The organism is Escherichia sp. E2748, from assembly GCF_005781125.1.
Lineage (GTDB): Bacteria > Pseudomonadota > Gammaproteobacteria > Enterobacterales > Enterobacteriaceae > Escherichia.
In genome coordinates this window covers 1-115,343 of the sequence record NZ_VATP01000013.1, presented here as the reverse complement: position 1 = coordinate 115,343, position 115,343 = coordinate 1, and the positions used below count along the sequence as shown (strand labels likewise).

General features: G+C 50.4%; 93 protein-coding genes, 2 tRNA genes and 1 other RNA gene (1 of these 96 running past the window's edge). 52 read left to right on the top strand and 44 right to left on the bottom strand.

Translation table 11 applies throughout. The features are described 5' to 3' along the window. Positions 1–309 carry the final stretch of an oxidative stress defense protein gene (locus tag FEK42_RS12775; protein WP_135492971.1) on the top strand. It extends 432 nt beyond the left edge of the window, so the window shows 309 of its 741 coding nt (coding positions 433–741); its start codon lies off the left edge, out of view; its stop codon occupies positions 307–309. Between the two features lie 170 nt (positions 310–479). Then, the gene (locus FEK42_RS12770) at positions 480–1,376 is read left to right on the top strand and encodes a LysR family transcriptional regulator (RefSeq protein WP_130207863.1); all 897 of its coding nucleotides are present in this window, start codon (positions 480–482) and stop codon (positions 1,374–1,376) included. Here FEK42_RS12770 and scpC read toward each other — a convergent pair. The 5 genes from scpC to argP all read right to left on the bottom strand — a co-directional run bounded on the left by scpC (position 1,373) and on the right by argP (position 7,902). Further along, positions 1,373–2,851: a propionyl-CoA:succinate CoA transferase gene (gene scpC, locus FEK42_RS12765; protein ID WP_135492970.1), complete on the bottom strand. Its 1,479-nt coding sequence runs from the start codon at positions 2,849–2,851 to the stop codon at positions 1,373–1,375. The genes FEK42_RS12770 and scpC overlap by 4 nt on opposite strands. Positions 2,852–2,876: 25 nt before the next feature. After that, entirely contained in the window at positions 2,877–3,662 is a 786-nt protein-coding gene (scpB, locus tag FEK42_RS12760) for a methylmalonyl-CoA decarboxylase (RefSeq protein ID WP_130258048.1), read from the bottom strand. A 10-nt stretch (positions 3,663–3,672) separates the two neighbouring features. Further along, positions 3,673–4,668, bottom strand: a complete 996-nt coding sequence (meaB, locus tag FEK42_RS12755) for a methylmalonyl Co-A mutase-associated GTPase MeaB (RefSeq protein ID WP_131161975.1) — start codon at positions 4,666–4,668, stop codon at positions 3,673–3,675. Next, a complete protein-coding gene (gene scpA / locus FEK42_RS12750) occupies positions 4,661–6,805 on the bottom strand; it encodes a methylmalonyl-CoA mutase (protein WP_135492968.1) in 2,145 nt (714 codons plus the stop codon). Before scpA ends, meaB begins: the two co-directional genes overlap by 8 nt. Positions 6,806–7,008: 203 nt before the next feature. After that, positions 7,009–7,902 carry a DNA-binding transcriptional regulator ArgP gene (gene argP / locus FEK42_RS12745; protein ID WP_000828349.1) on the bottom strand — a complete coding sequence of 298 codons (894 nt, stop codon included), beginning with the start codon at positions 7,900–7,902 and terminating at the stop codon, positions 7,009–7,011. A 329-nt stretch (positions 7,903–8,231) separates the two neighbouring features. Here argP and rpiA point away from each other — a divergent pair, with 329 nt between their 5' ends. From rpiA to ibsC, 3 genes are all read left to right on the top strand, one after another. Continuing rightward, the gene (gene rpiA / locus FEK42_RS12740) at positions 8,232–8,891 is read left to right on the top strand and encodes a ribose-5-phosphate isomerase RpiA (protein WP_130207853.1); all 660 of its coding nucleotides are present in this window, start codon (positions 8,232–8,234) and stop codon (positions 8,889–8,891) included. Positions 8,892–9,145: 254 nt separating this feature from the next. After that, positions 9,146–10,378 carry a phosphoglycerate dehydrogenase gene (serA, locus tag FEK42_RS12735; RefSeq protein ID WP_064529774.1) on the top strand — a complete coding sequence of 411 codons (1,233 nt, stop codon included), beginning with the start codon at positions 9,146–9,148 and terminating at the stop codon, positions 10,376–10,378. A gap of 239 nt (positions 10,379–10,617) precedes the next feature. After that, positions 10,618–10,677, top strand: coding sequence for a type I toxin-antitoxin system toxin IbsC (ibsC, locus tag FEK42_RS12730; protein ID WP_071525914.1), 60 nt, complete (start codon positions 10,618–10,620; stop codon positions 10,675–10,677). Positions 10,678–10,777: 100 nt separating this feature from the next. Here ibsC and FEK42_RS12725 read toward each other — a convergent pair whose 3' ends face one another. The 3 genes from FEK42_RS12725 to zapA all read right to left on the bottom strand — a co-directional run bounded on the left by FEK42_RS12725 (position 10,778) and on the right by zapA (position 11,955). Further along, the gene (locus tag FEK42_RS12725; RefSeq protein ID WP_130207850.1) at positions 10,778–11,380 is read right to left on the bottom strand and encodes a 5-formyltetrahydrofolate cyclo-ligase; all 603 of its coding nucleotides are present in this window, start codon (positions 11,378–11,380) and stop codon (positions 10,778–10,780) included. Positions 11,381–11,400: 20 nt separating this feature from the next. Then, a non-coding RNA gene (gene ssrS / locus FEK42_RS12720) (6S RNA) lies at positions 11,401–11,584 on the bottom strand. 41 nt (positions 11,585–11,625) lie between these two features. Next, positions 11,626–11,955, bottom strand: coding sequence for a cell division protein ZapA (gene zapA, locus FEK42_RS12715; RefSeq protein WP_001276008.1), 330 nt, complete (start codon positions 11,953–11,955; stop codon positions 11,626–11,628). 167 nt (positions 11,956–12,122) lie between these two features. Here zapA and ygfB point away from each other — a divergent pair, with 167 nt between their 5' ends. The 8 genes from ygfB (at position 12,123) to FEK42_RS12665 (ending at position 22,748) form a co-directional block, all read left to right on the top strand. Further along, positions 12,123–12,701, top strand: coding sequence for a UPF0149 family protein YgfB (ygfB, locus tag FEK42_RS12710; protein WP_135383206.1), 579 nt, complete (start codon positions 12,123–12,125; stop codon positions 12,699–12,701). A 25-nt stretch (positions 12,702–12,726) separates the two neighbouring features. After that, on the top strand, positions 12,727–14,052 hold the full coding sequence (gene pepP, locus FEK42_RS12705) for a Xaa-Pro aminopeptidase (protein ID WP_135492967.1): 1,326 nt from the start codon (positions 12,727–12,729) through the stop codon (positions 14,050–14,052). Beyond that, complete coding sequence (ubiH, locus tag FEK42_RS12700; RefSeq protein WP_135492966.1) at positions 14,049–15,227, top strand: 2-octaprenyl-6-methoxyphenyl hydroxylase; 1,179 nt, start codon at positions 14,049–14,051, stop codon at positions 15,225–15,227. The genes pepP and ubiH overlap by 4 nt, the downstream gene beginning before the upstream one ends. A gap of 22 nt (positions 15,228–15,249) precedes the next feature. Then, entirely contained in the window at positions 15,250–16,452 is a 1,203-nt protein-coding gene (gene ubiI, locus FEK42_RS12695; RefSeq protein WP_135492965.1) for an FAD-dependent 2-octaprenylphenol hydroxylase, read from the top strand. A 444-nt stretch (positions 16,453–16,896) separates the two neighbouring features. Further along, complete coding sequence (gcvT, locus tag FEK42_RS12685) at positions 16,897–17,991, top strand: glycine cleavage system aminomethyltransferase GcvT (RefSeq protein WP_135492964.1); 1,095 nt, start codon at positions 16,897–16,899, stop codon at positions 17,989–17,991. A gap of 23 nt (positions 17,992–18,014) precedes the next feature. Then, on the top strand, positions 18,015–18,404 hold the full coding sequence (gene gcvH / locus FEK42_RS12680) for a glycine cleavage system protein GcvH (protein WP_135492963.1): 390 nt from the start codon (positions 18,015–18,017) through the stop codon (positions 18,402–18,404). A gap of 118 nt (positions 18,405–18,522) precedes the next feature. Beyond that, positions 18,523–21,396, top strand: coding sequence for an aminomethyl-transferring glycine dehydrogenase (gcvP, locus tag FEK42_RS12675; RefSeq protein ID WP_138211844.1), 2,874 nt, complete (start codon positions 18,523–18,525; stop codon positions 21,394–21,396). A gap of 458 nt (positions 21,397–21,854) precedes the next feature. Continuing rightward, complete coding sequence (locus tag FEK42_RS12665; RefSeq protein WP_138211849.1) at positions 21,855–22,748, top strand: transporter; 894 nt, start codon at positions 21,855–21,857, stop codon at positions 22,746–22,748. Between the two features lie 47 nt (positions 22,749–22,795). On the opposite strand, the gene bglA is transcribed toward FEK42_RS12665, so the two are convergent. Then, the gene (bglA, locus tag FEK42_RS12660; protein ID WP_138211843.1) at positions 22,796–24,229 is read right to left on the bottom strand and encodes a 6-phospho-beta-glucosidase BglA; all 1,434 of its coding nucleotides are present in this window, start codon (positions 24,227–24,229) and stop codon (positions 22,796–22,798) included. Positions 24,230–24,273: 44 nt separating this feature from the next. Between bglA and yqfB the strand changes: the two genes are divergently transcribed. Then, positions 24,274–24,585: a N(4)-acetylcytidine aminohydrolase gene (gene yqfB, locus FEK42_RS12655; RefSeq protein ID WP_130259399.1), complete on the top strand. Its 312-nt coding sequence runs from the start codon at positions 24,274–24,276 to the stop codon at positions 24,583–24,585. A gap of 163 nt (positions 24,586–24,748) precedes the next feature. Next, positions 24,749–25,408: a hemolysin III family protein gene (locus tag FEK42_RS12650; RefSeq protein ID WP_135492961.1), complete on the top strand. Its 660-nt coding sequence runs from the start codon at positions 24,749–24,751 to the stop codon at positions 25,406–25,408. 433 nt (positions 25,409–25,841) lie between these two features. Here FEK42_RS12650 and ygfZ read toward each other — a convergent pair whose 3' ends face one another. Then, positions 25,842–26,822: a tRNA-modifying protein YgfZ gene (ygfZ, locus tag FEK42_RS12645; protein WP_130207830.1), complete on the bottom strand. Its 981-nt coding sequence runs from the start codon at positions 26,820–26,822 to the stop codon at positions 25,842–25,844. 251 nt (positions 26,823–27,073) lie between these two features. Between ygfZ and sdhE the strand changes: the two genes are divergently transcribed. Next, on the top strand, positions 27,074–27,340 hold the full coding sequence (gene sdhE / locus FEK42_RS12640) for an FAD assembly factor SdhE (protein ID WP_000354046.1): 267 nt from the start codon (positions 27,074–27,076) through the stop codon (positions 27,338–27,340). Beyond that, a complete protein-coding gene (locus FEK42_RS12635) occupies positions 27,321–27,728 on the top strand; it encodes a protein YgfX (RefSeq protein ID WP_000244781.1) in 408 nt (135 codons plus the stop codon). The genes sdhE and FEK42_RS12635 overlap by 20 nt, the downstream gene beginning before the upstream one ends. A gap of 39 nt (positions 27,729–27,767) precedes the next feature. Here the strand turns inward: FEK42_RS12635 and fldB are convergent, their stop codons facing one another. Then, on the bottom strand, positions 27,768–28,289 hold the full coding sequence (gene fldB, locus FEK42_RS12630; protein WP_130207828.1) for a flavodoxin FldB: 522 nt from the start codon (positions 28,287–28,289) through the stop codon (positions 27,768–27,770). Positions 28,290–28,400: 111 nt separating this feature from the next. Here fldB and xerD point away from each other — a divergent pair, with 111 nt between their 5' ends. The 5 genes from xerD (at position 28,401) to lysS (ending at position 34,488) form a co-directional block, all read left to right on the top strand. Continuing rightward, the gene (xerD, locus tag FEK42_RS12625) at positions 28,401–29,297 is read left to right on the top strand and encodes a site-specific tyrosine recombinase XerD (RefSeq protein WP_064529792.1); all 897 of its coding nucleotides are present in this window, start codon (positions 28,401–28,403) and stop codon (positions 29,295–29,297) included. A gap of 24 nt (positions 29,298–29,321) precedes the next feature. Further along, on the top strand, positions 29,322–30,032 hold the full coding sequence (gene dsbC, locus FEK42_RS12620) for a bifunctional protein-disulfide isomerase/oxidoreductase DsbC (protein WP_135492960.1): 711 nt from the start codon (positions 29,322–29,324) through the stop codon (positions 30,030–30,032). A gap of 5 nt (positions 30,033–30,037) precedes the next feature. Beyond that, a complete protein-coding gene (gene recJ, locus FEK42_RS12615) occupies positions 30,038–31,771 on the top strand; it encodes a single-stranded-DNA-specific exonuclease RecJ (RefSeq protein ID WP_135490301.1) in 1,734 nt (577 codons plus the stop codon). A gap of 91 nt (positions 31,772–31,862) precedes the next feature. Continuing rightward, positions 31,863–32,961 (top strand): peptide chain release factor 2 gene (gene prfB / locus FEK42_RS12610; protein ID WP_096179399.1). Its coding sequence is split into 2 segments (ribosomal slippage): positions 31,863–31,937 and positions 31,939–32,961, totalling 1,098 coding nucleotides; the frame shifts between segments, so codons are not numbered across the junction. A 9-nt stretch (positions 32,962–32,970) separates the two neighbouring features. Continuing rightward, positions 32,971–34,488, top strand: a complete 1,518-nt coding sequence (gene lysS, locus FEK42_RS12605; RefSeq protein ID WP_021529652.1) for a lysine--tRNA ligase — start codon at positions 32,971–32,973, stop codon at positions 34,486–34,488. Between the two features lie 43 nt (positions 34,489–34,531). Here lysS and idi read toward each other — a convergent pair whose 3' ends face one another. Further along, the gene (gene idi / locus FEK42_RS12600; protein ID WP_135405583.1) at positions 34,532–35,080 is read right to left on the bottom strand and encodes an isopentenyl-diphosphate Delta-isomerase; all 549 of its coding nucleotides are present in this window, start codon (positions 35,078–35,080) and stop codon (positions 34,532–34,534) included. 54 nt (positions 35,081–35,134) lie between these two features. Between idi and FEK42_RS12595 the strand changes: the two genes are divergently transcribed. Then, entirely contained in the window at positions 35,135–35,188 is a 54-nt protein-coding gene (locus FEK42_RS12595; protein ID WP_123057966.1) for a hypothetical protein, read from the top strand. A 14-nt stretch (positions 35,189–35,202) separates the two neighbouring features. Here FEK42_RS12595 and FEK42_RS12590 read toward each other — a convergent pair whose 3' ends face one another. Continuing rightward, on the bottom strand, positions 35,203–35,328 hold the full coding sequence (locus FEK42_RS12590; RefSeq protein ID WP_130207818.1) for a hypothetical protein: 126 nt from the start codon (positions 35,326–35,328) through the stop codon (positions 35,203–35,205). 1 nt (position 35,329) lies between these two features. Further along, positions 35,330–36,778 (bottom strand): urate/proton symporter UacT, encoded by a 1,449-nt coding sequence (gene uacT, locus FEK42_RS12585; protein ID WP_130207816.1) that lies wholly within the window; start codon positions 36,776–36,778, stop codon positions 35,330–35,332. 436 nt (positions 36,779–37,214) lie between these two features. On the opposite strand from uacT, the gene ygfT reads away from it, so the two are divergent. Both ygfT and FEK42_RS12575 read left to right on the top strand, forming a co-directional pair. Continuing rightward, positions 37,215–39,134: a formate-dependent uric acid utilization protein YgfT gene (gene ygfT, locus FEK42_RS12580; RefSeq protein ID WP_135492959.1), complete on the top strand. Its 1,920-nt coding sequence runs from the start codon at positions 37,215–37,217 to the stop codon at positions 39,132–39,134. After that, positions 39,134–39,622: a 4Fe-4S dicluster domain-containing protein gene (locus tag FEK42_RS12575; protein ID WP_130259394.1), complete on the top strand. Its 489-nt coding sequence runs from the start codon at positions 39,134–39,136 to the stop codon at positions 39,620–39,622. Before ygfT ends, FEK42_RS12575 begins: the two co-directional genes overlap by 1 nt. A 33-nt stretch (positions 39,623–39,655) precedes the next feature. Here the strand turns inward: FEK42_RS12575 and ghxQ are convergent, their stop codons facing one another. From ghxQ to mocA, 8 genes are all read right to left on the bottom strand, one after another. Then, positions 39,656–41,023, bottom strand: coding sequence for a guanine/hypoxanthine transporter GhxQ (ghxQ, locus tag FEK42_RS12570; RefSeq protein WP_130207810.1), 1,368 nt, complete (start codon positions 41,021–41,023; stop codon positions 39,656–39,658). Between the two features lie 35 nt (positions 41,024–41,058). Continuing rightward, complete coding sequence (gene guaD / locus FEK42_RS12565; protein ID WP_131162014.1) at positions 41,059–42,375, bottom strand: guanine deaminase; 1,317 nt, start codon at positions 42,373–42,375, stop codon at positions 41,059–41,061. A gap of 17 nt (positions 42,376–42,392) precedes the next feature. Further along, on the bottom strand, positions 42,393–43,793 hold the full coding sequence (xanQ, locus tag FEK42_RS12560; RefSeq protein ID WP_138211842.1) for a xanthine/proton symporter XanQ: 1,401 nt from the start codon (positions 43,791–43,793) through the stop codon (positions 42,393–42,395). Positions 43,794–43,959: 166 nt separating this feature from the next. Continuing rightward, positions 43,960–46,830 (bottom strand): molybdopterin-dependent oxidoreductase Mo/Fe-S-binding subunit, encoded by a 2,871-nt coding sequence (locus FEK42_RS12555; protein ID WP_135410353.1) that lies wholly within the window; start codon positions 46,828–46,830, stop codon positions 43,960–43,962. Further along, complete coding sequence (gene ygfM, locus FEK42_RS12550) at positions 46,827–47,606, bottom strand: molybdopterin-dependent oxidoreductase FAD-binding subunit (protein ID WP_130259390.1); 780 nt, start codon at positions 47,604–47,606, stop codon at positions 46,827–46,829. Before ygfM ends, FEK42_RS12555 begins: the two co-directional genes overlap by 4 nt. Positions 47,607–47,656: 50 nt before the next feature. Beyond that, the gene (gene ssnA / locus FEK42_RS12545) at positions 47,657–48,985 is read right to left on the bottom strand and encodes a putative aminohydrolase SsnA (protein WP_130207802.1); all 1,329 of its coding nucleotides are present in this window, start codon (positions 48,983–48,985) and stop codon (positions 47,657–47,659) included. A gap of 2 nt (positions 48,986–48,987) precedes the next feature. Further along, positions 48,988–52,086 carry a putative selenate reductase subunit YgfK gene (ygfK, locus tag FEK42_RS12540; protein WP_135492958.1) on the bottom strand — a complete coding sequence of 1,033 codons (3,099 nt, stop codon included), beginning with the start codon at positions 52,084–52,086 and terminating at the stop codon, positions 48,988–48,990. Positions 52,087–52,408: 322 nt separating this feature from the next. After that, entirely contained in the window at positions 52,409–52,987 is a 579-nt protein-coding gene (gene mocA / locus FEK42_RS12535) for a molybdenum cofactor cytidylyltransferase (protein ID WP_135492957.1), read from the bottom strand. 92 nt (positions 52,988–53,079) lie between these two features. Here mocA and yqeC point away from each other — a divergent pair, with 92 nt between their 5' ends. Continuing rightward, a complete protein-coding gene (yqeC, locus tag FEK42_RS12530) occupies positions 53,080–53,850 on the top strand; it encodes a selenium cofactor biosynthesis protein YqeC (protein WP_131161991.1) in 771 nt (256 codons plus the stop codon). 47 nt (positions 53,851–53,897) lie between these two features. Further along, positions 53,898–55,523, top strand: coding sequence for a selenium-dependent molybdenum cofactor biosynthesis protein YqeB (gene yqeB, locus FEK42_RS12525; RefSeq protein ID WP_135410349.1), 1,626 nt, complete (start codon positions 53,898–53,900; stop codon positions 55,521–55,523). Positions 55,524–55,742: 219 nt separating this feature from the next. On the opposite strand, the gene arcC is transcribed toward yqeB, so the two are convergent. Genes arcC through ygeW form a run of 5 tightly spaced genes read right to left on the bottom strand, consistent with a single transcriptional unit; the run spans position 55,743 to position 61,873 of the window. Then, on the bottom strand, positions 55,743–56,675 hold the full coding sequence (arcC, locus tag FEK42_RS12520) for a carbamate kinase (RefSeq protein WP_130207792.1): 933 nt from the start codon (positions 56,673–56,675) through the stop codon (positions 55,743–55,745). 47 nt (positions 56,676–56,722) lie between these two features. Beyond that, complete coding sequence (gene hyuA / locus FEK42_RS12515) at positions 56,723–58,108, bottom strand: D-phenylhydantoinase (RefSeq protein WP_130258070.1); 1,386 nt, start codon at positions 58,106–58,108, stop codon at positions 56,723–56,725. A gap of 53 nt (positions 58,109–58,161) precedes the next feature. Next, complete coding sequence (locus tag FEK42_RS12510; RefSeq protein WP_064529812.1) at positions 58,162–59,373, bottom strand: YgeY family selenium metabolism-linked hydrolase; 1,212 nt, start codon at positions 59,371–59,373, stop codon at positions 58,162–58,164. A 57-nt stretch (positions 59,374–59,430) separates the two neighbouring features. Then, positions 59,431–60,627 carry a diaminopropionate ammonia-lyase gene (dpaL, locus tag FEK42_RS12505; RefSeq protein WP_130258072.1) on the bottom strand — a complete coding sequence of 399 codons (1,197 nt, stop codon included), beginning with the start codon at positions 60,625–60,627 and terminating at the stop codon, positions 59,431–59,433. Positions 60,628–60,685: 58 nt separating this feature from the next. Beyond that, positions 60,686–61,873, bottom strand: a complete 1,188-nt coding sequence (ygeW, locus tag FEK42_RS12500) for a knotted carbamoyltransferase YgeW (protein ID WP_001360948.1) — start codon at positions 61,871–61,873, stop codon at positions 60,686–60,688. 478 nt (positions 61,874–62,351) lie between these two features. Between ygeW and FEK42_RS12495 the strand changes: the two genes are divergently transcribed. Continuing rightward, complete coding sequence (locus FEK42_RS12495; protein WP_130258073.1) at positions 62,352–64,130, top strand: sigma-54-dependent Fis family transcriptional regulator; 1,779 nt, start codon at positions 62,352–62,354, stop codon at positions 64,128–64,130. 40 nt (positions 64,131–64,170) lie between these two features. Here the strand turns inward: FEK42_RS12495 and xdhC are convergent, their stop codons facing one another. From xdhC to xdhA, 3 genes are read right to left on the bottom strand one after another with little or no spacing between them, the layout of a single operon-like run. Then, positions 64,171–64,650, bottom strand: coding sequence for a xanthine dehydrogenase iron sulfur-binding subunit XdhC (xdhC, locus tag FEK42_RS12490; protein WP_135492956.1), 480 nt, complete (start codon positions 64,648–64,650; stop codon positions 64,171–64,173). Then, a complete protein-coding gene (gene xdhB, locus FEK42_RS12485) occupies positions 64,647–65,525 on the bottom strand; it encodes a xanthine dehydrogenase FAD-binding subunit XdhB (protein WP_130207782.1) in 879 nt (292 codons plus the stop codon). Before xdhB ends, xdhC begins: the two co-directional genes overlap by 4 nt. 10 nt (positions 65,526–65,535) lie before the next feature. Further along, on the bottom strand, positions 65,536–67,833 hold the full coding sequence (xdhA, locus tag FEK42_RS12480) for a xanthine dehydrogenase molybdenum-binding subunit XdhA (protein WP_131161996.1): 2,298 nt from the start codon (positions 67,831–67,833) through the stop codon (positions 65,536–65,538). A 367-nt stretch (positions 67,834–68,200) separates the two neighbouring features. On the opposite strand from xdhA, the gene actS reads away from it, so the two are divergent. Both actS and FEK42_RS12470 read left to right on the top strand, forming a co-directional pair. Next, entirely contained in the window at positions 68,201–68,959 is a 759-nt protein-coding gene (gene actS, locus FEK42_RS12475) for an amidase activator ActS (protein WP_130217906.1), read from the top strand. 78 nt (positions 68,960–69,037) lie between these two features. After that, positions 69,038–69,111, top strand: a tRNA-Gly gene (locus FEK42_RS12470). Positions 69,112–69,275: 164 nt separating this feature from the next. Here FEK42_RS12470 and FEK42_RS12465 read toward each other — a convergent pair. From FEK42_RS12465 to FEK42_RS12445, 5 genes are all read right to left on the bottom strand, one after another. After that, complete coding sequence (locus FEK42_RS12465; protein ID WP_138211841.1) at positions 69,276–70,682, bottom strand: winged helix-turn-helix domain-containing protein; 1,407 nt, start codon at positions 70,680–70,682, stop codon at positions 69,276–69,278. 602 nt (positions 70,683–71,284) lie between these two features. Next, positions 71,285–71,767 (bottom strand): hypothetical protein, encoded by a 483-nt coding sequence (locus tag FEK42_RS12460; protein WP_130217902.1) that lies wholly within the window; start codon positions 71,765–71,767, stop codon positions 71,285–71,287. After that, on the bottom strand, positions 71,754–72,569 hold the full coding sequence (locus tag FEK42_RS12455) for a transcriptional regulator (RefSeq protein ID WP_135492955.1): 816 nt from the start codon (positions 72,567–72,569) through the stop codon (positions 71,754–71,756). The genes FEK42_RS12460 and FEK42_RS12455 overlap by 14 nt, the downstream gene beginning before the upstream one ends. A 342-nt stretch (positions 72,570–72,911) precedes the next feature. Further along, positions 72,912–73,544 (bottom strand): helix-turn-helix transcriptional regulator, encoded by a 633-nt coding sequence (locus FEK42_RS12450; RefSeq protein WP_130207770.1) that lies wholly within the window; start codon positions 73,542–73,544, stop codon positions 72,912–72,914. A 460-nt stretch (positions 73,545–74,004) separates the two neighbouring features. After that, positions 74,005–75,234, bottom strand: a complete 1,230-nt coding sequence (locus tag FEK42_RS12445; RefSeq protein ID WP_135490292.1) for an amino acid permease — start codon at positions 75,232–75,234, stop codon at positions 74,005–74,007. Between the two features lie 254 nt (positions 75,235–75,488). On the opposite strand from FEK42_RS12445, the gene FEK42_RS12440 reads away from it, so the two are divergent. From FEK42_RS12440 to FEK42_RS12420, 5 genes are all read left to right on the top strand, one after another. Next, positions 75,489–76,676: an acetyl-CoA C-acetyltransferase gene (locus tag FEK42_RS12440; protein WP_130207766.1), complete on the top strand. Its 1,188-nt coding sequence runs from the start codon at positions 75,489–75,491 to the stop codon at positions 76,674–76,676. 278 nt (positions 76,677–76,954) lie between these two features. Then, positions 76,955–77,791 (top strand): 5-dehydro-4-deoxy-D-glucuronate isomerase, encoded by an 837-nt coding sequence (gene kduI / locus FEK42_RS12435; protein WP_130207764.1) that lies wholly within the window; start codon positions 76,955–76,957, stop codon positions 77,789–77,791. Between the two features lie 28 nt (positions 77,792–77,819). Further along, a complete protein-coding gene (kduD, locus tag FEK42_RS12430) occupies positions 77,820–78,581 on the top strand; it encodes a 2-dehydro-3-deoxy-D-gluconate 5-dehydrogenase KduD (RefSeq protein ID WP_130207762.1) in 762 nt (253 codons plus the stop codon). A gap of 314 nt (positions 78,582–78,895) precedes the next feature. Then, positions 78,896–80,314 carry an arabinose-proton symporter AraE gene (araE, locus tag FEK42_RS12425; RefSeq protein ID WP_130207760.1) on the top strand — a complete coding sequence of 473 codons (1,419 nt, stop codon included), beginning with the start codon at positions 78,896–78,898 and terminating at the stop codon, positions 80,312–80,314. Between the two features lie 118 nt (positions 80,315–80,432). Continuing rightward, the gene (locus FEK42_RS12420) at positions 80,433–81,125 is read left to right on the top strand and encodes an aspartate/glutamate racemase (protein ID WP_135492954.1); all 693 of its coding nucleotides are present in this window, start codon (positions 80,433–80,435) and stop codon (positions 81,123–81,125) included. Between the two features lie 4 nt (positions 81,126–81,129). Here FEK42_RS12420 and lysR read toward each other — a convergent pair whose 3' ends face one another. Beyond that, positions 81,130–82,047 carry a DNA-binding transcriptional regulator LysR gene (lysR, locus tag FEK42_RS12415; protein ID WP_135492953.1) on the bottom strand — a complete coding sequence of 306 codons (918 nt, stop codon included), beginning with the start codon at positions 82,045–82,047 and terminating at the stop codon, positions 81,130–81,132. 121 nt (positions 82,048–82,168) lie between these two features. Here lysR and lysA point away from each other — a divergent pair, with 121 nt between their 5' ends. Continuing rightward, a complete protein-coding gene (gene lysA, locus FEK42_RS12410) occupies positions 82,169–83,431 on the top strand; it encodes a diaminopimelate decarboxylase (protein WP_130221485.1) in 1,263 nt (420 codons plus the stop codon). 6 nt (positions 83,432–83,437) lie between these two features. Here lysA and galR read toward each other — a convergent pair whose 3' ends face one another. Then, on the bottom strand, positions 83,438–84,469 hold the full coding sequence (gene galR / locus FEK42_RS12405) for an HTH-type transcriptional regulator GalR (protein WP_130207752.1): 1,032 nt from the start codon (positions 84,467–84,469) through the stop codon (positions 83,438–83,440). Positions 84,470–85,054: 585 nt separating this feature from the next. Here galR and aas point away from each other — a divergent pair. Both aas and lplT read left to right on the top strand, forming a co-directional pair. Beyond that, a complete protein-coding gene (aas, locus tag FEK42_RS12400) occupies positions 85,055–87,214 on the top strand; it encodes a bifunctional acyl-ACP--phospholipid O-acyltransferase/long-chain-fatty-acid--ACP ligase (protein ID WP_135492952.1) in 2,160 nt (719 codons plus the stop codon). Further along, positions 87,207–88,400, top strand: coding sequence for a lysophospholipid transporter LplT (lplT, locus tag FEK42_RS12395; protein ID WP_130221486.1), 1,194 nt, complete (start codon positions 87,207–87,209; stop codon positions 88,398–88,400). Before aas ends, lplT begins: the two co-directional genes overlap by 8 nt. 38 nt (positions 88,401–88,438) lie before the next feature. Here lplT and FEK42_RS12390 read toward each other — a convergent pair whose 3' ends face one another. From FEK42_RS12390 to mutH, 5 genes are all read right to left on the bottom strand, one after another. Beyond that, positions 88,439–90,094 (bottom strand): DUF4139 domain-containing protein, encoded by a 1,656-nt coding sequence (locus tag FEK42_RS12390; protein ID WP_131162002.1) that lies wholly within the window; start codon positions 90,092–90,094, stop codon positions 88,439–88,441. Positions 90,095–90,243: 149 nt separating this feature from the next. Further along, complete coding sequence (locus FEK42_RS12385; protein WP_130207742.1) at positions 90,244–91,284, bottom strand: NADP(H)-dependent aldo-keto reductase; 1,041 nt, start codon at positions 91,282–91,284, stop codon at positions 90,244–90,246. A gap of 107 nt (positions 91,285–91,391) precedes the next feature. Then, positions 91,392–91,610 carry a lipoprotein YgdR gene (ygdR, locus tag FEK42_RS12380; protein WP_000758660.1) on the bottom strand — a complete coding sequence of 73 codons (219 nt, stop codon included), beginning with the start codon at positions 91,608–91,610 and terminating at the stop codon, positions 91,392–91,394. 141 nt (positions 91,611–91,751) lie between these two features. Next, positions 91,752–92,465: a TerC family protein gene (locus FEK42_RS12375; RefSeq protein WP_064529833.1), complete on the bottom strand. Its 714-nt coding sequence runs from the start codon at positions 92,463–92,465 to the stop codon at positions 91,752–91,754. Positions 92,466–92,522: 57 nt separating this feature from the next. Continuing rightward, positions 92,523–93,224 carry a DNA mismatch repair endonuclease MutH gene (mutH, locus tag FEK42_RS12370; RefSeq protein ID WP_130207740.1) on the bottom strand — a complete coding sequence of 234 codons (702 nt, stop codon included), beginning with the start codon at positions 93,222–93,224 and terminating at the stop codon, positions 92,523–92,525. A 185-nt stretch (positions 93,225–93,409) separates the two neighbouring features. On the opposite strand from mutH, the gene FEK42_RS23195 reads away from it, so the two are divergent. The 13 genes from FEK42_RS23195 (at position 93,410) to recD (ending at position 112,252) form a co-directional block, all read left to right on the top strand. Next, positions 93,410–93,556: a hypothetical protein gene (locus tag FEK42_RS23195; protein ID WP_276319965.1), complete on the top strand. Its 147-nt coding sequence runs from the start codon at positions 93,410–93,412 to the stop codon at positions 93,554–93,556. 352 nt (positions 93,557–93,908) lie between these two features. Then, on the top strand, positions 93,909–94,439 hold the full coding sequence (gene rppH / locus FEK42_RS12360) for an RNA pyrophosphohydrolase (RefSeq protein ID WP_130207736.1): 531 nt from the start codon (positions 93,909–93,911) through the stop codon (positions 94,437–94,439). Between the two features lie 12 nt (positions 94,440–94,451). Continuing rightward, positions 94,452–96,698 carry a phosphoenolpyruvate--protein phosphotransferase gene (gene ptsP / locus FEK42_RS12355; RefSeq protein WP_130207734.1) on the top strand — a complete coding sequence of 749 codons (2,247 nt, stop codon included), beginning with the start codon at positions 94,452–94,454 and terminating at the stop codon, positions 96,696–96,698. 150 nt (positions 96,699–96,848) lie between these two features. Further along, on the top strand, positions 96,849–97,724 hold the full coding sequence (gene lgt / locus FEK42_RS12350) for a prolipoprotein diacylglyceryl transferase (RefSeq protein WP_032239304.1): 876 nt from the start codon (positions 96,849–96,851) through the stop codon (positions 97,722–97,724). A 6-nt stretch (positions 97,725–97,730) separates the two neighbouring features. Beyond that, positions 97,731–98,525: a thymidylate synthase gene (gene thyA / locus FEK42_RS12345; RefSeq protein WP_000816232.1), complete on the top strand. Its 795-nt coding sequence runs from the start codon at positions 97,731–97,733 to the stop codon at positions 98,523–98,525. 184 nt (positions 98,526–98,709) lie between these two features. After that, on the top strand, positions 98,710–99,180 hold the full coding sequence (locus FEK42_RS12340; RefSeq protein WP_130207732.1) for a prepilin peptidase-dependent protein: 471 nt from the start codon (positions 98,710–98,712) through the stop codon (positions 99,178–99,180). Further along, the gene (locus FEK42_RS12335) at positions 99,171–99,734 is read left to right on the top strand and encodes a prepilin peptidase-dependent protein (protein ID WP_135492950.1); all 564 of its coding nucleotides are present in this window, start codon (positions 99,171–99,173) and stop codon (positions 99,732–99,734) included. The genes FEK42_RS12340 and FEK42_RS12335 overlap by 10 nt, the downstream gene beginning before the upstream one ends. After that, complete coding sequence (locus FEK42_RS12330; protein ID WP_135492949.1) at positions 99,731–100,138, top strand: DUF2509 family protein; 408 nt, start codon at positions 99,731–99,733, stop codon at positions 100,136–100,138. The genes FEK42_RS12335 and FEK42_RS12330 overlap by 4 nt, the downstream gene beginning before the upstream one ends. Then, on the top strand, positions 100,123–100,446 hold the full coding sequence (locus FEK42_RS12325) for a prepilin-type N-terminal cleavage/methylation domain-containing protein (RefSeq protein ID WP_130207726.1): 324 nt from the start codon (positions 100,123–100,125) through the stop codon (positions 100,444–100,446). Before FEK42_RS12330 ends, FEK42_RS12325 begins: the two co-directional genes overlap by 16 nt. Positions 100,447–100,458: 12 nt before the next feature. After that, positions 100,459–103,827 carry an exodeoxyribonuclease V subunit gamma gene (gene recC / locus FEK42_RS12320; protein ID WP_135492948.1) on the top strand — a complete coding sequence of 1,123 codons (3,369 nt, stop codon included), beginning with the start codon at positions 100,459–100,461 and terminating at the stop codon, positions 103,825–103,827. 175 nt (positions 103,828–104,002) lie between these two features. Beyond that, positions 104,003–106,891: a pitrilysin gene (gene ptrA, locus FEK42_RS12315; protein ID WP_138211840.1), complete on the top strand. Its 2,889-nt coding sequence runs from the start codon at positions 104,003–104,005 to the stop codon at positions 106,889–106,891. Beyond that, positions 106,884–110,426 (top strand): exodeoxyribonuclease V subunit beta, encoded by a 3,543-nt coding sequence (recB, locus tag FEK42_RS12310; protein ID WP_135492947.1) that lies wholly within the window; start codon positions 106,884–106,886, stop codon positions 110,424–110,426. Before ptrA ends, recB begins: the two co-directional genes overlap by 8 nt. Continuing rightward, positions 110,426–112,252, top strand: coding sequence for an exodeoxyribonuclease V subunit alpha (recD, locus tag FEK42_RS12305; RefSeq protein ID WP_131162008.1), 1,827 nt, complete (start codon positions 110,426–110,428; stop codon positions 112,250–112,252). The genes recB and recD overlap by 1 nt, the downstream gene beginning before the upstream one ends. 81 nt (positions 112,253–112,333) lie before the next feature. On the opposite strand, the gene argA is transcribed toward recD, so the two are convergent. Further along, positions 112,334–113,665 carry an amino-acid N-acetyltransferase gene (gene argA / locus FEK42_RS12300; protein ID WP_130207716.1) on the bottom strand — a complete coding sequence of 444 codons (1,332 nt, stop codon included), beginning with the start codon at positions 113,663–113,665 and terminating at the stop codon, positions 112,334–112,336. 231 nt (positions 113,666–113,896) lie between these two features. Here argA and amiC point away from each other — a divergent pair, with 231 nt between their 5' ends. After that, positions 113,897–115,150 (top strand): N-acetylmuramoyl-L-alanine amidase AmiC, encoded by a 1,254-nt coding sequence (gene amiC / locus FEK42_RS12295; RefSeq protein WP_044189882.1) that lies wholly within the window; start codon positions 113,897–113,899, stop codon positions 115,148–115,150. A 74-nt stretch (positions 115,151–115,224) separates the two neighbouring features. Here amiC and FEK42_RS12290 read toward each other — a convergent pair. Further along, positions 115,225–115,301: transfer RNA gene (locus FEK42_RS12290), tRNA-Met, on the bottom strand. Positions 115,302–115,343 lie beyond the last annotated feature (42 nt).

Below are 115,343 nucleotides of genomic sequence, written 5' to 3'. Positions count from 1 at the left end.
TTGGGCGTGGCACAGCCAGATGCCTATAAAGACAAAGCGCGTAAGGCAGCGATTGATAACGCGATTCATCAGGCTCAGGAGCTGGCGAACGGCTTTAATCGCAAACTGGGGCCGGTATATAGCGTGCGCTACCATGTTTCCAATTATCAGCCCAGCCCAATGGTACGCATGATGAAAGCCGATGCCGCACCGGTTTCCGCCCAGGAAACTTACGAGCAGGCCGCTATTCAGTTTGATGATCAGGTCGATGTGGTCTTCCAGTTAGAACCAGTGGCTCAACAACCCGCTAAAACACCTGCCGCACAATAATACTTGTAGCCCGACTCATTTGTCGGGCTAATGTCTTTATCTGATATCGCCTCTTTTTTCTGTAATTTTCTGTAAAACCATGACATAAGCACCTATCTTTGCTTGCGATTTCATTAAGGATTAACTTACTGAAACGGTTAAGCGGACAGGGATGTTTGGAGGAAGCGTCGATGGATATTTTTATTTCGAAAAAGATGCGCAATTTTATTTTATTAGCGCAAACCAATAATATTGCCCGAGCGGCAGAAAAGTTACATATGACTGCTTCACCGTTCGGCAAAAGTATTGCCGCGCTAGAGGAGCAAATTGGTTATACATTATTTACCCGTAAAGATAATAACATCAGCCTTAATAAAGCCGGGCAGGAGCTTTATCAAAAGCTCTTCCCGGTTTACCAACGGCTTTCTGCTATCGATAATGAAATTCATAATTCCGGACGTCGCTCTCGTGAAATTGTGATTGGTATCGATAATACCTATCCGACGATTATTTTTGATCAGTTAATTAGCCTGGGTGATAAGTATGAAGGCGTGACGGCCCAGCCGGTTGAATTCAGCGAAAATGAGGTTATCGACAATCTCTTCTATCGTCAGCTTGATTTTATTATCTCTCCGCAGCATGTTTCCGCTCGTGTACACGGGTTGGATAATCTAACAATGAGTGAACTGCCGCCGCTGCGACTGGGGTTTCTCGTTTCTCGCCGTTATGAAGAGCGTCAGGAGCAGGAGTTGTTACAGGAGTTGCCCTGGCTACAGATGCGCTTTCAAAACCGTGCTAATTATGAAGCGATGATTGATGCGAACATGCGCCCTTGTGGGATCAATCCAACAATTATTTATCGCCCATACAGTTTTATGGCCAAAATCAGCGCCGTTGAGCACGGACATTTTCTTACGGTGATCCCACATTTTGCATGGCGGCTGGTGAACCCAGCTACGTTGAAATATTTTGATGCACCGCATACGCCAATGTATATGCAGGAATACCTTTATTCACTGAAAAATCATCGCTATACCGCCACGCTGCTACAGCAAATTGCTGAAGATCGTGACGGTACGAGCGATTAACCTAGCATTGAGCCCGTTTCGATCAAATTGCGATGCAGATCGAAAACGTGGCTAAGATCGTGGTGAATATGCCCGCCGGGTGCTTTCTCCAGATAGCGATGCAGATAGTCACGGTACATCGGATGTGCGCAGTTATCGATGATAGTGCGCGCGCGCTGAAGTGGGGAGAGGCCACGTAAGTCGGCGATCCCTTGTTCTGTGATGATCACTTTCACGCTGTGTTCGCTGTGATCAACATGGCTGCACATAGGCACGATGGTTGAGATCTTGCCTTCTTTAGCAATCGACGGTGCCATAAAGATCGACAGATACGCGTTGCGTTCAAAATCACCGCTACCGCCGATACCATTCATTAAATTAACGCCGACTACGTGCGTGGAGTTGGCGTGTCCGTAAATATCAAACTCGAGGCCGACATTCAGAGCGATAACACCAAGGCGGCGGATAATTTCTGGGTTATTGGAAATTTCTTGCGGACGTAACACAATGCGACTGGCGAAGTAATCCATATTGGCGTAAATCTTGCGCAGTGAATCGGCAGAAATTGTCAGACTGGAGGCGCTGGCCCCGGTAATTTTGCCGGTTTCCAGAAGATGAACCACAGACTCCTGTAGCACTTCCGAATACATCATAAACGGAGGAATTTCCGGGTTTTCCCCCAGACGCGCCATTACCGCATTATTGATGTTGCCTACCCCGCTTTGCAGTGGCAGAAATTCCCGCGGAATGCGCCCCTGCGCCATTTCACGCAACAAGAAGGTGACCACATTGTCGGCGATTTGCTGGCACACAGGATTTTGTTTATCCAGCGAGTTACCTGCATCAGGTAAGTTAGTTTCCACGACGGCGACAATTTTTTTCGGATCGATTTGTACATAGCGGGTACCGACGCGATCCATCGCATGGAAGATCGACACGCTATTGCGCCGCGGTGGTGCGCCAGGAGTCACAATATCCGCCAGTTCTGCGACGCGCGGATCGTGATAATGATTGAGTTCAATGATCACTTTCTTTGCGCGCAGCAACCAGGTCGGGGCATTACCGATCCCACTGGTTAACCAGACACGACCATCCGGAGCGAGGGCTGAGGCTTCAATTACCGCAACATCGATGTCGCCGAAAAAGCCGTAGTTGACCATTTGCGCAACTTCGCTCAAATGCAGATCAACAAAACTAACCGATCCCTGATTGATCTTTTTACGCAATCCCGATGATGTCTGGTATGGCGCGCGCCATGAAACGGCGTCAGCTTCAGAGAGTATGTCATCGGCGGCGGCGCTAATCGACGCTCCGGTCAGCAGGCGAATTTGATACGGTTTTTTCGCCTCATGTTGTTCATTGGCGCGACGGGCAATGGCAACAGGAAGAGCCTTGGGCGAACCCGCAGGGGTAAAACCACTGAATGCCACCATATCGTTGTGCTGGATAATTTCCGCCGCTTCATCGGCGGTCATCCTTGTCCGGGTAATATTCATCCTTTGCTCCTTAGTTCGTGGATCATTAATGACCGACGAAATTAGGTTTACGTTTTTCCAGGAAGGCGTTCATACCTTCCTGATAATCTTCGCTGTCATAAACCGCCCGGCGCATCCCTTGAATACGCTCAAATTCATCTGAATTCATGGTGTGCGCTTCACCCAACACACGCAGCTCTTCCTTGATTACTGCAATGGCTAACGGCGCTTTTTCGGAAATGTGGTGAGCCATTTGTAAGGTGAAATCTTCCAGTTCATCGGCCTCAACAACGTGGTTAAGAATGCCAACAGCCAGCGCGCGTTGGGCGGTGATTGGCGAAGCGGTAAAAATCAGCTCTTTGACAATGTGGAAGCCCGCGTCGCGAGTCAGGTTGTGGATCCCCACCAGGTTATACGGTACGCCCAGGTTGACTGGCGTCATTGAGAAGGTAGAGGTACTGGCGGCGATGATCAGATCAGAGCTCATGATCATTTCAAATGCGCCACCCCAGACGCTACCTTCGACCATCGAAATTACTGGTTTGGGGCATTTTTGGATCACGCGGGTAATTTGACGTAGCGGATCATCGTAAGAGAGCGGATCGCGACCTCCTGACGGCAACTCATGAATGTCGTGACCTGCGGAAAAGACTTTGGAACCACTTGGGGCACGCAGAATGATGCAGCGGATTTCTGGACGATTGAGATCATTTAATGCCTGAATCAGGTCATCAATAAAGACTTTACTTAACGCATTGAGTTTGCGGGCATAGTTAAACTCAATGACCGCCACTTTGTTGATGATGGCTACATTAACATACTGATAAGACATAAAAATTCCCTTAATTAAAATATTGAGTCTGGATAAAATCACTGAGCTGCCGCAAACCTGTGCGCGGCGAGAGCATATTATTTTTGACCGCTAATAGCGTTTGGCTGTAATAGCGATCGAAATCTTTATTAGTGAACAGGTGGTGCAGTACCTCTTCTTCGGTCTGTTTACGCAGCCATTCCACCGACTGTTGTTGCCGCACCTGTTGTAAACGACCGCTGGTAGTCAGTGCGGTTTTGAAATCGATAATTGCGCGCCAAATTTCATCGATGCCGCATTTTTCCAGTGCACTACAGGTGAGGACCTGGGGCTGCCATTCGTCATATTTGCGACGCAAAATATGCAGAGCGCTTTCGTACATATGGCGGGTAATGGCGACATTGGTGTGGTTATCACCATCATCTTTGTTGATGACAATCAGATCCGCCATCTCCATCAAACCCTTTTTAATGCCCTGGAGATCATCGCCACCACCGGCAATTTGCAGCGAGATAAAGCAGTCCACCATGCGGGCGACTTCCGTTTCTGACTGCCCGACGCCGACGGTTTCAACGATCACCACGTCATAACCCGCCGCTTCACATAACAGCATTAACTCCCGCGCTCGCTGGCTGGCGCCGCCAAGGTGACCAGAGGACGGAACCGGGCGAATAAACGCTGCATCGGCACGCGCCAGTTCGGTCATGCGAGTCTTATCCCCAAGGATGCTGCCACCGGTCACTGGGCTGCTGGGATCGACGGCAATCACCGCGACTTTCAGCCCCTGGCGAATCAGTAACATGCCAAAGGCTTCAAGAAAGGTACTTTTTCCTGCTCCTGGCGTGCCGGTAACGCCCAGTCGCAGGGCGTTACCACAAAACGGCATGATGGCATCAAGCAGTTGAGTGCTGAGTGCCTGATGGCGAGGGTGACGGCTCTCAACCAGCGTCATGGCCTGGGCGAGCGTGGCTCGCTCACCCAGACGTAGGCGTCGAATGCTGTCTGCCAGCGTGGCTTCGTTAATCATGATGTTGGCTAATCCGGTTCAGCACATCACGCACGCTGTCGAGCATGGGAGTACCAGGACCGTAAATCGCCGCCACGCCACGCTCTTGCAGGAAGGCATAATCTTGCGGCGGAATAACGCCACCGGCGACCACGCAAATATCTTCGCGCCCCCATTTTTTCAGGGCTTCAACCAGTTCCGGGATCAGCGTTTTATGTCCTGCTGCAAGCGAGGATGCGCCCACCACATGAACGTCGTTTTCCACTGCCAGGCGGGCGATCTCTTCCGGCGTGGAGAACATGGGACTCAAATCAACGTCGAAACCAAGATCGGAATAGGCGCTGGCAATGACTTTCGCTCCGCGATCGTGTCCATCTTGTCCCATTTTGGCGATCAGAATGCGCGGGCGACGACCATTGTCGGCAAGGAACAGCTCCGTTTGCGCAACAATGGCATCAAACTCGAAGGCTGATTTTTCCGACTGATGATAGCTTTGCGCAATGACGCCGGTAACACACTGGCTCGGTACCAGATAACGGTCAAAAGCGGCTTCCAGCGCATCGGATATTTCACCCAGCGTCGCGCGAACGCGAGCCGCATTAACAGCGGCAGCCAGCAGATTTTCGTTATGCTGTGCAGCGTGAGTCAGAGCGTTCAACGCGGCGGTTACGGCGGCATCATCACGGGTGGCGCGAATGCGTTCCAGCGAAGCAATTTGCTCGTTACGCACCATCACGTTGTCGATTTCAAGGACATCAGTTTCATCTTCGTGATCCAGTTTGTACTTGTTGACGCCGACGATCACGCGTTTGCCCTGGTCGATCAACGACTGTTCACGAGCAGACGCTTCTTCGATCATCCTTTTTGGCAGACCTGCTTCGATCGCCTTCGCCATGCCTCCGGCTTCGTCGATCTGATCAATGATGGCTCTGGCCTGTTTCACGATCTGATCGGTTAGTGACTCAACGTAATAAGAACCGGCCAGCGGATCGACGGTGCGACAGAGTTCTGACTCTTCCTGAATAATGATCTGGGTGTTACGGGCAATACGTGCCGAAAAATCGGTCGGTAAACCAAGCGCTTCATCAAAGGCATTTGTATGCAGCGACTGGGTTCCGCCAAGGGTAGCTGCCAACGCTTCAATGGTGGTGCGGATAACGTTGTTATACGGATCCTGTTCGGTGAGACTCCAGCCGGAGGTTTGACAGTGGGTGCGTAGCGCCAGCGATTTCGGATCTTTAGCACCAAACCCGCTTACTGCTTCGCTCCAGAGATAGCGTGCGGCGCGCAGCATGGCGACGTTCATAAACAGGTCCATGCCGATACCAAAGAAGAACGACAGGCGCGGGGCGAAGTCATCAATTTTTAAGCCAGCAGAGAGAGCTGCTTTGATGTACTCAATCCCATCGGCGAGAGTAAACGCCACCTGTTGCACACAGTTCGCACCGGCTTCGCCCATGTGGTAGCCGCTGATGCTAATGGTATTGAAGCGCGGCATATTGCCTGAACACCAGGCGATAATGTCAGCGATAATGCGCATAGAAGGTTTCGGTGGGTAAATATAGGTATTGCGGCAGAGGTACTCTTTGAGGATATCGTTCTGAATTGTACCCGTCAGTTTATCGGGGGGAACGCCTTGCTCTTCTGCCGCCACGATATAAAAGGCCATCACTGGCAGGACTGCGCCGTTCATGGTCATCGAAACCGACATTTTATCCAGCGGGATTTGGTCGAAGAGCACTTTCATATCTTCTACGGTGTCGATAGCGACGCCCGCTTTGCCAACATCGCCCGCCACACGCGGGTTATCGGAGTCGTAGCCACGGTGGGTGGCAAGGTCAAACGCCACGGAAAGACCTTTTTGCCCAGCAGCCAGGTTACGGCGATAAAAAGCGTTGGACTCTTTGGCTGTCGAGAAACCGGCATACTGACGGATGGTCCACGGTTGGGCGGTATACATGGTGGCGCGGGGACCACGAACGTAAGGCGGCAAGCCAGGAAGGGTACCGGTCACTTCCAGATTGTCGAGATCGGCTTCGGTATACAGTGGCTTGATGGCGATCCCTTCCGCCGTTTGCTGAACCAGTGAGTCGACGGTTTTCTCCCGACGGCTCAACTCCTTGTTGGCAAGCTGTTGCCACTCTTGCACGTTTGACATTATTTGCTCCATAAAACGCAATAAAAATGAGGGTGTTTGCGCTTACGGTGAGCTTTTTATACGGGTTTGTCGCCAGCAAAAAAAATGGAATGGGGCGTCGTTTTTTGCCGTGTGAGATTTGTCTGTTTTGTGACGTTATTCAAAGAATAAAAAAGAAAAAAAGAAAAACGCCTGATATGTGCTATCAGGCGTTAACTGATTGATTAATCCTGACGAAGCACTTTGTGACCATAGTCGAGCAAAGCATCAGTGACTTTACGCATCATGCGGCTTTCTGGGGCAAAGCGATGCCAGTAGAGCATTCGCCGTTGGAATAGCCCGGGCGTCAGATCAATCAACTCTCCGCTGGCCAATTCTTTTTCAATTTGCAGGTGTGGGATCATACAGCAGGTTGTACCCTGGCGAGCGAGCTGCACGAAGGCTTCGGACGAGTTAACGATATGGCACGGTACGCTACCTGGCGGCAGATCGAAGTTTTGCTGCAAAAATGCCTGGTGCATATCGTCAAGATGGTCAAACGCGACTACTGGTGCTTTGAGCAGCGCAGAACGGCTTACTCCGTTGGGGAAGTATTTCTCGGCAAACGGTTTGGAGCTGACGAACAGATAGTCGAGCGCGCCAAGTTTATCGACCAGGCAACTGGGCAGCGCCTGATGTTGAATACTCACCGCGCCGACCACTTCACCTCGACGCAGACGCTCCTGGGTGCGAGTTTCATCTTCCACCTGTAAGTTCAGGCGAATAGGTGAATCAGCCAGTACAGGAGCCAGTGCCGGAAGCAACCAGGTTGCCAGACTGTCGGCGTTGACTGCCAGCGAGAGCAGTAGTGGGGTGGAACCGGTTTGTTCATCGCCCAGCCACTCTTCTTCCAGCAGCTCGACCTGGCGAAGCAGTGCCAGTAATTTTTGCCCTTGTTCTGTCGGGCGCGGGGGAACCGTTCGCACCAACAGCGGCTGCCCGAACATATTTTCCAGCTGCTTAATGCGCTGTGAGACGGCTGATTGCGTAATGCACAATTTCTGTGCCGCGCGCTCAAATCCTCGTTCACGTATCACCGCATCCAGTGCCTGTAATGTCCTGTAGTCCGGGCGTTTCATTGCTTTAACCTGCTCCTCAAATTTTCTTATGCCGAACTATGACATAATTTTGCTTTGGGTACAGAGCATTTAACGTATGCAAAAGCAGTCATAATGGAAATTTTGGTTGGCTTTATCGTGCTTTTTTAGTCTTTGTGAGGCGCGAAACCCGCAATGGATATTATTCATATTCGTCATATTATCAAGCCCCTGGCTTACCAGGGCAAAAGAGGATGTCCGGTGTTACCTGTTATTTCATGGATAAATGCGTCGCCGACTTGCTGACGGGGTCCGGGTCGCTTTTTTTGTATATAATGCGTGTGAAATTTCATACCACAGGCGAAACGATCATGACGCAGGATGAATTGAAAAAAGCAGTAGGATGGGCGGCACTTCAGTATGTTCAGCCCGGTACCATTGTTGGCGTAGGTACAGGTTCCACCGCCGCACACTTTATTGATGCGCTCGGCACGATGAAAGATCAGATTGAAGGGGCAGTTTCCAGCTCGGATGCATCCACTGAAAAACTGAAGAGCCTCGGCATTCACGTTTTTGATCTCAATGAAGTAGACAGCCTCGGCATCTACGTTGATGGCGCAGATGAAATCAACGGCCACATGCAAATGATCAAAGGCGGCGGCGCGGCTCTGACCCGTGAAAAAATCATTGCTTCGGTTGCGGAAAAATTTATCTGTATTGCAGATGCTTCCAAGCAGGTTGATATTCTGGGCAAATTCCCGCTGCCAGTAGAAGTTATTCCGATGGCACGTAGTGCAGTGGCGCGCCAGCTGGTGAAACTGGGCGGTCGTCCGGAATACCGTCAGGGTGTGGTGACCGATAATGGCAACGTGATCCTCGACGTCCATGGCATGGAAATCCTTGACCCGATCGCGATGGAAAACGCTATAAATGCGATTCCTGGCGTGGTGACCGTTGGCTTGTTTGCTAACCGTGGCGCGGACGTTGCGCTGATTGGCACACCTGACGGTGTCAAAACCATTGTGAAATGATCTGACGGGGGAACCTCCCCCGTTAAAAAAATTCTCTTCGTTAAATTTGGTGACATGTATCACGTTTTTACTTGGCTATTGCTGATTGCTCTAAATAAATCCTCTAATCCAGCATATTCATCCAAGAAATACCTTTGCGTGATATTTCCTCAACATCGCGACGCAAACGTTCATATTGCCGCAATATTATTTTTTGATATGTTGAAAGGCGGACGCAAATCCGCACACAACATTTCAAAGACAGGATTGGGTAAATGGCAAAGGTATCGCTGGAGAAAGACAAGATTAAGTTTCTGCTGGTAGAAGGCGTGCATCAAAAGGCGCTCGAAAGCCTTCGTGCGGCAGGTTATACCAACATCGAATTTCACAAAGGCGCGCTGGATGATGAACAATTAAAAGAATCCATCCGCGATGCCCACTTCATCGGCTTGCGATCCCGTACCCATCTGACCGAAGACGTGATCAACGCTGCTGAAAAACTGGTCGCTATTGGCTGTTTCTGCATTGGGACCAACCAGGTTGATTTGAATGCTGCGGCAAAACGCGGGATCCCGGTATTTAATGCCCCGTTTTCAAATACGCGTTCCGTTGCTGAGCTGGTGATTGGCGAACTTCTGCTGCTATTACGCGGAGTGCCGGAAGCCAACGCCAAAGCGCACCGTGGCGTATGGAACAAGCTGGCCGCAGGTTCTTTTGAAGCGCGCGGCAAAAAGCTGGGCATTATTGGTTATGGTCATATTGGTACACAACTGGGCATTCTGGCAGAATCGCTGGGGATGTATGTTTACTTCTATGATATTGAAAACAAACTGCCGTTGGGCAACGCCACTCAGGTGCAACATCTTTCCGACCTGCTGAATATGAGCGATGTAGTGAGTCTGCATGTGCCAGAGAATGCGTCTACCAAAAATATGATGGGCGCGAAAGAGATCTCGCTGATGAAGCCGGGCTCGCTACTGATTAACGCTTCGCGCGGAACGGTGGTTGATATTCCGGCGCTGTGTGACGCGCTGGCGAGCAAACATCTGGCAGGGGCCGCAATCGACGTGTTCCCGACGGAACCGGCGACTAACAGCGATCCATTTACCTCTCCGCTGTGCGAATTCGACAATGTTCTGCTGACGCCACACATTGGCGGTTCGACTCAGGAAGCACAGGAGAATATCGGCCTGGAAGTTGCGGGCAAATTAATCAAGTACTCTGACAATGGCTCAACGCTCTCTGCGGTGAACTTCCCGGAAGTCTCTCTGCCACTGCACGGTGGGCGTCGTCTGATGCACATCCACGAAAACCGTCCGGGCGTGCTGACTGCGCTGAACAAAATATTTGCCGAGCAGGGCGTTAACATCGCTGCCCAGTATCTGCAAACTTCTGCCCAGATGGGTTACGTCGTTATTGATATTGAAGCTGACGAAGACGTTGCCGAAAAAGCTCTGCAGGCTATGAAAGCTATTCCGGGTACCATTCGCGCCCGTCTGCTGTACTAATTCCCCTTCTTTGACAATCAACGGGCAGGTCACTGACTTGCCCGTTTTTTTATCCCTTTTACCGCGCTAATTACGGCATTTGCATCGCTGTGTAATCGCCTTTGCGAGCCTGCTCGAAGAAATAAATTAAAGCCAGATCAATGCGTTGTGTTTATTCAAAGAGGATTTACGATGGCGGGGCAGCACAGGGCTGTAACGGTAAAGCCCTCACCGAAGCGAGGGCTTAAAAGAGAAGGGTTATGATGCGACTTGTCATCATACTGATTGTACTGTTACTCATAAGTTTCCCAGCTTATTAACAGTCAGTCTCAGGGGAGGAGCAATCCTCCCTTACCCTTACTCACTAAATTAGGTTAAAGAATCAACTATGTCAATCAGGGCGATGCAGGTGTGTCGCTCTCACCACTCCCAGATTTTCGATGGCGTAACCACCGCAGGCAGCGGGACGTCCCATTCTTCTACGGGGAGTTTTTCCACCAACTGGCAATCATGGGCATAACCTACTGGCTGCATGTTGTAGTGCTGCCAGTTTTGCAATGTCCGATCATAAAATCCACCGCCCATTCCCAGCCGTTGACCGAACTCATCAAAGGCGACCAGCGGCGTTATCAGGACGTCTAATCGGGAAAGGGGTAGCACGTCACGCACGTCCAGTTTTGGCTCGTGGATCTTCAACCTGTTCATTACCAGTTCACTCTTAGGATGATAATTCAGGAACAGTAAATTACCGGCACTAAAGGGATGCAAAACGGGAAGATACACGCGCTTACCTGCGCGCCAGAGTTGCTCTATGAGCGGCTGGGTGTCGAGTTCGCCATCAAAAGAGAGGAATACAGCGACCGTATGCGCCATCACAACAGGGGGATAACTCATCATCCGCATGGCAGCCTGCTGGCCCATTTCACGTTGTTGTTCCGGCGTTAACGCACGACGACGTTGCCGAATCATTTTGCGGATTTCTTGTCGGGATAATGTCAGTGGGAGTTCTGGTAGTTGTGTCATGGCTGGTGCCAGATAAGAAGGGAATCTCCGAGATGCCGCCGCAGGCTGTAACCCTTGAACCCTTGGTTCAAGGTGAATGTGTCGTCGCAGTTTTAAGGCTTCTCGGACGGACCGAGCATGCTCACCAACCACGGAGCGCCACATTCTTGTGGTATGAAATATCGGCTCAGGGGACTGGCCCGCTTGCGAACATCTCAGAGAAATTTTGTCTTCACGGTTACTCTACCACAGTAAACCGGAAAGTGTCATTCAAAGTTTTGGTTCGTTTTTTCGGTGATGCGACCTTGTTCAAGTAACGCTTGTTCGATGGTCTGTTGCAGCATCCGAATACGCTGTTCCATGCTTGCCGCGTAGTCACGAGTCTTCGCTTTTTCTTGCGCTAACTCGTAGCTGATATTCAATGCGGCAATGAAAACCAACTGTTCAGTATTTGTGACTCTAGTGCGTTCTTTCAGATCTTGCAACCGTTGGTTCAGATCGTCCGCAGCCTGATTCAACGCATCCCTTTGGTCAGGCGGGCAGTTCACACGCAGTGAACGGCCAAAAATTTGGATATCGACGGGTTGTGCAGACATGCCACCTTCCTGCTGATTGACTGCGCTGCCTTCGCCTTCAGACCTTTGGTCTGCGAAGGGGCGAAACTATAGCTACCCTGGTGCAATGAGACAAGCCCTTTTCTGGTCCACCAGGGTCCAAAGTGATAGCATATCATGAATCTTCCTCCCTTTGATGCCGAATGCTTATGTCAATACAGAACGAAATGCCTGGTTACAATGAAATGAACCAGTATCTGAACCAACAAGGGACAGGTCTGACCCCTGCTGAGATGCATGGTTTAATCAGTGGGATGATATGTGGCGGTAATGATGACAGCTCCTGGCTGCCGCTGCTTCACGACCTGACGAACGAAGGTATGGCTTTCGGGCATGAACTTGCCCAGGCATTGCGCAAAATGCACTCTGCCACCAGTGATGCCTTGCAAGATGACGGCTTCCTTTTTCAGCTTTATCTGCCTGATGGCGATGGCGTTAGCGTTTTCGATCGCGCTGATGCGTTGGCAGGCTGGGTAAATCACTTCCTGCTCGGTCTTGGCGTCACTCAGCCGAAGCTGGATAAAGTGACTGGCGAAACCGGCGAAGCCATTGACGATCTGCGTAACATCGCGCAGCTGGGCTACGACGAAGACGAAGATCAAGAAGAGCTGGAAATGTCGCTTGAAGAGATCATCGAGTACGTCCGTGTTGCTGCGCTGTTATGCCACGACACCTTTACTCATCCGCAACCGACCGCACCAGAAGTACAAAAACCAACTCTACACTAAAAACAAAAAACGTAAGGAGAGTGTTATGAGTGAGATATCTCAGCAGGAATTTCAGCGCCGCCGTCAGGCCCTGGTAGAGCAAATGCAACCCGGCAGCGCCGCGCTGATTTTTGCGGCACCAGAAGTGACCCGAAGCGCCGACAGCGAATACCCCTATCGTCAGAACAGTGACTTCTGGTACTTCACCGGCTTTAATGAACCGGAAGCGGTGCTGGTGCTGATTAAAAGCGATGACACTCATAACCACAGCGTTTTGTTTAACCGCGTGCGCGACCTGACGGCGGAGATCTGGTTTGGCCGTCGTTTAGGTCAGGATGCCGCGCCAGAGAAACTGGGCGTTGATCGCGCTCTGGCGTTCAGTGAAATTAATCAGCAACTTTATCAACTGCTTAATGGTCTGGATGTGGTTTACCACGCCCAGGGCGAATATGCATATGCTGATGAAATCGTGAATAGTGCGCTGGAAAAACTGCGTAAAGGCTCGCGGCAAAATCTCACCGCGCCAGCAACGATGATCGACTGGCGTCCCATTGTTCATGAAATGCGCCTGTTCAAATCGCCGGAAGAGATTGCCGTACTTCGCCGCGCGGGTGAAATCAGCGCACTGGCGCATACCCGGGCGATGGAAAAATGCCGTCCGGGGAGGTTCGAGTACCATCTGGAAGGCGAAATTCACCACGAATTCAACCGCCACGGTGCGCGCTATCCTTCCTATAACACCATTGTCGGCAGCGGTGAAAACGGCTGCATTCTTCATTACACCGAAAACGAGTGTGAATTGCGCGACGGCGACCTGGTGTTGATTGACGCAGGTTGTGAATATAAAGGTTACGCGGGCGACATCACCCGTACCTTCCCGGTCAATGGCAAATTCACCCAGGCCCAGCGTGAAATCTACGACATTGTGCTGGAATCTCTTGAAACCAGCCTGCGCCTGTATCGTCCGGGAACATCCATTCAGGAAGTCACCGGTGAAGTGGTGCGCATCATGATTAGCGGCCTGGTAAAACTCGGCATCCTGAAAGGTGATGTTGATGAACTGATCGCTCAGAACGCACATCGTCCTTTCTTTATGCATGGCCTTAGCCACTGGTTAGGACTGGATGTCCATGACGTTGGCGTTTATGGCCAGGATCGCTCGCGCATTCTGGAACCGGGCATGGTACTGACCGTAGAGCCAGGGCTGTATATTGCGCCGGATGCAGAAGTGCCAGAACAATATCGCGGTATCGGCATTCGTATTGAAGACGACATTGTGATTACCGAAAACGGCAACGAAAACCTCACCGCCAGCGTGGTGAAAAAGCCGGAAGAAATCGAAGCATTGATGGCAGCTGCGAGAAAGCAATGAGCGTAATCATCGTCGGTGGCGGCATGGCTGGCGCGACGCTGGCGCTGGCTATTTCCCGGTTAAGTCACGGGACGCTGTCGGTACATTTAATTGAAGCGACCGCGCCAGAGTCTCATGCTCATCCGGGCTTTGATGGACGGGCTATTGCGCTGGCGGCGGGCACCTGTCAGCAACTGGCGCGCATCGGCGTCTGGCAATCTCTGGCTGATTGCGCAACCGCCATCACCACCGTGCATGTCAGCGATCGTGGTCATGCCGGATTCGTCACCCTCGCCGCAGAAGATTACCAACTGGCGGCGCTGGGGCAGGTTGTCGAATTACACAATGTCGGGCAACGGCTGTTTGCGCTGTTGCGTAAAGCGCCTGGCGTAACGCTGCATTGCCCGGATCGCATTGCTAATGTTGTTCGTACCCCAGCTAACGTTGAAGTGACGCTGGAGAGTGGCGAGACGCTGACGGGCCGCGTGCTGGTGGCGGCTGACGGTACGCATTCCGCGTTAGCTACTACCTGTGGCGTTGACTGGCAGCAGGAGCCCTACGAACAACTGGCTGTGATTGCGAACGTTGCGACTTCCGTTGCGCACGAAGGCCGCGCTTTTGAACGCTTTACGCAACATGGTCCACTGGCGATGTTGCCGATGTCTGAAGGACGCTGTTCGCTGGTCTGGTGTCATCCACTGGAACGGCGCGAAGAAGTGTTGGCGTGGAGCGACGAGAAGTTTTGCCGTGAACTCCAGTCTGCCTTTGGCTGGCGACTGGGGCAAATTACCCACGCCGGTAAACGCAGTGCTTATCCGCTGGCGTTAACCCGCGCCGCCAGACCGATTACCCATCGCACCGTGCTGGTGGGCAATGCGGCACAAACCCTGCACCCGATTGCCGGGCAAGGATTTAACCTCGGTATGCGTGATGTCATGAGCCTTGCGGAAACCCTGACCCAGGCGCAGGAGCGCGCAGAAGACATTGGTGATTACGGCGTATTGTGCCGTTATCAGCAGCGTCGACAGAGCGATCGCGAAGCAACCATCGGCGTCACGGACAGTCTGGTACATCTTTTTGCCAACCGTTGGGCGCCGTTGGTTGTCGGGCGCAACATCGGGCTGATGACGATGGAATTATTCACCCCGGCACGCGATGTGCTGGCGCAGCGCACCCTCGGTTGGGTGGCGCGTTGAAGGCGGTTTTAAGGAATAAACAATGCAAAGTGTTGATGTAGCCATTGTTGGCGGCGGCATGGTGGGGCTGGCGGTTGCCTGCGGCTTACAGGGGAGCGGCTTACGCGTTGCCGTACTGGAGCAGCGCATACCGGAACCTCTGGCGGCGGATGCACCACCACAACTGCGCGTTTCGGCTATCAATGCCGCCAGCGAAAAATTACTCACCCGTCTTGGCGTCTGGCAGGACATCCTCTCTCGCAGAGCCAGCTGTTATCACGGTATGGAAGTGTGGGATAAAGACAGTTTTGGTCACATTTCGTTTGACGATCAAAGCATGGGTTATAGCCATCTTGGGCATATCGTTGAAAACTCAGTGATTCACTACGCGCTGTGGAACAAAGCGCTGCAGTCGTCAGATATCACCCTGCTGGCCCCCGCAGAATTACAACAGGTCGCCTGGGGGGAAAACGAAACCTTCCTGACGCTGAAAGATGGCAGCATGTTAACGGCGCGTCTGGTAATTGGTGCGGACGGCGCTAATTCCTGGTTGCGCAACAAGGCCGATATTCCGCTGACTTTCTGGGATTATCAGCATCACGCACTGGTGGCGACCATTCGCACGGAAGAACCGCATGATGCGGTGGCGCGGCAGGTTTTCCATGGCGAAGGCATTCTGGCCTTTTTACCGCTTAGCGATCCGCATCTTTGCTCGATTGTCTGGTCACTGTCGCCAGAGGAAGCGCAGCGGATGCAGCAGGCAGGGGAAGACGAATTTAATCGCGCGTTAAATATCGCTTTTGATAATCGACTGGGCTTATGCAAGGTTGAGAGCGAGCGTCAGGTGTTCCCGCTGACGGGGCGTTATGCGCGCCAGTTTGCCGCGCACCGTCTGGCGCTGGTGGGCGACGCCGCGCATACCATCCACCCGCTGGCGGGGCAGGGGGTAAATCTCGGCTTTATGGATGCTGCAGAGCTGATTGCTGAACTGAAACGACTGCATCGTCAGGGTAAAGACATCGGGCAGTACATTTACCTGCGTCGCTATGAGCGTAGCCGCAAGCACAGCGCGGCGCTGATGCTGGCAGGTATGCAAGGATTCCGCGATCTGTTTTCTGGAGCTAATCCAGCGAAAAAACTGCTGCGTGATATTGGTCTGAAACTGGCCGATACGCTTCCTGGCGTTAAACCGCAACTTATTCGTCAGGCAATGGGATTAAACGATTTGCCTGAATGGCTGCGTTAAAAATTTCTCCTCTTTTGTTTATTTGATACCCATCACACTTTCATCTCCCGGTTTTTCGCCGGGAGATTTTCCTCATTTGAAATAAACTAATTTCACCCGTAATTTCGCATTATATTTTCTAATGCCGTGAATTTTTGATTTAGCGATTTTTGACAATTTTTTAGTTCTTAATATCGCTTTATTCAAAACTGTTTTATTAACTCGTTATGTTTGTTTGCGTGTATCGCGTTATTTGGTTTTTTGTCCTGTTGTCATTTTTGAGATTTTTAACCATAAGCTAATGTGATGATCAATTTTTCCTTATGGTTAACCGTCTGTTTCGGTGGTAAGTTCAGGGAAAAGAGAACGATTGCGTTGGGGACCGGGAGTGGCTCCAGTGCTGGGTTTCGTGGTGACAATTTCACCACGAAAAGTTGTCAGCCCCGCTTATTCAATGAGGACAAGATGGCACAACAGACTCCTTTGTACGAACAACACACGCTTTGCGGCGCTCGCATGGTGGATTTCCACGGCTGGATGATGCCGCTGCATTACGGTTCGCAAATCGACGAACATCATGCGGTACGTACCGATGCCGGAATGTTTGATGTGTCGCATATGACCATCGTCGATCTCCGCGGCAGCCGCACCCGGGAGTTTCTGCGTTATCTGCTGGCGAACGATGTGGCGAAGCTCACCAAAAGCGGCAAAGCCCTTTACTCGGGGATGTTGAATGCCTCTGGCGGTGTGATAGATGACCTCATCGTTTACTACTTCACTGAAGATTTCTTCCGCCTCGTTGTTAACTCCGCCACCCGCGAAAAAGACCTCTCCTGGATTACCCAACACGCTGAACCTTTCGGCATCGAAATTACCGTTCGTGATGACCTTTCCATGATTGCCGTACAAGGGCCGAATGCGCAGGCAAAAGCTGCCACACTGTTTAATGACGCCCAGCGTCAGGCGGTGGAAGGGATGAAACCGTTCTTTGGCGTGCAGGCGGGCGATCTGTTTATTGCCACCACCGGTTACACCGGTGAAGCGGGCTACGAAATTGCGCTGCCCAATGAAAAAGCGGCTGATTTCTGGCGCGCGCTGGTGGAAGCGGGCGTTAAGCCATGTGGCCTGGGCGCGCGTGACACGCTGCGTCTGGAAGCGGGTATGAATCTTTATGGTCAGGAGATGGACGAAACCATTTCTCCTTTAGCCGCCAACATGGGCTGGACTATCGCCTGGGAACCGGCAGATCGTGACTTCATCGGTCGTGAAGCCCTGGAAGCGCAGCGTGAACATGGCACAGAAAAACTGGTTGGTCTGGTGATGACCGAAAAAGGCGTGCTGCGTAATGAACTGCCGGTACGTTTTACCGATGCGCAGGGCAACCAGCATGAAGGTGTTATCACCAGCGGTACTTTCTCCCCGACGCTGGGTTACAGCATTGCGCTGGCGCGCGTGCCGGAAGGCATTGGTGAAACAGCGATTGTGCAAATTCGCAACCGTGAAATGCCGGTTAAAGTGACGAAACCTGCTTTTGTGCGTAACGGCAAAGCCGTCGCGTGATTTACTTTTTTGGAGATTGATTGATGAGCAACGTACCAGCAGAACTTAAATACAGCAAAGAACACGAATGGCTGCGTAAAGAAGCAGATGGCACTTACACCGTTGGCATCACCGAGCACGCCCAGGAGCTGTTAGGCGATATGGTGTTTGTTGACCTGCCGGAAGTGGGCGCAACGGTTAGCGCGGGCGATGACTGCGCGGTTGCCGAATCAGTAAAAGCGGCGTCAGACATTTATGCGCCAGTAAGCGGTGAAATTGTGGCGGTAAACGACGCACTGAGCGATTCCCCGGAACTGGTGAACAGCGAACCGTATGCAGGCGGCTGGGTCTTTAAAATCAAAGCCAGCGATGAAAGCGAACTGGAATCACTGCTGGATGCGACCGCATACGAAGCATTGTTAGAAGACGAGTAACGGCTTTAATCCTCTTCTGCGGGAGAGGATCAGGGTGAGGAAAATTTACGCCTCACCCTCACTCTCTTCGCAAGGAGAGAGGTTCACAATTCACTGCACGTTTCAGGAACCATCGCTCATGACACAGACGTTAAGCCAGCTTGAAAACAGCGGCGCTTTTATTGAACGCCATATCGGACCGGACGCCGCGCAACAGCAAGAAATGCTGAATGCCGTTGGCGCACAATCGTTAAACGCGCTGACCGGCCAGATTGTGCCGAAAGATATTCAGCTTGCGACCCCGCCGCAGGTTGGCGCACCGGCGACCGAATACGCCGCGCTGGCTGAACTCAAGGCTATTGCCAGTCGCAATAAACGCTTCACGTCTTACATTGGCATGGGTTACACCGCCGTGCAGTTGCCGCCGGTTATTCTGCGTAACATGCTGGAAAATCCGGGCTGGTATACCGCGTATACTCCGTATCAACCTGAAGTCTCCCAGGGCCGCCTCGAAGCACTGCTCAACTTCCAGCAGGTAACGCTGGATTTAACCGGGCTGGATATGGCTTCGGCTTCTCTTCTGGACGAAGCCACCGCTGCCGCCGAAGCAATGGCGATGGCTAAACGCGTCAGCAAACTGAAAAATGCCAACCGCTTCTTTGTTGCTTCTGACGTTCATCCGCAAACGCTGGATGTGGTACGTACTCGTGCCGAAACCTTTGGTTTTGAAGTGATTGTCGATGACGCGCAAAAAGTGCTCGAGCATCAGGATGTGTTCGGCGTGCTGTTACAGCAGGTCGGCACTACTGGTGAAATTCACGACTACACTGCGCTTATCAGCGAACTGAAATCACGCAAAATTGTGGTCAGCGTCGCCGCCGATATTATGGCGCTGGTGCTGTTAACCGCGCCGGGTAAACAGGGCGCGGATATTGTTTTTGGTTCGGCGCAACGCTTTGGCGTACCGATGGGCTACGGTGGCCCGCACGCAGCATTCTTTGCGGCGAAAGATGAATACAAACGCTCAATGCCGGGTCGCATTATCGGTGTATCGAAAGATGCAGCTGGCAATACCGCTCTGCGCATGGCGATGCAGACTCGCGAGCAACATATTCGTCGTGAGAAAGCGAACTCCAACATTTGTACTTCCCAGGTACTGCTGGCAAACATCGCCAGCCTGTACGCCGTTTATCACGGTCCGGTTGGCCTGAAACGTATCGCTAACCGCATCCACCGCCTGACCGATATTTTGGCGGCGGGCCTGCAACAAAAAGGTCTGAAGCTGCGCCATGCGCACTATTTCGACACTTTGTGTGTGGAAGTGGCCGACAAAGCGGGCGTACTGGCGCGTGCCGAAGCGGCTGAAATTAACCTGCGTAGCGATATTCTGAACGCGGTTGGGATCACCCTTGATGAAACAACCACGCGCGAAAACGTGATGCAGCTTTTCAGCGTGCTGTTGGGCGATAACCACGGGCTGGAGATCGACACGCTGGATAAAGACGTGGCTCACGACAGTCGCTCTATTCAACCTGCGATGCTGCGTGATGACGAAATCCTCACCCATCCGGTGTTTAATCGCTACCACAGCGAAACCGAAATGATGCGCTATATGCACTCGCTGGAGCGTAAAGATCTGGCGCTGAATCAGGCGATGATTCCGCTGGGTTCCTGTACCATGAAACTGAACGCCGCCGCCGAGATGATCCCGATCACCTGGCCGGAATTTGCCGAACTGCACCCGTTCTGCCCGCCGGAACAGGCCGAAGGTTATCAGCAGATGATCGCGCAGCTGGCTGACTGGCTGGTGAAATTGACCGGTTACGACACCGTTTGTATGCAGCCGAACTCTGGTGCACAGGGCGAATACGCGGGCCTGCTGGCGATTCGTCATTATCATGAAAGCCGCAACGAAGGGCATCGCGATATCTGCCTGATCCCGGCTTCTGCGCACGGAACTAACCCTGCTTCTGCACATATGGCAGGAATGCAGGTGGTAGTTGTGGCGTGTGATAAAAACGGCAACATCGCTCTGACTGATCTGCGCGCGAAAGCGGAACAGGCGGGCGATAACCTCTCCTGTATCATGGTGACCTATCCTTCCACCCACGGCGTGTACGAAGAAACGATCCGTGAGGTGTGTGAAGTCGTGCATCAGTTCGGCGGTCAGGTTTACCTTGATGGCGCGAACATGAACGCCCAGGTTGGCATCACCTCGCCGGGCTTTATTGGCGCGGACGTTTCGCACCTTAACCTACATAAAACTTTCTGCATTCCGCACGGCGGTGGCGGCCCAGGTATGGGACCGATCGGCGTGAAAGCGCATCTGGCGCCGTTTGTGCCGGGCCATAGCGTGGTGCAAATCGAAGGCATGTTAACCCGTCAGGGCGCGGTTTCTGCGGCACCGTTCGGTAGCGCATCCATTCTGCCAATCAGCTGGATGTACATCCGCATGATGGGCGCAGAAGGGCTGAAAAAAGCAAGCCAGGTGGCAATCCTCAACGCCAACTATATTGCCAGCCGCCTGCAGGATGCTTTCCCGGTGCTGTATACCGGTCGCGACGGTCGCGTGGCGCACGAATGTATTCTCGATATTCGCCCGCTGAAAGAAGAAACCGGCATCAGCGAGCTGGATATTGCCAAGCGCCTGATCGACTACGGTTTCCACGCGCCGACTATGTCGTTCCCGGTGGCGGGTACGCTGATGGTTGAACCGACTGAATCTGAAAGCAAAGTGGAACTGGATCGCTTTATCGACGCGATGCTGGCAATTCGTGCGGAAATTGACCAGGTGAAAGCTGGTGTCTGGCCGCTGGAAGATAACCCGCTGGTGAACGCGCCGCACATTCAGAGCGAACTGGTCGCCGAGTGGGCGCATCCGTACAGCCGTGAAGTTGCAGTATTCCCGGCAGGCGTGGCAGACAAATACTGGCCGACGGTGAAACGTCTGGATGATGTTTACGGCGACCGTAACCTGTTCTGCTCCTGCGTACCGATTAGCGAATACCAGTAATTCACTGATTCGACTATCTTCTAAAGGCGCTTCGGCGCCTTTTCGTGCTTTGTTTATGCCGGATGCGACGTGAGTGTCTTACCCGCCCCACAGCATTTTAAAATTAAATATATTGCAGTAAAAACAAGCTTGGTAATCGCAACGCATTAGGCAACTTTTCGTTTCTCATTAGTCTGTTAGCCTAAATTTAATTTTCCTGTTTTTATTGCGCTTCTTGCTAATTATTTATCGAGAATTATTTTCATCGTGTCGTTATTTAATAAAAACAACACACTATGTTTACATGTAATTACAAATGGTTTCTCTCCGGAATCGTTATTTAGCTCTCAATATAATTGAAAAACTTTCCGTATATTAACTCCATTAAGTTATTTGCCTAAATAATAAAAGCAAAACAAATATAAATAACAAGAATGATTCTTAATTTAACGCTTTGTTTTTCATACCTGGAGGGAATGATGAAACGATTTATATTTCTACCATTAATACCATGCTTTTTATCAATGAATGCAGTGGCAGTTGAAGGAGAAAACAGGCCCAGCAATCTGTTAGGTGCGCCAGTTAATACCGCTATTTCTGGAGGTTCAGTATTGCCAGAAGGAATGCTATTAACCGCCGTGAATAGCTCATTTCGTGATAAAGAACATCAAATCGAGGGGCACGGAAGTCCGGATGTTTACTCCCAAATATGGTTATTGAAGATTCGTTATGGTCTGACCGACAGACTGGAATTATCAACTGTGGGCTCTTATATCAATAACAAACGAGACAATCTGTCTCCTGAACATATAGAGGGAATGGGCGACCAATCGGTGGGGGCAACTTATGCTTTAATGAGCCAGCGAAGAGGGGATCCGTTTTGGGTTACGGTAGGTGGGGCGTTATTACTACCCACCGGGCAAGATGGAGATAATCATTTGCCTGGGAACAGCGCCTGGGGAGGGCGGGTATCACTCTCTTTAACAAAATCATTCACGCCCAATATTAAAGGAGATATGGATTTTGTTTATCAAGGGCCATTTGAGCGTGGAAACCAGGATGTGAAGCGCGGCAGTGAATTTCAATGGAATACCCAGGTGCGTTATATGTTCAGTGATTTACCGCTGGATATTGGTCTGGAAAGTGCCTACAGCAATAACGCTTCAGGTACAAAAAAATTGCCTAATGGCAGCACCATTAATAACCACTCAGGTACTACCGAATGGGTTGTTGGACCGTCATTTAACGTTGCCGTTGATTCACTGAAGTTATGGTTTGGTGCCGGGGCTTTCTTTCCGGTAATGCAGGAAGCGAAGTCGCCAGCTAAGATGGAAGATGTTCGCTGGGAATTTAAAATCGGTAAGACCTGGTAAATCAGGTGCAGAATGTTACCCGCCTGCTGGCGGGTAACATGCGGGAATTACAGTTTCTCGCCGTTGCTGGCAATCACTTCTTTGTACCAGTCAAAGCTCTTCTTACGTGAACGCGACATATCGCCAGTACCGTCGTCATGTTTATTCACATAGATAAAGCCGTAGCGTTTGCTGTACTGCCCGGTAGTGAATGACACGCAGTCGATGCAGCCCCACGGTGTGTAGCCCATCAGATCCACGCCATCGTAAGTCACCGCTTTTTTCATCTCTTCGATATGGGCGCGCAGGTAATCAATACGGTAGTCGTCGTTGATGCTGCCGTCTTCTTCCACTTTGTCGTAAGCGCCAAAACCGTTTTCGACAATAAACAGCGGCTTCTGATAACGCTCATACAATTCGCATAGTGCATAGCGCAGACCCACCGGATCAATCTGCCATCCCCAGTCCGACGCTTTAACAAATGGGTTCGGTACACTGCCTTCAAAACCAGAGATCGCATCGCCGGTGCCGCCTTCGGCCTTCACCGCGTTGGTCATGTAATAACTGAAGCCAAGATAATCGCAGGTGCCTTCGCGCAGTATATCCAGATCGCCATCTTCCATCTTGATGTTAAATCCGCGACGCTCCCACTCGTTCAACACATAGGACGGGTAATAGCCACGCAGCTGCACATCGGTAAAGACGTAGCGCTCGCGCATCGACTCCTGAGCGAACATCACATCGTCCGGGTTACAGGAGTAAGGATAGAGCGGCACCATCGCCAGCATACAACCGACTTTCATCTCCGGGTTGATGCGATGCGCGGCTTTCACCGCCAGGGCGCTGGCGACAAACTGATGATGCAGCACCTGATACATCGTCTCTTCCGGGTTTTCATGCTCGGTATACACCACGCCGGAGCAGCAGTAACCGAACAGCGGCGCACGCCAGTTACGCTGGTTGTTAATTTCGTTGAAGGTCATCCAGTATTTGACTTTGTGCTTATAGCGTTCAAATACCACTTCCGCGAAACGCACAAAGAAGTCAACCACTTTACGGTTGGTCCAGCTACCGTATTGCTGCACCAGATGCAGTGGCATTTCAAAGTGGGAGAGGGTGATCACCGGTTCGATGTTGTATTTCAGCAGTTCATCGAACATATCATCGTAGAATTTAAGCCCTTCTTCGTTTGGCTGTGTTTCATCGCCTTTTGGAAAAATGCGCGTCCAGGCGATGGATGTACGAAAACATTTGAAGCCCATTTCGGCAAACAGCTTGATGTCTTCTTTGTAGCGGCCATAAAAATCAACGGCTTCATGGTTCGGATAGTATTTGCCGGGCAAAACTTCTTTGGTGATTTCGCGCGGCACGCCGTGTGCGCCACCGGTTAGCACGTCACAAATACTCGGCCCTTTGCCGCCTTTGTTCCAGCCGCCTTCGACCTGATGAGCGGCAACTGCGCCACCCCATAAGAAATCTTTCGGTAAGGTGAGTTTTTTCACTATCATAGGCTCCAAATGAGTCAATTCTTACAGGAAATAGTACCATGCAGCCAAACGACATCACTTTTTTTCAACGTTTCCAGGATGACATTCTGGCTGGGCGTAAAACCATCACTATTCGCGACGAGTCTGAATCGCACTTTAAACCGGGCGATGTGCTCCGCGTCGGGCGCTTTGAAGATGACGGCTATTTTTGCACCATTGAAGTTACCGCAACTTCAACCGTAACGCTGGATACTCTCACAGAAAAACATGCACAACAGGAAAATATGACCCTGCCTGAACTGAAAAAAGTCATTGCCGACATCTATCCTGGTCAGACACAGTTTTATGTAATTGAATTTAAATGCCTTTAAGTTGAACTCACGCCTGTTAGTTGAAATTTCACATTTAATTTCATGATTTTTCGGAGATTACTCTCAAATCAGAATTTATTTTAGCTAACAGGTGTTCACTGGAACTATTCTCAGTTACGCTGGAGAAGTGTTCACGTGCGTGTACGTTTCTCCGGAGTAAGTTATGGTTCAGAAGCCTCTCATTAAGCAGGGATATTCGCTGGCAGAGGAAATTGCCAACAGCATCAGTCACGGTATTGGGCTGGTGTTTGGTATCGTCGGGTTGGTATTGCTACTGGTTCAGGCGGTGAATCTTAATGCCAGCGCCACGGCGATAACCAGTTACAGCCTTTATGGCGGCAGTATGATCCTGCTGTTTCTCGCTTCGACGCTTTATCACGCCATTCCCCATCAACGGGCAAAAATGTGGCTGAAGAAATTTGACCATTGCGCCATTTACCTGTTGATTGCCGGAACCTACACGCCGTTTTTGCTGGTGGGGCTGGATTCTCCGTTAGCGCGCGGGTTGATGATTGTTATCTGGAGCCTGGCATTGCTGGGGATTCTGTTCAAACTGACCATCGCGCACCGATTCAAAATTTTATCTCTGGTGACTTATCTGGCGATGGGTTGGCTGTCACTGGTGGTGATTTATGAAATGGCAGTTAAACTCGCGGCGGGCAGCGTTACCTTACTGGCAGTAGGCGGTGTGGTTTACTCGCTTGGGGTGATTTTCTACGTCTGCAAACGCATCCCCTACAACCACGCCATCTGGCACGGCTTTGTGCTCGGCGGCAGTGTGTGCCATTTCCTGGCGATCTATTTGTATATTGGACAGCCGTAATGGCTGTGTCTTTGTCGGCATGAAAAGACACGCCAGCGCCGCATCAGGCATCGGAGTACAACTGCCGGATGCGGCGTGAACGCCTTATCCGGCCTACGGGCCGCTTTCCATTTGTGAAAAAGGCACCAAGTTGAAGGCCTGATAAGACGCACCAGCGTCGCATCAGGCATCGGAGCGCAACTGCCGGATGCGGCGTGAACGCCTTATCCGGCCTACGGGCCGCTTCCCACTTGTGAAAAAGGCACCAAATCCCAGGCCTGATAAGACGCGCCAGCGTCGCATCAGGCATCGGAGCGCAACTGCCGGATGTGGTGTGAACGCCTTATCCGGCCTACGGGCCGCTTCCCATTTGTGAAAAAGGCACCAAATCCCATGCCTGATAAGACGCGCCAGCGTCGCATCAGGCAATAGATGCCCGAAGCGATACAGCGATTTACTCTTCCAGCGAATACGGCAGCGGCTCGATACGCAATGTATTCGCATCATCACGAACGCGGAAGATGCTGTCCGGTTCCATATCGTTATTCATGACGACCTGAACCACTACCTGACCATCTTCCAGTTTTACCGCAGCCAGCACCGTACCGGTACGACGCCAGTTTTCGCCCATTTTCAGCTCTAAGTCTTCACCAGCTGCCGGCAAACGGCTGGCGCTACCCGCCAGCAACCAGAGCGCGCGTTTGTTGGCTCCGCGGAACTTAGCTCGTGCCACCATCTCTTGCCCGGTATAGCAGCCTTTCTTAAAGCTGATACCGCCCAGCGCCTGAAGGTTAGTCGCCTGCGGGATAAACTGCCCACTGTTAGCAGCGTCAATAACAGGGAAACCCGCTTCAATGTTTAATGCCAGCCACTGTTGGCTATTGTTCAGTTCCGCTTCACCGCGCAGTTTATCGGTCAAAGTATTAGCGGTAGCTTCATCGGTTACGATCAGAAAACGTTCTGCCGGATGTTCAAACCATAGCAGTGTGGTCGCACCTTCTCTAACTACCTGTTTTTCCTTCGAAGGCATTTCGCTGAAGAGATTTTCCAGCGCGGCGCGTGCCTGAAAACCGGCAACACCGAGCAGCACACGTTCATCGTCCGGCACGATGGTCACTTTAGAAAACACCGCATATTTTTTCAGTTCAGTCAGCTGCGAATCACGCACGCTGCGGCGTTCAATCCACGCAAAGCCATCGCCGTCGCGGAACAGACGCAAATTGCTCCACATTTTACCTTTGGCGTCGCAATGCGCGGCGAGCAAATGCTGGTCTTCTGACATCTGGCTGACGTCTGCTGTCACCTGACCCTGCATATATTTTTCGCTGTCCGCGCCAGTAATGGTGGCAAGCGCCCAGTCATCAAGCGTCATCAGCGTCAGTGGTAAACGGGCAGAAGCCGTAGGCTGACGGGGAGGAAAAGGTGTAAAAGCCATAATGGAGTCCTGTGTAACAAACGGCGTATTAATGACTAATGGTAAAAGAGCTATGAGGCAATGCAAGTGCTTTCACTACGCGATCTGTGCCTTCTGATATGCTTTGCGAGGCGACATCCAAAAAAATGAAGCCATTGAATTGTTGCGGATTAATTTCGCGATCGCGATTGTGTTTACCGATATTCCCGCAAAAGAAGTCGAAAAACACGTTACAATAGCCTGGTACTGGATTTTCGTGAGACAGGAAGAAGATGGACATTAACAACAAAGCCCGCATTCATTGGGCATGCCGCCGTGGTATGCGCGAACTCGATATTTCAATCATGCCGTTTTTCGAACATGAGTACGACAGTTTAAGTGATGACGAAAAACGCATCTTTATTCGTCTGCTGGAATGCGACGACCCGGACCTGTTCAACTGGCTGATGAATCACGGTAAACCGGCCGATGCAGAACTGGAAATGATGGTCCGACTTATCCAGACACGGAACCGGGAACGTGGTCCTGTGGCAATCTGATTTGCGCGTCTCCTGGCGCGCACAGTGGCTTTCCTTGCTGATTCATGGGCTGGTTGCCGCTGTTATTTTACTCATGCCCTGGCCGCTCAGTTACACCCCGTTATGGATGGTGTTGCTTTCGCTGGTGGTGTTTGATTGCGTTCGCAGCCAGCGGCGCATTAATGCTCGTCAGGGGGAGATTCGCCTGTTGATGGACGGGCGTTTGCGTTGGCAAGGACAGGAGTGGAGCATCGTCAAAGCGCCGTGGATGATTAAAAGCGGCATGATGCTGCGTTTACGTTCTGACAGCGGTAAACGGCAACATTTATGGCTGGCAGCAGACAGCATGGACGAAGCCGAATGGCGGGATTTACGGCGAATTTTGTTGCAACAAGAGACGCAAAGGTAAACATGACGGCAACGCTAATGCGCAAAGCCGTCAGTCACATCAGGCGTAATACTCTGCCATTTCGTTAAGGATTTGCTCACACCAGCTCTGAATACGCTCGTCGCTAAGGTCATACTGGTTAGTTTCATCCAGCGCCAGACCCACGAACAGCTGTCCGTCAGCAATCACCGGTTTCGGGCTGGTAAACTCATATCCTTCCGTTGGCCAGTAGCCGACGAACTTCACGCCTTTGGTCGAGAGTTTGTCATGCAGCATGCCGAGCGCATCAAGGAACCACTCGCCGTATCCCAGCTGATCGCCAAGCCCATATAACGCAACAATTTTACCTTCGAGGTTCAGGTCGTCGAGCTGATCCCAGACGGCTTCCCAGTCTTCCTGGATTTCGCCAAAATCCCAGGTCGGGATACCCAGAATGAGCACATCGTACTGCTCCATTAATTTCGGGGAGTCGTCCTTGAGGTTATGTAAGGTCACCAGTTCTGGGCCGATAATATCGCGGATTTTTTCCGCCGCCATTTCGGTGTAACAGGTGCTGGAACCGTAAAAAAGACCCATATTCATAACGTAAGCTTCTCGATTCTGCTGTGGCTTTTGCGGCTAGTGTATCAGAATCGCTTTAGTCACGGCACAATAAGGCATAATGGATCAAACGAGTAACGATAAGGGGCGCAAGTGAAACAAGATCTGGCACGCATCGAGCAGTTTCTGGATGCCCTGTGGCTGGAAAAAAATCTCGCCGAAAATACGTTGAACGCATACCGTCGCGATCTGTCAATGATGGTGGAGTGGTTGCATCATCGTGGGCTGACGCTGGCAACGGCACAAAGTGACGATTTGCAGGCATTACTGGCAGAACGGCTGGAGGGCGGGTATAAAGCCACCAGTTCAGCACGTTTGCTGAGTGCGGTGCGCCGATTGTTCCAGTATCTTTATCGCGAAAAGTTTCGTGAAGACGATCCCAGTGCGCATCTGGCTTCGCCGAAATTGCCCCAGCGTTTGCCGAAAGATTTAAGCGAAGCGCAGGTTGAAAGATTATTACAGGCACCTTTAGTCGATCAGCCTCTGGAGCTTCGCGACAAAGCCATGCTTGAAGTGTTGTATGCTACCGGGCTGCGTGTCTCGGAACTGGTCGGGCTGACAATGAGTGATATCAGCCTGCGCCAGGGCGTGGTACGGGTCATTGGTAAAGGCAACAAAGAACGCCTGGTGCCATTAGGTGAAGAGGCGGTCTACTGGCTGGAAAACTATCTGGAACACGGGCGGCCATGGCTATTGAACGGTGTGTCGATTGATGTGCTGTTTCCCAGCCAGCGCGCGCAGCAGATGACGCGCCAGACCTTTTGGCACCGCATTAAACATTATGCCGTGCTGGCGGGTATCGATAGCGAAAAGCTGTCACCGCATGTGTTGCGTCATGCCTTTGCCACTCATTTGTTAAATCATGGTGCGGACTTACGCGTGGTGCAGATGTTGTTGGGCCATAGCGATCTCTCCACCACGCAAATTTATACGCATGTCGCTACCGAGCGTCTGCGGCAACTTCATCAACAGCATCACCCACGGGCGTGATGTCTGAAAAGAACGGGAAGATTTATGAAGAAAGGTTTTATGTTATTTACTTTGTTGGCGGCGTTTTCAGGCTTTGTTCAGGCGGATGACGCGGCAATTCAACAAACGTTAGCCAAAATGGGCATCAAAAGCAGCGATATTCAGCCCGCGCCCGTGGCTGGCATGAAGACAGTTCTGACTAACAGCGGTGTGTTGTACATCACCGATGATGGTAAACATATCATTCAGGGGCCAATGTATGACGTTAGCGGCACGGCTCCGGTCAATGTCACCAATAAGATGCTGTTAAAGCAACTGAACGCGCTTGAAAAAGATATGATTGTTTATAAAGCGCCGCAGGAAAAACACGTCATCACCGTGTTCACCGATATTACTTGTGGCTACTGCCACAAGCTGCATGAGCAGATGGCAGACTACAACGCGCTGGGGATCACCGTGCGTTATCTCGCTTTCCCGCGCCAGGGGGTGGAGAGCCAGGCTGAGCAACAAATGAAAGCCATCTGGTGTGCGAAAGATAAAAACAAAGCGTTTGATGATGTGATGGCGGGTAAAAGCGTCGCGCCAGCCAGTTGCGACGTGGATATTGCCAACCATTACGCGCTTGGCGTCCAGCTTGGCGTCAGCGGTACTCCGGCGATTGTGCTGAGCAACGGTACTCTGGTGCCAGGCTACCAGCCGCCGAAAGACATGAAAGAATTCCTCGACGAACACCAAAAAATGACCAGCGGTAAATAATTCGCGTGAAACAACAGATAAAACTTCGTCGCCGTGAAATCGATGAAACGGCAGACCTGCCTGCTGATCTGCCGCCCTTGCTGCGTCGTTTATACGCCAGCCGGGGCGTGCGTAGCGCGCAGGAACTGGAACGCGGTGTTAAAGGGATGCTGCCCTGGCAGCAACTGAGCGGCGTCGAAAAGGCCGTTGAGATCCTTTACAACGCTTTTCGCGAAGGAACGCGGATAATTGTGGTCGGAGATTTCGACGCCGACGGCGCGACCAGTACCGCCCTTAGCGTGCTGGCGATGCGTTCGCTTGGCTGCGCCAACATCGACTTCCTGGTGCCGAACCGTTTTGAAGACGGTTACGGCTTAAGCCCGGAAGTGGTTGAGCAGGCGCATGCCCGTGGCGCGCAGTTGATTGTGACGGTGGATAACGGCATTTCCTCTCACGCGGGCGTTGAACACGCTCGCACGCTGGGCATTCCGGTTATTGTTACCGATCACCATTTGCCGGGCGATACGTTACCCGCGGCGGAAGCCATTATTAACCCTAACTTGCGTGACTGTGACTTTCCATCGAAGTCACTGGCAGGCGTAGGCGTCGCATTTTATCTGATGCTGGCGCTGCGCACCTTTTTGCGCGATCAGGGCTGGTTTGATGACCGTGGCATTGCAATCCCTAATCTGGCGGAGTTGCTGGATCTGGTGGCGCTTGGGACGGTGGCGGACGTGGTGCCGCTGGATGCGAATAACCGTATCCTGACCTGGCAGGGCATGAGCCGAATCCGCGCCGGGAAGTGCCGCCCAGGGATTAAAGCGCTGCTGGAAGTGGCAAACCGCGATCCGCAAAAACTCGCCGCCAGCGATTTAGGTTTTGCGCTGGGGCCACGTCTCAATGCTGCCGGGCGACTGGATGATATGTCCGTCGGAGTGGCGCTGTTACTGTGCGACAACATCGGCGAAGCGCGTGTGCTGGCAAATGAACTCGACGCCCTAAACCAGACGCGCAAAGAGATTGAACAGGGAATGCAGGTTGAGGCGCTAACTCTGTGCGAGAAATTGGAGCGCAGTCGCGACACGCTGCCCGGCGGGCTGGCAATGTATCATCCTGAATGGCATCAGGGGGTTGTCGGTATTCTGGCTTCGCGTATTAAAGAGCGTTTTCACCGTCCGGTTATTGCGTTTGCGCCAGCGGGAGACGGTACGTTAAAAGGTTCTGGACGCTCCATTCAGGGGCTGCATATGCGCGATGCGCTGGAGCGCTTAGACACGCTCTATCCGGGCATGATGCTCAAGTTTGGCGGCCATGCGATGGCGGCAGGCCTGTCGCTGGAAGAGGATAAATTCGAACTTTTTCAGCAACGCTTTGGCGAACTGGTTACCGAGTGGCTGGACCCCGCATTATTACAGGGTGAAGTCGTCTCCGACGGCCCGTTAAGCGCTGAAGAGATGACCATGGAAGTGGCGCAGCTGCTACGTGATGCTGGCCCGTGGGGGCAGATGTTCCCGGAACCACTGTTTGATGGCCATTTCCGCCTGCTGCAACAGCGGTTGGTAGGCGAGCGTCATCTGAAAGTGATGGTCGAACCGGTCGGTGGTGGCCCGTTGCTGGATGGTATTGCGTTTAACGTTGATACGGCCCTCTGGCCGGATAACGGTGTGCGTGAAGTGCAACTAGCCTATAAACTGGATATCAACGAGTTTCGCGGCAACCGCAGCCTGCAAATTATCATCGACAATATCTGGCCTGTCTGACGAATTTAGTATGTATAAAATTGAGCCGGGATCCGGTACAATCCCGCTCTTATCACCGCATTTTGACTAGCTCAATAAAAGAAATCAGACCATGTTTGAAATTAATCCGGTAAATAATCGCATTCAGGACCTCACGGAACGCTCCGACGTTCTTAGGGGGTATCTTTGACTATGACGCCAAGAAAGAGCGTCTGGAAGAAGTAAACGCCGAGCTGGAACAGCCGGATGTCTGGAACGAACCCGAACGCGCACAGGCGCTGGGTAAAGAGCGTTCCTCCCTCGAAGCCGTTGTCGACACCCTCGACCAAATGAAACAGGGGCTGGAAGATGTTTCTGGTCTGCTGGAACTGGCTGTAGAAGCTGACGACGAAGAAACCTTTAACGAAGCCGTTGCTGAACTCGACGCCCTGGAAGAAAAACTGGCGCAGCTTGAGTTCCGCCGTATGTTCTCTGGTGAATATGACAGCGCCGACTGCTACCTCGATATTCAGGCGGGGTCTGGCGGTACGGAAGCACAGGACTGGGCGAGCATGCTTGAGCGTATGTATTTGCGCTGGGCAGAATCGCGTGGTTTCAAAACTGAAATCATCGAAGAGTCGGAAGGTGAAGTGGCGGGTATTAAATCCGTGACGATCAAAATCTCCGGCGATTACGCTTACGGCTGGCTGCGTACAGAAACAGGTGTTCACCGCCTGGTGCGTAAGAGTCCGTTTGACTCCGGCGGTCGTCGCCACACGTCGTTCAGCTCCGCGTTTGTTTACCCGGAAGTTGATGATGATATTGATATCGAAATCAATCCGGCGGATCTGCGCATTGACGTTTATCGCGCGTCCGGCGCGGGTGGTCAGCACGTTAACCGTACCGAATCTGCGGTGCGTATTACTCACATCCCAACCGGGATCGTGACCCAGTGCCAGAACGACCGTTCCCAGCACAAGAACAAAGACCAGGCCATGAAGCAGATGAAAGCGAAGCTTTATGAACTGGAGATGCAGAAGAAGAATGCCGAGAAACAGGCGATGGAAGACACCAAGTCCGACATCGGCTGGGGCAGCCAGATTCGTTCTTATGTCCTTGATGACTCCCGCATTAAAGATCTGCGTACCGGGGTAGAAACCCGCAACACGCAGGCCGTGCTGGACGGCAGCCTGGATCAATTTATCGAAGCAAGTTTGAAAGCAGGGTTATGAGGAACCAACATGTCTGAACAACACGCACAGGGCGCTGACGCGGTAGTCGATCTTAACAATGAACTGAAAACGCGTCGTGAGAAGCTGGCGAACCTGCGCGAGCAGGGGATTGCCTTCCCGAACGATTTCCGTCGCGATCATACCTCTGACCAATTGCACGCAGAATTCGACGGTAAAGAGAACGAAGAACTGGAAGCGCTGAACATCGAAGTTGCCGTTGCTGGCCGCATGATGACCCGCCGTATTATGGGTAAAGCGTCTTTCGTTACCCTGCAGGATGTGGGTGGCCGCATTCAGCTGTACGTTGCCCGTGACGATCTGCCGGAAGGTGTTTACAACGAGCAGTTCAAAAAATGGGACCTCGGCGACATCCTCGGCGCGAAAGGTAAACTGTTCAAAACCAAAACCGGCGAACTGTCTATCCACTGCACCGAGCTGCGTCTGCTGACCAAAGCACTGCGTCCGCTGCCGGACAAATTCCACGGCTTGCAGGATCAGGAAGCGCGCTATCGTCAGCGTTATCTGGATCTCATCTCTAACGATGAATCCCGCAACACCTTTAAAGTGCGCTCGCAGATCCTCTCTGGTATTCGCCAGTTCATGGTGAACCGCGGCTTTATGGAAGTTGAAACTCCGATGATGCAGGTGATCCCTGGCGGTGCGGCTGCGCGTCCGTTCATCACCCATCACAACGCGCTGGATCTCGACATGTACCTGCGTATTGCGCCGGAACTGTACCTCAAGCGTCTGGTGGTTGGCGGCTTTGAACGTGTGTTCGAAATCAACCGTAACTTCCGTAACGAAGGTATTTCCGTGCGTCATAACCCAGAGTTCACCATGATGGAACTCTATATGGCTTACGCGGATTACAAAGATCTGATTGAACTGACTGAATCGCTGTTCCGTACTCTGGCACAGAATATTCTCGGTAAGACGGAAGTGACCTACGGCGACGTAACGCTGGACTTCGGTAAACCGTTCGAAAAACTGACCATGCGTGAAGCGATCAAGAAATATCGCCCGGAAACCGACATGGCAGATCTGGACAACTTCGACTCTGCGAAAGCGATTGCTGAATCTATCGGCATCCACGTTGAGAAGAGCTGGGGTCTGGGCCGTATCGTTACCGAGATCTTCGAAGAAGTGGCAGAAGCACATCTGATTCAGCCGACCTTCATTACTGAATATCCGGCAGAAGTTTCCCCGCTGGCGCGTCGTAACGACGTTAACCCGGAAATCACTGACCGCTTTGAGTTCTTCATTGGCGGTCGTGAAATCGGTAACGGCTTTAGCGAGCTGAACGATGCCGAAGATCAGGCGCAGCGCTTCCTGGATCAGGTTGCAGCGAAAGATGCAGGCGACGACGAAGCAATGTTCTACGACGAAGATTACGTCACCGCACTGGAACATGGTTTGCCGCCGACAGCTGGTCTGGGTATTGGTATCGACCGTATGGTAATGCTGTTCACCAACAGCCATACCATCCGCGACGTTATTCTGTTCCCGGCAATGCGTCCGGTAAAATAAGCGTTACGCGTATGCACTTAACCCCGGCATTTGTCGGGGTTTTTTATTCTCTCTTTGCGAAAACAGATAATACATTTCTGGCTTTGCTATTGGCTGCCTGCATCACCATCCACGGACTAAACGCCCACGGCGTAGCATCAATAGCGCGCAAAACATCTGATAAATCACACCATTGATAATCCATCACTTCATCACCGTTGGGCTGTAACGCGCTGGTAATTCGTGCGGCAAAGACTGGACACATTTCATTTTCGACAATGCCATTCGGGTCAGTGGCGCGATAGTGGAAGTCTGGATAAACCGATTCGGGTGACGTTATTTCCACGCCCAGTTCATAGCGGCAACGGCGGATTACCGCCTCTTCATTGCTTTCGCCCAGTTGTGGATGACCGCACACCGAGTTAGTCCACACGCCTGGCCACGCTTTTTTGCTAAGTGCGCGGCGGGTAACCAGCAGTTGTCCCTTAGCATTAAATAGCCAGCAGGAGAACGCGAGATGTAAGGGGGTGTCTGCCGTGTGTGCGGCATATTTTTCCAGCGTACCCGAGGGGACTCCCTGTGCATTCAGTAAAATGACGTGTTCCGTTTGCATAATTTCTCACATGTAATTCTAATCACTCGTCATTATAGATAACTGAAGAGTCAAATGATTAACCAAGTGAGTGTTTATCGGCATCCGCCCGTTTTGAGCGGATGCTGACAGAGAAAGGTCATTTAAAAAAGCAGCATCATATAGTTGAAGCGACTTTCAATAGCCATTGCCACGCAGTCAGAAATGACAGGAATGGAGATCATTAAGAGTAATAACAGACTGAATATAGTGCGTATTAATAGGTTCATATCATTCACCATGCTCATTTTTCTTTAGCTTGCGCATCAAAAGCCACATACGCACTGTTCTGACTTTTAAATCTTTATCAGAAACAGATTCCTTCACCAGATCGGCATGATGCTGATAACCATTGAAAAAGACGTTCAGCACCACCGCACTGATAGTCGCCAACATAATGCCGCTATGTAACAACGGTTGCAGTACAGCCGGTAACTTAGAAAAGAAATCATGAGAAAGCGTCGGGGTCATACCCACGCCAAGGCTAATAGCCACGATATAAAGGTTGTAGCGGTTGGTGGTGTAGTTACAGCGCGACAGAATGCGGATCCCCGTCGCCAGCACCATACCGAACATTACTAATCCTGCACCGCCTAGTACAAATTGCGGAATGGAAGCCACCAGCACCGCCATTTTGGGTACCATCCCGAACATGATTAATATAATCCCGGAAGAGATACACACCCAGCGACTGTGAACGCGCGTCACGCTGACCAGGCCAACGTTTTGCGAAAAGGAAGTATGCGGGAAGCTGTTAAACGTGCCGCCAATCATTGTCCCTATGCCATCTACGCGTAGCCCGCGAATAATGTCTTGTGAAGAAAGTTTTCTACCGACAATTTCCCCCAAGGCCAGGAACATCCCCATCGACTCAATAAATACGATGATTAACACTGCGGTCATGGTCAGAATGGAAACCGGATCGAAAACTGGCGTACCAAACGACATTGGCGTGACAATGGCGAACCACGAAGCATCATTCAGCCCAGACAGATTCACTTCATTCATCATCCACGACAACAAGAAGCCAAATACAATCCCCAGTAATACGGCGACATTGGACATAAATCCTTTGGCGTAACGGGTGATAAGCAAGATGAAAATTAAGACGGCGAAGGAAATGGTTAAATAAACCGGATTGCCATATTGTGGATTTCCTTTACCGCCAGCAGCCCAGTCAATGCCTACCTGAATAATACTCAGGCCGATAGAGGTAATAACCACACCGGTAACTAACGGTGGGAATAAAGGCATTAAGCGACCAATAAGTGGTGCTAATAGCGTGGTGATAAAACCGGCCGCAATGGTCGCGCCAAAAATCCCCAGCAGACCGATATCCGGGTTCATCCCAATGGCAATCATTGGTGTTACAGCCGCAAAGGTCACCGACATAATCACCGGCAGGCGAATTCCCATAAAGCGACCAATGCCGATACATTGCAATAATGTGACGATACCGCAGCAAAAGAGATCGGAGCTAATCAGCATTGCGATAGCTTCTTTCGAGAGTCCGAGTCTGTCACCAATCATCAGTGGGACGGCGACTGCGCCTGCGTACATAACAAGGACGTGTTGCAGACCGAGTATGATCAGCTTTCCTGGTGATAATATGCGGTCCACCTCATCCGTTGGGCGGTCTTGCCCTGAAGATGAGGGAATTTGAGAATCTATGGCGCTCATCAGTCTTTCTCCTTTCGCTCGCCAGAGTAAAAAGCAACCGTTTACGTTCACTAAAACTCTTTAATGACATGCTCGTGGGATGCCAGTTTTCACAAGGAGGGGACGTTACAAGATGGAAATGCGGGGGCAATCACATAATCGGGGTTAAACCGAGAAAATGAGAATAAAAATAGACAATGAAATTATCTTTAATTTTCTCATATTGATATTTCATTAATCATTCTGGCATGTCGCACTCTCGTATTTAATACTTTTTATCCGGATGGCATTTTTTTGAACGGCGATGTTTAAATATTGAAAACGGCACAGATTGAGGGGCGATAATTTGATATCTCTCACAAAATTATAATTAAAACTGACTCGTTTCCTCATATATGCCCGTTTATTGCATTGCGACATTTGAGAAGACATAACTCATCAAATGAAAGGGATGCAAATGAACAAGTTTATCGCAGCTGATGCTGCGGAATGTATAGGCTGTCATGCCTGTGAAATTGCCTGTGCGGTGGCTCATAATCAAGAAAACTGGCCGCAGAGTCATGGTGATTTTCGACCCCGTATCCACGTTGTTGGGAAAGGTCTGGCTGCAAATCCAGTGGCTTGCCATCATTGCAACAATGCCCCCTGCGTTACGGCTTGCCCGGTAAATGCCCTGACTTTCCAGCCCGATAGCGTACAACTGGACGAACAAAAATGCATTGGTTGTAAAAGATGCGCAATCGCTTGCCCCTTTGGGGTAATTGAGATGGTCGATGCTATTGCGCAGAAATGTGACCTTTGTAACCAGCGCAATTCCGGCGCGCAAGCCTGTATTGAAGTCTGCCCAACCCAGGCGTTGCGGCTGATGGATGAGAGCGGCTTGCAGCAGATGAAAACGCTGCGACAGCGCAGGACGGCGGAGGGAAAAGCATCGGAAAAACCACAATCATCGCGTCGCGAGGCATTGCTCCCTGTCACTCCACGCAAAGGGGCGGATAAAGTTACAGCAAGCGAGCGGAAGACCCACTTTGGCGAAATTTATTGCAGCCTTGATCAAAAACAAGCAGCGTATGAAAGCGACCGTTGTGTCTATTGCGCCGAAAAAGCCAACTGTAACTGGCATTGCCCGCTGCATAACGCTATCCCTGATTACGTCCGCCTGGTGCAGGAAGGGAAGATTATTGAAGCGGCAGAACTCTGCCACCAGACCAGTTCATTACCGGAAATTTGCGGTAGGGTGTGTCCGCAGGACCGGCTTTGTGAAGGCGCATGTACTTTAAAAGATCACTCTGGCGCAGTCTCTATCGGTAATCTGGAACGCTATATTACTGATACTGCGCTGGCGATGGGCTGGCGTCCTGATGTCAGCCAGGTTGTTCCCCGCATAGAAAAAGTGGCGGTGATTGGCGCAGGACCCGCGGGGCTGGGATGTGCCGACATTCTGGCGAGGGCGGGTGTTCATGTTGATGTCTTTGATCGCCATCCAGAAATTGGCGGTATGCTGACTTTTGGCATTCCTCCGTTCAAGCTCGATAAAATGGTATTAAGCCAGCGGCGGGAGATATTCACCGCAATGGGAATCGACTTTCATCTCAATTGTGAAATTGGCCGCGATATCTCTTTCAACGAATTAACGGCGGAATATGATGCTATTTTCCTCGGCGTGGGGACTTACGGCATGATGCGTGCAGATCTGCCGCATGAAGATGCGCCGGGCGTCATTCAGGCGCTCCCGTTCCTGACTGCCCATACCCGCCAGCTTATGGGACTGCCGGAGTCTGAAGAGTATCCGCTGACGGATGTTGAAGGTAAACGCGTCGTGGTTTTGGGTGGCGGCGATACGACAATGGATTGTTTGCGTACTTCCATCCGCCTCAATGCTGCCAGCGTGACCTGCGCGTATCGCCGTGATGAAGTCAGTATGCCCGGTTCGCGTAAAGAGGTAGTCAACGCGCGCGAGGAAGGCGTTGAGTTTCAGTTCAATGTTCAGCCGCAATATATTGCTTGTGACGATGATGGGCGTTTAACTGCGGTGGGCCTGATTCGTACCGCAATGGGCGAGCCGGGACCAGATGGGCGCCGTCGTCCACGTCCGGTGGCGGGCTCTGAGTTTGAACTGCCCGCCGATGTTCTGATTATGGCGTTTGGTTTTCAGGCACATGCAATGCCGTGGTTACAGGGGAGTGGAATAAAACTCGATAAATGGGGACTGATTAAAACCGGTGACGCGGGATATTTCGCTACTCAGACGCATCTGAAAAAGGTCTTTGCCGGGGGGGACGCGGTTCATGGTGCGGATCTCGTTGTCACTGCAATGGCGGCAGGACGGCAGGCGGCGCGCGATATGTTAACTATGTTTGATACGAAGGCATCGTGATGAAATCGTTAATTATCGTTAATCCGGCTGACTGTATTGGCTGTCGCACTTGTGAAGTAGCCTGTGTTGTCGCCCATCCGTCAGAGCAGACTTTAAATGCCAGCTTCTTTTTGCCTCGCTTAAAGGTGCAGCGTTTGGATCGAATTAGTGCTCCGGTGATGTGTCACCAGTGCGAAAATGCGCCTTGCGTTGGGGCCTGCCCCGTGCAGGCGCTGACGATGGGTGAGCAGGTGGTGCAGGCAAATTCTGCCCGTTGTATCGGCTGCCAGAGTTGCGTCAGCGCGTGTCCGTTTGGGATGATCACAATTCAAATGTTGCCGGGAAATGTTCGGCCAGAAATCGTGAAATGTGACCTTTGCGAACAGCGGGAAGAGGGACCGGCTTGTGTTGCATCTTGCCCGACGCAGGCGTTGCAGTTGTTAACCGAAGGAGAACTCAGGCGAGTCCGCCAGCAGCGTATTGCTGCCAGCGGCAAGAATCCACTCTGACAAAACTCCGCGCTGTATGGCGCGGAGGTTCTTCTAGATAGCCCAGCCACCCGCGTAAAACGCGACCAGGGCGACAGTTATGATGACAGTACCAATATTGAGTTTGTTCCATTCGCGAGCAAAAACACGACCCACTACGAGAGTTACAAAGCCCAGCATAATGCCGGTGACGATATTACAGGTCAGGACGATAAAGACAGCGCAAACCAGGCCCGCCATCGCATCAATAAAGTCATTGAAGTCCAGTTTTGAGACGTTACTTAGCATCAGCAGACCCACGTACATCAGTGCGGGCGCTGTGGCATAACCGGGGATCAGAAACGATAACGGTGATAAAAACAGAATCAACAGGAACAGTAAGCCAACAATCGTCGCTGTCAGACCTGTTTTGCCACCCGCAGCTGTTCCTGCAGCAGATTCGATATAGACCGCCGCAGGCGCAGCACCTACCAGCCCAGAAAATATCGAGCTGACGGAATCGCTGGTCAGGGCTTTACCACCGTTGATTATCTGGTTGTCTTTATCCAGGAGATTCGCCTGACCGGCTACTGCGCGGATGGTACCGGTGGCATCAAATACGGCGGTCATCACCAGTGCCAGTACACTCGGGAGAACGGTTGGCTGGAGTGCACCCATAATGTCGAGGCTGAAAATTAGCGACTTACCATCTTCTCCTGTCAGGCTCGGCATCGCCACCAGACCGTGGTATTCCACCGCGGGGTCAAAGATTAAGCCGATTATCGAGATGGCGATAATTACCAGTAAGATCCCTCCTGGTACGCGGCACTTCTCCAGACCAAAAATTACCGCTAATCCCAGCAAGCTCATCATCACAGGGAAAGAGGTAAATGCCCCGAGCGCTACCGGTAAACCTTCAATCGGGTTTTTGATAACCATACCAACGCCGTTAGCTGCAATCAGCAGCAGGAACAGGCCGATACCAATGCCTGTTCCGTGGGCAATACCCATCGGTAAATTGCGTAAGATCCAGGTTCGTATACCGGTTACGGAGATGGCGGTGAAGATGAGGCCCATCAGGAAGACCGCGCCCAGCGCGACGGGAACGCTAATTTGTTGCCCGAGTACCAGACTGAATGCGGTAAATGCCGTCAAGGAGATGGCGCAGCCGATCGCCATTGGCAAATTGGCCCACAGCCCCATTAGCAGCGAACCGAAGCCCGCGACCAGACAAGTAGCAACAAAGACTGCAGCAGGGGGAAAACCAGCTTTGCCCAACATGCCGGGAACCACGATTACAGAATAAACCATGGCCAGAAAGGTGGTTAAGCCTGCCAGTACTTCCTGGCGAACGGTACTGCCACGAGCGGTTATTTTAAAATAACTATCCAGCGCGCCCTGTGGCTTTGGTGCGACCGGTGTTTGTAGGATGTCTCCAGACATAATGATGTCCTCACGAGGATGTTAAGGTTTTATTATTAGTTGCGTTCGTACACCAGACGACCATCAACGTAGGTGCGGTAGATCGAACGGTCATCGCCCAACGTCATCATCACGAACAATTTGTCGACTAAAGAAACAGAGTTGTCATAGCGCAGTTGCTGTAGTGGTGTGGCCGTGGGTTCCATCACCACAAAATCAGCCTCTTTGCCGGGTAAAAAGTTGCCGATAAGGTCATCAAGGCCCAGAGATTTCGCGCCACCAAGGGTGGCAAGGTAAAACGCTTCATACGCGGAGAGGCGGTATCCCTGTAACTGCAATACTTTGTAGGCTTCATTCAACGTTTGCAGCATGTTGAAGGTGGTTCCGGCACCAATGTCAGTTCCCATGCCCACTTTGACTTTTTTCTTCCAGGCTTTTTGTAGGTTGAATAGACCACTGCCCAGGTAGAGGTTTGAAGTTGGGCAGAAAGCGATGCTGGATTTGGTTTCGCTGAGACGATCCCACTCTTTTTCTTCGAGATGGACGCAGTGAGCAAAGACGCAGTTTTTTCCTGTCAGGCCGTACTGGTGGTAAACATCCAGATAACCATCATGTTCAGGATAGAGTGATTTCACCCAGGCAATTTCATCTTTGTTTTCACAGAGATGGGTATGTACCCACGTATCTGGATACTCTTCTTTCAGGCGTTGCGCCATCGCCATCTGTTCAGGTGAAGATGTTGGGGCGAAGCGTGGCGTAATGGCATATAACAGACGACCATTTTTGTGCCAGCGTTCGATCAGTTCTTTGCTTTGGTGATAGCTGCTTTCGGCCGTATCGAGCAGATAATCCGGTGCGTTGCGGTCCATCATCACCTTACCGGCAATCATGCGCATATTGATATGACTGGCGGCTTCAAACAGTGCATCAACGGATTGCGGATGGACGGTACCAAACACCAGCGCCGTGGTGGTTCCGTTACGTAAAAGCTGCTTGATGAAGAATGCCGACATTTCGCGGGCGTACTCTAAATCCTCATAACGGCGCTCAGTAGGGAAGGTGTGTTTATTCAGCCATTCCAGTAACTGCTCGCCATAGGCACCGACCATTTCACTCTGCGGATAATGGATATGCGTATCGACAAAGCCCGGTACTATCAGTTTGCCGCGATAATCACGGACGCGAATGGTGTCCGGGATTTGATGCTTGCCCTGTTCCCATTCACCAAACCATTCCACTTTCCCCTGTTTAATGAGTAATAAACCATCCTCAATAAATCGCAGCGCAGAAGCGATCTCTTCTGGATTATCGACAGTACGGGTGACATCAATAAAACTGCCTCGTACTGCTTTTAACGTGTGTTCCCCTGACATCATTGACTCCTTTACTGTTAATCCATCTCTTCCGCAGAGGTAATACCCGGCAGAACGTTTTCCTGTCGGTAGCCACCAGGGAGGATAATATTTAATAAAATCGCAGTTAGGCCTCCGGCACAAATAGGATTTTCAACTAATACATATATTGAGGCGGGCAATATTTTAAAAATTTCGGGGTCATAAGAAACACCAAGTCCTAAACCTAAAGAAGTGGCGACAATAAGTGTTTCACGGCGCTTTAATCCGTTGGTAATAATGATGCGGATACCCGCAATGGCAATCATGGAAAACATCAACGTCATTGCACCACCCAGAACTGCCGAGGGAATAGTGGTGAAGAAGCCGCCGATCATCGGAAATAATCCAAGGATAACCAGCATTACCGCAATGGTGCGCCCGATATAACGTGAAGCGACGCCAGTCATCTGTATTACGCCATTATTTTGTGCAAAAGTGGTTAATGGTAATGAACCGACGGCGGAGGCGATAACCGAAACCAGACCATCTGCCAGCATGCCGCCTTTCAGGCGTGACTGATATTCTTCTCCCTGGATAGGGCGGCGGGAAACCATTGCTGTGGCGGTGATATCCCCTACCGCTTCCAGCACACTAAGCAGATAAATGGTGCCGACCACCAGGAACTGATGGAGGTTGAAATTAAATCCGTATTTGAAAGGATGGGGAATAGTAATGAGGGGGAGATTGCGTAAACTGCTGAAGTCCACCATGCCAAGGCATAATGAAACCGCATAACCCACGCACAGACCAATGGCGATTCCGCCCATACGTAGTAGCGGACTGCGACAACAGTTAAAGCCAATAACCACAATCAGCACCAGTAAACCAACGCCAAGGTGCTCGTAGTTGCCGAACGTGCCACTGCTCTTGGCGGCAAAACCACCGCCAAAATCAATAATGCCAACTTTAATCAGGCTTAAGCCGATCATCAGTACAACAATACCACTGACAGTGGGAGTAATTACTCTGCGTAAATAAGGAAGAATAAAAGAGGCTCCGACCACCAGAAAGGCACCAACGAAGGAGACGCCGAGGAGTGACGACATGATTAATTCTTCATGGAAACCGTCGCTTTTCATGCTGCTACCCAGCGCAATCATGACTGTCACAAATGAAAAATTGACTGACTGAATTGAGAGTAGACCAGAACCGACGATGCCATAACGATTTACCTGCAACCAGGTACCAATACCAGAAGCGATCATCGCCATGGAAACCAGGTAGGCTGTGGTTTCTGCGGAAAGTTGTAAGGCCGCCCCCACAATTAGCGCGGGTGTTACCATTGGGACGAAAATTGCCAATAGATGGGTAATGGCACCAACGATAGCCTGATGAAAAGGAGGGCGATCCTCCAGTTCAAATATAAGGTCAGAACCTGCATGGTTTATATCAGACATCCCTTCACTCCTTTATAAAGTAAATTTGATCATCTGAATCAGTAAAATAAATTCCCACGAATTTGGGGCGCAGGACGCCTTGAGAACGGCTTATCTCATTTTCGCAGTTACTAATTAGTTATCTTTAATACAAGGGAAACTGGCCGCCGAAGCGGCCATTTATTATTTATATTTTTTTCAGTGCGGTGAGTATTTTCTCCGGTGTGAAATGCCATTCGCGTAACCAAATGCCGCAAGCATCGTGAATTGCGGTAGCAATTGCCGGTGCTGCACCGTTCACGCCGATCTCCGAGATTGATTTCGCCCCGAATGGGCCGACTTTATCGTCACTCGGCACCAGCACAGCGCGGAAATCACGCGGAATGTCGCCAATTTTTGGCGCGCCATAGCTGCGTAAATCACGCGTTAATGGGTGTCCTTTGGCGTCATAAATGATCTCTTCGCTCATGCTGTGGCCGATAGCTCGGAGGGTAGCGCCGTAGATCTGCCCCAACGCTAACTCCGGGTTGACCGGAGTACCGCAATCCAGCAAGGCGTAGAATTTATCCAGGCGGATTTCACCGGTACGTGTATTGACGGCCACTTCAGCGAAGTTTGCCCCATACGGGAAGGCGAAATCAGGCGTGATGTAACTGGCTGTTCCCACCAGTGAACCAAAGCCAGTACCAGTTTCGCCTTTATGGGCAATATCCCCGAAACTGACTTCGCCTTTCTTGCCGCGCACGACACCCGGCGTTGCCAGTTGAACATCTTCCAGTGGCTCACCCAACATTTGCGCGCCGTGGAAAAGGATTTTGTCGCGTAAATTTTCCGCTGCCATACGTGCGGCGTTGCCTGAGAAGCAAGTGCCGGACGAGGCATACGCGCCTTTATCAAACAACGCATGATCGGTATCACCGGAGATAACATGCACGTCCTGCGGTGGACAATGCAGCACTTCGGCCGCCAGTTTAGTGACTACAGTATCCAGACCCGTACCGATGTCAGCACCACCAGAATGGACGATAAATGTACCGTCTGATTCCAGTTTGATCATGCAGTTAGCCTGATCGATATCAGGGATACCTGATTTCTGCATAATAATGGCGACGCCACGACCCACGCACCAGTCACCTTCCTGCGCTTTAGGTGAAGACCATTGGATCATCTCACGCCCCTGACGCAGGATCTCTTCCAGTGCGCAGCTGGCAGCAGAAGGAACGGAGGTTGGCGCTTTACCTTCGCCAATTGCGCCGAGAATCTTCAGCTCTTGCCCTTCGTGTACCCGGTTACGTTCGATAATTTCCAGCTGGTCGATCTGCAACTGTTCAGCCAGTTCTGCTAATGCCATAGTGATAGCGAAGTTACCTTTCGGTGCGCCATAACCCTGATAAGCACCATTTGGGCAGATGTTGCTGTAGTAGGTGGTGACCTGGAAATCGACGTTATCGCACGGATATAACGGCAGTGATAGCGCCGGTCCGTTACACGGTACGGTGAGTGAGTGGTTGCCGTAAGGTCCTGTGTTGGCGCGGAAATCCATCTTCACTGCCGTCAGGCGACCATCTTTTTTGGCCCCCAGTTTTACGGTAACTTTCGCGACGTGACGAGAGGTGTTAGCAATAAACTCTTCTTCACGGGTGTAGCGGAACAGTACCGGACGCCCGGTCACGCAGGTTGCCCAGGCGCACACTTCTTCCAGCAGGATGTCCTGTTTAGACCCAAAACCGCCGCCTACGCGTTCTTTAATGACATGAACTTTATGCTGTTTCATGCCCACGAGACGCGCAACCTGGCGACGCAGGTGCCACGGTACTTGAGTGGACGCGTGGATAACCAGACGATCGCCGTCCATGCGGGTAAAGCAGATGTGTGTTTCAGTCGGGCACTGTTGTGCCTGAGTTGAATTATAGGTTCGTTCAATGATCACATCGGCGTCGGCAAAGCCTTTGTCCATATCACCAATATGACCATGAATACTGGCGGCGATATTTTTGCGAGGGCGAGAACCGATAGGGAAGTTGATGATCATATGCTCGCCGCGCTGGGCTGCATGGCTGTTATCGTCTTCCAGAGTATCTGGCGCACCAGCAACATACACCACCGGTTCATCGTGTACGACAGGCGCATCTTCCGCCATTGCCTCGTCAATCGACATTACTGGCTTAAGCACCTCATATTCAACGTCGATGAGCTTCAGTGCTTCGAGCGCAATTTCTTCATTTTCAGCTACGACCGCAGCCACGCGATCGCCGACGTGGCGCATTTTCTTGCCGAACATACGGCGGTCAAGCGGTGACGGTTCCGGTGCGCTCTGACCACCAGGTGTGTAGTAGATATCCGGGCAATTCAGGTGAGTAATAACGTGAACAACGCCCGGTAAAGCCTCGGCTTTACTGACATCCAGATGGGTAATCAGTGCGTGAGCGTGTGGGCTACGTAACATTTTAATGACGCAGGCGTCAGCGGTTACGCGGTCTTCAACATAGCAGGGTTTCGCCTGCACCATTTTGGCAGCGTCGGTTTTCGGGTAATGTTTACCAATAACTTCAAGGTCATCGCGGAAAGTTGGGGCGATATCAATCGTAGCCTGTGGGTTATTTTTACGTGCAACCGCCAGTTCAATGACCTGGTAGTATTGCTGCCAGCCAGCATCGCGGCTGAACAGACCAGAAAGCGCGTCGTCGATCTCTTCGCGGGTTGGTGTGGCGATGCGATCGAGAAGATCGGTGATAATCAGAGCCGCAGCCGGATCGTTATAACCGGACTGCACCACGCCGACATCAACCATTGCCTGTTGAACCAGACTTAATTCATTCCATTTGCCTAAGGATTCAGTGGTGAGAATGTCTGCGTTTTCTAACTGTGCTGCTATCAACAGGGAGGCGTTAAGGATATTACCGTTAAAAAGAATCGCGTCAGAACCGGCAAAACCGAAGCCATCATCACTGTTGCGCACAGAGTGCATACCCATGCCAAACAACAGCTTTTGCACGTTCTCACCAGGATTGGCCTTTAGCTCCTGGGGCGCGCCATTTAAAGTAAAGTGGATATTCATACGGCTTCCTCCCCAGCCTGTTGGCAGTCGGCATACAGGTCGGCTACCAGAACTCCCGTGATATAGCGTTTATAGGCCACGCTGCCCCGCAAATCTTCCTGCGGGAAAATGGCGTTGGCGACAGCCTGTTCAAGTGCATAGCCTTCCAAATTTTGTTTTTCGACATCGTGAAGACGCAGTGCTTTACTGGTGACGCCATCCAGCGCAATTCGCATACCGTCGTGGTCGGTTAACGCTACGGCTGCTGTCACTACCGTTAATCCAGCCTGGGAACGGCTAATTTTGCGAGTCGCACAGGTGCGGTACGGATCTTTAATGATGATTTCGGTTAGCAGGCGATCGCATGGGCAGGCCAGGTACTCTTCGATTGACAGTGTTTCACCATTGCCAAAAACCAGTTCAGCATCCAGAGCCAGCAGAACGGGAAGCAACACCGATTCTTCCTGCTGGGCGGCGATTTCGCCACCAATAGTCGACTGATTACGAACATGGCGAGAGTAAACAAAACCGAGTGCTTCGCGCAGTGCCGCAGGAATAAAGCGCGCATCACGCAGTGGCTGTAAGCGAGACATTGCACCAATACGCAGTGCGCCGTTATCCCAGTCAACCCAGTCCAGTTCCAGATCCTGTAAGGAAATGGCAATCTTTTTATCGGTGCGGGTTGGCGTGGCGTTGAGTTTGCTGCCGCCGGCAAACCAGACGGCTTCATCCTGGTAGCGGCGCTTCAGTTCCAGCGCCTGTTCGACAGAGTCGGGCCTGAAAAATTGTTCAATCATCTTCTTTCCTTATTTAACCCTCTTCCCTGAAGGAAGAGGGTTTTTGTCATTTATGCCAATGCATCCATACGACGCCACATACTGGCAGCGGCTTTTCTGGCTTGCGCATAAATGGAATCGCAATCGAAGTTAAACTGACGATCTTCATAGACCATCACGCCGTTGACCATCACGCTGTGAACGCTGCCTGACCCCATACCAAAGGCGATATGTCCAGCGATATTGTCTGCCAGCAGCGGCGTCGGCGAGTTGTAATCGCAAATGGTTAAATCTGCTTTATAACCGGCTTCCAGGAGGCCAAATTTCGCGCCAAAGTTGCGGCTTATCAGTTCGTTGCCGTTAGTCAGGGCTTTGGCAAAACTGTCAGGCCATAGCGGACCACCCGCATCGCGATGTTTAAAGAAGGCGAATTTCATCTCTTCAAACATGTCTGAACCAATGCCGTCGGTTCCCAACGCCAGATTGCGAATATCGCTAAGGTGATGGTTGTAGCCGACGTGGTTGTTCATGTTGGAACGAGCGTTATGCACCAGGAACGCATCGCGCTGATTGAGCAGAGCAATATCTTCTTTTGACAAATATAGACCGTGAGCAACCAGCGTTTTGCTGTCGATGAGATCGTATTCTGCCAGCCGTACCAGCAGGTCTTTGCCGTACCAGTGGTGACTGTGAGAAACGTCGTAAAGGTCTTCAGCGGCGTGAATGTGTAAACCACGCCCGGTAGCTTTCACTGCTTCGCGCAGCATTTCCAGTCCAGCATCCGGCACGGTAAACGGGGCGTGAGCGCCGATATGCGCTTCTACCAGATACGGCTCGGTTGCCGCTTTCTTCGCATCATCAATCTGACGGGCGAAGCGGATATTTTCTTCTACCCCTTCCTGTAACTCTTTAATGCCGTTGTTACGGTCAGTGGTTTCAAAACAGGTCATCGCGCGCAGGCCAACTTTTAAAAATGCGTTGCGCAGCGTTGAGAGCGACCCGCCGATATACGCCGGAGAAGCATGGTGATCGATAACCGATGTACATCCGCTCTTGATTGCTTCCAGTGAACAAATCAGTCCGCTGTAGTAGAGAGATTCTTCATCAAGGGCGCGATCGAGCCGCCACCACAGGTTTTTCAGCGTCGAGATGAAGTCCGGGCAGGGGGCGATGTTTGCCATAATTCCGCGGGAAAGCCCCGAGTAAAAATGGTTGTGCGAGCAGACAATCCCCGGCATTACAATCCGACCATGCATCTCTTTGTAGTTGGCTTCAGGGTAGCGGTGTGTCAGGGCGTTGCCGATAGCGATAATCACATCATTTTCGATGGCAATATCGACGCCTTCCTGCACTTTCGCCGGGTGTAGCTGTACTGCGGTGACATTCTTCAGAATCAACATGATTACACCTCCACGCGGCCCAGCAGATAATGATGATGCTGGTGGACATGGCTAATGATGCGGCACATATCGTTCAGCTCTGGCGGTACGTTATTGAACTGGCCTTCGCTGTCGATGTTTAACACCCAGCTTTGGTTATTCAGACGCACGCGTACTCGGCAATCTTCCACCAGGAAGCCTGGGTTGCTGCTGTTATCAAAGTCTTGCGACAGGCTAAAGACGGTGATTTTGTCTTTGTACGGTTTACCGTTCCACGGACAGAACTGGGCGCAGTTGCCGCATTCGTTGCAGTAGGCGTCCAGGTGCAGTGTCTGGAAACGGTTCTGGAATCCAGGGACCGCAATTGACACGTTGGCGCGGTTCGGGCAGACATCCACACACTTGCTGCAAACGTAGTTACATTCAAGGCAACGTGCGGCTTCCTGAGCGACAAACGCGTCACGATCATCGCTGTTCACCAGGGTGACAGAGATATCGCCTTTGCGTTGGTAGATTTCCGTCGGGTTGACGTTGTTCCAGTATTTATCGCTTTGGTGTGAACGGATATTTTCCCGGCTAAGAATGGCATCCGATGCCCGACGAGCTGTGCCGACAGCCGCGACAATGGAGGAAGGTCCGCGCTGTACGTCACCGATCATAAAGACATTAGTCAGGCGGGTTTCACCGTTATGGTCGACGTCTGGCCAGCCGTTGTTGTCCAGCGGCACGCCCATCGTATTCAGGGCTTCAGTATCCTGTTGTTCGCCAATGGCGGTAATCAAACTGTCTACGTGCAGTGTTACCGTTTCGTTGGTTTCTACCGGGCGGCGGCGACCTTTCTCATCAGGTTCGCCAAGTGACATGACGCGCAACGTTAAGGTGCCATCAGCATCGAAGCGTTCAGGATTGTTCAGGAAACGGAACTCCACGCCATCGTGCAGTGCTTCTTCATACTCTTCGCGCCATGCTGGCATCTCTTGCAGTGAACGACGGTAAACGACGGTTGCTTTTTCAACGCCAGGCACGCGTAATGCCGCACGGGCGCAGTCCATTGCGGTGTTACCCGCCCCGACAACCACCACATGTTTACCCAGCTTGAGCGCAGTACCCTTGTTGTACTCGCGCAGGAAGGGGAGAGATTTCCAGACATTCTGGTTGTCGCCCGCCAGTTTCACACCGCTATTTTTATCAGTACCTGTGGCAATCAGAACGTAGTGGAAGCCCTGATTTTTTAACTGTTCGACGGTCAGGTCCGGCGAGCAACCGTACTCAAATTTCACGCCGTGATCGGCAACAAAATCGATATCGTGCTGAATTAACTCAGCCGGGATACGGAACTGAGGAATGATATTTTTCACCACGCCGCCCGCGTTAGCTTCGCGTTCAAACAGCGTGACCGGATGACCTGCTCTGGCAAGGAAGTAACCTGCAGCCAGGCCCGCCGGACCGGCGCCAATTACAGCAACCGGATGACGAGAACCAGAACCGGCTGGTTTGTGCCAGCGTTGCTTATATTCATCCCAGCCTTTTTCCAGGGCGACTTTTTTCAGTTCGCGGATATTCAACGCACTGTCGTAATCCAGACGAGTACAGTTGTACTGGCACTGGTGATCGCAAATATGGCCGGTAATCGCGGGCAGGGCGTTGCGTTGGTAGATAAGTTCCAGCGCGTCGGCATAGCGATGTTCGCCCAGCAGGCGAATATATTCCGGAATATCCTGTTTGATGGCACAAGCAGTAACACAGGGGGCAACGTAGCAGTCGGTCAGTGGTAGGTCTTCTGCCACTTCAATACGCTCTTCTGGCTTCCAGTGTTTCTGGGTGTATTCCATAGTTAGCGCATCTGCTGCCAGCCTGTTTAGCCGTTCGACGTCAACACGGTTAAGCTCCCAGGCGTCTGACCCTTCCAGTTCGCGCATGCAAGCGCTTAAGCGCAGATAGCCACCAGGTTTCAGCAGGTCAGTTGCCATGGTTATCGGGCGAATACCGGTATCGAAAATATCGCGGATAGTTAACTGGCTGGCACCACCGGAATAAGAGATAGGCAGTTTGCCGTCAAAGGCGCGGGAAAGAACTGCTGCGACATTGATGGAGAGCGGGAACAGCGCACGCCCGGACATATACATCTCTTCGCCAGGCAGAGCGCCTTTATTGTTGATGGTGCCGAGGGTGTTAGTCAGTTTGACGCCAAAGCCGAGCGATTTTTCTTTCGCCAGCGCTATCAGGCGTTCCAGCATTTCCAGCGCCTGGGTTAGCTTGAGATCGTGATCAAATGACTCTTCTTTTAAGCCAATGTAATCGAAACCACAGCTATCGAGAATCTCGCGCACTCGCGCGTAACCCAATAAAGTCGGGTTGAGTTTCACGAAGGTATTGAGCTCTTTTTCTTCCAGCATGTAACGGCAAATGGCTTCGATTTCATGTGGAGGGCAGCCGTGCATCGTGGAGAGGGTAACGCCTTGTACCATGCTGGTGGGGATACGTGCCGATAAGGCCTGCAAGCTTTCACGTTTTTCCTGCAAACCGTGGCGGGCTAAAAATGCGTCATCCTGGAGTAGTTTATGAAGCGTATCGCGGTATTGTGCAAACTTCGGATGTGCAGACGCGTCCATCATATTATCGATGAATTGCTGCATAGGTGGTTGTTTAATGCCTTCGAGGTTGTAACCGACGCTCATATTAAAGATGAATGATTTACCGGACTCGGACGGCTGGAACATAGCTTCGAGAAGATGCAGGGCGAACCAGGCTTTGAGGTATTCATCCCACGCTTTAAGCAGGGTAAATTCGGTGGACCATTCGGTGTTAAAACACTCGTCTTCGGCGTCGATACAGGGCTTTTCCAGTTCCAGACGATCGAGGATTTGTACTGTTTTAAGTTCGATGAAGCGTCCGCCAGTCAGCCAGGAAGTGACGATGTTTTGTGCGAGTTGCGTGTGCGGACCTGCGGCGGGGCCGACTGGTGTCGCACAGGTTTCACCGAAAACACCGACAGATTTACCTTTTGCGGGTGAGTAAAACTGTTGCTCGGGAATACCAAAGATTGAGCGTTGTTGTTGGTATTCATCAAATATGCGCGTCAAAAGTTCCTCAAACGGAATGGGACGCATAATATCCCCCATAACCCTCTCCTTAGCTTACACAGATATCATTGAGTGACCGGTATTGAGAAATCCGGTGGTTTAGGGGGATAGAGCAACAATCACACCACTCTTGCCATGTTCGCCAGGAAATATAAAAAAATGTGAAGTGCCTCGAAACTTAAGGGGCTTTTGTGAATGATCTCACAGGTGTTAAATGAGAATTAAAATCACTCCTGGGTATTATTGTTGTCAGACGTTTTATCACTTTTTCTCATTTCTCAAAATCAGTGATTCTGTATCATTATGATAAAGATGTACTGAGTGGATTTATTATTTGAACGCAATCGTTTAACTGGCTTTTCTAAATTTTAGTATACTTTTTTTGCGCATTAATAAAGTCATTTGGAGTATCAATATCTAAAATTATTTCTTCATTTTCCATTTCGACGAAATAATGTTCGCCCATGAGTAATGCCTGGCGCATATGGGTAACATTAGGTTGTTTGACCGCCTGCATCAGGCAGGATTTTGACATTAAAATCGGATGGCCAGGCGTACCATTATGGAGCGGGAGTATGGCTCCGTTGTTTCGTAACTTCCAGATTTTTAGGAAGATATCTCTATTAATGGTTGGCATATCACCATGAGTGAGAAAACAATGTTCTGTTTGTACCGCTGGCGCTGCGGCTTTTACCGAAGTCAGTAACCCCTCCGCATAATCTGGATTGTAGATAATAGTAATGTTGCTATGGCTAGCGTAGCGATTATGCAGTTCATTGCCGCGATAACCAGTGACCAAAATAATTCGGCTACAAAACTGCAACGCATTTTTGATACTCGCGTCAAGAATTGTTCCCTGTTGCCAGGGTAACATCATTTTCCATTGCCCCATTCTTGATGATAATCCGGCCGCGGTAATTATACAGTCGATGGCTGACATAGTGGTTCCATTATTATATGGGCTAATAACGCCTGAAAATGTGTTACTCCCTGATTAATGCGTACTTACCCCAGAGAGGTCCATGAAGACTCGTGAAAAGTATAATTGACCCATCGGCGTTATTCATTGATTTAGGCGCGCAGAAACACCCCACTGTGATTTCTGTTGTTGGCGCTGGGGGGAAAACCAGTCTGCTTTTTTGGCTGGCGCAGTTATTTCAGTCCATAGGCAGGCGCGTGTTAATTACTACGACCACACATATGTTTATGCCAGATTCTCACTGGCCCGTGGTTTTCTGTCGTGATCCCGCAATGCTTCCTCACTCGTCTCTCAAATTCCCCATTTCATTTTGTTTTCACCGCTGGAAAGCGAACCAGGGAAAAGTGCAGGGATTTACGCCAGAAGTGATTGATGCACTGGTGCAACGACCAGAGTGTGACGTAATTCTCATTGAGGCAGATGGCTCGCGTGGAATGCCGTTAAAAGCGCCTGATGAGCACGAACCTTGCATACCCAAAAGCAGTTGCTGCGTGATTGCTGTGATGGGAGGGCATATTTTGGGCGCGCAAGTTGGCACGGAAAATGTCCATCGCTGGTCGCAGTTTGCTGATATTACCGGGTTAACACCTGATGCAACCTTGCAACTGAGCGATCTCGTTGCGCTGGTTCGTCACCCTCAGGGCGCGTTTAAAAACGTACCACAAGGCTGTCGACGAATCTGGTTCATTAACCGTTTTTCTCAATGTGAGAATGCGATTGCGCAAAGCGAGCTACTTCAGCCGCTGCAACAACATGACGTAGAGGCAATCTGGCTGGGCGATATACAAGAACATCCTGCAATCGCGCGCAGATTTGTGAATTAGCGGCCCGGGCCTTCCGGGTTACTGAATGGATATCGATTGAGGTTGGTATGAATATTTTCACAGAGGCTGCAAAACTCGAAGAGCAAAATTGTCCTTTTGCAATAGCGCAAATTGTAGATAGCCGAGGCTCTACTCCCCGCCATTCTGCACAAATGTTAGTGCGCGCCGATGGTTCTATCGTCGGTACAATTGGCGGGGGAATGGTTGAGCGGAAGGTGATTGAAGAGTCGCTTCAGGCATTGCAGGAACGTAAGCCACGATTATTCCATGGACGCATGGCGCGTAACGGCACGGATGCCGTCGGCTCAGATTGCGGAGGCGCAATGTCAGTGTTTATCAGCGTACATGGTATGCGACCCCGGCTGGTGTTGATCGGCGCGGGGCATGTTAACCGGGCGATAGCCCAAAGCGCAGCACTGCTGGGGTTTGATATTGCTGTTGCCGATATTTATCGCGAAAGCCTGAATCCTGAACTTTTCCCGCCATCAACTGCGCTTGTTCATGCTGAGTCGTTTGGCGCGGCCGTGGATGCACTGGATATTCGCCCTGATAATTTTGTCCTGATTGCCACGAATAATCAGGATCGTGAAGCCCTCGATAAACTCATTGAACAGCCCATTGCATGGTTGGGGTTGCTGGCCAGTCGCCGCAAGGTTCAGCTTTTCCTGCGTCAATTGCGTGAGAAAGGCGTGGCTGAAGAACATATTGCCCGTTTGCACGCACCGGTGGGCTACAACATAGGTGCGGAAACGCCGCAGGAGATCGCTATCAGCGTTCTGGCAGAAATATTACAGGTGAAAAATAACGCGCCGGGTGGGCTGATGATGAAACCTTCTCATCCTTCCGGACACCAGCTGGTGGTGATTCGCGGTGCGGGGGATATCGCCAGTGGTGTGGCGCTACGTCTGTATCATGCGGGTTTTAAAGTGATCATGCTGGAAGTGGAAAAACCGACGGTGATTCGTTGTACCGTGGCGTTTGCCCAGGCCGTGTTCGATGACGAAATGACGGTTGAAGGCGTCACCGCCCGACTGGCAACCAGCGCTGTAGAGGCGATGAAACTGACTGAGCGTGGGTTTATTCCCGTGATAGTTGACCCCGACTGTTTACTGCTTGATGAGCTGAAACCACTTTGTGTGGTGGACGCTATTCTGGCGAAACAGAATTTGGGTACGCGTGCAGACATGGCTCCAGTGACGATCGCGCTTGGGCCGGGCTTTACCGCAGGTAAAGATTGTCATGCGGTGATTGAAACAAATCGTGGGCATTGGTTGGGACAGGTTATTTACTCTGGTTGCGCACAGGAGAACACTGGCGTTCCCGGTAATATTATGGGGCATACCACCCGGCGAGTTATTCGCGCTCCGGCGGCAGGTATCATGCGGTCCAACGTGAAGTTAGGCGATCTGGTACAAGAGGGCGATGTTATTGCCTGGATTGGCGAGCATGAAATAAAAGCGCCGCTGACGGGAATGGTGCGTGGTTTACTTAATGACGGGCTGGCGGTGGTCGGTGGCTTTAAAATCGGTGATATCGATCCTCGTGGTGAAACGGCTGATTTCACCAGCGTTTCTGACAAAGCCCGAGCGATTGGTGGTGGCGTACTTGAGGCGTTAATGATGTTGATGCATCAGGGCGTTAAAGCGACGAAAGAAGTACTGGAAGTGGCTTAAATGCAAATGGCCGGATGGTATTACCCACCCGGCCTGAGACTGATGACAAACGCCAAATTGCCTGATGCGCTGTGCTTATCAGGCCTACAAATGCTTTGCAACTCATTGAATATTAGATGTTTTGTAGAGTGGGTAAGGCGTTCACGCCGCATCCGGCATCAATAACGCGCACTTTGTTAACAATCTTTGGCCGAATGGCATCGCCACCCGGCCAATAAATTACTGAGAAATCACCGTTCCGGTTTTTCCTTCAATCCCTTCTTTCGCTTTGCTCAACACGGTAATCAGTGCTTCGCGACCTGCGCGAGAGCGGGCAAATGATGCGGCGGCTTCCACTTTCGGCAGCATAGAACCTTTTGCAAAATGCCCTTCTTCGATAAAGCGTTCTGCATCGGCCAATGACAGGCGATCGAGCCACTGCTCATTCTCTTTACCGAAGTTAATCGCCACTTTTTCTACAGCAGTCAGAATGATCAGCATATCGGCATCGATCATTTCTGCTAAACGGGCGCTGGCCCAGTCTTTATCGATAACCGCACTGGCGCCGCGCAGATGGTTACCTTCTCGAATCACAGGAATACCGCCACCGCCAACGGTGATCACAACCTGTCCTGCATCTACCAGCGCTTTAACTGTCTCTTTTTCAACAATATCTACCGGCTTAGGCGAAGCAACGACACGACGATAGCCGCGACCCGCATCTTCTTTCAGGGTATAGCCTTGTTTTGTCAGTTGCTCTGCTTCCTGCTCGGTAAAGAACGAACCGATCGGTTTGGTTGGGTTGAGGAAGGCCGGATCGTTAGCGTCGACTTCGACCTGGGTAACCAGCGTTGCAACGGGTTTATTAATGCCACGAGAAAGCAGTTCTTCTCTTAAGGCGTTTTGCAGATCGTAACCAATATATCCCTGACTCAACGCAACACAGACAGACATTGGCAGCATCGGTGAATGCGCTTCAGTTTTTGCAGCGGCTTCGAATGCCTGGTTAATCATGCCTACCTGTGGTCCATTACCATGAGTGACGATAACTTCATGTCCCTGGGCAATTAAATCAACAATTGCCTGAGACGTAATTTTTACCGCTTTCATTTGTCCAGCCAGATCGTCGCCCAGCGCATTCCCGCCGAGGGCGAGAACAATTTTCTTACTCATTTTTCCTCACTCATCATTCTTGATTGTGTATAGATCCCTGGCAGTGGTTAGAGCACGGGAGGGACAAACGGTTTGCGTCGCAGGAAACGTCCTCGTCCGGCTTTGCCTGTAAAGGTGCCGTCACAGAAAATCGTTTCACCACGGGATAAGGTTCTGACAATCGCGCCCTGACAGGTAAAGCCCTCCCAGGGAGAGTAGTCGGCGTTGTCGTGGAGATGGCGATGCTGAATTTGTTGGCTCTGGCGTGGGTCGATAATCACCACGTCGCCATCGGAACCGGGTGCTAATAATCCTTTTTGTGGCCACAGGCCAAACAGCCTTGCGGGCATCGCACTGGTTAATTCAACAAAACGCTCCGGTGTGATACGTCCCGTCATTACGCCACTGGAGAACAGCAACTGCATGCGATTTTCCACACCGGGCAAGCCATTTGGGCAGCGGCTGAAATCGCCTTTAGAAATTTGCTGGCGCTGGGCCATCGAGAAGGTGCAGTGATCGGTCGCCACCACGTCAATCGCACCATCGCTGATGCCACACCACAGCTTGTCCTGCTCGCGAACGTTGCGCAGCGGTGGGCTAAGAATGAACTTCATGCCATCTTCTGTATCGTAACTGCGTTCGTCCAGCAGGAGATATTGCGGGCAGGTTTCAACCCAGACTGGCTGGTGATTCGCGCGAGCAAGGCGCAGATAATCCAGACCTAAGCCGTTAGACAAGTGCACGATATAGAGCGGGGCGTTACCGGCAATTTGTGCCAGGTTAATCATTCTTGCGATGGCTTCGGCTTCGCATTCCAGAGGTCGGCTCAAGGCGTGGTAGCGCGGCGCGGTTAACCCGGCGGCGATAAACTCCGCTCGCTTACTGGCGATTGCGGCGTCATTTTCTGGGTGTACAGTGGTCAGCGCGCCGGATTCATGCAGGCGGCGTAATGCCTGTAGGACTTCATCATCGTTGAGTTTGTATTGATAGGTTAAATAGAGTTTAAAACTGCTCAGCCCTTCTTCTACCATCATCGGAATTTCGTCGAGTATGGCGTGATTAATATGCTGGATAACACCGTGAAAGCTGTAGTCGATGACCGCTTTATGGGCGGCATAACCACGATAAACTTCCAGTTGATGGCGTAATCGGCAGCCATTCGGGCCAAATCCCATATGATCAATAATGGTTGTTGTACCGCCACACGCGGCTGCGCGGGTACCGGTAAAAAAATCATCACAACTGCGCGCGATGCCGACATCAATATTGAAATGTGTATGGACATCTACGCCGCCAGGGAAAACGTAACAGCCAGTGGCATCAATTTCTTCACAGGGGAGTTGCGGCGAAATATCTTTGCCTAACTGGCGGACAATACCGCTTTCAATCAGCAAGTCCTGTTTGGCTTGTCCATCTGCGTTAACGACAGTGCCGTTTTTGATCAATACGCGCATAGCAAACTCCAAAAAACCCTCCGGCGAACCGGAGGGAAATAGGTGAAGAGTAGTTATTCTGTTGCCAGCCAGCTTAACGGGATTGCAGCGTACATAGCGGCACAGGTCACCAGGTGAGATTTCCAGGTTTTTTCGTTTGGCGCGTGTGCTTCAGGTTCTTTACCTGGTCCAAAGCCGATGACCGGAATGCCGTGACGGCCCATGATGGATACGCCGTTAGTTGAGAACGTCCACTTATCAACGACCGGTGCTTTGCCAAACAGACCTTCGTAGGCATTCACCAGCGTTTTAACGGTGAAATGATCTTCTTCCACTTTCCAGGTCGGGAAGTAGCATTCGGTTGGGTAAACCAGGCCAGTCCAGGACGGACGGTCGTAGTTGTACATAGAAACGACAGCATTGGCTTTCTGTACCGCAGGCAGGGCGCGGATTTCATCCAGCGCGCCTTCCCAGGTTTCGCCCCAGGTCAGGCGACGGTCGATGGAAACGGCACAGCTGTCTGCTACTGCGCAACGACTTGGTGAGGTGAAGAAAATTTCGGAAACAGTCAGAGTACCTTTGCCGAGGAATTCGTCATAGCCCAGACGTTGGGACAGTTCTTGTAATTCGCCAAGAATCGGGCCCATTTTGAAAATGGCGTTATCACCGCGTTCTGGTGCTGAACCATGGCAGCTAACGCCCTGAACATCAATGCGAATTTCCATACGACCGCGCTGACCACGATATACCTGGCAGTCGGTTGGTTCGGTACTGACCACAAATTCCGGGCGAATGCCGGATTGTTCAATAATGTACTGCCAGCACAGACCGTCGCAGTCTTCTTCTTGCACAGTACCGGTGACCAGCAGGGTATATTCATCTTCCAGACCGAGGTCTTTAATGATCTTACCGGCATAAACCATTGATGCCATGCCGCCTTCCTGGTCGGAAGTACCACGGCCACCGATCAGCTCGTCGGTTTCCATGCCTTCGTACGGGTCGAATTCCCAGTTTTTGATGTTACCAATGCCTACGGTGTCGATGTGAGCGTCCATTGCAACCAGACGCGGACCGTGGCCGATATAGCCGAGAACGTTACCCATTGGATCGATTTCAACTTTATCGAAGCCGACTTTTTCCATCTCTTCTTTAATACGATGTACTACACGTTTTTCGTCGCAGCTTTCACTGGGAATAGCAACCATATCGCGCAGGAAGCGAGTCATGTCTGCCTGGTAATCTTTTGCTTTTTCAAGAATCAGTTTGAATGGAATATTCTTAGCCATTATTTTTCTCCAGATTTTTTACTCCCCATTTGGCGGGGAGTTGTTCCAATAGGGTGATTAAGGTGCTACAGAGTGTTTGCCTTCCCAGACAACTTCGCGGTAGTGCTTCACGTCGGTGTCGCCTTCGGTGCTGATAACCAGGACGACGGCATCTTTGTTCAGAGCCAGTTTTTCCATCAGGCTTTGACGTTGCGGGTGATAATGAACAGCCGCGAGAACGCCCAAACCGACAGCGCCGGATTCACCAGAAATGATGCGTGGATCGTTGCCGTACGGATTACCCAGCACGCGCATACCTAATGCGGCAACGCTGTCCTGACAGGAGATAAATTGGGTGGCACAGTTACGTAAGATTTCCCAGCCCAGAGGGTTAGGTTCGCCGCAAGCCAGGCCCGCCATAATCGTGGCCATATCGCCGCCAACGTTGACGATGTCACCTTTGACGCCGGAGCGATAAATACAGTCAGCTTTGTCAGGTTCAACAATGATGCTGTGCAGATTTTGCGGGGTGTAAACATCCACCAAATAACCTAGTACGCCGCCGGCCATAGCGCCGACACCGGCTTGCAGCAGAACGTGAGTTGGTGTTACGCCCATTTCACGCATTTGCTCGACGGCTTCATCTGCAAGAGTGGCGTAGCCCTGCATGATCCAGGTTGGAATTTTGGTGTAACCTTCCCAGGCGGTATCTTGCACCACTTCCCAGCCGTGTTGCTGCGCGTGTTGCATGGTCAGGCGAACGGTATCGTCATAGTTCATATCCGTGACGATGCACTCGGCTCCGAGGTTCAGAATGGCGTCAACGCGTTCTTGAGCGGAACCTTTCGGCATGTAAATTACCGCGTTCTGACCGAGTTGCTGTGCTGCCCAGGCAACACCGCGCCCGTGGTTGCCGTCGGTCGTTGTAGCAAATGTCATTTTTTCGCCGATGGCATTTTTCAGATGCTCGAATGACAGCGTTTCGATATCAAGATGATATTTTTCGCACAATAATTGAGCGATGGCGTACGCACCGCCGAGCATTTTGAAGGCGTTCAGACCGAATCGTTTTGATTCGTCCTTAACGAGAATTTTCTTCACACCAAAAAGGTTTGCGAGATCGTCCAGCGCACAAAGCGGTGTTGGGCGATAGCCAGCAATTTTCTGGTGGAACTGGCGCGCCAGTTTTGCCTGGCTTTGCGAAAAGAGCGGTGATGTTTCGCCGTTGAAAAATTTGTTATCGGCGATATCAATCTTCAATGAGAAAACGGACATATCCTATCCTTTTGGCCTCTGAAAATAGAGAGCCGACCTGTCGATCGGCCCGAGGGGGTTATTTCACGCGTTCTTGTGCTTCTTTCAGCAGTTGTTCGAGCAGTGCGCCTGGTTTGGAATATTTACGGGACAGGATCATCGCTGCGATGATGTATGGCTTCCAGCTGGCTTCTTTGTAGGTTGCGATACGGTATTTTTCGAATACACCTTCAGTAACTTCACCTTCTTTGCAGGATACGCCGCTGATATCGGCTGGCAGGCAGTGCATATACAAGGCTTCGCCATCACGGGTCAGCTCCATCATCTCTTCAGTACAATGCCAGTCTTTGTGCTGTGCGTTCTGTGCCAGACATTGTTTTTCCAGCGCTTTCAGTCCTTCGTGATCATTAGCGCGCAGCAGTTCAGTACGCTCTTCCATCACTTTGTAAGGTGCCCAGGACTTCGGATAAACGATGTCAGCGTCTTTGAATGCTTCTTCCATGCTTGTTACCTGACGGAAGCTGCCGCCGGATGCTTTAGCATTGTTTTTAGCGACTTCAACGACATCCGGGATCAGGTCATAACCTTCTGGATGGGCAAGGGTGACATCCATACCGAAGCGGGTCATCAGACCGATGATGCCTTGTGGTACAGACAGCGGTTTGCCATAGCTTGGGGAGTATGCCCATGTCATGGCGATTTTTTTACCTTTCAGGTTTTCCAGTGAACCAAAGTGTTCACGTAACCATGCCAGGTCAGCCATTGATTGAGTCGGATGGTCAATATCGCATTGCAGGTTAACTAAAGCCGGGCGCTGCGGCAGTACGCCTTGCTTATAGCCGTCGTCGAGTGCCGCGCCAACTTCACGCATATAGGCGTTACCCGCGCCCAGATACATATCGTCACGAATACCGATAGCGTCAGCGCAGAAGGAGATCATATTAGCGGTTTCACGGACAGTTTCGCCGTGCGCAATCTGTGATTTACCTTCATCAAGATCCTGCTGTGCAAGGCCGAGCAGGTTAAGCGCAGAAGCATAAGAGAAGCGGGTACGAGTGGAGTTGTCGCGGAATACGGAAATACCTAATCCACTATTAAAGACTTTGGTAGAGATGTTTTCAGCACGCAGTGCTTTTAATGCTGCGGCAACGTCCAGTACTTGTTTCAGTTCATCTGGCGTCTGTTCCCACGTTAACAAAAAATCTTTCTCGTGCAGGTGAGAGGTCAGCGAATTGATATCCTTAATCAGCTCATTAACAGTTTTCATCATAAAGTCCCGGTAGTGGAATGACAGGCAAAGTGGTTTATTTCACTGTGACTTGCCAAAGTGATTGGTGTTTTCACAGCTATACCAGGGACTAACAATAAACATGCCAGAATTATCTACGCGGTCACGAAACGCTAATCTGACAGGGGATATGTGGGATTGATCACAAATTATCGCCACACTACGGAAGTTAAAAATATACGGAAACGTTTGGCTTTTTTAACGCAGTTATTTATTTGCTGCTAAGTATCAGAAATAAGATAAAGGGACAGGTGAAAACTCGTCAGTTTGATAAACTCACTCCCGTAATTCTCATATTGATATAGAAATGTGATATCACTTCCATAATTTCATTAGAAAGTGATAAAAATCTTATGTTTTTAGCAAAGCGATTTTTGCCTGAGTTAATATCGTTATGATCTGTGAACCATCAACGTCTTCAATGATCGACTTTTAAGTGATTCTGGAAGGTAAAGCTATGGAGCTTGCTAATACGCAGTCAGTTTTGATGCAAATTCAACCAACAATTCAGCGTTTTGCCAGAATGCTAGCCAGCGTTTTGCAGCTTGAGGTTGAGATCGTTGATGAAAACTTGTGTCGCGTCGCTGGAACCGGCGCATACGGGAAATTTCTTGGTCGCCAGTTGAGTGGCAACTCACGCTTGCTCCGCTATGTCCTCGAAACGAAAACCGAAAAGGTCGTGACACATTCTCGCTTCGATCCCCTTTGTGAAGGCTGCGACAGTAAAGAGAGTTGTCGTGAGAAGGCGTTCCTGGGGACGCCCGTTATTCTGCAGGATCGTTGTGTCGGAGTGATAAGTTTGATTGCGGTTACTCATGAGCAACAAGAACATATCAGTGATAATTTACGCGAATTTTCAGATTACGTTCGCCATATATCGACTATTTTTGTCTCGAAACTCCTGGAAGATCAGGGGCCGGGAGATAACATCAGTAAAATATTTGCTACCATGATCGATAATATGGATCAAGGTGTATTAGTTATTGATGAGGAAAATCGTGTTCAGTTCGTTAATCAGACTGCATTAAAAACACTTGGCGTTGTGCAAAATAATATGGTTGGGAAACTTATCCGTTTCAGGCCATTAACATTTGAGAGTAATTTTACTCATGGACATATGCAACATATTGTCTCGTGGGATGATAAAAGTGAATTGATAATTGGTCAGTTGCATAACATTCAGGGACGACAGCTATTTTTAATGGCGTTTCACCAATCCCATACCAGTTTTTCCGTGGCAAATGCATCTGATGAACCGCATATTGAACAATTGGTTGGCGAGTGCCGTGTTATGCGGCAATTAAAACGGCTGATTAGCCGCATCGCACCTAGCCCCTCCAGCGTCATGGTCGTTGGTGAAAGCGGGACCGGAAAAGAAGTGGTGGCCCGTGCTATTCATAAGTTGAGTGGGCGACGGAACAAACCCTTTATCGCTATCAACTGCGCGGCGATTCCGGAGCAGCTTCTGGAGAGTGAGCTGTTCGGTTATGTTAAAGGCGCATTTACTGGCGCTTCTGCCAACGGTAAAACAGGGCTGATTCAGGCAGCAAACACGGGAACGCTGTTTCTTGATGAAATTGGCGATATGCCTTTAATGCTTCAGGCAAAACTGCTGCGGGCGATTGAAGCGCGTGAGATCCTGCCTATTGGCGCCAGTAGCCCAATACAGGTCGACATCCGCATCATTTCTGCAACAAACCAGAATCTGGCTCAGTTCATAGCCGAAGGTAAATTCCGCGAAGATCTTTTCTACCGACTTAACGTTATTCCTATCACTCTGCCACCGCTACGTGAGCGTCAGGAAGATATTGAACTGCTGGTGCATTACTTTTTACATCTCCATACCCGTCGTCTGGGATCGGTTTACCCGGGTATTGCTCCCGATGTTGTTGAGTTACTGCGTAAGCATCGTTGGCCAGGAAACCTGCGAGAGTTAAGTAATTTGATGGAGTATCTGGTCAACGTCGTTCCTTCGGGCGAAGTCATCGACAGTACGCTACTACCACCAAATCTGGTTAATAACGGTACGGCGGAGCAAAGTGAGATGCCAGAAGCCAGCGAGGCACATTTGGCTCTTGATGATGCTGGCGGCACAGCGCTGGAGGAGATGGAAAAGCAGATGATTCGCGAAGCGCTCTCACGGCATAACAGTAAGAAGCAAGTCGCTGATGAGCTTGGTATTGGCATCGCCACGCTTTATCGTAAAATTAAGAAATATGAATTGTTAAGCGCATAGTCATCAAAAAATCCGGCCTGAATTCAGGCCGGATTGCGTTTTACTTCGTTTCTTCACAGTCCAGAACAGTATTCACAATCATTTGATATCCGGTACAGCGACACAGATTCCCGGCCAAGCCACGGCGAATTTCCGTAATGGTTAACGGTTTCTCTCGAGGTTTTGCCAGCATTGCCGTAGTGGCCATAATCAGCCCCGGCGTACAAAAACCACACTGTACAGCGCCAGATTTCGTATAAGCCTGTTGTACATGAGAAAGTTTGCCGCCTTTCGCTTCGCCTTCCAGCGTGCGGATCTGTTTTCCTTCAGCCCATGCGGCCAGGTATAAGCAGCTGTCTATCGCGGTTCCGTCAACCAGCACCGTACAGGCACCGCATTCACCAACGCAGCATCCTTGTTTGACACTAAGCAGCCCTTGTTCGCGGAGCAGTTCCGAAAGCGGCATACCTGGCGCGGTGTGAAGCTGAAAAGGCATATCGTTAATGATGCATTCAATAGTAATACTTTCGCTGTGATTCATTGCAATTTTCCCCCCGCCGCAGCGACGGCTTCGCTGATCACTTTTTTGGTCATCGTCTGAATGAGATGCAGACGGAACTCTTTACTTGCTCGCCATGAAGAACGCGGTGCGACATCCTGTAGGACAGATTCGCAGATGGCCTCCAGTGTTTGCTGGTTTAATGGCGCATTTTGTGCAGCCTGTTCGGCATGTTGGCAGCGAATCGGCGTTGGTGCGGCAACACCAAATGCCAGACGCAACTCGCTGAAGTAGCCGTTGTTCAATCGACAGTGAGCGGCACACCCGATTGTTGAAATATCCATCGCATCGCGCATGGCATATTTATAATGTGCGCTACCTGCGTGTTCTTTTGGCTGCGGAGGAAAATGAAACGCGACCAGAATTTCATCATGCTCAAGGGAAACCTTGCCTGGTCCGGTATGAAAACCATTAATCGAGACGAAACGAACCCCACGCGGTGAATGGATTTCCAGCTTCGCGTCATAAATCAGTGTTGGTGTTGCTGAATCTGCGCTGGTGGCGCCGTTGCAAATATTTCCGCCGTAGGTCGCGACGTTACGGATTTGCGGGCCGGCAATAGACGAAGCCGCAGCGCATAATGCCGGGAGATGATGTTGCGTTAACTGATTTTCTATTAACTGAGTAAAGGTCGTCGCAGAGCCGATGCGTAGTGCACCATCTTCCGCCAGCGTAATACCCCGAAGCTCCGCCAGATTGTGGATATCAACAATATGGCGATAGCGATCATTGTGGTGGTGGAGTTGAATCAGTACGTCAGTGCCACCGGCGAGCAGTTTGGCCTGCGGATTTTGAGCCAGCAGGTTGGTTGCATCGGCAACGGTCGTTGCGCGATGGTAAGAAGCAAAATCAAACATGATGTTATCCTCAAATCAATCCTGCCAGATGGAACTCTTCATATAACCGTTTTGGTGTCAGCGGCAGCGTATTGATTGCGACACCGGTAGCCATCTTCACCGCATTACGAATTGCAGCGGCAACAGGAATAATTGGCGGCTCACCCAGTGACTTATGTCCGTATGCAGATTGTGGTTCATTAATTTCGACAAACGCACTTTCCAGTTGTGGCAGATCCGGCATGGTCGGCATTTTGTAATCCAGTAAATTTGGATTACGCACCACGCCACTTTTCGCATCGATGATCATCTCTTCAAAAAGCGCCCAGCCGATGCCCATCCCCATCCCGCCGTGTACCTGACCTTCAGCCAGCAGCGGATTAAGAATATGGCCCGAATCATGAACGTTGAGGATGCGGTTGATGGTGACCTTACACAGCGCGATATCGACTGTCAGATCAACAAAGGTACAGCCAAACGCAGGTGGGTTCGTGGTGGTTTTGATCGAGCTTTCGGCAGAAAGTTGCCCGCCACGTTCAGGATGATAAAACGCATCCATTGCCAGGTCTTTTAACGACAGTAACGCCTCTTCCGGTCTTTCAACCAGTACGATATGGCCTTTTATCAGGGTTAGATTCATCGCCGACAGATGCAGCATTACTGCGGCGTGAGCGATGATTTTCTCTTTTAATAACAGTGCCGCACTGCGCAGCGCAGGTGCGGCTACATAGCTCTGACGTGAGGCAAATGCGCCTGGATCGAATGGCGTAATATCGGTATCTTGCGTCGAAATTACGCGTACATCACTGACCGGAACGCCCACGGTTTCAGCTACCATTTGCGAGAACACCGTGTCGGCACCCTGACCGATTTCCGTCGCGCCGCTCTGCACGTTGATGGTTCCATCCTGATTCATCAACAGGCGCGCGCCAGCGATTTCTACACCGACAGGCCAGGTGTTAGAGGTGTAGCTAAAACAGGCGACGCCAATGCCGCGGCGCAGATTGCCCTGCGGGTTCTGGCACTCTGCACGGCGTTTTTCCCATTCAAAGATTTCCCGTCCTTTTTCCAGGCACTCTGGCAATCCGGCACTGTAGATGCGTTTGCCTGTGAGTGGATTTGTATCGCCTTCGCGGGCGGCATTGCGTAAACGAATTTCAACCGGGTCAATGCCCAGCGCTTCAGCAGCGTCATCCAGCATAGATTCAACAGCAAAAACCACCTGCGGTGCGCCATAGCCACGCATCGCACCCGCTGAGGGTAGATTGGTATAGCAAGTCTTTGAGCTATAAGAATAGGCACAGCGCGGGTAGAGATAAGCAACTTTATTGCCGCCTGCAGAAGCGATGGAATGACCGTGTGAAGCGTAAGCGCCGGTGTTAGACAGAACATCCAGGCTATAGCCTTTTAGCGTACCATCGCGGTTGACGCCCATTTGTCCGTCAATGGTAAAAGCGTGGCGAGTGCGGGTCGCCAGAAAACATTCTTCGCGGCTTAGGGAAACTTTAACCGGAATGCCGCCGAGTTTACTGGTCAGAAATGCCGCCATCGGTTCTTCCAGTACATCTTGTTTATTACCAAAACCACCGCCGACAAAGGGCTTGATAACCCGCACGCACGACCAGGGAATATCCAGCGCCTGACCGACAACGCGGCGGACAATGTGCGGGATTTGGGTGCTGGAAACGATGGTAATTCGTGAATCGTCTTCCATCCACGCCAATGAGGTCACACTTTCCATATGACAATGTTGAATGACCGGCGTCTGATAATGCCCCTGCACCTGGTAATCGGCAGCGTCGATTGCTTGCTGGACATTACCTGTCGACATTGTGCTTTGTTTCAGTAAATTGCCACCGCTATGGATTGGCGCTGCGTCTTCTGCCAGTGCCGCTTCTGGCGTGGTAATGACGGGTAATTCCTGCCATTCGATGTGAACAAGTTGCGCTGCTTTTTCCGCTGTGAGTTCATCACGGGCCACGACAATAGCAACCGCATCGCCATGATGGCGGACGTGGCGTGTTAACAGGGCGCGATCGGCGGTATCGCGTTTATTCTCATCCAGAGTCCAGGCATGGCCCGCCGTGGCAAAGGAAATATCAGGAACATCTTCCCAGGTAAATACGGCCAGTACGCCTGGTAAACTTCTGGCTTGTTCATCGTTAATGCTCACCGCATAACCATGTGCAATTGGGCTACGTACATATTTCGCGTAACACATGCCCGCCATAACATAATCGTCAGTATATCGTGCCCGCCCGGTGACCTTCGCAATGGCATCGACGCGCATGCATGATTCACCTGTAGCGGTTGCTTCCCGCGCTTCCATAGAAATCCCCTTGATTTGAACATTTGGTTCTTATGGCAATGATTAAGTCTTTGCAGGCAAGAATTACGCCAGAAACGACTATAAACACGAGGGGAGAGGGGAAGTGTGATGTCGTTAAAAAAACGCTACGGATGATGCATTTTTATCAGCAAAGAAAGTGAGTGCAGTTTATCAATATGAGCGTGATAAAAATCATTGTGATAAATGAGTATTAGAGGTCAATCAGGATGGTTCCGATGTTTGCCAACGGTGCTAATTGATTCTTTAACAGTTATTGATTCGTACATGCCTGTTCCCACGCAATGGATTGGGGATCTGACGGGGGGCTGCTATGATATAGCGTCTTGTTTTTTAGCGAGGAAAGATTTTGAGCGCAGGACGCCTGAATAAAAAAACTCTGGGTATCGTGATGCTGTTATCGGTAGGGCTGCTTCTGGCTGGCTGCTCGGGTAGCAAATCATCAGATACAGGAACGTATTCCGGCTCCGTTTACACCGTGAAACGGGGGGATACGCTTTATCGTATTTCACGCACCACGGGAACCAGCGTAAAAGAGCTAGCCCGACTCAACGACATCTCCCCCCCCTATACCATAGAAATCGGCCAAAAGCTGAAACTGGGTGGGGCGAAAAAAAGTAGTAACGGCACGCGCAAATCCACCGGCAAATCGACGACAAAAACAGCGTCAGTGACACCGTCTTCGGCCGTTTCGAAATCTTCATGGCCGCCGGTTGGGCAACGTTGCTGGTTATGGCCAACGAGCGGAAAGGTTATTATGCCTTACTCAATGGCAGATGGCGGCAATAAAGGGATTGATATTGCGGCGGCACGCGGGACGCCAATATACGCTGCAGGTGCCGGGAAAGTGGTATATGTGGGTAATCAGCTGCGTGGTTACGGTAATCTTATAATGATTAAACACAGTGAAGATTACATTACTGCTTATGCCCATAACGACACGATGCTGGTGAACAATGGGCAAAGTGTTAAAGCCGGGCAAAAGATAGCGACTATGGGAAGTACTGATGCGGAATCCGTGCGGCTACATTTCCAGATTCGCTACCGTGCTACGGCAATAGATCCTTTGCGCTACTTGCCGCCTCAGGGTAGCAAGCCAAAGTGCTGATGGCGAATTAATCAGCAGTCAGTAGCAAGGCACTTGCTTAGGAGAGCGTAAGGTTTATAATGCCTTACGCATCTCGAAGCGGGCGTAGTTCAATGGTAGAACGAGAGCTTCCCAAGCTCTATACGAGGGTTCGATTCCCTTCGCCCGCTCCAGTTTCTTACTTTTTCTCTTTCTCAGTTTTTTCCGTAGTCATCGAATTCTTCCGTTATTGTTGATACGTTCACGTCAGATGTAGATAAATCCAATATCCCCTATAAAAATAGAGTGTATAGCTCAAAATATAGAGCGCTATTCTGCTTATGATATTTATTACAGATCAAGCGACCTCATATTGAGCATTAAAATCAGTAATGCTGTTAACTTTTGTCAATTGCTTCAATTTTTGAATGTTATTGATAATAACTAAATGATATTCTTTCTCTGTTCCGTGATAAGAGAACGCTTTTCTTTCATTGTGTGTTGTAGAAACATATACATCAATGCATTTTTTTATTATAGCGGCTTTATGTCTTTTGGGTTCAAGTAGCAGTGACTGGTCTATACAAGCGATAGCATCTTCAATTCTTTCGTTATATATATTTACCAGTGTCTTATAGTAATACAAGGAGGCTACATCTAATACTTGTGTTTGTGCATGGTCAAAAAAAATGCGTGATGCAGTCGTTTGTCCGGAAAGACCGGTTATCAGTCCCATAATTCCTAAAATATTCCCATCGAAAATATTTTTATCAGATACCTTATCTATAAAGGCCAATGCTTTTTGAGTTGCATGTTTAAGTTCGTATAGACCATGAAGTGCCATAGACATATGACACTCAGCCAACAGGCAGTAGCATTCATTGGTTATTGACTGAGCATTAGTTTTATTTTTAACACTTTCAAATATAGTTATTGCATTGGCAATGCTTTCAGGCGTGAATTCATTCAGTTCATTTTTCCCGGCAGACATTTCGGCTGATAAAATATTTTCATCAGAAGGTACGTGTCGGGACATAAAACCTGGTTCTACTTTAGTTTTCTTCATTGCCAGATATAAGTTACTAATTATAAAGTGTGAGATTTTTTGTATGTCATCTGCCTCAAGATGTGTGCTGGCAATAAGATAAAAACTTTTTGCATCGATTACTTCAATATATAAACTATTTGAAGCATCATATTTGCTGATTCTTCCTGTGACAAAATAATCGGGTTTGAACCTGGCCAGGAAGGCTGTCTGAGATTTATTATCTATGCAATACTGGGTTGCAGCCATTGGATATATATATAGATCATCGGTTTTTTTATTTGAGATTAGTTGTACAAGTTCCTGATTAAGTGCTAATGGATCCTGACTGCTGTGAGATATTGTAAATGGAAATAAAGCAATAGTGCTGCCTGGAACATTATCTTGATTTTCTTTTATCTTGAATACTTGCCCACTGAATCGATAACCTTTTCTATATATGGTTTCAATGCAACGGTTGTAGCCAATTCTTTCAAAAATACATCTTAATGAATAGATGCATCGTGTAAGGGATTCGTCACTTACAATTACATTTTTCCATACAGATTCGATGATCGCATCTTTGGATACAACATTTCCCGCCGATTCAAGCAATACAAATAATACACCGAGTTCTTTCGGCGGGATGTAAAATTCCTCATTCCCTTTTGTAAGAATGCCATCTTCTGTAAGTATGATTCCATCAGGGAAATGATATGAGAACTTATTTTCTAAATCCATTAGCTCACCTCTATTAAGTTTGTGGTTTTTGGCATCCTGCATGAGTAACAGATATAACTGATATTCATATATTTCATTTAATATTTCTTTTTACTAAATTCATCATGATTGTTTAAGTTAATTTATATTAGCTTGATGTGATTGTAATCTGAAATATTCTTAATTAATGATTTGTTAATCATGTAAGTATATAACTAATTGAAAAACATTGATAAAGTTATGATTATCACATTTCTTAATTTAATGTGATTGTTCATTTAAGATAAAATGATAGGCTGTGAGGAATAGTTATGCGTCGACTTACAATCTGGTGTGAAAGAATTATTGAAAGAGTAATTTTATGTATTAGCAACTATTATGTTTATGTGCTCTATTAAATATCTCTGTGCGAACCAGCGTTTATTTTTACACCATTATTGTCATAGTGGAGTGCGGAAGGGTTTTTTAATGACGGATGTAATTTGAATGGGGGAGGGGATTACCGCATAAACTGTCAGGGATGAAGATGGATATAAGAATATATAAAGATTATATTCCAATGCCTGAAATGTTACATTTGTTGTTTGAACTTTCAATTACAGATGCAGCATCAAGTTGTTTTGTTACCTTGCGCAATACATAATTGCTCTATTGCCAATGCTTAAAAGAAAATCATGATTGTTCTGTTTTTGAACATTATAGCTTATCATTTTTCCCGGAAATATATAAAAATCAGGCAGGAGTTGTGCAAGATTATCGTCTGAAATTTGATCGATAATATCAAATTTATTTATTTTGGTAGAGGTAAGATGCAAAGTGTCATAATTTTCGATCCACGTATATTCAATATCTCGGCGAAATGATTTATAAGTGTTCGTGTTTTGTTTCCAGGTACCGCTAAGTGCAACAGTTCCTGTCTTTTTATTTTTATTATACATAAAGTCAATAGTGAGATTAGCCCTCCCTTGGTCATTAAATATAATCCAATTGGCCGTGCATTTCTCATTGTATACTATTTGTTCTTTGGAATAATGATAGGCAATAAAAAAAATGAAGCCACTGAGAAAGCATAAAATAATAAACAGCGTTTTTTTATAACGAATCATGGTTAACTCCGCGATACGATAGAGTTAAACAGTCTGCAACTGTGTTATTACTATGGTTCTTTTTGCATGCCATAACAATCAATCCGGGAGATGACTTATCGAGAGGGAAATATAGCCAGGGGTATTTTTTACAATCAATTCCAGATCCTAATATACGGTTCTTATATTTATCGAGATCTTTCAACCCATCAATGCTATCTTCTGTAACATTGAAATTACAACCATTTATTTGTGCAACAGTTTTGTAATCTTTAAAGAATGATTTGGGTTGACTATTGTGCCAGAGAAAAAATGCGGTAAGCAAACCTACGGCAAATGCACTTAGCATGGGTAAATAATTTTTAGATAGCCTGACTATATTTCTGAGATAATTATCTGGATGAGCACTTGTCTCTTTAAACTCATCTTTAACGTTCAAGCATTGGGGAGATATGGTCTTTTGTGCATCTGCAGAAGGGATTACTACATGGTTTTCTATGTTTATATCATTACTGAGCTTAAAACCTTTTCTCGGCACGGTTGCAATAAGCGAATGGTTGGTTTCACCAACCGTGCGAAACCCGCGTCTGATAATCGATATATTTTGATATAACGTGTTGACCGGTACTCGCATGCCTTCTTCTTCCCAGACTCTGGAGAAAAAATCCTGTTGTGCAACCACATCAGGAAAGGCTTCAAGTAGCAGAGATAAGCACCTGCTTGCTGGCGTTGTCAGAACGGCGTTAAGCTCGGCGTCATGTACCGAAATTAATTTTCTGTGCTCTGGCCAGAACTCAATATTATCGTTAATAATCCAGTACATACGTCAATGAAACATAAAATTAAGTAAATTGAAATTATATAGTTTGATAAGTATATTAGTATTCATGGAATAAATATATATTAATTTTATATTTATCATGCAAACTATAATTATAGCATATCAATGCAACTTAAAATTCCATGTGAATTAACAAATTTAACACTCTTAACCGTTGTCTTTATGCCTTCTTCTCGCAATATCTTTTCATTTTTGCGGTAGCGCGTAAGGTGACATAATTAAATAAGCGCTCAAATAAACTGAATTAAAAGCTCATGTGATAAAATACGGGCATCTTTATAAGTGCCCGTATATACAATGCTTATTATTATCGACAGTTACGTTTCAGTGCTGAACGGAGTGTGAACGGATAAATAATTCGTTTATTTTACCACCCATCCTTTTTTCAATTCTTTGCTTGTAGGCGTAGATGCTACGGATATCCATATCAAGAACCTCTGCAATCTGATATGGATTATAACCAGAAACCATATGTCCCATAATGGTGAATTCCATTTGAGTTAACGTATTGCCTCTGGTAAATGACAAATAACGACCAATGAATAGTTGCCTGATCTTTTCGTTAGCAATATCCAGGCCATCATCATTATATATAATGGCTGATATCGCGGAGTTGTGTTTCCTCCAGTAATTAGCAAGAGATTGCATATTTCGATCGCTTACTAACACTATTCCCATCTCAGTACTCGTAAGATAGTCGATCCAGTCACTCTCTAAAAAAAGGCGTAAAAAGCTTACTGAAAAATCTACAAAAATATATCCGCTTAATCGAGCGTTGTGGTTTTTACTTAATATACCTTCAACCACGCCACGATTAAAATACGAACTCTCTTCGGGCCACATACAAAAACATGCATTTGCACAATACTGCAAACGTGGTGACTTTTCTGGCATTATTTGGCAATGCATTGAGCAACTATTGCATGTAAGACTTTTATAGCGACTACAAAGCCTCATGTTAATAACCTCCCTATTCATAGATAATTGCATAATTTCATTGGTTATTGATGATGTCAATACACTCTGATTTAGTAAGCTTTTTATGAAAAATTGTGTTTAATCCGTATTTGTCATTATTCTTAATGGTATATTTAAGCGTGCATCATTAAGCTTTAAATGTGATTGGATTTCACTCAGTTAATCATATTGGCCTTATTGCAAATCAGACAAGTGCCTAATGTATTAAGAATATCTATACTGCAAATTGTTTTCGAATGACCAGAAGATATCTTGTAAATCTAAGTGATGCATCTTAAATAGTCTTAATTAAGATGTTCAGATTTTTATTTAGGATAACAGTTTGATAATGCTCGTTTAAGTTATGGAGCGTTTGGGGAGTGTGAACAAAGCAAGATGTGCATTGTAAGAATTGGAATGGTTCAAAATAGTGGTTATTTTGAACCATTCACATCAGTGATTAGCTAAAGAACATTACCGATACGCACAGGATACCGACGATCAACGTAATTAGATTTCCGATGGAACGCCAGGGCTTAAGTGCCGGGATGAGATATGTTGACAGCGTTGGCATGATAAAAAGAATCATGGCAATAAGTGGACCACTGATCGCATAAATCATCGAAATTGCATTAGGGTTGATGCAGCAAACGATGAAAGTAATCAGTGATACTAACATAATTGACAGCGCACGGTTAAATGCACGGCTTTTTTTAACCCCTGCCTGCTGTAGCGTTGTTTTGACTAATTCCGTTGCACCTTCAATAACACCAAAGTAGGTACCTAAAAATGATTTAGACATTGCTACAACCGCGACAATTATTCCCGAAATCGACAACCATGTAGGGGCATTTGGCAGCATAGAAAGTGCCGATAAAATGGTAACACCCTCTTCTTTAGCTGTTTCAATATAAGATGGTGGTATTGATAACAGGCAGCTAAAGACGAAGAAAAGCACGCTCACACAAATGATGAGATAAGCGATTTTCATAATTTTTTTGCATTTATCCATAGCGTGTTCGCCATATTTTTCACGTCTATCAATAGCAAACGTAGAAATAATGGGCGTATGGCTAAAGGCGAAAACCATCACGGGAATCGATATCCATATCTGGTGAAGGGTATTCTGATTGAACTCTACTTGGGTAGTTAATAGAGCTGGTTGCCAGCTACCGACGAGGTAGAAAGAAAGAAATAAGAAATAGGCAATTAGTGGAAACACCAAAAATCCCATTACCCGAATTGTGGCATGGCGCCCCATCAGAAAAATGAGATTCAGAATTAACACAACACCCAGACTCACCAGCATACGAATGCGCAGGTCGATGACCATATGCTTTGCCAGCTGTTCTGTCAGCGAATTGGTGATCGCCACTGCATATATCAACACGACGACAAAAAAAGCAATGAAGTAAAGAGTGGTAATCAGATTGCCGATCTTCTTGCCATAGTAATGAGTTACTGCGCCAGTAATCCCTTCGCCTGCGGATGTTTTTGAAGAAAGGATGAACTGGCACAGGGCCTTATGTGGCCAATATGTTAAAGGCCATGCGACCAGTGCTGTAATAAACAGGACTACCGCTCCCGCTGAACCTAGCTGAATAGGGAGAAAGAGCGTGCCTGCGCCAACGGCTGTGCCGTACAGTGCGAAGCTCCAGAGAGTTTCTTCTTTTGACCAAATTTTAGACATTATTTGAACGTATCATCTACAAATTAAGAAAAATGGAGGGCAATTTACCATAAACCAGGTCAAATATGGGAGATTAACGCTATATCACCTCATGGATTCATAGGTTAGTAGATGCAAACCTTGCGTGCCAGTTGGGTATCCATCCCTCATTCCGGTGAATTTCCTTTGTGATAAAAATCACTATTCTTAAACATTTAAAATAATTTTTATTAACAATCATTTACTATTGCGCTGTTAATCTGTGCGAGGTTGTGATGAAAGACGTTGTGATTGTCGGTGCGTTACGAACACCTATCGGCTGCTTTCGTGGGGCGTTGGCTGGCCATTCTGCCGTAGAACTTGGTAGCCTGGTCGTGAAAGCGTTATTAGAACGCACTGGCGTTGCTGCACATGCGGTGGATGAAGTGATTCTGGGGCAGGTTCTGACCGCAGGGGCTGGGCAGAATCCAGCACGGCAATCGGCCATTAAAGGTGGTCTACCCAACAGTGTTTCGGCAATTACGATTAATGATGTTTGTGGTTCCGGGTTAAAAGCACTGCATCTTGCCACACAAGCGATCCAGTGTGGCGAGGCTGATATTGTCATCGCCGGTGGTCAGGAAAACATGAGTCGCGCACCACATGTCCTGACTGATAGCCGCACCGGAGCACAGCTTGGCGATAGCCAACTGGTTGATAGTCTGGTGCATGATGGCTTATGGGACGCGTTCAATGATTACCATATTGGTGTCACTGCCGAAAATCTGGCGCGTGAATATGGTATCAGCCGTCAATTACAAGATGCCTATGCACTTAGTTCACAACAAAAAGCGCGGGCGGCCATTGACGCTGGACGATTCAACGATGAGATTGTCCCGGTGAGAACGCAAAACAATGGGCAGCTGCTGATTGTTGATACCGATGAACAGCCGCGTACGGATGCCAGTGCAGAAGGGCTGGCTAGCTTAAACCCATCATTTGATAGCCACGGTTCTGTTACTGCGGGTAATGCTTCATCTATTAATGATGGTGCTGCTGCAGTAATGATGATGAGCGAAGCCAAAGCGCGAGCATTGAATTTACCCGTGCTGGCACGTATTCGCGCCTTTGCCAGTGTTGGTGTCGATCCTGCGCTGATGGGGATTGCTCCGGTATATGCGACTCGCCGTTGCCTTGAGCGTGTGGGCTGGCAGCTTTCTGATGTCGATCTTATTGAGGCTAATGAAGCGTTTGCCGCGCAGGCGCTTTCTGTTGGCAAAATGCTCGAATGGGATGAACGTAGGGTCAATGTTAACGGTGGCGCAATTGCGTTGGGTCACCCGATTGGCGCATCCGGTTGCCGTATTCTGGTTTCTTTGGTCCATGAAATGGTAAAACGCAACGCGCGTAAAGGGCTGGCTACACTTTGTATTGGCGGTGGTCAGGGCGTGGCGCTAACTATTGAACGTGACGACCCGATCTAAATTCCTTTCTATTCGTTAAACATCTGCCGCCATCAAGCCATTTCATGATGATGGTTGGCACGTCTGCGCGCATACCCCATAGACGCTGAGTTTTTCCTTCACCTGACTTATTCGTGATCGACGCGACACTTTTCTCAATCCCTTATCTAAAAATGAAACAATGTTTTATTTTTGATTGAAAAGCGCACTGTGCAGGCATATCATCCTTTAAAGAATAAAACGAAACGATGTTTCACAATCGTTGTAATTTTACAGTTCAATGATTATCGGAGGTTGATGTGGACGTAAGACAGAGCATCCACAGTGCGCATGCAAAAACGCTGGATACACAGGGGCTGCGCAATGAATTTTTGGTTGAAAAGGTATTCGTCGCGGATGAGTACACGATGGTTTACAGCCACATTGACCGCATTATTGTTGGCGGCATTATGCCGGTAGCAAAAACGGTTTCTGTTGGCGGGGAAGTTGGAAAACAACTGGGCGTGAGCTACTTCCTGGAGCGTCGCGAGCTGGGCGTTATTAATATTGGCGGCGCTGGTACGATTACCGTCGATGGTCAATGCTACGAAATCGGTCACCGCGACGCTCTCTATGTTGGCAAAGGTGCAAAAGAAGTGGTCTTTGCCAGTATTGATAGTGCCACTCCGGCGAAGTTTTATTACAACTGCGCACCTGCTCATACGACGTATCCCACTAAAAAAGTGACCCCGGCTGAAGTCGCTCCGGTTACGCTGGGCGATAACATCACCAGTAATCGTCGCACAATTAATAAATATTTTGTGCCAGATGTGCTGGAAACCTGCCAGTTGAGCATGGGGCTAACGGAGCTGGCTCCGGGAAACCTGTGGAATACCATGCCATGCCACACCCACGAGCGTCGGATGGAAGTTTACTTCTATTTCAACATGGATGATGACGCCTGCGTTTTCCACATGATGGGGCAACCGCAAGAAACGCGTCATATTGTGATGCATAACGAGCAGGCAGTCATTTCCCCGAGTTGGTCTATCCACTCCGGCGTAGGGACCAAAGCTTATACCTTTATCTGGGGCATGGTCGGTGAAAACCAGGTCTTCGATGATATGGACCATGTTGCCGTTAAAGACCTGCGCTAGTTGCGGGCAAAATGAATAAGGTATTGTTATGATTTTAAAAGAATTTTCTCTTGATGGTAAAGTCGCGGTAGTCACTGGTTGTGACACTGGACTGGGGCAGGGGATGGCGCTGGGACTGGCGCAAGCGGGCTGTGATATCGTCGGCATTAATATCGTTGAACCGACAGAAACCATCGAACAGGTCACGGCGCTGGGGCGTCGCTTTTTAAGCCTGAACGCCGATCTACGTCAGATTGATGGCATTCCTGCACTGCTGGATCGTGCAGTAGCAGAGTTCGGCCATATTGATATCCTGGTCAATAACGCCGGATTGATTCGCCGTGAAGATGCACTCGATTTCAGTGAAAAAGACTGGGACGATGTGATGAACCTGAACATCAAAAGTGTATTCTTCATGTCTCAGGCGGCGGCGAAACACTTCATCGCACAGGGCAACGGTGGCAAGATTATCAATATCGCGTCCATGCTCTCATTCCAGGGCGGGATCCGCGTACCTTCGTATACCGCATCAAAAAGCGGCGTGATGGGCGTGACCCGTCTGATGGCGAACGAATGGGCAAAACATAACATCAACGTTAATGCGATTGCTCCGGGCTATATGGCGACCAACAATACCCAACAACTGCGGGCTGATGAACAGCGTAGTGCGGAAATTCTTGACCGCATCCCGGCAGGGCGTTGGGGATTGCCGAGCGATCTAATGGGGCCGGTGGTATTCCTTGCCTCGAGTGCTTCAGACTATGTGAATGGTTATACCATCGCCGTAGATGGCGGCTGGCTGGCGCGTTAAGTTATTCAATTTACTTTTATGGCCCTGCCGTATGGCAGGGTTTTTTATACCTGCAGATCATCATAATCCATATCTCGGTTATGAAATAATCCATATCAATTATCAATTAATAAATTTTATGAGTTTTATCTGCTTTAAAATTATGTAGTTAATAATAACGTCAATAATTTTACTTAATTTGAAAATTGGAATGTCCATCACATAACCGCATGTCGTAGCAATTTAATCCATATTTATGCTAATTCCGACCTGACACCTGTATGAGTTGTTCACGTATTTTTTCACTATGTCTTATTCTCTGCTGGCAGGAAAAAATGGTGACTATCAATACGGAATCTGCTTTAACGCCGCGTCCTCTGCGAGATACGCGTCGTATGAATATGTTTGTTTCGGTAGCTGCTGCGGTCGCAGGATTGTTATTTGGTCTTGATATCGGGGTTATCGCCGGAGCGTTGCCGTTCATTACCGATCACTTTGTGCTAACCAGTCGATTACAGGAATGGGTGGTCAGTAGCATGATGCTCGGCGCGGCAATTGGTGCACTGTTCAATGGTTGGCTGTCGTTCCGCCTGGGGCGTAAATACAGTCTGATGGCAGGGGCTATCCTGTTTGTGCTCGGTTCGATAGGGTCGGCTTTTGCGACCAGCGTAGAAATGTTAATCGCCGCTCGTGTGGTGCTTGGTATTGCCGTGGGGATTGCTTCTTATACAGCTCCACTGTACCTCTCTGAAATGGCGAGTGAAAACGTACGTGGCAAGATGATCAGTATGTACCAGTTGATGGTAACGCTGGGCATCGTGCTGGCGTTTTTATCCGACACGGCATTCAGCTATAGCGGTAACTGGCGTGCAATGTTAGGTGTTCTTGCCTTACCGGCAGTCCTGCTGATTATTCTGGTTGTTTTCCTGCCAAATAGCCCGCGCTGGCTGGCGGAGAAAGGGCGTCATATCGAGGCGGAAGAAGTGCTGCGTATGCTGCGCGATACATCAGAAAAAGCGCGAGAAGAACTTAACGAAATTCGTGAAAGCCTGAAATTAAAACAGGGCGGTTGGGCGCTGTTTAAAATCAACCGTAACGTCCGTCGCGCGGTATTCCTCGGTATGTTGTTGCAGGCGATGCAACAATTTACCGGTATGAACATCATCATGTACTACGCGCCGCGCATCTTCAAAATGGCGGGCTTTACGACGACCGAACAGCAGATGATTGCGACTCTGGTCGTGGGGCTAACCTTTATGTTTGCTACTTTTATTGCGGTGTTTACGGTAGATAAAGCCGGGCGTAAGCCGGCACTGAAAATTGGTTTCAGCGTGATGGCGTTAGGCACTCTGGTGCTGGGCTATTGCCTGATGCAGTTTGATAACGGTACGGCTTCCAGTGGTTTGTCCTGGCTCTCTGTTGGCATGACGATGATGTGTATTGCCGGTTATGCGATGAGCGCCGCGCCAGTGGTGTGGATCCTGTGCTCTGAAATTCAGCCGCTGAAATGCCGCGATTTTGGTATTACCTGTTCGACCACCACGAACTGGGTGTCGAACATGATTATCGGCGCGACTTTCCTGACGCTGCTCGACAGCATTGGTGCTGCCGGTACGTTCTGGCTCTACACCGCGCTGAACATTGCGTTTGTGGGTATTACCTTCTGGCTCATTCCGGAAACCAAAAATGTCACGCTGGAGCATATCGAACGCAAACTGATGGCAGGCGAGAAATTGAGAAATATCGGCATCTGATGTCTCTGGCCGGATGTGCTGTACATCCGGTCTTTTTTTCGCTAATAGAGATCGGGGGCCAGGCCGTTGAGTTCCTTATTCAGCCTTGCTGCATTAACTTACAAGTCAGGAGAAAGGAATGAAAACAATTGGTCTGCTAGGGGGGATGAGCTGGGAATCCACTATTCCTTACTATCGTCTGATAAATGAAGGCATTAAACAGCGACTTGGTGGGCTTCACTCTGCGCAAGTGCTGCTACATAGCGTTGATTTTCATGAAATAGAAGAGTGTCAACGTTGCGGGGAGTGGGATAAAGCAGGAGAAATTCTGGCTGAAGCGGCACTTGGCTTACAGCGGGCGGGGGCTGAAGGCATTGTGTTATGTACCAATACGATGCACAAAGTAGCGGATGCTATCGAATCCCGTTGTTCACTGCCTTTCTTACATATTGCGGATGCCACTGGACGTGCAATTACCCGTGCCGGAATAACTCGTGTGGCGCTGCTGGGGACACGCTACACCATGGAACAGGATTTTTATCGTGGGCGACTGGCGGCGCAATTTTCCATCGACTGTCTGATCCCTGAAGCGGATGAACGGGCGAAAATTAACCAGATTATTTTTGAAGAACTGTGTCTGGGGCATTTTAGCGAAACATCACGCACTTATTATGTGCAAGTGATTGCTCGCCTCGCAGAACAGGGCGCGCAGGGTGTCATTTTTGGCTGTACGGAAATTGGTTTGCTGGTGCCAGAAGAGCGCAGTGTTCTGCCTGTGTTTGATACTGCGGCTATTCATGCCGAGGATGCAGTAGCCTTTATGCTGTCGTAATTCACTACAAAATAGCCTCAAGAGCGGCAACCAGTTTTGGTAAACCGGTTTGTAAATGCTTGCTGAATGCCTGCACCAGTGCTGATGACGGACGATGTAGAGGGCGAATCAGGCTGACGGTGAAGGGAACCGCAATACTGAACCGCCGCACCACTAACCCACTTGCCGCATAATCCAGAGCGGTGAGTGGGTTAACTACCGAAACTCCCGCTCCCGCCCGTACCATCGCGCAAACTGACGCGGCGCTATGGGTTTCTACTATCATGCGTCGTTTAACCTGATTCTCACTAAACAACTGATCCAACAGCTGGCGATAGCTGTCAGTGCGGGAAAGGCTGATGTAGTTCTCACCGTGAAAATCTTCCGGTGTTAATACCTTTTTTGCCGCCAGCGGATGGCCCGGCGGTAAAACACACACTTCATCTAAAGACAGTAATTCGGTACGTTCCGTACCCGCAGGCGTATGCAGCGTTTCAGTGAGTCCTAGATCATGACGCTGTGCCGAAAGCCACTCTTCAAGTAGCGGTGATTCCTGCGGGACAATGTTTAAGCTGACTTCAGGATAACGGGCCAGAAACGGTTGTAGCAGCGGCGGCAAAAAAGACTGCGAAAAGACCGGCAGGCAGGCAATAGACAGTTCTCCCTGGCGAAACTCGCGCAGACTTTCGGCGGCGCTGACGATGCGATCCAGCCCGTACCAGGAGCGCTGCACCTCTTCAAACAGACGCAGCCCTTGAATGGTAGGGTGTAATCGACCGCGTACGCGTTCAAACAGTTTCAACCCGATCACCTTTTCAAAGCGCGCCAGTTCGCGGCTGACGGTTGGCTGTGAAGTATGCAGCAGTTGTGCCGCCTCAGTCAGGCTGCCGGCGGTCATAACCGCATGAAAAATTTCAATATGACGTAAGTTAACGGCGGCCATTAGCATTCTCTCGCAATCCGGTAATCCATATCATTTTTGCATAGACTCGACATAAATCGATATTTTTTATTCTTTTTATGATGTGGCGTAATCATAAAAAAGCACTTATCTGGAGTTTGTTATGCCACATTCATTGTTCAGCACCGATACCGATCTCACCGCCGAAAATCTACTACGTTTGCCCTCAGAATTTGGCTGCCCGGTGTGGGTTTACGATGCGCAAATTATTCGTCGGCAGATTGCAGCGCTGAAACAGTTTGATGTGGTGCGATTCGCGCAGAAAGCCTGTTCCAATATTCATATTTTGCGCTTAATGCGTGAGCAGGGTGTGAAAGTGGATTCTGTCTCATTGGGGGAAATCGAGCGTGCGCTGGCGGCGGGATATAATCCGCAAACGCATCCCGATGACATCGTCTTTACCGCGGATGTTATCGATCAGGCAACGCTTGAGCGCGTCAGTGAATTGCAAATTCCGGTGAATGCGGGGTCTGTTGATATGCTCGATCAACTGGGTCAGGTTTCGCCAGGACATCGGGTATGGCTGCGCGTTAACCCGGGGTTTGGTCACGGACACAGCCAAAAAACCAATACCGGTGGCGAAAACAGCAAGCACGGCATCTGGTATACCGATCTTCCGGCCGCGCTGGAAGTCATACAACGTCATCATATGCAATTGGTTGGCATTCACATGCACATCGGTTCTGGTGTTGATTATGCGCATCTGGAGCAGGTGTGTGGCGCGATGGTGCATCAGGTCATCGAATTCGGTCAGGATTTACAGGCTATTTCTGCGGGGGGCGGGCTTTCTGTTCCGTATCAGCAGGGAGAAGAGGCGGTTGATACTGAACATTATTATGGTCTGTGGCATGCCGCGCGTGAGCAAATCGCCCGCCATCTCGGTCACCCTGTGAAACTGGAAATCGAACCGGGTCGCTTCCTGGTAGCGCAGTCTGGTGTGTTAATTACCCAGGTGCGGAGCGTCAAACAAATGGGGAGCCGCCACTTTGTGCTGGTTGACGCTGGATTTAACGATCTGATGCGCCCGGCAATGTATGGCAGTTATCACCATATTAGCGCGTTGGCGGCTGATGGTCGCTCTCTTGAACATGCGCCAACGGTGGAAACCGTTGTCGCAGGGCCATTATGTGAATCGGGCGATGTCTTTACCCAGCAGGAAGGGGGGAATGTTGAAACCCGTGCCTTACCGGAAGTGAAGGCTGGCGATTATCTGGTGCTGCATGATACCGGTGCATATGGTGCGTCAATGTCATCTAACTACAATAGTCGCCCACTGTTGCCAGAAGTTCTGTTTGATAATGGTCAGGCGCGGTTGATTCGCCGCCGCCAGACCATTGAGGAATTACTGGCGCTCGAGTTGCTTTAATCGCGGCTAGTCGCTGGCTGCGTTATGACTTGCATCCAGCGACGGTGTTGAAACTGAATGGCGACGTACCAGCGTAGGACTAAAAACGTTGGTGATTTCTGGCAGTGGGCGATTATCCGCCAGCGCCAATGCCAGTTCTGCAGCCTGGGTCGCCATTGTCACTATTGGGTAACGGACCGTGGTCAGCCGTGGGCGTACATAACGTGACACCAGCACATCATCAAAACCAATCAGCGAAATTTCACCTGGTACATCAATCCCATTGTCATTGAGCACGCCCATCGCGCCTGCCGCCATTGAGTCGTTATAACAAGCCACGGCGGTGAAATTTCTGCCTCTTCCCAACAGTTCTGTCATCGCCTGCTCGCCACCGCTTTCGTCCGGTTCGCCGAAAGTCACCAGCCGATCATTAGCCGGAATACCGCTTTCGGCAAGGGCATCGTAATACCCTCGCAGACGATCTTCGGCATCAGAAATAGAGTGGTTAGAGCAGAGATAACCAATGCGTGTATGACCCTGCTGAATTAAATGGCGTGTCGCCAGCCAGGCACCGTAGCGATCGTCCAGAGCGATACAACGACTCTCAAAACCCGGAAGGATCCGGTTGATTAACACCATGCCGGGTATTTGCTTCATCAATGAGGACAAATCGGCATCCGGGATCATTTTGGCATGGACGACCAGCGCGGCGCAGCGATGGCGAATCAACTGCTCAATGGCCTGGCGCTCTTTTTGTTCGTTGTGGTAACCGTTGCCAATTAATAAGAAATTACCGGTATGGTAAGCCACCTGTTCGACCGCTTTCACCATTGCACCGAAAAACGGATCGGAAACATCACCAACGACCAGGCCAACCGTTTCAGTGGTCTGTTGCGCCAACGCGCGGGCGTTAGCGTTCGGGTGATAACTCAGAGATTCCATTGCGCTATGCACAGCCAGACGAGAAGCTTCGCTGGCTTTTGGAGAGTTATTAATGACGCGGGAAACGGTGGCGACTGAAACGCCTGCCAGTCGGGCTACATCCTTAATGGTCGCCATGAAAATACCTTTGTGGGTAAACGCTTACATTCTGCCAGTGTTACGGAAAACGCCCGTTGGTTCAAGGGGCGTTGTGATTTCAGCGTGGGAAGTGTGCGCGAAACGAGAATAAGTAAGGAAAAAAAGAGATTGCAAACCTTTGGTTACACTTTGCGAAACGCTGTTGCGATTGACTGCTGGTGGCATTTGTCTACAGGTTGATAAAGTGGTGATCCCAGAGGTATTGATAGGTGAAGTCAACTTCGGGTTGAGCACATGAATTACACCAGCCTGCGCAGATGCGCAGGTTTTTTTTGCCTGTCGCAAATCTGTAACAGTAACCGACAATTTACACACCTCGTTGCATTTCCCTTCATTCCTTTGCTTTTTCTCGCTGGCGAAGCGTCGTCGTGCGGACCACAATCAAGATCCCAGAGGTATTGATTGGTGAGATTATTCGGTACGCTCTTCGTACCCTGTCTCTTGCACCAACCTGCGCGGATGCGCAGGTTTTTTTTCGCACCGACTTTACTGTCGCTCGAGCTCTTCATCTCGTGTAATCTCACCGCATTCGCATTTAATGAATAATGAGCAAAGGGAGTTGAAATGCTTTTTAGCTTTTTTCGAAATTTGTGCCTTGCTCTGTACCGCGTTCGCGTGACAGGTGACACCCAGACGCTGAAGGGCGAGCGCGTTCTTATCACGCCCAATCACGTCTCTTTTATTGATGGCATTCTGTTGGCGCTATTTTTACCCGTTCGCCCAGTGTTTGCTGTTTACACCTCCATCAGCCAGCAGTGGTATATGCGTTGGTTGAAATCATTTATCGACTTCGTTCCTCTCGATCCGACACAGCCGATGGCAATCAAACATCTGGTTCGTTTGGTGGAACAAGGCCGTCCGGTCGTGATTTTCCCGGAGGGGCGCATCACGACCACCGGTTCGCTGATGAAAATTTACGATGGCGCCGGTTTTGTGGCGGCGAAGTCAGGCGCGACGGTTATTCCGGTGCGAATTGAAGGGGCGGAGCTTACGCATTTCAGTCGCCTGAAAGGTCTGGTTAAACGGCGCTTGTTCCCGCAAATTCATCTGCATATTTTGCCTCCCACGCAGGTGCCGATGCCAGATGCGCCGCGCGCCCGTGACCGCCGTAAAATCGCGGGGGAAATGCTGCACCAAATTATGATGGAAGCGCGTATGGCGGTACGCCCACGTGAAACGCTGTACGAATCACTACTGAGCGCAATGTACCGTTTTGGGGCCAGGAAAAAGTGTGTCGAAGACGTCAACTTTACCCCAGATACCTATCGCAAGTTGCTCACTAAAACACTGTTTGTTGGTCGCATCCTCGAAAAATATAGCGTTGAAGGGGAAAGAATCGGCTTAATGCTGCCCAATGCAGGCATCAGTGCGGCAGTGATTTTTGGGGCCATCGCCCGTCGCCGTATTCCGGCAATGATGAACTACACCGCCGGGGTAAAAGGGCTGACCAGCGCCATTACGGCGGCTGAAATCAAAACTATCTTCACTTCTCGCCAGTTCCTCGACAAAGGCAAACTCTGGCATCTGCCGGAGCAGCTGACTCAGGTACGCTGGGTGTATCTGGAAGATTTAAAAGCGGATGTCACCACTGCCGACAAAGTGTGGATCTTCGCCCATCTGTTGATGCCGCGTCTGGCACAGGTAAAACAGCAACCAGAAGAAGAGGCGCTGATCCTCTTTACCTCCGGTTCTGAAGGCCATCCGAAAGGCGTCGTCCATAGCCATAAAAGCATTCTGGCGAACGTCGAGCAGATTAAAACGATTGCCGATTTCACCACCAACGATCGCTTTATGTCGGCGTTACCGTTGTTTCACTCCTTTGGTTTAACTGTTGGCTTGTTTACGCCCCTGCTGACGGGCGCTGAAGTCTTCCTTTACCCCAGTCCATTGCATTACCGCATTGTGCCTGAACTGGTGTACGACCGCAGTTGTACGGTGCTTTTCGGTACTTCGACCTTCCTTGGTCATTACGCGCGCTTCGCCAACCCGTATGACTTCTATCGTCTACGCTATGTGGTGGCTGGCGCGGAGAAACTACAAGAAAGCACCAAACGACTTTGGCAGGATAAATTTGGCCTGCGTATTCTTGAAGGCTACGGCGTGACTGAATGCGCGCCAGTGGTGTCCATCAACGTACCGATGGCAGCGAAACCCGGCACCGTCGGGCGTATTTTGCCGGGGATGGATGCACGTCTGCTGGCGGTTCCGGGTATTGAAGAAGGTGGTCGCCTGCAACTAAAAGGGCCGAACATAATGAACGGCTACCTGCGGGTGGAGAAACCAGGCGTGCTGGAAGTGCCAACGGCTGAGAACATACTCGGTGAGATGGAGCGCGGCTGGTATGACACTGGCGATATCGTGCGTTTTGATGAACAGGGATTTGTGCAGATTCAGGGGCGGGCAAAACGCTTCGCCAAAATTGCCGGAGAGATGGTTTCACTGGAAATGGTGGAACAACTGGCACTTGGTGTTTCGCCAGATAAAGTCCATGCCACCGCGATTAAGAGCGACGCCAGTAAAGGCGAGGCGCTGGTATTGTTCACTACAGACAGCGAACTGACGCGCGATAAACTACAGCAATACGCCCGCGAGCACGGCGTACCGGAACTTGCCGTACCGCGTGATATTCGCTATCTGAAGCAGATGCCATTACTGGGCAGCGGCAAGCCTGACTTTGTCACGTTGAAAAGTTGGGTAGACGAAGCGGAAAAACACGATGAGTGAGTCAGTGCACACTAACACTTCGCTATGGTCGAAGGGAATGAAAGCAGTTATTGCCGCGCAGTTTCTCTCTGCGTTTGGCGATAACGCGCTGCTGTTTGCCACTCTGGCGCTACTGAAAGCTCAGTTCTACCCGGACTGGAGTCAGCCAATCCTGCAAATGGTGTTTGTGGGCGCTTACATTCTTTTTGCGCCATTTGTCGGTCAAGTGGCGGATAGCTTTGCGAAAGGCCGGGTAATGATGTTTGCCAACGGCCTTAAGTTGCTGGGGGCTGCCAGTATCTGTTTTGGCATTAATCCGTTTCTTGGTTATACGCTGGTGGGCGTCGGTGCAGCGGCTTATTCTCCGGCGAAATACGGTATTCTTGGCGAGTTAACAACCGGTAATCAGTTAGTGAAGGCTAACGGCTTGATGGAAGCCTCCACTATTGCGGCGATTTTGCTCGGCTCCGTAGCCGGTGGCGTGCTGGCGGACTGGCATGTTCTTGCCGCGCTGGCGGCCTGTGCGCTGGCTTATGCTGGCGCGGTAGCGGCAAATCTCTACATTCCAAAACTGGCGGCGGCGCGTCCGGGACAGTCGTGGAATCTTATCAACATGGCCCGCAGCTTTATCTCTGCTTGCGCCGTATTATGGCACAACGGTGAAACACGATTTTCGCTGGTGGGAACCAGTTTATTCTGGGGCGCGGGTGTCACGTTGCGTTTTCTGTTGGTGCTGTGGGTGCCGGTGGCGCTGGGCATTACCGATAACGCGACCCCGACCTACCTCAACGCGATGGTAGCGATTGGCATCGTGGTTGGTGCGGGGGCGGCAGCAAAACTGGTCACCCTGGAAACCGTATCACGCTGCATGCCAGCCGGCATTTTGATTGGCGTGGTGGTGCTGATTTTCTCCCTGCAACACGAACTTCTGCCAGCCTATGCCTTGTTGATGTTGATTGGCGTACTTGGAGGCTTTTTTGTGGTACCGCTCAATGCATTATTACAGGAGCGAGGCAAAAAAAGCGTCGGGGCGGGGAATGCGATTGCAGTACAGAATCTCGGCGAAAACAGCGCCATGCTGCTGATGTTGGGAATTTACTCGCTGGCAGTAATGGTAGGCATCCCAGTCGTGCCCATAGGCATTGGCTTTGGTGCGCTGTTTGCGCTGGCAATAACGGCGCTGTGGATCTGGCAACGCCGTCATTAATCTTTTGCCAGATGGCACATTCAGCCATCTGGCGAAGGTCACATTCCCGAAGGGTGCATACCTTTCGGATACTTCACGCTGTAAGAGAATGGCAGACTCACGTTCTCTTTGCCTGACAGTTTCAGCGTCCAGGTCAGTTCACCCGTTTTTGCATCAAACTGCGCCTGCCCGTACTGCATTTTTTCTACCGTAATATCACTATTAGCACTGACTGGGATCTGGTCGAGCAGAGTAATATCCACCGCTTCGCCGTAGCTGTTCTTCACATTAAGGGTGTAACTGAAGTTACGTATTGCGCTGTCATTAAAGATAGATAACGCATTCTCTTTTTTGAGTGCGGCTTTACGCTGAATAATCAACTTAGGATCGCGGTTAAGCTGAATATCCAGCGACTTGCCATCTTCCGGCGGCTGTAAATAACCCACGCCGGTACGGTTATTGCCAAAGAAGATCTGACTTTCGCCGGGGATTAAATTTAACTGTTCCCACTCTTTAATTTGTACCTGGAGCCAGGCGTCATTACTGATCTTTGGAATAGCAAAGAAGCGATATTTACCGTTGACCGACTCTTCCTTAATGACCACCGTGCGCGCGGTATTATCGCTGTCGATTTGCCACGGTAGCGAAAGTGCATAGCGAACATTTTGCGCGGTAAAACTTTCTGGTTGCGGTGAAACGGGCGCTGCCGATGCCGCATACATGCGCCCGGCTCGTTGCTCCCTTGTTTTTTGCATCTCTGCCCCCAGGGCTTTCTGCAATTCTGAGACATCCTGGTCAGACGAATTTTCCGAACGCTGTTTCATCACAGGTGATTCTGAAAGCGAGCCGTTTACACCTCCATACTCCGGAACATCCACATACTGGGGTTCCAGTTGCGGCAAGGTGAGGTGAGTATCAGGTTCATTGGTCGAGAGCACGAGATTAACGTTTTTCCATGTAAGCCCGGTGTACTGGCGAATATTAGCCTTGTAAACCAGACGCAGCGGCTGGTTTATGGCCGTGGCGTGAATATCATAGAGCGGCGTCCATGTAGCATCAGGAGTCATATAACGCACCACCGCTTTCGCAGTGACGGCTTTTGGGACATATACCTTAGCGATGATAACCTGCGGATCATTGGCTGCTTCTGAATCGCCGTTACTCATGCTCTCGCGTTGCTCCAGCTTTTCAATTTCCAGCTGGTTATCAGCAAGTTTCTGCGTCAGTTCATTGTCAACACGTAATAGCTCACCATTTTTCTCTTTCACCATCTGCAGATACTTGCCAACTTCGGCGGCACTTTTATTTGTTAATGTGCTATTTGCCTCTAATACCTTAATTTGAGCCGCGATATTGTCTTTCTCGGCGGTCAGTTTTGCCTGTTCCTGTCTGGCAGCTTTTAACTGTTGCTGAATATCTGACGGCAGCGTATTCGGTTGTGTTCCCTGTAACTCAATACGTGAGGAAAGCACAGTCACTCCGTTATCGATAGAGATGGCGATGCTGTCGTCGGTTACCGAATTGGCGATATTAGTGAAGATAATTTCGCTTTCTCCGGCTGGTAAATTAAGTGTCTCTTCACCTTGCAGGCTGGCACCATGCAGATAAACCGTGACGTCTTTCAGCGTTAACGGTTGGGTTAATTGCGCACCCCAAACGGAAGAAACGCAACCGACAAACAGCATAGCGAGAGGAAGTGGTCTTAGAATCAACATGGTTATCCTTAACAAGCATTGAAACGCGCGCTGGCGTTGACCGAAAGAGTCTATTGCGCTTTGTCAGGAGAGAGGCGGCGAAAAGTAGTGAATATATTCTGAAAAAGTTGTGACAAGAGATGCCTGGCGCAGAACGCCAGGCGGAAGATTTAAGGTGCCGGATAAGTATAAACCTGATGCACTGCTTCAATTTCTGACAACACGTCTTCGCTTAACTCCAGATGCAAACTTTCGACGTTAGTTTTCAGCTGTTCCATCGTTGTTGCGCCCAGCAGAGTGCTGGCAACAAACGGTTGACGACGCACAAAGGCCAGCGCCATCTGAGCAGGATCCAGACCATGACGTTTGGCGATATCAACATACGCCGCGACGGCTTTTTGCGTTTGCTCACCGCTGTAGCGAGTGAAGCGGCTAAAGAGTGTATTGCGCGCGCCAGCCGGTTTTGCGCCGTTGAGATATTTCCCGCTCAACGTGCCAAATCCCAGACACGAATAAGCCAGTAACTCGACGCCTTCATATTGGCTGACTTCCGCCAGACCCACTTCAAAGCTGCGATTTAACAAGCTGTAGGGGTTTTGAATGGTGACGATACGCGGCAGGTCGTGTTTATCCGCGAGATGTAAATAGCGCATTACGCCAAATGCGGTTTCATTCGACACGCCGATATAACGAATTTTCCCCGCGCGTTGGTACTCTGCCAGTGCGTCCAGCGTATCCAGCAGAGAGACCGCGGGTGCGGAATCAGTCCAGCTATAACCGAGCTTGCCAAAGCAATTGGTCGGGCGCTGTGGCCAGTGCACCTGATAGAGATCGAGATAATCAGTCTGCAGACGCTTGAGGCTGTCATGCAGAGCTTCGCGGATATTCTTCCTGTCCAGCGCCTGATCCGGGCGGATCCCCTTGTCATTATTACGCGACGGTCCGCTCACTTTGGAGGCGATAATTAACTTTTCGCGGTTGCCATGTTTTGCCAGCCAGTTACCGACATAGGTCTCGGTTAACCCCTGAGTTTCGGGGCGTGGCGGTACCGGGTACATCTCGGCAACGTCGATAAGGTTAATGCCCTGAGCAACGGCATAGTCGAGTTGTGCATGGGCGTCGGCTTCGCTGTTCTGTTCACCAAACGTCATCGTGCCAAGCCCCAGCGTGCTGACTTCCAGCGAGCTGTGGGGTATACGGTGATATTGCATAGCCGTTTCCTTTTTATAATCACGACATAAGGAATATAAAAATGGCAGAGGGAAGGGAAAAGGGAAAGAGAAAAATCTTAAGGCCAGCCGGATGCTGACCTTATTTTTTAACGTTCAATAATTTGCGAAACATCATCACGGTTTATTTGCATCGCGTTACCTTGCTGATCGTGATAACTCACCAGCCCGGTGTCATCATCAATTTCCGGTTTTCCATCTGTCAAAATCATACGGCCATCTTTGGTCGCCATGACGTAATCACTGGAACAGCCGGAAACGGCAAATGCCAGTCCGACTGCAGAAATTAATACTGCCCATTTTTTCATCCGGTCATCCTCACCTATTTTGCCCATTAATGATAATAGACTGTTTATAATCTGACGTTATACATCATGAAAGCAGGAAAATCTTAAACTGTGAGGAGGAGAGCTGGCCGAACGCTCTCCCGCAGGAGAGCGAACGGAATATCAGAGCGGATTCTTTTTGTTGCGAATCAGGTTGAGGCTTTCAACCGCAATAGAGAAGAACATCGCGAAGTAGATGTAACCTTTCGGTACGTGGATATCGAAACTTTCCAGAATCAGGGTAAAGCCCACCAGAATCAGGAAAGAGAGCGCCAGCATTTTTACCGAAGGGTGGCGTTCGACAAAATCACCAATCGAGCGCGCGGCGAACATCATCACGCCTACGGCAATTACCACTGCTGCCATCATTATGAATAAGTGATCTGACAGGCCCACAGCGGTAATCACCGAGTCGAGGCTGAAAATAATATCCAGCAGCATAATCTGCACGATAGCGCCGAGGAATGATGAAACGCGAGTTTTCAACCCTTCTTCTTCGCCTTCAATGGATTCGTGGATTTCCTTGCTGGCTTTCCAGATAAGGAACAGACCGCCGAGTAACAAAATTAAATCGCGAGCGGAAATTTCCTGACTGAATATTGTAAAAAGCGGATTCGTCAGACGTGTGACCCAGGCAATAGACGCCAGCAGCGCCAGACGCATGACCATCGCCGCTGCCAAACCCAGACGCCGCGCGTGGCCACGTTGTGCTGTAGGTAGTTTTGCCACCACCAGCGAGAGGAAAATAATATTATCGATCCCAAGAACGATCTCCAGCAGCGTCAGCGTACCGAGCGCAAGCCAGGCGTTAGGATCGGTTACCCATGCAAATAACATCAAACAAAGCCCTGCCAAAAAAATGAAGCGGTAATTATATGCCCGGAATGCGGCAGGTCAAAGCGATGGGTGCTGGATCAAAAAATGACGAGCCAATAGCGCACTGGTGAAATTCTTCTTTAAATAAAAGCCGCGTGGCAGTGTCAGAATCGGTTCACCCTGGGCGCCAATGGCTTCGGTGAGCGCTTTCGCATTCGCCGCTTTAGGTCTTATCTGTAAATATTCCCCGTGACGAGCGGTAATTCTTTCAACCTGACCAAGAACAATCATATCCATCAATTCTTCCCAGTCTTCGCGTAACTGCCGTTCCTCTTCGTCATTTGGACTCCACAGTAATGGTGACCCTACGCGCCGCTGCGCCAGAGGAATACTGCGCTCGCCTTCTACAGGTATCCACAGCACGCGTTTTAACTTGTGACGTACATGGCTGGTTTCCCAGGTGACGCCGCTATTGCCGGTTAAAGGCGCCACGCAAACGAAAGTGGTTTCCAGAGGACGGCCAAGGCTATCCACAGGAATCGTTTTTAGCTCTACGCCCAGGGCCGCAAAATCTTGTTCAGGTTTACTGCCCGCGCTGGCGCCAAGCCAAATTTCCAGCAACACGCCTATCCAGCCTTTATCGCGCTTTAAATTCTCCGGTGCAACCAGCCCGGCAAGTGCCGCCAGCTCACCCAATGTGTAACCGGAAAGTTGCTGTGCTTGCGCAAATAACTGCGCTTCAGTTTCTGGTGGAGAGAGCAATGGGCGAGGCTGGAGCATGGTGTTATACCTTGATTAAAAATTGAGCAGTAATTTTATACCGGATATACCAAGTGTAACTTTTTCCACGCGTGTTATTCAATTGCATGATTTATATTGCTTTTTAGGTTTCAGATAACCACGTTGCGCAACGTATGTGGAGGTTTTCCAAATCTGGTCACTGAAAATAAACAGGATCTTACACCATGTTATCCACAGAAAGCTGGGATAACTGTGAAAAACCCTCACTACTGTTTCCATTTACAGCCTTGACGTGCGACGAAACTCCAATTTTTAGTGATGCGGTGCTTAACTTATTGGCACATTCTGTGGATAAATACGACATTGGTTGATCTTTCACCACCTCGTATACAGTGAGTGTGATACAGGTCACGATTTTACCTGTTTGGTAGCGATTTAAGCACCTAGTTCATTGATTAGTAACTATTATTTTGTAATGCCTGAATCAGGGTTGTTCAGAATGCTCTGGGTTTTCCCGCAGTAATTCCGTACTTCTTCACAACTCTATCCACAGAAAAGGTGAATAAAAACGGTGATGTTCCCCCTCTGCTGTTTATAACTCTGCACTTAACTGTGAGTTATTCAATTGTTATTAGTGTGTAATGCCTTGCAGAGAGTGGTTTACCGCCTTCCAGGAGTATGAAACAATCATTCGCATATAAAGTTTTATTTTGAGGTAGTCCGGTGATTGATGACGATGGCTACCGCCCAAACGTAGGTATCGTGATTTGTAATCGTCAGGGGCAAGTAATGTGGGCCCGTCGATTTGGTCAGCACTCCTGGCAATTTCCGCAAGGCGGAATTAACCCCGGAGAATCCGCAGAACAGGCGATGTACCGTGAATTGTTTGAAGAAGTAGGATTAAGCCGAAAAGACGTTCGAATCCTTGCTTCAACGCGTAACTGGTTGCGCTACAAATTACCAAAACGTTTGGTGCGTTGGGACACGAAGCCGGTGTGTATCGGCCAAAAACAAAAATGGTTTCTCTTGCAGCTGGTGAGCGGCGATGCGGAAATCAATATGCAAACCAGCAGTACACCAGAGTTTGACGGCTGGCGTTGGGTAAGTTACTGGTATCCGGTCAGACAGGTGGTGTCATTTAAACGTGATGTCTACCGCAGGGTAATGAAAGAGTTTGCGAGTGTTGTGATGGCGCTACAGGACAATACGCCTAAACCACAAAACGCATCTACTTATCGACGTAAAAGAGGTTAAGTCACGCCAATTATGCTCACTCGCCTGCGCGAAATAGTCGAAAAGGTAGCCAGTGCTCCCCGCCTTAACGAGGCGTTGAATATTCTGGTTACCGACATCTGTCTTGCGATGGATACCGAAGTCTGTTCGGTCTACCTGGCCGATCACGACCGACGTTGTTACTACCTGATGGCGACTCGGGGGCTGAAAAAACCGCGAGGTCGCACCGTAACGCTCGCGTTTGATGAAGGGATCGTCGGCCTGGTTGGCAGGCTGGCGGAACCGATAAACCTTGCGGATGCGCAAAAACACCCCAGCTTCAAATATGTCCCCTCCGTAAAAGAAGAGCGTTTCCGTGCTTTCTTAGGCGTTCCGATTATTCAGCGTCGCCAATTGCTTGGCGTGCTGGTGGTGCAGCAACGAGAGCTACGCCAGTACGATGAAAGCGAAGAATCCTTTCTGGTGACGCTCGCTACCCAGATGGCGGCCATTCTTTCCCAGTCGCAGTTGACTGCCTTATTCGGACAATATCGCCAGACGCGAATCCGCGCATTACCGGCTGCACCCGGCGTGGCGATTGCCGAAGGTTGGCAGGATGCCACTTTACCCTTAATGGAACAGGTGTATCAGGCATCAACGCTGGATCCAGCGCTGGAACGTGAGCGCCTGACCGGAGCGCTGGAAGAGGCAGCTAACGAATTTCGTCGTTACAGCAAACGCTTTGCTGCCGGGGCGCAGAAAGAAACTGCGGCCATTTTCGATCTTTACTCGCACCTGCTTTCCGACACCCGTTTGCGTCGCGAACTGTTTGCCGAGGTGGATAAAGGCTCGGTCGCAGAGTGGGCTGTGAAAACGGTCATTGAAAAATTTGCTGAACAGTTTGCCGCGCTAAGTGATAACTATCTCAAAGAGCGCGCTGGCGATTTACGCGCGCTGGGCCAGCGGTTGCTGTTTCACCTTGATGATGCAAATCAGGGGCCGAACGCCTGGCCGGAACGTTTCATTCTGGTGGCAGATGAATTGTCGGCGACGACCCTTGCGGAGTTGCCCCAGGATCGCTTAGTCGGCGTCGTCGTACGCGATGGTGCGGCCAACTCCCATGCGGCGATTATGGTGCGCGCGCTGGGTATTCCTACCGTGATGGGGGCGGACATTCAACCTTCAGTGCTGCATCATCGGACGCTGATTGTTGATGGTTATCGCGGGGAATTACTGGTCGACCCGGAACCGGTGTTGCTACAAGAATACCAACGGCTAATTAGCGAAGAAAATGAGCTAAGCCGGCTGGCGGAAGATGACGTCAATTTACCCGCACAGTTAAAAAGCGGTGAGCGCATTAAAGTCATGCTTAATGCGGGTTTAAGCCCGGAACATGAAGAAAAACTGGGCAGTCGCATTGATGGTATCGGCCTTTATCGCACTGAAATTCCTTTCATGTTGCAAAGCGGTTTCCCGTCGGAAGAAGAGCAGGTGGCGCAATATCAGGGTATGTTGCAAATGTTCAATGATAAGCCTGTCACGCTGCGCACGCTGGATGTTGGTGCTGATAAGCAACTTCCTTACATGCCTATCAGCGAAGAGAATCCATGTCTGGGTTGGCGTGGGATCCGCATTACGCTCGATCAGCCGGAGATCTTTTTGATCCAGGTGCGGGCGATGCTGCGTGCTAATGCAGCAACGGGCAACCTGAACATCTTATTGCCGATGGTCACAAGCCTCGATGAAGTTGACGAAGCACGCCGCCTGATTGAACGTGCCGGACGTGAAGTCGAGGAGATGATCGGCTATGCGATCCCGAAACCGCGCATCGGTATCATGCTGGAAGTGCCATCGATGGTGTTTATGTTGCCTCACCTGGTAAACCGGGTCGATTTTATCTCTGTTGGCACCAACGATCTGACTCAATACATTCTGGCTGTTGATCGTAACAACACGCGAGTTGCGAACATTTATGACAGCCTGCATCCTGCGATGTTACGTGCGCTGGCAATGATCGCCCGGGAAGCGGAAACGCAAGGGATAGATCTCCGTTTGTGTGGCGAAATGGCGGGAGATCCTATGTGCGTAGCAATCCTCATTGGGCTTGGGTATCGCCATCTGTCTATGAACGGGCGTTCTGTCGCGCGCGTAAAATATTTGCTGCGGCGCATTGATTTTGCCGAAGCGGAAAACCTTGCGCAGCGCAGCCTGGAAGCACAACTGGCGACTGAAGTTCGTCATCAGGTTGCGGCATTTATGGAGCGTCGCGGCATGGGCGGGCTGATTCGCGGGGGGCTATAGCGCGGATCGTATACATATCTTTTAACGGTATCCGGCAACCAGCCTGGTCCCCTTGTGCTATTATTCGCACCTTTGGAGCGCCTGGAACCTGCGGCGCGCATTTCAATCGCTGTTCTCTTTCAGCGAAATAACAAGAACTTGTGGTGACAGATGACCAGTAGCTATCTGCATTTTCCGGAATTCGATCCGGTCATTTTCTCAATAGGACCCGTTGCGCTTCACTGGTACGGCCTGATGTATTTGGTAGGTTTCATTTTTGCGATGTGGCTGGCAACACGTCGGGCGAACCGTCCGGGGAGCGGCTGGACCAAAAATGAAGTTGAAAACTTACTCTATGCGGGTTTCCTTGGCGTTTTCCTTGGCGGACGTATTGGGTATGTTCTGTTCTACAATTTCCCGCAGTTTATGGCCGATCCGCTGTATCTGTTCCGTGTCTGGGACGGCGGCATGTCCTTCCACGGCGGCCTGATTGGCGTGATTGTGGTGATGATTATCTTCGCCCGCCGCACCAAACGTTCCTTCTTCCAGGTCTCTGATTTTATCGCACCGCTTATTCCGTTTGGTCTTGGCGCCGGGCGTCTGGGCAACTTTATTAACGGTGAATTGTGGGGCCGCGTTGACCCGAACTTCCCGTTTGCCATGCTGTTCCCGGGTTCCCGTACCGAAGATATTCTGTTGCTGCAAAACAATCCGCAGTGGCAGTCCATTTTTGATACTTACGGCGTGCTGCCTCGCCACCCGTCACAGTTGTACGAACTGCTGCTGGAAGGTGTGGTGCTGTTTATTATCCTCAACTTGTATATTCGTAAACCGCGCCCGATGGGGGCCGTGTCTGGCTTGTTCCTGATTGGCTACGGCGCGTTTCGCATCATTGTTGAGTTTTTCCGCCAGCCCGACGCGCAGTTTACCGGTGCCTGGGTGCAGTACATCAGCATGGGGCAAATTCTTTCCATCCCGATGATCGTCGCGGGTGTGATCATGATGGTCTGGGCATATCGTCGCAGCCCACAGCAACACGTTTCCTGAGGAACCATGAAACAGTATTTAGAACTGATGCAAAAAGTGCTCGACGAAGGCACACAGAAAAACGACCGTACCGGAACCGGAACGCTTTCCATTTTTGGTCATCAGATGCGTTTTAACCTGCAGGATGGATTCCCGCTGGTGACAACCAAACGTTGCCACCTGCGTTCCATCATCCACGAACTACTGTGGTTCCTGCAGGGCGACACCAACATTGCTTATCTGCACGAAAACAATGTCACCATCTGGGACGAATGGGCTGATGAAAACGGTGACCTCGGCCCGGTATATGGCAAACAGTGGCGCGCCTGGCCAACGCCGGATGGACGTCATATTGACCAGATAACCACAGTGCTGAACCAGTTGAAAAACGACCCGGATTCCCGCCGCATTATTGTTTCGGCGTGGAACGTGGGGGAACTGGATAAAATGGCACTGGCTCCATGCCATGCGTTCTTCCAGTTCTATGTCGCAGACGGCAAACTCTCTTGCCAGCTTTATCAACGCTCCTGCGACGTCTTCCTGGGGCTGCCGTTTAACATTGCCAGCTATGCGTTACTGGTGCATATGATGGCGCAGCAGTGCGATCTTGAAGTGGGTGATTTTGTCTGGACCGGTGGCGACACGCACCTGTACAGCAACCATATGGATCAAACCCATCTGCAATTAAGCCGCGAACCGCGTCCGCTGCCGAAGTTGATTATCAAACGTAAACCCGAATCCATCTTCGACTACCGTTTCGAAGACTTTGAGATTGAAGGCTACGATCCGCATCCGGGCATTAAAGCGCCGGTGGCTATCTAATTACGAAACATCCTGCCAGAGCCGACGCCAGTGTGCGTCGGTTTTTTTTATCCTCCGTTAAATTCTTCGAGACGCCTTCCCGAAATTTTGCAACGCCCTGCAACAGGGTAAATAGTCCGGAAGACGGGCCGAAGAAATAGAAACTGGCACTCGTCTTTTTTTCTCCGCGCCGCATACTGCCGGCATGAAAAAACAACGTGGTTATACGCTGATTGAAACACTGGTCGCGATGCTGATTTTGGTCATGCTAAGTGCAAGTGGACTCTATGGCTGGCAGTACTGGCAGCAGTCGCAACGGTTATGGCAAACCGCCAGCCAGGCGCGAGACTATTTGCTCTATTTACGTGAGGATGCCAACTGGCATAACCGCGACCACAGTATCAGTGTCATCAGGGAGGGAACGTCATGGTGTCTTGCGAGTGCCGCCGCTGGGGCGAATACCTGTCATGGCAGTTCACCACTGGTCTTTGTGCCTCGCTGGCCCGAAGTCGAAATGAGCGACCTGACACCTTCGCTCACTTTCTTTGGCCTACGCAATACTGCATGGGCCGGACATATTCGCTTCAAAAATTCAGCGGGCGAGTGGTGGTTGGTCGTTTCGCCATGGGGAAGGCTCCGGCTTTGTCAGCAAGGAGAAACAGAAGGATGCTTATAAAAGAGCAAGGTTTTTCTCTACTGGAAGTGCTGATTGCTATGGCAATCAGCAGCGTACTGCTGCTGGGAGCTGCGCGATTTCTGCCCGCATTACAGCGTGAAAGTTTGATTACTACTCGCAAGCTGGCGCTGGAAGATGAAATCTGGCTGCGGGTATTTACAGTCGCGAAGCATCTCCAGAGAGCAGGTTATTGTCATGGAACCTGTCCCGGTGAAGGTCTGAAAATTGTTGGGCAGGGTGACTGCATCATTGTGCAGTGGGATGCGAACAGTAACGGTATCTGGGAGCATGAGCCGGGAAAAGAATCCGACCAGATTGGATTTCGGCTAAAAGACAATGTCCTGGAAACGCTACGCGGCACGACATCCTGTGAAGGTAAGGGCTGGGATAAATTGACCAATCCAGATGCCGTCGTTATCGACACTTTTCAGGTTACCCGACAGGATAACAGCGGTTTCCCGCCGGTGCTGACGGTTAATATGCACGCTGCCAGCAAGGCTGATCCACAAACCGTGGTACTTGCCAGCTATAGCGTGACAGGATTCAACCTGTGAACCGCGAAAAGGGTGTTTCATCGCTGGCACTGGTCCTGATGCTGCTGGTTTTGGGCAGCTTGTTGTTACAAGGAATGAGCCAGCAGGATCGCAGTTTTGCCTCTCGCGTGACTATGGAAAGCCAGTCATTACGCCGTCAGGCCATTGTGCAGTCGGCGCTTGAGTGGGGGAAAATGCATACCTGGCAGGTACAGCAAGCTGTTCAGTGTTCGCAATATGCCGCAACGGGTGCTCGAGCTTGCCTGCGAAGATTTGCGGATAATAAAACCTTGCTAATAGCCGGTTATGAAGGCGTTTCATTATGGCGAATGGGGGAAGTCATCGATGGGAATATTGTATTTTCGCCACATGGCTGGAGTGATTTTTGTCCGCTGAAAGAGGAGGCGTTATGTCAGCTTCCCTGAAGAATCAGCAAGGTTTTAGCCTGCCAGAGGTGATGTTGGCGATGGTACTGATGGTGATGATTGTCACTGCGTTATCTGGTTACCAGCGAACATTAAGCACCAGTCTTGCCAGCAGAAACCAGTACCAGCAGCTCTGGCGGCACGCCTGGCAGCAAGCACAACTGCGCGCGATTTCGCCACCTGCAAACTGGCAGGTCAACCGAATGCAGACATCGCAGGCGGGATGTGTCAGCATCAGCGTTACGCTATTTTCACCCGGGGGCAGAGAAGGCGAGATGACCCGCCTGCATTGCCCGAATCGTCAGTAGTCAGGAGCCGCTATGTTAAGGGTCTACCATTCCAATCGTCTGGACGTACTGGAAGCGTTGATGGAGTTTATTGTCGAACGCGAACGGCTGGACGATCCTTTCGAGCCAGAAATGATTCTGGTGCAAAGTACCGGTATGGCACAGTGGCTGCAAATGACCCTGTCGCAGAAGTTCGGCATTGCGGCAAACATTGATTTTCCGCTGCCTGCGAGCTTTATCTGGGATATGTTTGTCCGTGTATTACCGGAGATCCCCAAAGAGAGCGCCTTTAACAAGCGGAGTATGAGCTGGAAACTGATGACTCTGCTGCCACAACTGCTGGATCGCGAAGATTTTACACTATTGCGTCATTACCTGACTGACGATAGCGACAAGCGAAAACTGTTTCAGCTTTCCTCAAAAGCGGCGGACCTGTTTGACCAATATCTGGTCTATCGCCCGGACTGGCTGGCGCAGTGGGAAGCCGGGCATCTGGTTGAAGGGCTGGGAGAAGCGCAGGCCTGGCAAGCGCCGTTGTGGAAGGTGCTGGTGGAATATACCCATGAACTCGGGCAACCGCGCTGGCACCGTGCCAATCTCTATCAACGCTTTATCGAAACACTGGAGTCTGCGACGACCTGCCCACTCGGCTTACCTTCGCGCGTCTTTATATGCGGTATTTCCGCGTTACCGCCTGTTTATCTCCAGGCGCTACAGGCGCTGGGTAAACATATTGAAATCCATCTCCTGTTTACCAACCCTTGCCGTTATTACTGGGGCGATATTAAAGATCCTGCTTATCTGGCGAAACTGCTGACCCGCCAGCGTCGACACAGTTTTGAAGATCGCGAATTGCCGCTATTTCGCGATAGCGAAAATGCCGGACAGCTCTTTAACAGCGACGGTGAACAGGATGTCGGCAACCCGCTACTGGCCTCCTGGGGTAAGTTGGGGCGCGACTACATCTATCTCCTTTCTGACCTGGAGAGCAGCCAGGAGCTGGACGCTTTTGTCGATGTTACGCCAGATAACCTGCTGCATAACATACAGTCCGACATTCTGGAACTGGAAAACCACGCCGTTGCTGGTGTGAACATCGAAGAGTTTTCCCGTAGCGATAACAAACGCCCGCTTGACCCGCAGGATAGCAGTATCACCTTCCACGTTTGCCATAGCCCGCAGCGTGAAGTTGAAGTTTTGCACGATCGCTTACTGGCGATGCTGGAGGAAGATCCGACACTTACTCCGCGAGATATCATCGTGATGGTGGCCGACATCGACAGCTACAGTCCGTTTATTCAGGCCGTGTTTGGCAGTGCGCCAGCGGATCGGTATCTGCCATATGCCATTTCCGACCGTCGGGCGCGGCAGTCGCATCCGGTACTGGACGCGTTTATCAGCCTGTTATCGTTGCCGGACAGCCGCTTTATGTCGGAGGATGTGCTGGCATTACTGGATGTGCCGGTGCTGGCGGCGCGGTTTGACATTACCGAAGAAGGGCTGCGTTACTTGCGCCAGTGGGTCAACGAATCCGGCATTCGTTGGGGCATAGATGACGATAACGTTCGTGAGCTGGAACTCCCCGCCACCGGACAACACACCTGGCGATTTGGCCTGACGCGCATGTTGCTGGGCTACGCGATGGAAAGTGCTCAGGGGGAATGGCAATCGGTTCTACCTTACGATGAATCGAGCGGCCTGATTGCAGAGCTGGTAGGACACCTGGCGTCACTGCTAATGCAGCTAAACATCTGGCGTCGCGGGCTGGCGCAGGAGCGCCCGCTTGAGGAGTGGCTGCCGGTTTGCCGCGATATGCTCAATGCCTTCTTCCTGCCGGATGCGGAAACCGAAGCGGCGATGACGCTTATTGAGCAACAATGGCAGGCGATTATCGCTGAAGGTTTAGGTGCGCAGTATGGCGACGCAGTGCCGCTATCGTTATTGCGTGATGAACTGGCACAACGCCTGGATCAGGAACGTATCAGCCAGCGTTTTCTCGCGGGGCCAGTTAACATTTGTACTCTGATGCCGATGCGTTCAATTCCGTTCAAAGTGGTTTGCCTGCTGGGAATGAACGACGGCGTTTACCCGCGCCAGCTTGCACCATTAGGTTTTGACCTGATGAGTCAGAAACCGAAGCGCGGTGACCGTAGCCGTCGCGATGATGACCGCTATCTGTTCCTGGAAGCGTTAATATCCGCGCAGCAAAAACTCTATATCAGCTATATCGGCCGCTCTATTCAGGATAACAGCGAACGATTCCCGTCAGTTCTGGTGCAGGAACTGATCGACTACATCGGGCAAAGCCATTATCTACCGGGCGATGAAGCGCTTAACTGTGATGAAAGCGAGGCAAGGGTAAAAGCGCATCTTACTTGCCACCATACCCGGATGCCGTTTGACCCGCAAAACTACCAGCCCGGTAACTTACAAAGCTATGCGCGCGAGTGGCTACCCGCGGCCAGCCAGGCAGGTAAGGCACATTCTGAATTTGTTCAGCCGCTACCGTTTACCTTGCCGGAAACCGTGCCGTTGGAAACGCTACAACGATTCTGGGCGCATCCGGTGCGGGCGTTTTTCCAGATGCGTTTGCAGGTGAACTTCCGTACCGAAGACAGCGAAATTCCCGACACCGAACCTTTTATTCTTGAAGGGCTTAGTCGTTATCAAATCAACCAGCAGTTATTAAATGCACTGGTTGAGCAGGATGATGCCGAACGCTTGTTCCGCCGATTTCGGGCGGCAGGTGATTTGCCGTATGGTGCCTTTGGTGAAATTTTCTGGGAAACACAGTGCCAGGAGATGCAGCAGCTTGCAGACAGAGTCATTGCCTGCCGTCAGCCGGGCCAGAGCATGGAAATCGATCTCGCCTGTAACGGCGTGCAAATAACGGGCTGGTTGCCGCAGGTCCAGTCGGATGGCCTGTTGCGCTGGCGTCCCTCTTTATTAAGTGTGGCGCAGGGAATGCAACTTTGGCTGGAACACCTTGTCTACTGTGCCAGCGGTGGTAATGGTGAAAGTCGCCTTTTTCTGCGTAAAGATGGCGAGTGGCGTTTTCCGCCGCTTGCTGCCGAACAGGCTTTGCATTACCTCTCAAAGCTGATTGAAGGGTATCGTGAAGGTATGTCCGCGCCATTGCTGGTATTACCTGAAAGCGGCGGTGCATGGCTAAAAACCTGTTATGACGCAGAAAACGATGCCATGCTGGACGACGAATCTACGTTGCAAAAAGCTCGTTCGAAATTCCTTCAGGCTTACGAAGGCAACATGATGGTGCGTGGCGAAGGTGATGATATCTGGTATCAACGGCTATGGCGGCAATTAACGCCAGAGACAATGGAAGCCATCGTTGAACAGTCGCAACGTTTCCTGTTACCGCTGTTTCGCTTTAATCAGCCATGAGTGTTGTATAAAAATTGCGCAATTCATTTGCTTACTTTATGATGCGCATCAGTCACGGACTGATGGTTATATAGACATAGGCTGACTCGTGCAGCACAAGATTAAGTCCTGCCAGATGATTTTCGTTAACGTGTTGAATCTGGGTGGAAAATAAAGTTGATAATGAGGTCCGTGAATGCCCCGCAGCACCTGGTTCAAAGCATTATTGTTGTTTGTTGCCCTTTGGGCACCCTTAAGTCAGGCAGAAACGGGATGGCAGCCGATTCAGGAAACCATCCGTAAAAGCGATAAAGATAACCGCCAGTATCAGGCTATACGTCTGGATAACGGTATGGTGGTATTGCTGGTTTCTGACCCGCAAGCGATTAAATCGCTTTCGGCGCTGGTAGTGCCCGTTGGGTCGCTGGAAGATCCTGAGGCTTATCAGGGGCTGGCGCATTACCTTGAACATATGAGTCTGATGGGATCGAAAAAGTACCCGCAGGCTGACAGTCTGGCTGAATACCTCAAAATGCACGGCGGCAGTCACAATGCCAGCACTGCGCCGTATCGCACGGCTTTCTATCTGGAAGTTGAGAACGACGCCTTGCCTGGTGCGGTAGACCGCCTGGCCGATGCTATCGCTGAACCCTTGCTCGACAAGAAATATGCCGAACGTGAGCGTAATGCGGTGAACGCCGAACTGACTATGGCACGCACACGTGACGGGATGCGCATGGCGCAGGTCAGCGCAGAAACGATCAACCCGGCGCACCCTGGTTCAAAGTTTTCTGGCGGTAACCTGGAAACCTTAAGCGACAAACCTGGTAACCCGGTGCAGCAGGCGCTGAAAGATTTCCATGAGAAATATTATTCTGCCAATCTGATGAAAGCGGTTATTTACAGTAATAAACCGTTGCCAGAGTTGGCAAAAATGGCGGCGGACACTTTTGGTCGCGTGCCGAACAAAGAGAGCAAAAAACCGGAAATCACCGTGCCGGTAGTCACCGACGCGCAAAAGGGCATTATCATTCATTACGTCCCGGCGCTGCCGCGTAAAGTTCTGCGCGTTGAGTTTCGCATCGATAACAACTCAGAGAAGTTCCGTAGTAAAACGGATGAATTGATTACCTATCTGATTGGTAATCGCAGCCCAGGTACACTTTCCGACTGGCTGCAAAAACAGGGATTAGTTGAGGGCATTAGCGCTAACTCCGATCCTATCGTCAACGGCAACAGCGGCGTTTTAGCGATCTCTGCCTCTTTAACCGATAAAGGCCTGGCGAATCGCGATCAGGTTGTGGCGGCAATTTTTAGCTATCTCAATCTGTTACGTGAAAAAGGCATTGATAAACAATACTTCGATGAACTGGCGAATGTGCTGGATATCGACTTCCGTTATCCGTCGATCACCCGTGATATGGATTACGTCGAATGGCTGGCGGATACCATGATTCGTGTTCCTGTGGCGCATACGTTGGACGCGGTCAATATTGCCGATCGGTATGATGCTAAAGCGGTAAAAGAACGTCTGGCGATGATGACGCCACAGAATGCGCGTATCTGGTATATCAGCCCGAAAGAGCCGCATAACAAAACGGCTTACTTTGTCGATGCGCCTTATCAGGTCGATAAAATCAGCGAACAAACTTTCGCTGACTGGCAGCAAAAAGCCGCCAATATTGCGCTCTCCTTACCGGAGCTTAACCCCTATATTCCTGACGATTTCTCGCTGATTAAGTCAGAGAAGAAATACGACCATCCAGAGTTGATTGTGGATGAATCGAACCTGCGTGTGGTGTATGCGCCGAGCCGTTATTTTGCCAGCGAGCCAAAAGCCGACGTCAGCCTGATTTTGCGTAATCCGAAAGCCATGGACAGCGCCCGCAATCAGGTGATGTTTGCGCTCAATGATTATCTCGCAGGGCTGGCGCTTGATCAGTTAAGCAACCAGGCGTCGGTTGGCGGCATTAGTTTTTCCACCAATGCTAACAACGGCCTTATGGTTAATGCTAATGGTTACACCCAGCGTCTGCCGCAGTTGTTCCAGGCATTGCTCGAGGGGTACTTTAGCTATACCGCTACGGAAGATCAGCTTGAGCAGGCAAAATCCTGGTATAACCAGATGATGGATTCCGCAGAAAAGGGCAAAGCGTTTGAGCAGGCGATTATGCCTGCGCAGATGCTCTCCCAGGTGCCTTACTTCTCGCGTGATGAAAGGCGCAAAATTTTGCCTTCCATTACCTTGAAAGAGGTGCTGGCCTATCGCGACGCCTTAAAATCAGGGGCTCGACCAGAGTTTATGGTTATTGGCAACATGACCGAAGCCCAGGCAACAACGCTGGCGCGCGATGTGCAAAAACAGTTGGGCGCTGATGGCTCAGAGTGGTGTCGTAACAAAGATGTACTGGTTGATAAAAAACAATCCGTCATCTTTGAAAAAGCCGGTAACAGCACCGACTCTGCGCTGGCAGCGGTATTTGTACCGACTGGCTACGATGAATACACCAGTTCAGCATATAGTTCTCTGCTGGGGCAGATTGTACAGCCGTGGTTCTACAATCAGTTGCGTACCGAAGAACAGTTGGGCTATGCCGTGTTCGCGTTCCCAATGAGCGTAGGGCGTCAGTGGGGCATGGGCTTCCTGCTTCAAAGCAACGAAAAACAGCCATCGTACCTGTGGGAGCGTTACAAGGCGTTTTTCCCGACAGCAGAAGCGAAATTGCGGGCGATGAAGCCAGAAGAGTTTGCGCAAATCCAGCAGGCGGTTATTACCCAGATGCTGCAGGCACCGCAAACACTCGGCGAAGAAGCATCGAAGTTAAGTAAAGATTTCGATCGCGGCAATATGCGCTTCGATTCGCGTGATAAAATCGTGGCCCAGATTAAACTGCTGACGCCGCAAAAACTGGCCGATTTCTTCCATCAGGCGGTAGTCGAGCCGCAAGGCATGGCTATCCTGTCGCAGATTTCCGGCAGCCAGAATGGGAAAGCAGAATATGTACACCCTGAAGGCTGGAAAGTGTGGGAGAACGTCAGCGCGTTGCAGCAAACAATGCCCCTGATGAGTGAAAAGAATGAGTGATGTCGCCGAGACACTAGATCCTTTGCGCTTGCCCTTACAGGGCGAGCGCCTGATTGAAGCCTCTGCCGGCACAGGCAAAACCTTTACGATTGCGGCGCTCTATTTGCGCCTGTTACTTGGACTAGGCGGTTCTGCCGCCTTTCCCCGCCCGCTGACCGTTGAAGAACTGCTGGTGGTGACCTTTACCGAGGCTGCCACTGCAGAATTGCGCGGTCGTATCCGTAGCAATATCCACGAGTTGCGCATCGCCTGTTTGCGTGAAACCACCGACAATCCTCTTTATGCACGCCTTCTGGAAGAGATCGACGATAAAGCACAGGCCGCGCAGTGGTTGCTGTTAGCCGAACGGCAGATGGATGAAGCGGCAGTCTTTACCATTCACGGTTTTTGCCAGCGTATGCTCAACCTGAATGCCTTTGAATCCGGCATGTTGTTTGAGCAGCAACTGATTGAAGATGAATCGCTACTGCGCTACCAGGCCTGCGCCGATTTCTGGCGTCGCCATTGCTACCCGTTACCGCGTGAAATTGCTCAGGTCGTCTTTGAAACCTGGAAAGGGCCGCAGGCGTTACTGCGCGATATTAATCGTTATTTGCAAGGCGAAGCGCCGGTTATCAAAGCACCGCCGCCCGATGATGAAACGCTGGCTTCCCGCCACGCGCAAATTGTGGCGCGTATTGATACGGTAAAACAGCAGTGGCGCGACGCAGTGGGTGAACTGGATGCGCTGATCGAATCTTCTGGCATTGATCGACGCAAGTTTAACCGTAGCAATCAGGCTAAATGGATAGACAAGATTAGTGCCTGGGCAGAAGAAGAGACAAACAGTTATCAGTTGCCAGAGTCGCTGGAAAAATTCTCTCAGCGTTTCTTAGAAGATCGCACGAAAGCCGGGGGAGAAACCCCGCGACATCCGCTGTTTGAGGCGATCGATCAACTGCTTGCAGAACCATTGTCGATCCGCGACCTGGTGATCACCCGCGCGTTGGCTGAGATCCGCGAAACGGTAGCGCGTGAAAAACGTCGCCGTGGCGAACTGGGTTTTGACGACATGTTAAGTCGGCTCGATTCCGCGCTGCGTAGCGAAAGCGGTGAGGCTCTGGCGACAGCGATCCGTACGCGATTCCCGGTGGCAATGATCGACGAATTTCAGGACACGGACCCGCAGCAGTACCGGATTTTTCGCCGTATCTGGCACCATCAGCCGGAAACCGCATTGCTGCTGATTGGTGATCCGAAACAGGCTATATATGCGTTCCGTGGTGCGGATATCTTCACTTATATGAAGGCGCGTAGCGAAGTTCACGCGCACTACACCTTAGATACCAACTGGCGTTCTTCACCAGGAATGGTGAACAGCGTAAACAAGCTTTTCAGCCAGACTGATGACGCGTTCATGTTTCGCGAAATACCGTTTATTCCTGTGAAATCTGCCGGGAAAAATCAGGCACTACGTTTTGTATTTAAAGGTGAAACGCAGCCAGCGATGAAAATGTGGTTGATGGAAGGCGAAAGCTGCGGCGTTGGCGATTATCAAAGTACGATGGCGCATGTATGTGCCGCGCAAATCCGCGACTGGTTACAGGCCGGGCAGCGCGGGGAAGCGTTGCTGATGAACGGCGATGATGCACGTCCGGTACGAGCCTCGGACATCAGTGTGCTGGTGCGCAGCCGCCAGGAGGCCGCCCAGGTGCGCGATGCCTTAACGTTGCTGGAAATCCCTTCCGTTTACCTTTCGAACCGCGACAGTGTTTTTGAAACTCTGGAAGCGCAGGAAATGCTTTGGTTGTTGCAGGCGGTGATGACGCCCGAACGTGAGAATACCCTGCGCAGTGCGCTGGCAACGTCAATGATGGGGCTGAATGCGCTGGATATCGAAACGCTGAACAATGACGAAAATGCGTGGGACGCGGTGGTTGAAGAGTTTGATGGTTATCGGCAAATCTGGCGCAAACGCGGCGTCATGCCAATGCTGCGAGCGCTGATGTCGGCGCGCAACATTGCAGAAAACCTGCTGGCAACGGCCGGTGGCGAGCGGCGTCTTACTGACATCTTGCATATCAGCGAACTGCTACAAGAAGCGGGAACGCAGCTGGAAAGTGAACATGCTTTGGTACGTTGGTTATCGCAACATATCCTTGAGCCAGACAGTAATGCCTCCAGCCAACAAATGCGCCTCGAAAGCGACAAACATTTGGTGCAGATCGTCACGATCCACAAATCGAAAGGGCTGGAATATCCGCTGGTCTGGCTGCCGTTTATCACCAATTTCCGTGTACAGGATCAGGCGTTCTATCACGATCGAGGCTCGTTTGAAGCAGTTCTGGATCTTAACGCTGCGCCAGAAAGCGTAGATCTCGCTGAAGCCGAACGTCTGGCTGAAGATCTGCGTTTGCTTTACGTGGCGCTCACGCGTTCGGTCTGGCATTGCAGTCTCGGTGTTGCGCCGCTGGTGCGCCGTCGTGGCGATAAAAAAGGTGACACCGACGTTCATCAAAGTGCGCTCGGGCGCTTGCTGCAAAAAGGAGAACCGCAAGATGCGGCAGGGCTTCGCGCCTGTATTGAAGCATTGTGCGATGATGACATAGCCTGGCAAACGGCACAAACCAGTGATAACCAGCCATGGCAGGTTAATGATGCTTTAACTGCAGAACTGAATGCCAGGACGTTACAACGATTGCCCGGCGATAACTGGCGCGTCACCAGCTACTCTGGTTTGCAACAGCGTGGTCACGGTATCGCCCAGGATCTGATGCCTCGGCTGGATGTCGATGCTGCAGGCGTTGCCAGCGTCGTTGAAGAACCGACGTTAACACCACATCAGTTTCCGCGCGGTGCGTCACCGGGGACGTTCTTGCACAGTTTGTTTGAAGACCTGGATTTTACCCAGCCGGTTGACCCGAACTGGGTGCGGGAAAAACTGGAGTTTGGCGGTTTTGAAGCGCACTGGGAACCTGTGTTAACTGAGTGGATCACGGCTGTCCTTAAGGCACCACTCAATGAAACGGGTGTTAGCCTGAATCAGCTTTCCGCCCGCAATAAACAGGTGGAGATGGAGTTTTATCTGCCGATTAGTGAACCGCTTATCGCCAGTCAGCTTGATACGTTAATCCGCCAGTTTGACCCGCTATCCGCAGGCTGCCCGCCGCTGGAGTTCATGCAGGTGCGCGGCATGTTAAAAGGTTTTATTGACCTGGTGTTTCGCCACGAAGGGCGTTATTACCTGCTCGACTATAAATCCAACTGGTTGGGTGAAGACAGTTCGGCTTACACCCAACAGGCTATGGCAGCGGCGATGCAGGCACACCGCTATGATCTGCAATATCAGCTTTATACCCTGGCGCTGCACCGTTATCTGCGCCATCGCATTGCTGATTACGACTATGATCGTCACTTTGGCGGCGTTATCTATCTGTTCCTGCGTGGCGTTGATAAAGAACATCCGCAACAAGGGATCTACGCGACCCGACCCAACGCCGAGTTGATTGACCTGATGGATGAGATGTTTGCCGGTATGACCCTGGAGGAGGCGTAATGAAATTGCAAAAGCAATTACTGGAAGCTGTGGAGCACAAACAGCTACGCCCGCTGGATGTGCAATTTGCCCTGACCGTGGCGGGAGATGAACATCCTGCCGTCACCCTCGCGGCGGCGCTGTTAAGTCATGATGCCGGAGAGGGACACGTCTGTTTGCCGCTTTCACGACTGGAAAATAACGAGGCGTCGCATCCGCTGTTGGCGACCTGTGTCAGTGAAATCGGTGAGCTACAAAATTGGGAAGAATGCTTGCTGGCTTCACAAGCGGTCAGCCGGGGAGATGAACCAACGCCGATGATCCTCTGTGGCGATCGCCTTTATCTGAATCGCATGTGGTGTAACGAGCGTACGGTGGCGCGCTTCTTCAATGAGGTGAATCATGCGATCGAGGTGGATGAAGCGTTGCTGGCGCAAACGCTGGATAAACTCTTTCCGCCTGGTGATGAAGTTAACTGGCAAAAAGTGGCGGCAGCAGTGGCACTGACGCGGCGCATTTCGGTAATTTCCGGCGGCCCCGGCACAGGTAAAACGACGACCGTGGCGAAGTTGTTGGCTGCGTTAATTCAGATGGCCGACGGTGAACGCTGTCGTATCCGCCTGGCTGCGCCAACGGGGAAAGCTGCCGCACGCTTAACAGAATCTCTCGGCAAGGCTCTGCGCCAGTTACCGCTGACCGATGAACAAAAGAAACGCATACCAGAAGACGCCAGCACCTTGCACCGCCTCCTGGGCGCGCAGCCAGGTAGCCAGCGTTTACGCCATCATGCGGGTAACCCGCTGCATCTTGATGTGCTGGTGGTGGATGAAGCGTCAATGATTGATCTGCCTATGATGTCTCGGCTGATCGATGCCTTGCCCGATCATGCACGAGTGATCTTCCTCGGCGATCGCGATCAACTGGCCTCGGTTGAGGCTGGAGCTGTGCTGGGCGATATCTGTGCTTATGCCAATGCGGGCTTTACCGCAGAGCGTGCCGGGCAGTTGAGCCGCCTGACGGGAAGCCACGTTCCGGCGGGAAGCGGCACAGAAGCGGCATCATTGCGCGATAGTCTCTGCCTGCTGCAAAAGAGTTACCGTTTCGGCAGCAACTCTGGCATTGGTCAGCTTGCGGCGGCTATTAATCGTGGCGATAAGACGGCAGTGAAAACAGTTTTTCAGCAGGATTTTACTGATATCGAAAAACGGCTTTTACAGAGCGGCGAAGATTATATTGCGATGCTTGAGGAAGCTCTTGCGGGTTACGGACGCTACCTGGATCTGCTTCAGGCACGTGCCGAGCCGGATTTAATCATTCAGGCGTTCAATGAGTATCAGCTTTTGTGCGCCCTGCGGGAAGGGCCGTTTGGCGTGGCAGGACTGAATGAGCGAATTGAACAGTTTATGCAACAGAAGCGCAAAATTCATCGTCATCCGCACTCGCGCTGGTACGAAGGCCGGCCGGTGATGATTGCCCGTAATGACAGTGCGCTTGGGTTGTTTAATGGTGATATCGGTGTCGCTCTGGATCGCGGGCAGGGGACGCGCGTCTGGTTTGCAATGCCGGATGGCAATATCAAGTCGGTGCAACCGAGTCGCCTGCCGGAGCACGAAACCACGTGGGCGATGACAGTACATAAATCGCAGGGATCGGAGTTCGACCATGCGGCGTTGATTTTACCGAGCCAACGCACGCCGGTAGTAACGCGAGAGCTGGTTTACACCGCGGTGACCCGCGCGCGTCGGCGTTTGTCATTGTATGCCGATGAACGCATTTTAAGTGCGGCAATCGCTACGCGCACCGAGCGGCGTAGCGGGCTGGCAGCGTTGTTTGGTTCGCGGGGATAAATGTGATTGCCTGATGCGACGCATGTGCGTCTTATCATGCCTACGAGTGTTACGCATGTCGCATCTGGCGATTTCCATCGCTTACCCTAAATCCGCCATCAACACCTTTGATTTACGCTGGTAGTTGTACAACTGCTTTTTGCTCTCCGGCAGCAAATCAATATCCACCGGGGTAAATCCGCGTTCCTGGAACCAGTGAATACTGCGCGTAGTCAGTACAAACAATTTGCTTAAGCCGCTCTGCTTCGCCTGGGCTGCAATGCGTTCCAGCAAAACCTCGCCCCTTGATGAACTGCGGTAATCCGGGTGAACTGCCACACAGGCCATTTCACCTATCTTCTCTTCCGGGAATGGATAGAGCGCGGCGCAGGCAATAGTCGTGTTATCGCGCTGAATAATAGTGAATTTGTCGATTTCCATCTCCAGTTGCTCGCGAGAACGACGCACCAGAATACCTTGCTGCTCCAGTGGGCGAATCAACTCCAGAATACCGCCAATATCGTTGATTGTTGCGCGACGAATCTGCTCGGCGCTTTCCATCACAATCTGCGTACCGATACCGTCGCGTGAGAACAACTCTTGCAACAGCGCGCCATCTTCCTGATAACTGATTAAATGACAGCGACGCACGCCGCTGCGGCAGGCTTTCACTGCGCCACGCAAAAAGCGCACCGTACCGGAGTTGTAATCGCCTTTCTCTTCCTGGACTTCTACCCGCGCTTGCGCTTCGTTAGGGAAAAGTTCGGAGACAATATCACCGTCGTCATTAGTGACACCCTGTGAAGAGCAAAAACCAATCATCTTCTCAGCTTTCAGTTTGATGGCCAGTTGAGTGGCAATCTCTTCCGAGGTCAGGTTAAAGCTCTCGCCAGTGACCGAAACCGCCACCGGCCCCATCAGCACAATCGCACCGCTGTCCAGTTGGCGATGAATCGCTTCTTCATCAATCCGCCGGATGCGCCCGCTATGGCAGTAATCCACACCATCATCCACGCCCAGCGGCTGGGCAATAATAAAATTGCCGCTGACGACGTTGATATGCGCGCCTTGCAACGGCGTGTTGTTGAGGCTCATTGACAGGCGAGCGGTAATATCCAGTTGTAACGTACCCGCAGCCTGCTTCACCAGCTCCAGCGTTTTGGCGTCGGTCACGCGCGTATTCTTGTGATATAGCGGCTCGTGGTGATGCGCTGCAAGATTTGCGTCGATCTGGGGACGTGCGCCATAAACCACCACCAGACGGATGCCGAGGCTGTGCAACAACCCAATATCATTGACAATACTGGAGAAATTTTCATGCTCAATGGCTTCTCCGCCGAGCATGATGACAAACGTTTTTCCCCGGTGGGTATTGATATAGGGAACCGAATGGCGGAATCCCTCGACCAGCTCGGTTTTACGTTCCTTTACCACGGCACACCTCTTTGCATGATTATTCGAAATTATTGTATTTTTATTCTGTTTTTTCGCCGTGCGCAAGTGCAAATTTTATGCGAGTGCGACTTTTTTATCAGTAATACCGTGAATATAAATAGAATGTTTACCGTTTTATAGATGACAGATTATGCGTCTTTCGCTAAAGTTTCCGGTCAAATTGGTCGTTTACTTGTTACACAGCTTAGATTTCTTTTGCTCGGGAGAGGCATGTCAGGATCCAACACTGCAATCAGCCGTCGTCGTTTACTGCAAGGCGCGGGCGCCATGTGGCTATTGAGCGTAAGCCAGGTGAGTCTGGCTGCGGTCAGCCAGGTCGTGGCGGTGCGCGTCTGGCCTGCGTCCAGCTACACCCGCGTGACGGTAGAATCAAATCGTCAGCTGAAATATAAGCAGTTCGCGTTGAGTAACCCTGAACGCGTGGTGGTGGATATCGAAGATGTAAACCTGAACTCGGTGCTCAAGGGGATGGCTGCGCAAATCCGCGCTGACGACCCGTTCATCAAGTCGGCACGCGTCGGCCAATTTGATCCGCAAACCGTGCGGATGGTTTTTGAGTTAAAGCAAAATGTAAAACCGCAGATGTTTGCCCTCGCGCCGGTCGCCGGGTTTAAAGAACGTCTGGTGATGGACCTTTATCCGGCCAATGCTCAGGACATGCAAGACCCATTGCTGGCGCTGCTGGAAGATTACAACAAAGGCGACCTCGAAAAGCAGGTGCCGCCAGCGCAGAGTGGCCCACAGCCAGGCAAGGCCGGGCGCGATCGTCCGATTGTCATTATGCTCGACCCTGGCCACGGCGGCGAAGACTCCGGCGCGGTGGGGAAATACAAAACGCGCGAAAAAGACGTGGTATTGCAAATAGCTCGCCGTCTGCGCTCTCTGATCGAGAAAGAGGGCAATATGAAGGTTTACATGACGCGTAATGAAGACATCTTCATTCCGTTGCAAGTGCGCGTAGCAAAAGCACAGAAACAGCGTGCTGATTTGTTTGTCTCTATTCATGCCGACGCCTTTACCAGTCGCCAGCCGAGCGGTTCCTCGGTGTTTGCGCTCTCTACCAAAGGCGCAACCAGTACTGCGGCAAAATATCTGGCACAAACCCAGAACGCCTCGGACTTGATTGGTGGTGTGAGCAAAAGCGGCGACCGCTATGTCGACCACACCATGTTCGATATGGTGCAGTCGTTGACCATTGCCGACAGCCTGAAGTTTGGTAAGGCCGTGCTAAATAAGCTGGGGAAAATCAACAAACTGCATAAGAATCAGGTTGAGCAGGCCGGGTTTGCTGTGCTGAAAGCGCCAGATATTCCTTCCATTCTGGTCGAAACGGCGTTTATCAGTAACGTTGAGGAAGAACGCAAATTGAAAACGGCGACTTTCCAGCAGGAAGTTGCGGAGTCTATTCTTGCGGGAATTAAAGCGTATTTTGCCGATGGGGCGACGCTGGCGAGAAGAGGATGATAAAAAGGCGCTGAATGGCGCTTTTTTTATGGGAGAATAGAAACAAAAAAACACCCGTTAGGGTGTTCAATAATTGGTTGCGGGGGCCGGATTTGAACCGACGACCTTCGGGTTATGAGCCCGACGAGCTACCAGGCTGCTCCACCCCGCGTCACCGTACTGCTATTACAACAGCGGAAGCGCGTCGTGGAGG

Bases quoted from the DNA above. Each gene is read 5' to 3' on its own strand.
- yqeB (WP_135410349.1), top strand. From the start codon at position 53,898: ATGAATATTTTCACAGAGGCTGCAAAACTCGAAGAGCAAAATTGTCCT.
- zapA (WP_001276008.1), bottom strand. From the start codon at position 11,955: ATGTCTGCACAACCCGTCGATATCCAAATTTTTGGCCGTTCACTGCGT.
- argP (WP_000828349.1), bottom strand. From the start codon at position 7,902: ATGAAACGCCCGGACTACAGGACATTACAGGCACTGGATGCGGTGATA.
- serA (WP_064529774.1), top strand. From the start codon at position 9,146: ATGGCAAAGGTATCGCTGGAGAAAGACAAGATTAAGTTTCTGCTGGTA.
- FEK42_RS12510 (WP_064529812.1), bottom strand. From the start codon at position 59,373: ATGGCTAAGAATATTCCATTCAAACTGATTCTTGAAAAAGCAAAAGAT.
- lgt (WP_032239304.1), top strand. From the start codon at position 96,849: ATGACCAGTAGCTATCTGCATTTTCCGGAATTCGATCCGGTCATTTTC.
- araE (WP_130207760.1), top strand. From the start codon at position 78,896: ATGGTGACTATCAATACGGAATCTGCTTTAACGCCGCGTCCTCTGCGA.
- ygfT (WP_135492959.1), top strand. From the start codon at position 37,215: ATGAACAAGTTTATCGCAGCTGATGCTGCGGAATGTATAGGCTGTCAT.
- recB (WP_135492947.1), top strand. From the start codon at position 106,884: ATGAGTGATGTCGCCGAGACACTAGATCCTTTGCGCTTGCCCTTACAG.
- guaD (WP_131162014.1), bottom strand. From the start codon at position 42,375: ATGTCAGGGGAACACACGTTAAAAGCAGTACGAGGCAGTTTTATTGAT.
- hyuA (WP_130258070.1), bottom strand. From the start codon at position 58,108: ATGCGCGTATTGATCAAAAACGGCACTGTCGTTAACGCAGATGGACAA.
- ygfZ (WP_130207830.1), bottom strand. From the start codon at position 26,822: ATGGCTTTTACACCTTTTCCTCCCCGTCAGCCTACGGCTTCTGCCCGT.
- FEK42_RS12495 (WP_130258073.1), top strand. From the start codon at position 62,352: ATGGAGCTTGCTAATACGCAGTCAGTTTTGATGCAAATTCAACCAACA.
- ubiH (WP_135492966.1), top strand. From the start codon at position 14,049: ATGAGCGTAATCATCGTCGGTGGCGGCATGGCTGGCGCGACGCTGGCG.
- ssnA (WP_130207802.1), bottom strand. From the start codon at position 48,985: ATGTTGATTCTGAAGAATGTCACCGCAGTACAGCTACACCCGGCGAAA.
- scpB (WP_130258048.1), bottom strand. From the start codon at position 3,662: ATGTCTTATCAGTATGTTAATGTAGCCATCATCAACAAAGTGGCGGTC.
- xanQ (WP_138211842.1), bottom strand. From the start codon at position 43,793: ATGTCTGATATAAACCATGCAGGTTCTGACCTTATATTTGAACTGGAG.
- lysA (WP_130221485.1), top strand. From the start codon at position 82,169: ATGCCACATTCATTGTTCAGCACCGATACCGATCTCACCGCCGAAAAT.
- ygeW (WP_001360948.1), bottom strand. From the start codon at position 61,873: ATGAAAACTGTTAATGAGCTGATTAAGGATATCAATTCGCTGACCTCT.
- FEK42_RS12375 (WP_064529833.1), bottom strand. From the start codon at position 92,465: ATGTTATTTGCATGGGTAACCGATCCTAACGCCTGGCTTGCGCTCGGT.
- gcvH (WP_135492963.1), top strand. From the start codon at position 18,015: ATGAGCAACGTACCAGCAGAACTTAAATACAGCAAAGAACACGAATGG.
- rpiA (WP_130207853.1), top strand. From the start codon at position 8,232: ATGACGCAGGATGAATTGAAAAAAGCAGTAGGATGGGCGGCACTTCAG.
- FEK42_RS12590 (WP_130207818.1), bottom strand. From the start codon at position 35,328: ATGAACCTATTAATACGCACTATATTCAGTCTGTTATTACTCTTAATG.
- xdhA (WP_131161996.1), bottom strand. From the start codon at position 67,833: ATGGAAGCGCGGGAAGCAACCGCTACAGGTGAATCATGCATGCGCGTC.
- FEK42_RS12725 (WP_130207850.1), bottom strand. From the start codon at position 11,380: ATGACACAACTACCAGAACTCCCACTGACATTATCCCGACAAGAAATC.
- recD (WP_131162008.1), top strand. From the start codon at position 110,426: ATGAAATTGCAAAAGCAATTACTGGAAGCTGTGGAGCACAAACAGCTA.
- sdhE (WP_000354046.1), top strand. From the start codon at position 27,074: ATGGACATTAACAACAAAGCCCGCATTCATTGGGCATGCCGCCGTGGT.
- lysR (WP_135492953.1), bottom strand. From the start codon at position 82,047: ATGGCCGCCGTTAACTTACGTCATATTGAAATTTTTCATGCGGTTATG.
- FEK42_RS12455 (WP_135492955.1), bottom strand. From the start codon at position 72,569: ATGTACTGGATTATTAACGATAATATTGAGTTCTGGCCAGAGCACAGA.
- ygfB (WP_135383206.1), top strand. From the start codon at position 12,123: ATGTCAATACAGAACGAAATGCCTGGTTACAATGAAATGAACCAGTAT.
- dpaL (WP_130258072.1), bottom strand. From the start codon at position 60,627: ATGTCCGTTTTCTCATTGAAGATTGATATCGCCGATAACAAATTTTTC.
- FEK42_RS12325 (WP_130207726.1), top strand. From the start codon at position 100,123: ATGTCAGCTTCCCTGAAGAATCAGCAAGGTTTTAGCCTGCCAGAGGTG.
- FEK42_RS12390 (WP_131162002.1), bottom strand. From the start codon at position 90,094: ATGTTGATTCTAAGACCACTTCCTCTCGCTATGCTGTTTGTCGGTTGC.
- galR (WP_130207752.1), bottom strand. From the start codon at position 84,469: ATGGCGACCATTAAGGATGTAGCCCGACTGGCAGGCGTTTCAGTCGCC.
- FEK42_RS12440 (WP_130207766.1), top strand. From the start codon at position 75,489: ATGAAAGACGTTGTGATTGTCGGTGCGTTACGAACACCTATCGGCTGC.
- xdhB (WP_130207782.1), bottom strand. From the start codon at position 65,525: ATGTTTGATTTTGCTTCTTACCATCGCGCAACGACCGTTGCCGATGCA.
- lplT (WP_130221486.1), top strand. From the start codon at position 87,207: ATGAGTGAGTCAGTGCACACTAACACTTCGCTATGGTCGAAGGGAATG.
- ubiI (WP_135492965.1), top strand. From the start codon at position 15,250: ATGCAAAGTGTTGATGTAGCCATTGTTGGCGGCGGCATGGTGGGGCTG.
- FEK42_RS23195 (WP_276319965.1), top strand. From the start codon at position 93,410: ATGTTATCCACAGAAAGCTGGGATAACTGTGAAAAACCCTCACTACTG.
- FEK42_RS12555 (WP_135410353.1), bottom strand. From the start codon at position 46,830: ATGAATATCCACTTTACTTTAAATGGCGCGCCCCAGGAGCTAAAGGCC.
- FEK42_RS12650 (WP_135492961.1), top strand. From the start codon at position 24,749: ATGGTTCAGAAGCCTCTCATTAAGCAGGGATATTCGCTGGCAGAGGAA.
- yqfB (WP_130259399.1), top strand. From the start codon at position 24,274: ATGCAGCCAAACGACATCACTTTTTTTCAACGTTTCCAGGATGACATT.
- thyA (WP_000816232.1), top strand. From the start codon at position 97,731: ATGAAACAGTATTTAGAACTGATGCAAAAAGTGCTCGACGAAGGCACA.
- pepP (WP_135492967.1), top strand. From the start codon at position 12,727: ATGAGTGAGATATCTCAGCAGGAATTTCAGCGCCGCCGTCAGGCCCTG.
- kduD (WP_130207762.1), top strand. From the start codon at position 77,820: ATGATTTTAAAAGAATTTTCTCTTGATGGTAAAGTCGCGGTAGTCACT.
- FEK42_RS12420 (WP_135492954.1), top strand. From the start codon at position 80,433: ATGAAAACAATTGGTCTGCTAGGGGGGATGAGCTGGGAATCCACTATT.
- FEK42_RS12575 (WP_130259394.1), top strand. From the start codon at position 39,134: ATGAAATCGTTAATTATCGTTAATCCGGCTGACTGTATTGGCTGTCGC.
- ygfM (WP_130259390.1), bottom strand. From the start codon at position 47,606: ATGATTGAACAATTTTTCAGGCCCGACTCTGTCGAACAGGCGCTGGAA.
- idi (WP_135405583.1), bottom strand. From the start codon at position 35,080: ATGCAAACGGAACACGTCATTTTACTGAATGCACAGGGAGTCCCCTCG.
- scpC (WP_135492970.1), bottom strand. From the start codon at position 2,851: ATGAATATTACCCGGACAAGGATGACCGCCGATGAAGCGGCGGAAATT.
- FEK42_RS12340 (WP_130207732.1), top strand. From the start codon at position 98,710: ATGAAAAAACAACGTGGTTATACGCTGATTGAAACACTGGTCGCGATG.
- recC (WP_135492948.1), top strand. From the start codon at position 100,459: ATGTTAAGGGTCTACCATTCCAATCGTCTGGACGTACTGGAAGCGTTG.
- mutH (WP_130207740.1), bottom strand. From the start codon at position 93,224: ATGCTCCAGCCTCGCCCATTGCTCTCTCCACCAGAAACTGAAGCGCAG.
- dsbC (WP_135492960.1), top strand. From the start codon at position 29,322: ATGAAGAAAGGTTTTATGTTATTTACTTTGTTGGCGGCGTTTTCAGGC.
- FEK42_RS12450 (WP_130207770.1), bottom strand. From the start codon at position 73,544: ATGAGGCTTTGTAGTCGCTATAAAAGTCTTACATGCAATAGTTGCTCA.
- uacT (WP_130207816.1), bottom strand. From the start codon at position 36,778: ATGAGCGCCATAGATTCTCAAATTCCCTCATCTTCAGGGCAAGACCGC.
- amiC (WP_044189882.1), top strand. From the start codon at position 113,897: ATGTCAGGATCCAACACTGCAATCAGCCGTCGTCGTTTACTGCAAGGC.
- FEK42_RS12335 (WP_135492950.1), top strand. From the start codon at position 99,171: ATGCTTATAAAAGAGCAAGGTTTTTCTCTACTGGAAGTGCTGATTGCT.
- lysS (WP_021529652.1), top strand. From the start codon at position 32,971: ATGTCTGAACAACACGCACAGGGCGCTGACGCGGTAGTCGATCTTAAC.
- FEK42_RS12385 (WP_130207742.1), bottom strand. From the start codon at position 91,284: ATGCAATATCACCGTATACCCCACAGCTCGCTGGAAGTCAGCACGCTG.
- ygfK (WP_135492958.1), bottom strand. From the start codon at position 52,086: ATGGGGGATATTATGCGTCCCATTCCGTTTGAGGAACTTTTGACGCGC.
- fldB (WP_130207828.1), bottom strand. From the start codon at position 28,289: ATGAATATGGGTCTTTTTTACGGTTCCAGCACCTGTTACACCGAAATG.
- xdhC (WP_135492956.1), bottom strand. From the start codon at position 64,650: ATGAATCACAGCGAAAGTATTACTATTGAATGCATCATTAACGATATG.
- FEK42_RS12445 (WP_135490292.1), bottom strand. From the start codon at position 75,234: ATGTCTAAAATTTGGTCAAAAGAAGAAACTCTCTGGAGCTTCGCACTG.
- gcvT (WP_135492964.1), top strand. From the start codon at position 16,897: ATGGCACAACAGACTCCTTTGTACGAACAACACACGCTTTGCGGCGCT.
- gcvP (WP_138211844.1), top strand. From the start codon at position 18,523: ATGACACAGACGTTAAGCCAGCTTGAAAACAGCGGCGCTTTTATTGAA.
- ptsP (WP_130207734.1), top strand. From the start codon at position 94,452: ATGCTCACTCGCCTGCGCGAAATAGTCGAAAAGGTAGCCAGTGCTCCC.
- meaB (WP_131161975.1), bottom strand. From the start codon at position 4,668: ATGATTAACGAAGCCACGCTGGCAGACAGCATTCGACGCCTACGTCTG.
- FEK42_RS12460 (WP_130217902.1), bottom strand. From the start codon at position 71,767: ATGATTCGTTATAAAAAAACGCTGTTTATTATTTTATGCTTTCTCAGT.
- aas (WP_135492952.1), top strand. From the start codon at position 85,055: ATGCTTTTTAGCTTTTTTCGAAATTTGTGCCTTGCTCTGTACCGCGTT.
- scpA (WP_135492968.1), bottom strand. From the start codon at position 6,805: ATGTCAAACGTGCAAGAGTGGCAACAGCTTGCCAACAAGGAGTTGAGC.
- ghxQ (WP_130207810.1), bottom strand. From the start codon at position 41,023: ATGTCTGGAGACATCCTACAAACACCGGTCGCACCAAAGCCACAGGGC.
- mocA (WP_135492957.1), bottom strand. From the start codon at position 52,987: ATGTCAGCCATCGACTGTATAATTACCGCGGCCGGATTATCATCAAGA.
- FEK42_RS12465 (WP_138211841.1), bottom strand. From the start codon at position 70,682: ATGGATTTAGAAAATAAGTTCTCATATCATTTCCCTGATGGAATCATA.
- arcC (WP_130207792.1), bottom strand. From the start codon at position 56,675: ATGAGTAAGAAAATTGTTCTCGCCCTCGGCGGGAATGCGCTGGGCGAC.
- FEK42_RS12770 (WP_130207863.1), top strand. From the start codon at position 480: ATGGATATTTTTATTTCGAAAAAGATGCGCAATTTTATTTTATTAGCG.
- ptrA (WP_138211840.1), top strand. From the start codon at position 104,003: ATGCCCCGCAGCACCTGGTTCAAAGCATTATTGTTGTTTGTTGCCCTT.
- FEK42_RS12665 (WP_138211849.1), top strand. From the start codon at position 21,855: ATGAAACGATTTATATTTCTACCATTAATACCATGCTTTTTATCAATG.
- ygdR (WP_000758660.1), bottom strand. From the start codon at position 91,610: ATGAAAAAATGGGCAGTATTAATTTCTGCAGTCGGACTGGCATTTGCC.